General features: G+C 62.3%; 103 protein-coding genes, 4 tRNA genes, 1 other RNA gene, 4 pseudogenes and 1 riboswitch (2 of these 113 only partly in view). Of the genes and pseudogenes, 64 read left to right on the top strand and 48 right to left on the bottom strand.

Features of this window, described 5'->3' with window-relative positions; genetic code table 11:
- The 3 genes in view from ptsN to npr are tightly spaced (at most 42 nt apart) and all read left to right on the top strand, a layout consistent with a single transcriptional unit that may run on beyond the window.
- Positions 1-420, top strand: partial view of a PTS IIA-like nitrogen regulatory protein PtsN gene (gene ptsN, locus E5E97_RS02350; protein ID WP_005305951.1) — the 3' portion only. 27 nt of this gene lie to the left of the window's left edge; only the last 420 of its 447 coding nucleotides appear in the window; its start codon lies beyond the left edge, outside the window; it ends in the stop codon at positions 418-420.
- A gap of 42 nt (positions 421-462) precedes the next feature.
- Positions 463-1,329, top strand: coding sequence for an RNase adapter RapZ (gene rapZ, locus E5E97_RS02345; protein ID WP_011707611.1), 867 nt, complete (start codon positions 463-465; stop codon positions 1,327-1,329).
- Between the two features lie 20 nt (positions 1,330-1,349).
- Positions 1,350-1,622: a PTS phosphocarrier protein NPr gene (npr, locus tag E5E97_RS02340; protein WP_005305943.1), complete on the top strand. Its 273-nt coding sequence runs from the start codon at positions 1,350-1,352 to the stop codon at positions 1,620-1,622.
- 15 nt (positions 1,623-1,637) lie between these two features.
- On the opposite strand, the pseudogene E5E97_RS02335 reads toward npr, so the two are convergent.
- From E5E97_RS02335 to E5E97_RS02280, 12 genes and pseudogenes are all read right to left on the bottom strand, one after another.
- A pseudogene (locus tag E5E97_RS02335) lies at positions 1,638-3,541 on the bottom strand (transcription antiterminator).
- A gap of 104 nt (positions 3,542-3,645) precedes the next feature.
- Positions 3,646-4,386, bottom strand: a complete 741-nt coding sequence (locus tag E5E97_RS02330) for a KDGP aldolase family protein (RefSeq protein ID WP_118880245.1) — start codon at positions 4,384-4,386, stop codon at positions 3,646-3,648.
- Positions 4,386-5,501, bottom strand: coding sequence for a DgaE family pyridoxal phosphate-dependent ammonia lyase (locus E5E97_RS02325; protein WP_118880246.1), 1,116 nt, complete (start codon positions 5,499-5,501; stop codon positions 4,386-4,388). Before E5E97_RS02325 ends, E5E97_RS02330 begins: the two co-directional genes overlap by 1 nt.
- Complete coding sequence (locus E5E97_RS02320) at positions 5,485-6,624, bottom strand: amidohydrolase/deacetylase family metallohydrolase (protein ID WP_171279824.1); 1,140 nt, start codon at positions 6,622-6,624, stop codon at positions 5,485-5,487. Before E5E97_RS02320 ends, E5E97_RS02325 begins: the two co-directional genes overlap by 17 nt.
- A 43-nt stretch (positions 6,625-6,667) precedes the next feature.
- The gene (locus E5E97_RS02315) at positions 6,668-7,318 is read right to left on the bottom strand and encodes a DUF4310 family protein (protein WP_011707606.1); all 651 of its coding nucleotides are present in this window, start codon (positions 7,316-7,318) and stop codon (positions 6,668-6,670) included.
- A gap of 11 nt (positions 7,319-7,329) precedes the next feature.
- Positions 7,330-8,106 carry a DUF4311 domain-containing protein gene (locus E5E97_RS02310; RefSeq protein ID WP_016352193.1) on the bottom strand — a complete coding sequence of 259 codons (777 nt, stop codon included), beginning with the start codon at positions 8,104-8,106 and terminating at the stop codon, positions 7,330-7,332.
- Positions 8,107-8,146: 40 nt separating this feature from the next.
- A complete protein-coding gene (locus tag E5E97_RS02305; protein WP_171279823.1) occupies positions 8,147-8,443 on the bottom strand; it encodes a DUF4312 family protein in 297 nt (98 codons plus the stop codon).
- Positions 8,443-8,808 carry a glycine-rich SFCGS family protein gene (locus tag E5E97_RS02300; protein WP_011707603.1) on the bottom strand — a complete coding sequence of 122 codons (366 nt, stop codon included), beginning with the start codon at positions 8,806-8,808 and terminating at the stop codon, positions 8,443-8,445. The genes E5E97_RS02305 and E5E97_RS02300 overlap by 1 nt, the downstream gene beginning before the upstream one ends.
- On the bottom strand, positions 8,809-9,171 hold the full coding sequence (locus E5E97_RS02295) for a transcriptional regulator (RefSeq protein ID WP_045788893.1): 363 nt from the start codon (positions 9,169-9,171) through the stop codon (positions 8,809-8,811).
- A gap of 308 nt (positions 9,172-9,479) precedes the next feature.
- The gene (degS, locus tag E5E97_RS02290; protein ID WP_011707601.1) at positions 9,480-10,601 is read right to left on the bottom strand and encodes an outer membrane-stress sensor serine endopeptidase DegS; all 1,122 of its coding nucleotides are present in this window, start codon (positions 10,599-10,601) and stop codon (positions 9,480-9,482) included.
- Positions 10,602-10,690: 89 nt separating this feature from the next.
- Entirely contained in the window at positions 10,691-12,052 is a 1,362-nt protein-coding gene (locus E5E97_RS02285; protein WP_011707600.1) for a Do family serine endopeptidase, read from the bottom strand.
- Positions 12,053-12,132: 80 nt separating this feature from the next.
- On the bottom strand, positions 12,133-12,513 hold the full coding sequence (locus tag E5E97_RS02280) for a YhcB family protein (protein ID WP_011707599.1): 381 nt from the start codon (positions 12,511-12,513) through the stop codon (positions 12,133-12,135).
- Between the two features lie 140 nt (positions 12,514-12,653).
- On the opposite strand from E5E97_RS02280, the gene zapE reads away from it, so the two are divergent.
- From zapE to E5E97_RS02240, 8 genes are all read left to right on the top strand, one after another.
- Positions 12,654-13,748, top strand: coding sequence for a cell division protein ZapE (zapE, locus tag E5E97_RS02275; protein WP_118880250.1), 1,095 nt, complete (start codon positions 12,654-12,656; stop codon positions 13,746-13,748).
- Positions 13,749-14,014: 266 nt separating this feature from the next.
- Positions 14,015-14,443: a 50S ribosomal protein L13 gene (rplM, locus tag E5E97_RS02270; RefSeq protein ID WP_005336289.1), complete on the top strand. Its 429-nt coding sequence runs from the start codon at positions 14,015-14,017 to the stop codon at positions 14,441-14,443.
- 15 nt (positions 14,444-14,458) lie between these two features.
- Entirely contained in the window at positions 14,459-14,851 is a 393-nt protein-coding gene (gene rpsI, locus E5E97_RS02265) for a 30S ribosomal protein S9 (protein WP_005336286.1), read from the top strand.
- A 295-nt stretch (positions 14,852-15,146) separates the two neighbouring features.
- Positions 15,147-15,737, top strand: a complete 591-nt coding sequence (petA, locus tag E5E97_RS02260; protein WP_011707597.1) for a ubiquinol-cytochrome c reductase iron-sulfur subunit — start codon at positions 15,147-15,149, stop codon at positions 15,735-15,737.
- Between the two features lie 2 nt (positions 15,738-15,739).
- On the top strand, positions 15,740-16,957 hold the full coding sequence (locus E5E97_RS02255) for a cytochrome bc complex cytochrome b subunit (RefSeq protein WP_011707596.1): 1,218 nt from the start codon (positions 15,740-15,742) through the stop codon (positions 16,955-16,957).
- Complete coding sequence (locus E5E97_RS02250; RefSeq protein WP_011707595.1) at positions 16,954-17,688, top strand: cytochrome c1; 735 nt, start codon at positions 16,954-16,956, stop codon at positions 17,686-17,688. Before E5E97_RS02255 ends, E5E97_RS02250 begins: the two co-directional genes overlap by 4 nt.
- Before the next feature lie 87 nt (positions 17,689-17,775).
- Positions 17,776-18,405, top strand: a complete 630-nt coding sequence (gene sspA / locus E5E97_RS02245; RefSeq protein WP_011707594.1) for a stringent starvation protein SspA — start codon at positions 17,776-17,778, stop codon at positions 18,403-18,405.
- Entirely contained in the window at positions 18,402-18,827 is a 426-nt protein-coding gene (locus E5E97_RS02240; RefSeq protein ID WP_017409380.1) for a ClpXP protease specificity-enhancing factor, read from the top strand. The genes sspA and E5E97_RS02240 overlap by 4 nt, the downstream gene beginning before the upstream one ends.
- Before the next feature lie 52 nt (positions 18,828-18,879).
- Here the strand turns inward: E5E97_RS02240 and dolP are convergent, their stop codons facing one another.
- From dolP to E5E97_RS02220, 4 genes are read right to left on the bottom strand one after another with little or no spacing between them, the layout of a single operon-like run.
- The gene (gene dolP, locus E5E97_RS02235; protein WP_024945441.1) at positions 18,880-19,458 is read right to left on the bottom strand and encodes a division/outer membrane stress-associated lipid-binding lipoprotein; all 579 of its coding nucleotides are present in this window, start codon (positions 19,456-19,458) and stop codon (positions 18,880-18,882) included.
- 4 nt (positions 19,459-19,462) lie between these two features.
- Positions 19,463-20,053 carry an SIS domain-containing protein gene (locus E5E97_RS02230; RefSeq protein ID WP_118880251.1) on the bottom strand — a complete coding sequence of 197 codons (591 nt, stop codon included), beginning with the start codon at positions 20,051-20,053 and terminating at the stop codon, positions 19,463-19,465.
- Between the two features lie 9 nt (positions 20,054-20,062).
- On the bottom strand, positions 20,063-20,455 hold the full coding sequence (locus tag E5E97_RS02225) for a YraN family protein (RefSeq protein WP_118880252.1): 393 nt from the start codon (positions 20,453-20,455) through the stop codon (positions 20,063-20,065).
- Entirely contained in the window at positions 20,376-22,163 is a 1,788-nt protein-coding gene (locus E5E97_RS02220; protein WP_238427556.1) for a penicillin-binding protein activator, read from the bottom strand. The genes E5E97_RS02225 and E5E97_RS02220 overlap by 80 nt, the downstream gene beginning before the upstream one ends.
- A gap of 199 nt (positions 22,164-22,362) precedes the next feature.
- On the opposite strand from E5E97_RS02220, the gene rsmI reads away from it, so the two are divergent.
- From rsmI to mutT, 21 genes are all read left to right on the top strand, one after another.
- Entirely contained in the window at positions 22,363-23,196 is an 834-nt protein-coding gene (rsmI, locus tag E5E97_RS02215; RefSeq protein ID WP_118880254.1) for a 16S rRNA (cytidine(1402)-2'-O)-methyltransferase, read from the top strand.
- A gap of 115 nt (positions 23,197-23,311) precedes the next feature.
- Positions 23,312-23,698, top strand: an RNA gene (gene rnpB / locus E5E97_RS02210) — RNase P RNA component class A.
- 450 nt (positions 23,699-24,148) lie between these two features.
- A complete protein-coding gene (gene mraZ / locus E5E97_RS02205; protein ID WP_005305730.1) occupies positions 24,149-24,607 on the top strand; it encodes a division/cell wall cluster transcriptional repressor MraZ in 459 nt (152 codons plus the stop codon).
- Positions 24,608-25,546, top strand: a complete 939-nt coding sequence (gene rsmH / locus E5E97_RS02200; protein ID WP_011707587.1) for a 16S rRNA (cytosine(1402)-N(4))-methyltransferase RsmH — start codon at positions 24,608-24,610, stop codon at positions 25,544-25,546.
- A 3-nt stretch (positions 25,547-25,549) separates the two neighbouring features.
- Positions 25,550-25,864, top strand: a complete 315-nt coding sequence (gene ftsL / locus E5E97_RS02195) for a cell division protein FtsL (RefSeq protein ID WP_005305726.1) — start codon at positions 25,550-25,552, stop codon at positions 25,862-25,864.
- Positions 25,861-27,615 (top strand): peptidoglycan glycosyltransferase FtsI, encoded by a 1,755-nt coding sequence (locus tag E5E97_RS02190; RefSeq protein ID WP_011707586.1) that lies wholly within the window; start codon positions 25,861-25,863, stop codon positions 27,613-27,615. The genes ftsL and E5E97_RS02190 overlap by 4 nt, the downstream gene beginning before the upstream one ends.
- Positions 27,596-29,080, top strand: coding sequence for a UDP-N-acetylmuramoyl-L-alanyl-D-glutamate--2,6-diaminopimelate ligase (gene murE, locus E5E97_RS02185; protein ID WP_118880255.1), 1,485 nt, complete (start codon positions 27,596-27,598; stop codon positions 29,078-29,080). The genes E5E97_RS02190 and murE overlap by 20 nt, the downstream gene beginning before the upstream one ends.
- The gene (gene murF / locus E5E97_RS02180; RefSeq protein ID WP_118880256.1) at positions 29,077-30,432 is read left to right on the top strand and encodes a UDP-N-acetylmuramoyl-tripeptide--D-alanyl-D-alanine ligase; all 1,356 of its coding nucleotides are present in this window, start codon (positions 29,077-29,079) and stop codon (positions 30,430-30,432) included. The genes murE and murF overlap by 4 nt, the downstream gene beginning before the upstream one ends.
- On the top strand, positions 30,426-31,508 hold the full coding sequence (gene mraY, locus E5E97_RS02175) for a phospho-N-acetylmuramoyl-pentapeptide-transferase (protein ID WP_011707583.1): 1,083 nt from the start codon (positions 30,426-30,428) through the stop codon (positions 31,506-31,508). Before murF ends, mraY begins: the two co-directional genes overlap by 7 nt.
- 3 nt (positions 31,509-31,511) lie before the next feature.
- Complete coding sequence (gene murD, locus E5E97_RS02170; RefSeq protein WP_118880259.1) at positions 31,512-32,795, top strand: UDP-N-acetylmuramoyl-L-alanine--D-glutamate ligase; 1,284 nt, start codon at positions 31,512-31,514, stop codon at positions 32,793-32,795.
- Complete coding sequence (gene ftsW / locus E5E97_RS02165; RefSeq protein ID WP_016352178.1) at positions 32,792-33,973, top strand: cell division protein FtsW; 1,182 nt, start codon at positions 32,792-32,794, stop codon at positions 33,971-33,973. Before murD ends, ftsW begins: the two co-directional genes overlap by 4 nt.
- The gene (gene murG, locus E5E97_RS02160; protein WP_171279822.1) at positions 33,973-35,058 is read left to right on the top strand and encodes an undecaprenyldiphospho-muramoylpentapeptide beta-N-acetylglucosaminyltransferase; all 1,086 of its coding nucleotides are present in this window, start codon (positions 33,973-33,975) and stop codon (positions 35,056-35,058) included. Before ftsW ends, murG begins: the two co-directional genes overlap by 1 nt.
- Complete coding sequence (gene murC / locus E5E97_RS02155; protein ID WP_010635950.1) at positions 35,055-36,509, top strand: UDP-N-acetylmuramate--L-alanine ligase; 1,455 nt, start codon at positions 35,055-35,057, stop codon at positions 36,507-36,509. The genes murG and murC overlap by 4 nt, the downstream gene beginning before the upstream one ends.
- 97 nt (positions 36,510-36,606) lie before the next feature.
- Positions 36,607-37,359, top strand: a complete 753-nt coding sequence (locus E5E97_RS02150; RefSeq protein WP_017409434.1) for a cell division protein FtsQ/DivIB — start codon at positions 36,607-36,609, stop codon at positions 37,357-37,359.
- Positions 37,340-38,599, top strand: a complete 1,260-nt coding sequence (ftsA, locus tag E5E97_RS02145; protein WP_005305690.1) for a cell division protein FtsA — start codon at positions 37,340-37,342, stop codon at positions 38,597-38,599. The genes E5E97_RS02150 and ftsA overlap by 20 nt, the downstream gene beginning before the upstream one ends.
- Positions 38,600-38,639: 40 nt before the next feature.
- Positions 38,640-39,791, top strand: a complete 1,152-nt coding sequence (gene ftsZ, locus E5E97_RS02140) for a cell division protein FtsZ (RefSeq protein WP_005305686.1) — start codon at positions 38,640-38,642, stop codon at positions 39,789-39,791.
- A gap of 101 nt (positions 39,792-39,892) precedes the next feature.
- Entirely contained in the window at positions 39,893-40,816 is a 924-nt protein-coding gene (gene lpxC, locus E5E97_RS02135) for a UDP-3-O-acyl-N-acetylglucosamine deacetylase (RefSeq protein WP_011707578.1), read from the top strand.
- A 140-nt stretch (positions 40,817-40,956) separates the two neighbouring features.
- Complete coding sequence (locus E5E97_RS02130) at positions 40,957-41,862, top strand: M23 family metallopeptidase (RefSeq protein ID WP_016352175.1); 906 nt, start codon at positions 40,957-40,959, stop codon at positions 41,860-41,862.
- A gap of 59 nt (positions 41,863-41,921) precedes the next feature.
- Complete coding sequence (gene secA / locus E5E97_RS02125) at positions 41,922-44,642, top strand: preprotein translocase subunit SecA (protein WP_011707576.1); 2,721 nt, start codon at positions 41,922-41,924, stop codon at positions 44,640-44,642.
- 74 nt (positions 44,643-44,716) lie between these two features.
- Entirely contained in the window at positions 44,717-45,901 is a 1,185-nt protein-coding gene (locus E5E97_RS02120) for a tetratricopeptide repeat protein (RefSeq protein WP_171279821.1), read from the top strand.
- 8 nt (positions 45,902-45,909) lie between these two features.
- Complete coding sequence (mutT, locus tag E5E97_RS02115; protein ID WP_171279820.1) at positions 45,910-46,323, top strand: 8-oxo-dGTP diphosphatase MutT; 414 nt, start codon at positions 45,910-45,912, stop codon at positions 46,321-46,323.
- Positions 46,324-46,383: 60 nt separating this feature from the next.
- Here the strand turns inward: mutT and yacG are convergent, their stop codons facing one another.
- The 9 genes and pseudogenes from yacG to E5E97_RS02070 form a co-directional block, all read right to left on the bottom strand.
- Positions 46,384-46,578, bottom strand: a complete 195-nt coding sequence (gene yacG / locus E5E97_RS02110) for a DNA gyrase inhibitor YacG (protein WP_005305661.1) — start codon at positions 46,576-46,578, stop codon at positions 46,384-46,386.
- Between the two features lie 9 nt (positions 46,579-46,587).
- On the bottom strand, positions 46,588-47,310 hold the full coding sequence (zapD, locus tag E5E97_RS02105) for a cell division protein ZapD (RefSeq protein ID WP_024945431.1): 723 nt from the start codon (positions 47,308-47,310) through the stop codon (positions 46,588-46,590).
- 37 nt (positions 47,311-47,347) lie between these two features.
- Complete coding sequence (gene coaE, locus E5E97_RS02100) at positions 47,348-47,962, bottom strand: dephospho-CoA kinase (RefSeq protein ID WP_118880265.1); 615 nt, start codon at positions 47,960-47,962, stop codon at positions 47,348-47,350.
- A gap of 19 nt (positions 47,963-47,981) precedes the next feature.
- Positions 47,982-48,854: an A24 family peptidase gene (locus E5E97_RS02095; protein ID WP_118880267.1), complete on the bottom strand. Its 873-nt coding sequence runs from the start codon at positions 48,852-48,854 to the stop codon at positions 47,982-47,984.
- A 22-nt stretch (positions 48,855-48,876) separates the two neighbouring features.
- Entirely contained in the window at positions 48,877-50,118 is a 1,242-nt protein-coding gene (locus E5E97_RS02090; RefSeq protein WP_118880269.1) for a type II secretion system F family protein, read from the bottom strand.
- Positions 50,119-50,233: 115 nt separating this feature from the next.
- Positions 50,234-51,939, bottom strand: a pseudogene (tapB, locus tag E5E97_RS02085) (PilB family type IVa pilus assembly ATPase TapB).
- A 6-nt stretch (positions 51,940-51,945) separates the two neighbouring features.
- On the bottom strand, positions 51,946-52,362 hold the full coding sequence (locus tag E5E97_RS02080) for a prepilin-type N-terminal cleavage/methylation domain-containing protein (RefSeq protein ID WP_118882219.1): 417 nt from the start codon (positions 52,360-52,362) through the stop codon (positions 51,946-51,948).
- Between the two features lie 322 nt (positions 52,363-52,684).
- The gene (gene nadC, locus E5E97_RS02075; protein WP_171279819.1) at positions 52,685-53,542 is read right to left on the bottom strand and encodes a carboxylating nicotinate-nucleotide diphosphorylase; all 858 of its coding nucleotides are present in this window, start codon (positions 53,540-53,542) and stop codon (positions 52,685-52,687) included.
- Positions 53,543-53,547: 5 nt separating this feature from the next.
- Entirely contained in the window at positions 53,548-54,018 is a 471-nt protein-coding gene (locus E5E97_RS02070) for a TIGR02281 family clan AA aspartic protease (protein WP_171279818.1), read from the bottom strand.
- Positions 54,019-54,165: 147 nt separating this feature from the next.
- Between E5E97_RS02070 and ampD the strand changes: the two genes are divergently transcribed.
- The 5 genes from ampD (at position 54,166) to lpdA (ending at position 62,110) form a co-directional block, all read left to right on the top strand.
- On the top strand, positions 54,166-54,738 hold the full coding sequence (ampD, locus tag E5E97_RS02065) for a 1,6-anhydro-N-acetylmuramyl-L-alanine amidase AmpD (RefSeq protein WP_171279817.1): 573 nt from the start codon (positions 54,166-54,168) through the stop codon (positions 54,736-54,738).
- Positions 54,739-55,013: 275 nt separating this feature from the next.
- Complete coding sequence (gene pdhR, locus E5E97_RS02060; RefSeq protein WP_011707564.1) at positions 55,014-55,778, top strand: pyruvate dehydrogenase complex transcriptional repressor PdhR; 765 nt, start codon at positions 55,014-55,016, stop codon at positions 55,776-55,778.
- Positions 55,779-55,857: 79 nt separating this feature from the next.
- Positions 55,858-58,518, top strand: a complete 2,661-nt coding sequence (gene aceE, locus E5E97_RS02055; protein ID WP_011707563.1) for a pyruvate dehydrogenase (acetyl-transferring), homodimeric type — start codon at positions 55,858-55,860, stop codon at positions 58,516-58,518.
- A gap of 113 nt (positions 58,519-58,631) precedes the next feature.
- Complete coding sequence (gene aceF, locus E5E97_RS02050; protein WP_171279816.1) at positions 58,632-60,533, top strand: pyruvate dehydrogenase complex dihydrolipoyllysine-residue acetyltransferase; 1,902 nt, start codon at positions 58,632-58,634, stop codon at positions 60,531-60,533.
- A 149-nt stretch (positions 60,534-60,682) separates the two neighbouring features.
- Positions 60,683-62,110 carry a dihydrolipoyl dehydrogenase gene (gene lpdA / locus E5E97_RS02045; protein WP_011707561.1) on the top strand — a complete coding sequence of 476 codons (1,428 nt, stop codon included), beginning with the start codon at positions 60,683-60,685 and terminating at the stop codon, positions 62,108-62,110.
- A 67-nt stretch (positions 62,111-62,177) separates the two neighbouring features.
- Here lpdA and E5E97_RS02040 read toward each other — a convergent pair whose 3' ends face one another.
- The 3 genes from E5E97_RS02040 to E5E97_RS02030 all read right to left on the bottom strand — a co-directional run bounded on the left by E5E97_RS02040 (position 62,178) and on the right by E5E97_RS02030 (position 66,191).
- Positions 62,178-62,360 carry a hypothetical protein gene (locus E5E97_RS02040; RefSeq protein ID WP_011707560.1) on the bottom strand — a complete coding sequence of 61 codons (183 nt, stop codon included), beginning with the start codon at positions 62,358-62,360 and terminating at the stop codon, positions 62,178-62,180.
- 143 nt (positions 62,361-62,503) lie between these two features.
- On the bottom strand, positions 62,504-64,150 hold the full coding sequence (locus tag E5E97_RS02035; protein ID WP_162901784.1) for a methyl-accepting chemotaxis protein: 1,647 nt from the start codon (positions 64,148-64,150) through the stop codon (positions 62,504-62,506).
- Positions 64,151-64,283: 133 nt separating this feature from the next.
- Positions 64,284-66,191, bottom strand: a complete 1,908-nt coding sequence (locus tag E5E97_RS02030) for a methyl-accepting chemotaxis protein (protein WP_041216960.1) — start codon at positions 66,189-66,191, stop codon at positions 64,284-64,286.
- 237 nt (positions 66,192-66,428) lie between these two features.
- On the opposite strand from E5E97_RS02030, the pseudogene E5E97_RS02025 reads away from it, so the two are divergent.
- From E5E97_RS02025 to E5E97_RS02015, 3 genes and pseudogenes are all read left to right on the top strand, one after another.
- Positions 66,429-68,686, top strand: a pseudogene (locus E5E97_RS02025) (patatin-like phospholipase family protein).
- Between the two features lie 228 nt (positions 68,687-68,914).
- Positions 68,915-71,512, top strand: coding sequence for a bifunctional aconitate hydratase 2/2-methylisocitrate dehydratase (gene acnB, locus E5E97_RS02020; RefSeq protein ID WP_171279814.1), 2,598 nt, complete (start codon positions 68,915-68,917; stop codon positions 71,510-71,512).
- Positions 71,513-71,676: 164 nt separating this feature from the next.
- Complete coding sequence (locus E5E97_RS02015; RefSeq protein WP_171279813.1) at positions 71,677-73,251, top strand: cyclic diguanylate phosphodiesterase; 1,575 nt, start codon at positions 71,677-71,679, stop codon at positions 73,249-73,251.
- A gap of 4 nt (positions 73,252-73,255) precedes the next feature.
- On the opposite strand, the gene E5E97_RS02010 is transcribed toward E5E97_RS02015, so the two are convergent.
- The gene (locus E5E97_RS02010; protein WP_118880283.1) at positions 73,256-74,164 is read right to left on the bottom strand and encodes a LysR family transcriptional regulator; all 909 of its coding nucleotides are present in this window, start codon (positions 74,162-74,164) and stop codon (positions 73,256-73,258) included.
- Between the two features lie 76 nt (positions 74,165-74,240).
- Here E5E97_RS02010 and E5E97_RS02005 point away from each other — a divergent pair, with 76 nt between their 5' ends.
- The 4 genes from E5E97_RS02005 to mdtD all read left to right on the top strand — a co-directional run bounded on the left by E5E97_RS02005 (position 74,241) and on the right by mdtD (position 79,025).
- A complete protein-coding gene (locus E5E97_RS02005) occupies positions 74,241-74,858 on the top strand; it encodes a LysE family translocator (protein ID WP_118880285.1) in 618 nt (205 codons plus the stop codon).
- Positions 74,859-74,981: 123 nt separating this feature from the next.
- Complete coding sequence (locus E5E97_RS02000) at positions 74,982-76,376, top strand: D-arabinono-1,4-lactone oxidase (protein ID WP_118880286.1); 1,395 nt, start codon at positions 74,982-74,984, stop codon at positions 76,374-76,376.
- A 71-nt stretch (positions 76,377-76,447) separates the two neighbouring features.
- On the top strand, positions 76,448-77,575 hold the full coding sequence (locus E5E97_RS01995) for a GTP-binding protein (RefSeq protein WP_044800912.1): 1,128 nt from the start codon (positions 76,448-76,450) through the stop codon (positions 77,573-77,575).
- A 61-nt stretch (positions 77,576-77,636) separates the two neighbouring features.
- Complete coding sequence (gene mdtD / locus E5E97_RS01990; protein ID WP_029302083.1) at positions 77,637-79,025, top strand: multidrug transporter subunit MdtD; 1,389 nt, start codon at positions 77,637-77,639, stop codon at positions 79,023-79,025.
- A 9-nt stretch (positions 79,026-79,034) separates the two neighbouring features.
- Here the strand turns inward: mdtD and E5E97_RS01985 are convergent, their stop codons facing one another.
- From E5E97_RS01985 to folB, 3 genes are all read right to left on the bottom strand, one after another.
- Complete coding sequence (locus E5E97_RS01985; protein WP_118880288.1) at positions 79,035-79,517, bottom strand: YbaK/EbsC family protein; 483 nt, start codon at positions 79,515-79,517, stop codon at positions 79,035-79,037.
- 121 nt (positions 79,518-79,638) lie between these two features.
- Complete coding sequence (folK, locus tag E5E97_RS01980; RefSeq protein WP_118880290.1) at positions 79,639-80,148, bottom strand: 2-amino-4-hydroxy-6-hydroxymethyldihydropteridine diphosphokinase; 510 nt, start codon at positions 80,146-80,148, stop codon at positions 79,639-79,641.
- Complete coding sequence (gene folB, locus E5E97_RS01975) at positions 80,148-80,519, bottom strand: dihydroneopterin aldolase (protein ID WP_011707547.1); 372 nt, start codon at positions 80,517-80,519, stop codon at positions 80,148-80,150. Before folB ends, folK begins: the two co-directional genes overlap by 1 nt.
- Positions 80,520-80,695: 176 nt before the next feature.
- Between folB and plsY the strand changes: the two genes are divergently transcribed.
- From plsY to E5E97_RS01945, 6 genes are all read left to right on the top strand, one after another.
- Positions 80,696-81,358 (top strand): glycerol-3-phosphate 1-O-acyltransferase PlsY, encoded by a 663-nt coding sequence (gene plsY / locus E5E97_RS01970; protein WP_016352149.1) that lies wholly within the window; start codon positions 80,696-80,698, stop codon positions 81,356-81,358.
- Positions 81,359-81,405: 47 nt separating this feature from the next.
- Positions 81,406-81,481: transfer RNA gene (locus E5E97_RS01965), tRNA-Phe, on the top strand.
- Positions 81,482-81,533: 52 nt separating this feature from the next.
- Positions 81,534-81,609 (top strand) — tRNA-Thr (locus E5E97_RS01960).
- A gap of 3 nt (positions 81,610-81,612) precedes the next feature.
- Positions 81,613-81,688 (top strand) — tRNA-Phe (locus tag E5E97_RS01955).
- Positions 81,689-81,733: 45 nt separating this feature from the next.
- A tRNA-Asn gene (locus E5E97_RS01950) sits at positions 81,734-81,809 on the top strand.
- Positions 81,810-82,068: 259 nt separating this feature from the next.
- Positions 82,069-83,412 carry a potassium channel family protein gene (locus tag E5E97_RS01945; RefSeq protein WP_171279812.1) on the top strand — a complete coding sequence of 448 codons (1,344 nt, stop codon included), beginning with the start codon at positions 82,069-82,071 and terminating at the stop codon, positions 83,410-83,412.
- A gap of 27 nt (positions 83,413-83,439) precedes the next feature.
- On the opposite strand, the gene E5E97_RS01940 is transcribed toward E5E97_RS01945, so the two are convergent.
- Positions 83,440-83,772 (bottom strand): hypothetical protein, encoded by a 333-nt coding sequence (locus E5E97_RS01940; RefSeq protein WP_118880294.1) that lies wholly within the window; start codon positions 83,770-83,772, stop codon positions 83,440-83,442.
- 111 nt (positions 83,773-83,883) lie between these two features.
- On the opposite strand from E5E97_RS01940, the gene E5E97_RS01935 reads away from it, so the two are divergent.
- On the top strand, positions 83,884-84,399 hold the full coding sequence (locus E5E97_RS01935; RefSeq protein ID WP_118880296.1) for a ClbS/DfsB family four-helix bundle protein: 516 nt from the start codon (positions 83,884-83,886) through the stop codon (positions 84,397-84,399).
- A gap of 343 nt (positions 84,400-84,742) precedes the next feature.
- Positions 84,743-85,914: pseudogene (locus E5E97_RS01930) on the top strand (nucleoside recognition domain-containing protein).
- A gap of 69 nt (positions 85,915-85,983) precedes the next feature.
- On the opposite strand, the gene E5E97_RS01925 reads toward E5E97_RS01930, so the two are convergent.
- Complete coding sequence (locus tag E5E97_RS01925) at positions 85,984-86,997, bottom strand: chemotaxis protein (protein ID WP_011707542.1); 1,014 nt, start codon at positions 86,995-86,997, stop codon at positions 85,984-85,986.
- A 206-nt stretch (positions 86,998-87,203) separates the two neighbouring features.
- On the opposite strand from E5E97_RS01925, the gene E5E97_RS01920 reads away from it, so the two are divergent.
- Positions 87,204-87,923, top strand: a complete 720-nt coding sequence (locus E5E97_RS01920) for an SDR family NAD(P)-dependent oxidoreductase (RefSeq protein WP_118880300.1) — start codon at positions 87,204-87,206, stop codon at positions 87,921-87,923.
- Here E5E97_RS01920 and E5E97_RS01915 read toward each other — a convergent pair.
- Positions 87,910-89,976, bottom strand: a complete 2,067-nt coding sequence (locus E5E97_RS01915; protein ID WP_118880302.1) for a tRNA(Met) cytidine acetyltransferase TmcA — start codon at positions 89,974-89,976, stop codon at positions 87,910-87,912. The two genes, E5E97_RS01920 and E5E97_RS01915, sit on opposite strands and share 14 nt — an antisense overlap.
- A complete protein-coding gene (locus tag E5E97_RS01910; protein WP_029302092.1) occupies positions 89,973-90,284 on the bottom strand; it encodes an HlyU family transcriptional regulator in 312 nt (103 codons plus the stop codon). The genes E5E97_RS01915 and E5E97_RS01910 overlap by 4 nt, the downstream gene beginning before the upstream one ends.
- Before the next feature lie 137 nt (positions 90,285-90,421).
- Between E5E97_RS01910 and E5E97_RS01905 the strand changes: the two genes are divergently transcribed.
- The 4 genes from E5E97_RS01905 to E5E97_RS01890 all read left to right on the top strand — a co-directional run bounded on the left by E5E97_RS01905 (position 90,422) and on the right by E5E97_RS01890 (position 94,105).
- On the top strand, positions 90,422-90,628 hold the full coding sequence (locus E5E97_RS01905; RefSeq protein ID WP_016352142.1) for a bacterioferritin-associated ferredoxin: 207 nt from the start codon (positions 90,422-90,424) through the stop codon (positions 90,626-90,628).
- A 142-nt stretch (positions 90,629-90,770) separates the two neighbouring features.
- Entirely contained in the window at positions 90,771-91,250 is a 480-nt protein-coding gene (gene bfr / locus E5E97_RS01900; protein WP_011707537.1) for a bacterioferritin, read from the top strand.
- Between the two features lie 202 nt (positions 91,251-91,452).
- On the top strand, positions 91,453-93,558 hold the full coding sequence (locus E5E97_RS01895) for a DUF885 family protein (protein ID WP_171279811.1): 2,106 nt from the start codon (positions 91,453-91,455) through the stop codon (positions 93,556-93,558).
- 88 nt (positions 93,559-93,646) lie between these two features.
- Positions 93,647-94,105, top strand: a complete 459-nt coding sequence (locus E5E97_RS01890) for a methylglyoxal synthase (protein ID WP_010635987.1) — start codon at positions 93,647-93,649, stop codon at positions 94,103-94,105.
- Between the two features lie 60 nt (positions 94,106-94,165).
- On the opposite strand, the gene E5E97_RS01885 is transcribed toward E5E97_RS01890, so the two are convergent.
- Positions 94,166-94,753, bottom strand: a complete 588-nt coding sequence (locus E5E97_RS01885) for a superinfection exclusion B family protein (protein WP_010635988.1) — start codon at positions 94,751-94,753, stop codon at positions 94,166-94,168.
- A 195-nt stretch (positions 94,754-94,948) separates the two neighbouring features.
- A riboswitch (yybP-ykoY riboswitch) is annotated at positions 94,949-95,055 on the top strand.
- Positions 95,056-95,144: 89 nt separating this feature from the next.
- Between E5E97_RS01885 and E5E97_RS01880 the strand changes: the two genes are divergently transcribed.
- Complete coding sequence (locus tag E5E97_RS01880; protein WP_162901785.1) at positions 95,145-96,131, top strand: sodium:calcium antiporter; 987 nt, start codon at positions 95,145-95,147, stop codon at positions 96,129-96,131.
- 91 nt (positions 96,132-96,222) lie between these two features.
- On the opposite strand, the gene ansB is transcribed toward E5E97_RS01880, so the two are convergent.
- The 3 genes from ansB to E5E97_RS01865 all read right to left on the bottom strand — a co-directional run bounded on the left by ansB (position 96,223) and on the right by E5E97_RS01865 (position 98,659).
- A complete protein-coding gene (gene ansB, locus E5E97_RS01875; protein ID WP_011707533.1) occupies positions 96,223-97,281 on the bottom strand; it encodes an L-asparaginase 2 in 1,059 nt (352 codons plus the stop codon).
- A gap of 132 nt (positions 97,282-97,413) precedes the next feature.
- Complete coding sequence (locus tag E5E97_RS01870) at positions 97,414-97,608, bottom strand: heavy-metal-associated domain-containing protein (protein WP_011707532.1); 195 nt, start codon at positions 97,606-97,608, stop codon at positions 97,414-97,416.
- 100 nt (positions 97,609-97,708) lie between these two features.
- Entirely contained in the window at positions 97,709-98,659 is a 951-nt protein-coding gene (locus E5E97_RS01865; protein ID WP_077095217.1) for an AEC family transporter, read from the bottom strand.
- Between the two features lie 139 nt (positions 98,660-98,798).
- Between E5E97_RS01865 and treR the strand changes: the two genes are divergently transcribed.
- From treR to E5E97_RS01845, 4 genes are all read left to right on the top strand, one after another.
- Positions 98,799-99,746, top strand: coding sequence for a trehalose operon repressor TreR (gene treR / locus E5E97_RS01860; protein ID WP_118882220.1), 948 nt, complete (start codon positions 98,799-98,801; stop codon positions 99,744-99,746).
- 191 nt (positions 99,747-99,937) lie between these two features.
- On the top strand, positions 99,938-101,368 hold the full coding sequence (gene treB, locus E5E97_RS01855) for a PTS trehalose transporter subunit IIBC (RefSeq protein WP_024944796.1): 1,431 nt from the start codon (positions 99,938-99,940) through the stop codon (positions 101,366-101,368).
- Between the two features lie 68 nt (positions 101,369-101,436).
- The gene (gene treC, locus E5E97_RS01850; protein ID WP_118880310.1) at positions 101,437-103,098 is read left to right on the top strand and encodes an alpha,alpha-phosphotrehalase; all 1,662 of its coding nucleotides are present in this window, start codon (positions 101,437-101,439) and stop codon (positions 103,096-103,098) included.
- A gap of 3 nt (positions 103,099-103,101) precedes the next feature.
- On the top strand, positions 103,102-103,707 hold the full coding sequence (locus tag E5E97_RS01845) for a sugar O-acetyltransferase (RefSeq protein WP_118880312.1): 606 nt from the start codon (positions 103,102-103,104) through the stop codon (positions 103,705-103,707).
- Positions 103,708-103,826: 119 nt separating this feature from the next.
- Here E5E97_RS01845 and E5E97_RS01840 read toward each other — a convergent pair whose 3' ends face one another.
- The gene (locus tag E5E97_RS01840) at positions 103,827-104,285 is read right to left on the bottom strand and encodes an Lrp/AsnC family transcriptional regulator (protein ID WP_016352133.1); all 459 of its coding nucleotides are present in this window, start codon (positions 104,283-104,285) and stop codon (positions 103,827-103,829) included.
- Between the two features lie 103 nt (positions 104,286-104,388).
- Between E5E97_RS01840 and E5E97_RS01835 the strand changes: the two genes are divergently transcribed.
- Together E5E97_RS01835 and E5E97_RS01830 are read left to right on the top strand one after the other, a co-directional pair.
- Positions 104,389-105,255 (top strand): DMT family transporter, encoded by an 867-nt coding sequence (locus tag E5E97_RS01835; protein WP_162901786.1) that lies wholly within the window; start codon positions 104,389-104,391, stop codon positions 105,253-105,255.
- 335 nt (positions 105,256-105,590) lie between these two features.
- Positions 105,591-105,923 (top strand): hypothetical protein, encoded by a 333-nt coding sequence (locus E5E97_RS01830; protein WP_016352131.1) that lies wholly within the window; start codon positions 105,591-105,593, stop codon positions 105,921-105,923.
- 156 nt (positions 105,924-106,079) lie between these two features.
- Here the strand turns inward: E5E97_RS01830 and E5E97_RS01825 are convergent, their stop codons facing one another.
- From E5E97_RS01825 to nhaC, 7 genes are all read right to left on the bottom strand, one after another.
- Positions 106,080-107,510, bottom strand: a complete 1,431-nt coding sequence (locus E5E97_RS01825) for a gamma-aminobutyraldehyde dehydrogenase (protein WP_118880316.1) — start codon at positions 107,508-107,510, stop codon at positions 106,080-106,082.
- A 29-nt stretch (positions 107,511-107,539) separates the two neighbouring features.
- A complete protein-coding gene (locus tag E5E97_RS01820) occupies positions 107,540-108,355 on the bottom strand; it encodes an ABC transporter permease (RefSeq protein ID WP_171279810.1) in 816 nt (271 codons plus the stop codon).
- A 7-nt stretch (positions 108,356-108,362) separates the two neighbouring features.
- Positions 108,363-109,331 (bottom strand): ABC transporter permease, encoded by a 969-nt coding sequence (locus E5E97_RS01815; RefSeq protein ID WP_171279809.1) that lies wholly within the window; start codon positions 109,329-109,331, stop codon positions 108,363-108,365.
- Entirely contained in the window at positions 109,328-110,341 is a 1,014-nt protein-coding gene (locus E5E97_RS01810) for an ABC transporter ATP-binding protein (RefSeq protein ID WP_171279808.1), read from the bottom strand. The genes E5E97_RS01815 and E5E97_RS01810 overlap by 4 nt, the downstream gene beginning before the upstream one ends.
- Positions 110,342-110,413: 72 nt before the next feature.
- A complete protein-coding gene (locus E5E97_RS01805; protein ID WP_016352126.1) occupies positions 110,414-111,559 on the bottom strand; it encodes an ABC transporter substrate-binding protein in 1,146 nt (381 codons plus the stop codon).
- A 191-nt stretch (positions 111,560-111,750) separates the two neighbouring features.
- Entirely contained in the window at positions 111,751-112,674 is a 924-nt protein-coding gene (locus tag E5E97_RS01800) for a LysR family transcriptional regulator (protein ID WP_118880324.1), read from the bottom strand.
- A 106-nt stretch (positions 112,675-112,780) separates the two neighbouring features.
- A protein-coding gene (gene nhaC, locus E5E97_RS01795) for a Na+/H+ antiporter NhaC (protein ID WP_029302109.1) crosses the window boundary here: on the bottom strand, positions 112,781-112,797 show its end. Its footprint extends 1,393 nt past the window's final position; 17 of the gene's 1,410 nt are visible here — the last part of the coding sequence; its start codon lies beyond the right edge, outside the window — the gene reads right to left on this strand; the stop codon is at positions 112,781-112,783.

Below are 112,797 nucleotides of genomic sequence, written 5' to 3'. Positions count from 1 at the left end.
GACTGCACCAAAAGTGCGGTCCCTTGTACCAGCAAGAAACGCGCCCTGGAGATCATCAGCGAGTTAGCCGCTGAGCGTCTGGGGACCTCTCGTCAGGTGCTCTTTGAGTGCCTGCTGGCGCGAGAAAAAATGGGCAGTACCGGGATCGGTGCCGGTATCGCCATTCCCCACGGCCGGATCGGCGACGAGTTTCCGCCGACCGCCATCCTGATGACCTTCGCAGAGCCGATCCCCTTCGATTCCATCGACAATCAACCGGTTGACCTGCTGTTCGCCCTGCTGGTGCCGGAAAGCGAGTGCAAGCAGCACCTCAAGACCCTTTCCCTGATGGCATCCAAACTGGGCGACAAGGCGGTATGCCGCCAGTTGCGCCAGGCAACCAGCGACGAAGAACTCTATCAGATCATGACATCGGCCTGAGATGCAGGCCCTTGCAATGACGCCAAGCGGTGAGGGAACAAGATGCAATTAATAGTGGTGAGTGGGCGCTCCGGCTCGGGCAAGACAGTTGCCCTGCGTGTGCTGGAGGATCTCGGTTATTACTGCGTGGATAACCTGCCGGTCAACCTGCTGCCCCAGCTGATCGTCTCGGTCGAGAGCCAGTATGACAAGCTGGCGGTCAGCATCGACGTGCGCAACCTGCCGGCGAGCCCGGACAAGCTGGAAACCCTGCTGGCCCAGGTTCGCAACGAGGGGCGGGTGGAGTTCTCGAGCTTCTTCTTCGATGCGGAAAACTCCACCCTGCTCAAGCGCTACGGCGAGAGCCGCCGGCTGCACCCCTTGTCACGCAATCAGTTGTCGCTGGACGAGGCGATTCGGGAAGAGACCCACCTGCTGGCGCCGCTCTCCTCGACGGCCGACCTGCGCATCGATACCACCAACCTCAGCATTCACGACCTGAGCGAGCTCATCAAGACCCGGGTGCTCGGCAAGAAGGAGAACGAGCTGGTGCTGGTGTTCGAGTCGTTCGGCTTCAAGTACGGCATTCCCAAGGATGCCGACTTCGTGTTTGACGCCCGCTTCCTGCCAAATCCGCACTGGATCCCCGAGCTCAAGCCCTTCACCGGCAAGGATGAACCGGTGGCCCGCTACCTCTCCAGCCAGCCTGACGTGATGCAGTTCATCCTGCAGATCGAGAACATGCTGGCGACCTGGTTGCCCCATCTGGAGCGCAACAATCGCAGCTATGTGACAGTCGGTATCGGTTGCACCGGTGGCCAGCACAGATCGGTGTTCATTGCCGAGCAGCTGGCCGGCGCCTTCCGCCTGCTGGGCAAGAACGTCCAGATCCGCCACCGCACCCTCGACAAGAGTGCGCCGCAATTTTGATGGACCAATAGGAAGATCAGATGACCGTCTCAGCCTCGGTGGAAGTGAAAAACAAACTGGGCATGCATGCCAGACCGGCCATGATGCTGTTCGAGCTGGTGCAGGGGTTCGATGCCCACGTGTTGCTGCGCAACGAAGAGGGGGTCGAAGCCGACGCGGACAGCGTGATCGGCCTGTTGATGCTGGACTCCGCCCAGGGCAAGCAGGTGGAAGTTCAGGTGGAGGGGCCCGAGGAAGTGGAGGCCCTGGCCGCCGTGGTGGCGCTGTTCACCTCGGGCTTCAACGAGGAGTAACGCACCTCGGCATGCTCAAGGTGCGCTGCGTGCCAGCGCCTTGAAGGCGGCAAAATCCCGACAAGCCAGCAGACTCCTGCTGGCTTTTTCGTTCATCAGTGCCAGGAACAGGTCATAGAGCCCCATGGCCTCTTCGTAGTCGGCCTTGGCGATGGCCAGCACGAAGACGAGGGTGGCGCTCTCGCCGTTGCCCCAGTCGATCCCCTGCGGGGCCAGCACGGTATAGACCAGCGTCCGGCGCGCCAGCAGGCCGAGGGAGTGGGGCAGGGCGATGCCGTCCCCCAGCATGGTGGAGACGATCCGCTCCCGCTCCTGCAATGATCCCCGAAAGCTGCTCTCCACCAGCTCCTCCGCCTCCAGCTGGCTGCAGATGCGATCAAACAGCGCCGCCTGGCTGAGCGGCTCGGTGACCACCATGAAGTGGTCGGCATCGAAGTACTTGTCGAGCAGGTAGGGGCGGGTGCGATCGACCAGCACCAGCTTGCCGAGCTGCTCCAGCTGGTACTGGGTCGGGAAGGGGGCGACCTGCACCACGGGCACGTTCTTCTCGCCGGCCTTGACGGTGCTGATGACGAAATCCTGCTCGATCCGCGCCAGCCCTTCGTAATCCCGTACCGACTCCAGCATGGTCAGCTGCAACTGGGGATACTCCCGCTTGATGCGGGCCTCCAGCACCCGGAAGGTGGCGTTGCCCGCATCGCATAGCAGCAGCGCCTGGGGGCGGCGGGTGTAACCGATGTCGTAGTGACGTTCCAGTCCGACACCGATGTGGATCACCAGATAGCCTATCTCGTGGTGGGTCAGCCGATAGGGAGTCTGCCTGATCCACTCCGAGATGGCCGCCAGCGTGATGTCATAGGCGAGGGGATAGTACTGCTTGATGTGGTCCGCCAGCGGATTGTGGCTGCCGATTTGGTATTTGACCCGCAGCAGCATGGCGCTGATATGGGTCTGCAGGTCGGCCCGCAGTTGCAGATCGCCGCGCAGGTCATAGGGGTAGTGCTGGTGGATGTAGGCCAGCAGATGCTCCACCAGCTGTTCGCTCTCGGCCGCCATGGCCGGGCTGAGCTGGGGAGCATCGGCGGTGAGGCGGGCCTGGATCTGGATGGCGAGGCAGGCTATCTCCTCCTCCCCCGGCGGGGTCAGGGTCGGCAGCTCGCCATAGATATCGCGGGCAACCGCCAACAGAGGCGCCGTGAGATCCTCGCTGGTGAATTGGCGCTGCTCGTGGCCGGCCGCCTGGCGCAGCAGGGCGACGGCGCAGTAGATGGCGAGCTGCTGCAGACTCTCGTCGGCCAGGCGCAGCTGATGACGGCCGAGCTGCTCGTGGATGTGATTGCCCACTACCTCCAGCGTCTTGCTGGGACAGAGGTTGGGCAGCAGGCTCTGCAGCGGGTTGCTGTGCAGCAGTTCCTGATAGAGCAGTTGGGTGAGGCAGGCGCGGATGGCCGTCTCGCCCCCTGGATCCGCATCCCCTGCCTGGGTTTGCTGTCGATGGCGAGTCCGAAGTGGGCGAGCCGCTCCCGTACTTCCGCCATGTCCCCCTGCAGTGCCGCCCGGCTCAGATACCAGGTGTCCGCCAGCTCGTCGAGCTTGATGCTCTGCTCCGCCGTCAACAACAGGATCTGCAGGTGCAGCACCCGCTCGCGGCTGGTACGAGGCAGTCCGCTCTCCTGCTCCTGGGCCACCAGCAGCGCCGCGAACAGTTCCTGATTGTAGATCTTGAGCTGGTAGCCGCTGCCGCGCTGGTGGATCAGGTGGGCGCCCCGGGTGGCGATGAGTTCGTTCAGGGTCGCCACGTCGGTGCGCACGGTGCGGGTGGAGACATTGAGGCGGCGGGCCAGCTCCTCCTGCGGCAGCGGTTCGGCGTGGAGCAGGGTGAGCAGTTGATGGAGTCTGGGGTGGGGCAGCTTGATCATGAGGGGGGAACGGACTCCTGTCGCGGAATGAAAAATCGATGTTAACAAGCGGGTCATTAACAAGCCAGGCACCGGTCAGTGATCGGACCGGTGCCTGAGGGTTGTCAGGCCAACAGCCGCTTCACCGTGGTCAGCAGGGTACGCACGTCCTCGGGACGGGTCTGACCGCTCGCGCTGTCGATGATGGAGCTGTAGATATGGGGGATCACCTTCTCGACCCCGGCATCCAGCGCAATCCGCACTATCTCCTCGAAGTTGTCGAGATCGATGCCGCCGGTGGGCTCCAGCCAGAAGCCGTGGCGAGCGCAGGCCTCGGCCACCGCCTGATACTCGACGCGGCAGGCCAGTCCGCCCATGGGGAAGAACTTGACCGAGCTGCCGCCCATGTCCTTGAGCAGGGCGATGGCGGTGTCGATGGGGACGATGCCGTCGGGCTGCTGGCTGCTCAGGGGACCGGTGGAGATCTTCACCATCCCCGGGGTGCCGGTGGGGGAGACAAGGCCATTGACGAGGGTGTCAGACTGGCCGAGCAGTGTCCGGCTGGCGCCGATCCCGGTGAACACCTGGTTGACGTGCTGGGGCTGCAGCTGGCGAGCCAGCTCGGCCACCATGGCAGACTGGCGTGGATCGCCGGCTCCCAGCCCGATGGAGAGGGCGTTGTCGATAAGCTTGGCGTAGGCCTGCATGTCGGCCACCGCGGAGGGTACATCCGGGTAGTTTTTGGAGAGCACGCCGACCAGCACGTGGCCCTCGGCGGCTTCATAAATGTCGACGGCATTCTGTCGGGAGCCGGCCAGCACGTTGAGGCAGACCCGATCGCGGTAGTAATTGGGAGTCAAAGACATCAGTTGTTCTCCTGAACGAGGTGGGCAATGGCGGCATGGATCTGGTCGAGCTGGGGCAGGGTGACGCTGCGCACGTCTATCTCGATGTGCCCCTCGTTGGCCTTGTAGCCACGGCAGTAGATGGCAGGTGTGCCTTGCTGCAGACGGGCGACGACCTGCACTGTGGTCATGCCGAGCTGCTGGTGGTCGAAGGCGATGTCGGTGCGGGCAATGTCGCGCCCCGCGCTGTCCCACACTACCTTGGCGCTGACGCCGGGCAACTGGTTGAGGCGCTCGATGAAGGGGGTCATCTTGGCGACCATGGCGGCGCCGCTCTCCTTCTCTTTGGTCAGGTAGCGCTCTATGGCGTGGGTGAGGCCGAGGATCCCCTCCTTGCCCACCTTCATGGCACGGCCGATGCCGTTGGCCTGCTGCTTGACCCACTCCACGTACTGGCGCTTGCCGAGTACCAGCCCGCTGGTGGGCCCTTCGATGGCCTTGGCGCCGCTGTAGATGACCAGATCCGCCCCCTGGTTGTAGTAGAGACGCAGATCCTCCTCGGCCGCCGCATCAACGATGAGCGGGAGCCTGTGGGCCTTGGCCACCTCGGCTGCCTCGGCCACCGACAGAATGCTCTTCTGCACGCAGTGGTGGGACTTGATGTAGAGGATGGCTGCAGTGTTGGCATTGATGGCGGCGGCCAGCTGGGCGGCAGAGCACTCGTTGGCGTAGCCGGCCTCCACCACCTTGCCGCCACCCAGGTTGACCATGGTGCCGACCGGGGCGCCGAAGTTGACGTTGTGTCCCTTGGGCAGCACGATTTCGCTCGGCACATTGTGGGCATGGGCGTGCAACTGCTCGAGGCGGTAGGGGTCGCCGCGCACTATCACTGCGGCCACCGACTGGGCGATGCCGGCGCTGGCGCAGGAGACCACCACCGCATCTTCCACGTCCAGCAAGCCGGCCAGGTAGGCGCCGGTCTTGTTGACCAGATCCTTCACCTCGAAGTAGTGGCCGAGGCCGAAGTTGACCGCGTCGACCACCTCCTGTTCGGGGGTGGAGACGCCGAGAATGGTCATGCGTCCGGAGGCATTGATCACCGGTTTGAGCTGATATTTCTCATACACAGAAGGCATGGTGTGATTTCCCATAGTGAGTCAGAACCAGTTCGCCACCGACCAGGGTGGCGAGGGGCAGCAACTGCCGATCGCCATTGCGGGCGCCGGCTTCGGTATCGGTAAAGAGGGTGGGGCCGCTGCTCACCTCGAACAGGGTCAGATCGGCAGCGGCGCCCACCTCGAGTCGCCCCTTGCCGGGCAGGCGCAGGGCATCGGCGGCATGGTGGGTGACGCAGGCCAGCACCTGCTCCAGCGTCATGCCGATGGCGAGAAATTTCGACATCACGTGGGCCAGGCTGTAGACCGGTCCCTTGATGCGGTTCTTGCAGTAGATGTCGGAGCTGATGGTGCGGGGCAGGATCCCCTGGGCAATGGCCAATTCCGCCACCTCGAAACTGAAACTGGCGCCGCCGTGGCCGATGTCGAGCAAAAGGCCCCGTTGCATCGCCTCACGCACCGCCTGGCGCAGTTCACCGGCCGGGGTCAGGATACGGTTGGGCTTGCCGTTGAAGCAGTGGGTCAGCAGATCGCCATCGCCCAGCAGGGCGACAATCTCGTCCAGATCCGGCGGCGTGTTGCCCACGTGTACCATCAGCGGCAGCCTACCGTGGGCCTGTTGCAGTGCCTTGGCCATGCGCAGCGGCTGCAGGCCGTTCTCACCCACCACGCTGCCGCTCATCCGCGCCTTGATGCCGACGATGAAGCCGGGGTGGCGGGCAATGGCCGCCGAGGCGAGATCCATATCGAGGTCCCGGCTGTCGGCCAGCTCGTTCTGGCGCAGCAGGCCGATGCGGGAGATGTTGAGCAGGGCGTGCACCCGGGTCTTGCAGCCGGCGGCGAGACGCTGGAAGTCATCCACGTCGTCGGCCCCGGTGCTGCCGGCGTCGATGACGGTGGTGACGCCGGACTCCACGCCCACCTTGTCCGGCTCATCGTGATAGATGGGGGAAGCGGGATAGCAGTGGGTGTGGCCGTCGATCCAGCCGGCGCTCACATGCACCCGGCCCCCGAGATCCAGGATCTGCTGCGCTGCTGCCGTCTCCGGCAGGGTACCGATGGCGGCTATCTTGCCCTCCCTGACGGCGATATCGACGAGCTGGCCATCTCCCTGGCGCCCCGCTCTGATGATGATGTCGTACATGCTAGATGGCCTCTCGAGCGCCGCCCCGCAGGGCGGCGGATGGTTATGCAAGCGCAACCGGGAAGAAGGTACCGAGCAGCATGGCCCCCAGGATGGCACCGCCGGTGATGGGCTTGCCCCACACGTAGAACAGCAGCGCACCCAGCAGAGAGCCGATGCCGATCGGAATCGAGGCGCCCATGGCGGAGAGGATGATTAAGGGGCCGAGGAAGCGGCCCGAGCTGTTGCCAGCCCCCATCATGACGTCTGCGCCGTAGGTGGAGTTGCTCTGATTGATGGTGAACTTGCGTGCCAGGATGATCACGTAGCCGATGGCCAGACCAATCCCCATGCCGGTTGCCAGGGAGGCACCGAAGTTCTCCACCGGATAGACGATGCCGGCCCCCAGCAGCAGGGCGGGCACGCCGAGGCCGACCCCGGTCTGGATGGCGCCGCCGATATCCAGGATCCCCACCAGGGAGCCCTCGATGATGCGGGCAAACAGGAAGCTGGCGCCGAAAGCCGCCACCGCACCATAGGCACCGGTGTCCATGCCGGCCTTGAGCATGGCGACGAAGGCCACCTCGTTGAAGGCGCCGACCCCGTACAGGTAGAACATGTGGGTACCGGCGAAGACCCCGGCCGACAGCAGGCCGACAAAGATGGGGAAGGACCAGTCGGCGTACCAGAAGTTGTTTTTCAGTTTCTCATCCACGGTGTGACCCCTTATTTGCCGCTGAGCAGGTTATGGACGTTTTCCAGCCACAGGGGAACCCCCAGATGGAAGGACTCGATGAGTTTCATGTCGAAGCCGCGGAAGAAACCGCTCAGCACGAACAGCAGGACGATGGCTGCCATCATCACCTTGGTGACATGGTTCCAGCCGCTCTCTTCCACGCCCTTGCCGATCAGGATGCCGAGCACCAGGCCCGGTACCGCGTTGCCCATGATGAGCTGGGCCAGACCGCCGAAGATGGTGGCCCAGAAACCGGACTTCTTGCCCGCCTCGATGGCGGCCAGCCAGAAGATCACCGGCATGACGGTGTTGACCAGCAGGTTGGCGGCCGGTACCAGCACCTTGACCGCGGTGACCTGCAATGCGGCCGGTACGGCGGCGGCCGTGCTGTTGAGGAAGGCGACCACGATGGCACCTATGATGCCGCCGGCAATGGCCATCTTCTTCGGGTCGTGCAGGGTGGTGGCAAGATCCCGGTTCTTGAACAGCAGTGCCGCCGTGGCCCAGTGCGGAATGATGCGGTGATCCACATCCTGGGTGAAGGCGCCGGCTGCCACGGTGGAAGCCCAGGCGTTGAAGAAGAAGCCCAGACCAAACGAGAAGTGGGAGGCGGGGTCCCCTTCACAGGAGTTGAGCTCGCCCAGGGTACGGAAGGCTCCCATGCCCTGCACGGTCGGCGCATGGAACATCCGTGCCGCGCCGGCCCCCACCCCGACGCCTACCAGGCCGCCGATGATGAGTGACTTGATAAATATGATTAGAAACATCCAACGTATCCTTCTTGTGGGGTGGTACCCGCGGGCGGCGTCACACTAGGGTGAACGTCACTTGCTCGGCATCCAGGCTGGTGACCTTGACCGTGATCGCCAGCTGGACCCGAAATTCGCGGCGCTGGCGCGGCAGGAAGAAGAACAGGAACTTCTCCACCCGGACCGACTCTTCGGCCTTGAGCACCTGCACCTCGAGCGGCTCGATGCGCAGCATCACCCGCGGGTTGTCCTTGAGCAGCGTTGGCTGCACCTGGCTGAGGGCGGCGGCGAACGCCTGCTGGCGAGTCGACCCCTTGCCGTTGACCATGACCTGGGTGGTGAAGTCCTCTTTCATCAGGCGCGTCCGTGTTTCTTGGCGAAGGCTTCGATCAGTTTCTGACCCAGCTCTTCCTTGTCCATGAAGCCGAAGCCCAGCACCACGCACCCTTCGTTGATGGCGGTCACGCCCTCTTCGATGGAGCGCATGCCGTAGCGGCACTTGTAGCCGTACTTGGTCTGGGCCGTGATGGCACCGGCGCCGCCGCTGCCGCAGAAGGAGATGCCGAGATCCGCCTGCTCCTTGTTCATCACGTCACCGAGCTTCATGTCGGCGGCCATGCCGGGGATGATGGTCACGCTGGCGCCGGCGGTTTCCGCGCCTGCCCCCACTTTCTGGCCCTTGCCGAGTCGATCACCGATCACGAGTTTGATGGCTGTCATTTAGCTTTCTCCTTTCACTGAGCTGAGTTCGTTTTCTTTGGCAACTTCGAAATGGACGGACAGCAGATGGGCCTCTTCATAGGCCAGATTGTCCAGCCAGGCGACGACCTGTTCGGCCAGGCGCAGGGAGAGGGGGGAGATCTCCTCGAACAGGCTGAGATCCACCTCCGGCAGTGATTCACCGCTGTAGGAGCGCCACACCATGGCTTTGACGTGGGAGGCCAGCATCTGCCGCTGTACCTCGTTGGGGTGGATGCCCTGCTCGCCGAGCAGGGTGTGGATGCGCGCCAGCGTGTGGTCGGTCTGGCGCAGCAACGCCGGGCTGTCCGGGGTCAGGTTCTGGTCATGGGTCTCTGTGTGCAAGATCTGCTCTCCAAGGCTGGCAGAAGGGATAGCGCTACCCTAAGCCGACAGTAGAGGAGAGAGGAGGCACGGTTTTTCCGATTCGAAGCGGAAATTCCCGCACGCCTGGGCTGAAAACGGTGATTTTTGTGGGGTGGAGGGAAAAAGGGCTGCTATCGGGGCCGATTTTGTGTGATCGAGGGCGCACTTGGCCCGTCGAGTCGGGCCGACAAGGCTTGCTGGAAACTGTGAGTCGCCTCACGGATGGGGGAGTGTAGGAGAAGCAAACAGGGGCGGTTGACCGCCCCTGTCGAAGGGGATTGGCGGGATCAGCTGGCGGTGGCGGCGCTCGCGCTGGCCCGGTTCTGGTAGCGCAGATCCTCTTCGATGGTGACCTCCACCTCCAGCGGCTTGCCGTCACGGATCACCGAGATGGTGAGCTTGGTGCCCGGCCGGCTCTCGACGATCTTGTCCATGGCGGTACGCACGCCGCTGATGGCCTCGCCGTTGATCTTGAGCAGCACGTCGCCCCGCTTCAACCCGCCTCTGGTGGCCGGACCGTTGGGATCCAGGCTCTCTACCACCAGGCCGCGCAGATCGCCCAGGTTCATCATGCGGGCGACGATGGGGTTGATCTCGACGCTGGAGATGCCGAGGTAGCCGCGGATCACCCGGCCGTTGGCGATGAGCTCATCCATGATGCGCTTGGCCAGCTTGTAGGGGATGGCGAAGCTGATGCCGTAGCTCTCCTGGTTGCCATTGAGGTGGTAGGCGGCGGTGTTGATGCCCACCAGATCGCCGCGGGCATTGACCAGGGCGCCCCCCGAGTTGCCCTCGTTGATGGCGGCGTCGGTTTGCAGCAGATCCTGCCGGCCGTTGCTGTCCGGGCCCATGCTGGAGAGGCCGATGCGGCCGGTGGCGCTGATGATGCCCTGGGTGATGGTCTGGCCGACGTTGTAGGGGTTGCCGATGGCGAGCACCACGTCACCCACGTCGGGCAGGCGCTCCGGATCCTGCGGGATCACCGGCAGATTGTCCGACTCGATGTAGAGCACCGCCAGATCGGTCAGCTGATCGGAGCCGACCAGCTCGGCGCTGAATACCCGCCCATCCTGCAGCGCAACGATGATCTGGTCCGCATCGGCGATGACGTGATAGTTGGTCAGCACGTGGCCGCGCTGGCTCATGATGACGCCGGAGCCGAGCCCCTGCGGCCTGAGCTCGGCCTGATTGCCCTGGTTGCGGGCGAAGCTGCGGGTATAGATGTTGACGACCGCCGGCCCGGCGCGGTGGGCGGCGTAGGAGAAACTCAGTTCACGGGCATTGGTGATGAGGCCGGGCAGCTGGGCCCCGCCACGGAAATTGGGAAACAGCAGCAACAGAAGAGCCGCCACGGTGAGACCGAAGCCGACAGACTTGCCCAAGTAACTGACTAGAGGGGGGATTTTCATGTCATTCTCATCCGTACATACAGCGCGCAGAGAATAACACTATCGGTGGATAAAAATCACCCGCGGCGAGGGCCGCGGGTGAGAGGGAGTTAACGGATCACCAGATAGAGGGAGGATTCCCCGCGCTGGATGTTCAGCGCCAGCACATCCGGCTTGTTCTTCAACGCCTTGCTCAGCTCTTCCAGCGAGTTGATGCGCAGGCGGTTGACCCCGATGATGATGTCACCCTTCTGCAGGCCGGAAGCGGCGGCAGGCGAGCGCGGATCGATGTCGGCCACGGCCACGCCGGTCACCGGCTCGGCGGTGGTGCTCAGCTTGGCCCCTTCCAGTGCCGGGTGCAGGGCGCTGGCCAGGATCTCGCTGTCATCCGCCTTCTTCAGCGTGACCTTGACGGTCTGCTCCTTGCCATCGCGGATGAGGCCCAGAGCGACCTGCTTGTCAGCCCCCATGGTGGCGATCTTGGCGCGCAGCTCACCAAACGAGCGGATGGCCTTGCCATCGATGCTGATGATGATATCGCCGGCCTTGATGCCCGCCTTGGCGGCGGCGGAATCAGGCATGACCTGGTTGACGAAGGCGCCATCTTTCTTGTTGTAGCCGAAGGTCTTGGCGATTTCGGAGGTAAGCTCGGTGCCGGTGATGCCCAGTTGGCCGCGGCGCACTTCACCGTATTTCACGATCTGCTCGGACAGGTCGCGCACCATGTTGGACGGAATGGCGAAGCCGATGCCGATGTTGCCGCCGTTCGGGCCCAGGATGGCGGTGTTGATGCCGATCAGCTCGCCGCGCAGGTTGAGCAGGGCGCCACCTGAGTTGCCGGAGTTGATGGCGGCATCGGTCTGGATGAAGTTTTCCAGATTTTCGATGTTGAGGCCGCTGCGGCCAAGCGCACTGACGATGCCGGAGGTGACGGTCTGGCCGAGGCCAAACGGGTTGCCGATGGCCAGTGCATAGTCACCGACCCGCAGCTCGTCGGAGTCGGCAAACTTGATCTGCACCAGATCCTCGGCCTTGATTTGCAGCAGCGCGATGTCGGACTGCTTGTCCTCGCCGATCTTCTTGGCGGCGTATTCACGGCCATCCTTCAGGTTGACCTTGATCTCGTCCGCCTCGTGCACCACGTGGGCGTTGGTGATCACGTAGCCCTTCTTGGCATCAATGATGACGCCGGAGCCGAGCGCCTGGAAGGGCTGCTCGCTCACCTGCTCGTCGGGCATGTTGGGACCGAAGAAGAAACGGAACTGTTCCGGCAGACGCTGGCGGGTGATCTTCTTGCCGGAGACTGAAATGTTGACCACGGCAGGAGTGACCTGCTCGAGCACCGGCGCCAGGCTCGGCATCTCCTGATTGTTCGCCAGCAGAGAGGGCAGTGCAGCCTGTACAGGGGCCGCAGACATGGCGATACCGACACTGAGGGCTAACACACTGAGCACAGAAAGAGGTTTACGCATATGAAAAACAGCTCCCAGAAAAGTTGCAATGCAATCGTCAAGGTCTGACCACGCTACCGCGCAATTAGTTCCGCAGGGAACTAACTGGACTGCTTGAGCAGACCGGAGGCCCCGGCATAGTCACGGGGTGGTACGCCCGGTTCTTCATTGGCCGGGACATCGCTGCTCTCGTCGAGCAGGGTTTCACGGAACAGCGGCTCCTGAGCCTTGGCCAGGAACTTGCTCTGCTCCGCCATATGGCGATAAAGGGTCTGGTACTGCTCGGCCAGCTGCTCCATCAGGGCGGCGCTGTCGGCGAAGTGGGTATTGATCTGGCCCTGGTAGCTTTCCAGTTCCTTGTGAGCCTTCTTCAGTTCTTGTTCCAGACGGCCGGCATCCCGGCTGCGCACTGTGAAGCGGCCGATGATGACACCGATAATCAAGGCGGCGACAGCCAGCAGGATTCCGTTTAACAGACTCATAGATGCTCCTTGTTACAGCTAAATCAATGTGGGTTGATGCGGCCAAAGCGGCCGCTACGCCTTGATGGCACTATACCGTGCACCCCGAGAGCGTGATACCATTTTGTCCTTCATTCAGGGACTTGAAGGCAATCGACAGGATGACCCCGCAGCAAAAGTATCAGCAGGATTTGCAGCGCCCCGGCTTCGTGGCCGACCCCGCCCAGGCGATGGCAGTGGCCCGTCTGGAGCGACTCTATCAGGATTTGTGCCAAACCCCGACTCCGACCAGATCCCGCGGCCTGCTGGGCTGGCTGCAAAAGCCAAAACCCCGCCCGCCCATCCTGGGTCTATATATGTGGGGCGGAGTGGGCAGAGGCAAGACCTGGCTGATGGATACTTTTTTCGACAGCCTGCCGGGAGAGCGCAAGCTGCGCATTCACTTCCACCGTTTCATGCACCGGGTGCATGATGAGCTCAAGGGGCTGACCGGTCAGGCCGATCCGCTCAAGCTGATCGCCAGCGAGCTGGCCGGCGAGACCGACGTCATCTGCTTCGACGAATTTTTCGTCTCCGACATCACCGATGCCATGCTGCTGGGGACTCTGTTCCAGGAGTTGTTCGGCCATGGAGTGGTGCTGGTGGCGACCTCGAACATACCGCCGCAGGATTTGTATCGAAATGGTCTGCAGCGGGCCCGTTTTCTACCGGCGATCGCGCTCATCGAGCGCCATTGCGAGATACTTAACGTGGACGGCGGCACCGACTATCGCCTGCGTACGTTGGAGCAGGCGGAGATTTATCATTTTCCGCTGGATCAGCAGGCAAAATCCAATCTGGATCGCTATTTTCGGCAGTTAACCGGGCTGGAAGAGGCCCGGGCGGGCAGTGTCGAGATCAATCACCGTCAACTGGCGTCGCTGGGGATGGGGGAAGGTGTGCTCTATATGGAGTTTGAGCAACTTTGCTGTACTCCCCGCTCACAGGGCGATTACATCGAGCTGGCCCGGCTGTTTCACACCGTCCTGCTGGCCAATGTGCAGCCAATGGGGGCGGGCACGGATGACGCGGCGCGCCGCTTCATCGCCATGGTGGATGAGTTCTATGAGCGGCACGTCAAGCTGATCATATCGGCGGCGGTGCCGATGCAGGAACTCTATGGCAACGGGCTGCTGAATTTCGAGTTCAAACGTTGTCTTTCACGGCTTCAGGAAATGCAATCGCACGAATACCTTGCCAGAGTGCACCTTCCTTAGTCACAATACCGCGCCTGCCAGTCGGATGGGCATCTGCGGCAGGTAGGGCCGGGCGACATTTGCTAGCTTCATGGCAGTGAAATTAGCAGGTGATATTTAAGGCAACTTCACTTATAATCGCCCGGCCCACGTTACAGCTGTCGATAAGACAGCAACACTTTAAGCTTTACTTGTATTCGAAGGGGTACAGGTAGGCCATCGTTTGTTGTTTGTGGGAGAGCCCCCATAAGCAATTGGGTCTGTAACAGGTAATTGGGTTTAACTTAATGAAAACTTTCGTTGCCAAGCCAGAAACCGTAAAACGTGACTGGTACATTGTGGACGCAGAAGGTAAAACTCTGGGTCGTATCGCAACCGAGATCGCTGCTCGTCTGCGTGGTAAGCACAAAGCTGAGTACACTCCGCACGTTGACACCGGTGATTACATCATCGTTGTAAACGCTGAGAAGGTACACGTAACCGGTAAGAAATTTACCGACAAAATGTACCATGCTCACTCCGGTTTCCCGGGTGGTATCAAGTCCATCAGCTTCGACAAGCTGATTCAGCGTAAACCGGAAATGGTAATCGAAGCTGCCGTCAAAGGCATGCTGCCGAAGGGTCCGCTGGGCCGTGCCATGTTCCGTAAGCTGAAAGTTTACGCAGGCGCCGAGCACGCTCATGCTGCTCAGCAACCTCAAGTACTGGATATCTAACGGGAACTGGCAACAATGGCAGAAAATCAATACTACGGTACCGGCCGTCGCAAAAGCTCCACTGCTCGCGTATTTATCAAAGCGGGTAGCGGTAAAATCGTAATCAACCAGCGCTCCCTGGAGCAGTACTTCGGCCGTCCGACTGCCCGCATGGTAGTTCGTCAGCCGCTGGAACTGGTTGAGATGACCGAGAAACTGGACCTGTACATCACCGTTAACGGTGGTGGCATCTCCGGTCAAGCTGGTGCGATCCGCCACGGTATCACTCGTGCTCTGATGCAGTACGATGAAACCCTGCGTTCCGAACTGCGTAAAGCAGGCTTTGTTACTCGCGATGCCCGTAAGGTTGAGCGTAAGAAAGTCGGTCTGCACAAAGCTCGTAAGCGTCCGCAGTACTCCAAGCGTTAATTCGCTTTTGGTACGCACTCTCGCGAGTGTCAAAAAAGCCTGGCCATGTGCCAGGCTTTTTTTATTGGTAATATTACCAACGGTATTGCTAACACCACGTCACAAAAGACAAAAAATTGTGTATTTATTGTTTTTGACCTTCGCTTCTCTTTCTTGTCAAGTTGTTATCTTTTCTTTAAAATTCCCTCGGTTTTTCTGTGACAATTGTAACTCCGCTTCCGCCGCTGTTGTCACGGAAGAAAGGGGAACAGGGACACAATAAGAATGTGCGGAGTCCACATGGGAGAGTTTTTGGATGAGCAATGCGCCAGTTGATACCGGTCGCCGCAGATTTCTTACCTGGTCAACGGTCGCCGTTGGTGGGGTAGGAGCTGCTTTTACCGCAGTGCCGTTTATTAAGTCATGGAACCCGAGTGCCAAAGCCAAAGCGGCGGGTGCTCCGGTAGAAGTGGATATCAGTAAGTTGGAACCAGGCCAGCTCATCCGTGTTGAGTGGCGAGGCAAGCCGGTCTGGGTGGTGAAACGCACCAAACAGACGCTGGATGCCCTGGCCGCGCACGACGACAAGTTGCGCGATCCGGCTTCCGACGAGCCCCAGCAACCCGACTATGCCCACAACGGTTACAGATCTATCAAGCCGGAGATCTTCGTAGCCGTCGGGATCTGCACTCATCTGGGCTGCTCCCCCTCCTATCTGCCGGACAGCTTTGGCGAGCAGGTGCAGGGCGTGACCTCAGGCTTCTTCTGCCCCTGTCATGGCTCCAAGTTCGACATGGCAGGTCGAGTGTTCCAGGGGGTGCCAGCACCCTTGAACCTGGTCATTCCGCCGTACAAATATCTTAGCGACACCACCATCCTGGTCGGTGCCGATGGCAAGGAGGCCTGACCATGTTTGCCAAACTGATGGGCTGGATTGACTACCGCTTTCCGCTCACTGCCATGTACAACGACCACATGGCCAAGTATCCGGCGCCCAAGAACCTGAACTTCTGGTACTTCTTTGGCTCGCTCGCCATGCTGGTGCTGGTCAACCAGATCATCACGGGTATCTGGCTGACCATGAACTACAACCCCTCCGCCGAAGGTGCCTTCGCCTCCGTGGAGTACATCATGCGGGATGTGGACTACGGCTGGTTGCTGCGTTACATGCACTCCACCGGCGCGTCTGCGTTCTTCATCGTGGTCTATCTGCACATGTTCCGCGGCATGATCTACGGCTCCTACCAGAAGCCGCGCGAGCTGCTGTGGATCTTCGGCATGTTGATCTTCCTCTGCCTGATGGCGGAAGCCTTCATGGGCTATCTGCTGCCGTGGGGCCAGATGTCATTCTGGGGGGCCCAGGTCATCATCTCGCTGTTTGGTGCCATTCCGGTCATCGGTGACGATCTGACCTTGTGGATCCGCGGTGACTACGTCATCTCCGGCGCTACCCTGAACCGCTTCTTCGCGCTGCACGTCATCGCCCTGCCGCTGGTACTGGTGATGCTGGTGGCCATGCATATCCTGGCGTTGCATGAAGTGGGTTCGAACAACCCGGACGGCATCGACATCAAGAAGCACAAGGACGAGAACGGCTGGCCGCTGGATGCGGTGGCATTCCACCCCTACTTCACCGTCAAGGACATGATCGGGGTCGCAGGCTTCCTGTTCCTGTTCTGCGCCATCATCTTCTTCAAGCCGGACATGTGGGGTTATTTCCTCGAGAAACCGAACTTTGAAGTGGCCAATGGTCTGAAGACCCCGGCGCACATCGCCCCGGTCTGGTATTTCACCCCCTTCTACGCCATCTTGCGGGCGGTGCCTGACAAGCTGCTGGGCGTCATCATGATGGGGCTCTCCATCGTGGTGCTGTTCCTGCTGCCCTGGCTGGATCGCTGCAAGGTTCGTTCGGTGCGCTATCGCAGTACCCTGCACAAGCTGAACATCGCCCAGTTCGTGGTCTGCTTCATCATTCTCGGGGTGCTCGGCGTCTTGCCATCGACTCCGACCCTGACGCTGATCGCCCAGATCTGTACCCTGGGTTATTTCGGGTTCTTCGTCCTGTTGTTCTTCTACAGCAAGAATGAAAGCACCAAGCCGCTGCCGGAGAGGGTGACATTTAAATGAAAAGAATAATTTTTGCAGTGCTGACCCTGCTGCCGTCGCTGGTGTTTGCCAACACCGGGGCAGTGCACCTGGACAAGGCCAACTATGACCTGAACGACAAGGCGTCGTTGCAGCGTGGTGCGGCTACCTTCATGAACTACTGCTTTGGCTGTCACAGCACCCAGTACCAGCGTTACAACCGGGTGGCGGCAGACATTGGCATTCCGGAAGATCTGATGGCGGCCAACCTGATCGTCAATGGTGCCAAGATCGGCGATCTGATGGAAAACTCGGTGCCGGACAAGGATGCGGCCAAATGGTTTGGCGCCCCGCCCCCCGATCTGACGCTGGTTGCCCGGGTACGTGGTGCCGACTGGATTTACACCTACCTGCGCTCTTTCTACGTGGACGAGACCCGTCCGTTTGGCGTGAACAACGTGGTATTCCCGTCCGTGGGCATGCCCCATGTGCTGGAGCCGCTGCAAGGCACGCCCCGCGCCGAGTTCGCGACCCACACCGTCGACGGAGTGGAAGTACAGCAGGTTGTCAGTGTCAAATCTGACGGCAACGGTGAAATGAATAACGAAGAGTATGATCAGACGGTACTGGATCTGGTAAACTTCTTGGTCTACTCGGCTGAACCGGTACAACAGGAGCGCGAACGCATGGGCTTCTGGGTACTTGGCTTCATCGTGATCTTCTTCATCTTCACTGTGCTGTTGAAGAAGGAATTCTGGCGCGACGTTCACTAAGCGACCAGATCCGGGTAATATAATGCACGGCAATGAAGACCAAGAGGCTTCATTGCCGTTTCTGCTTTTTAATGACGGGAGGGTTCAATGGCTGTAGCTGCCAATAAGCGTTCGGTAATGACGCTGTTTTCCGGTGCCAACGATATGTTCAGCCATCAGGTGCGCATTGTCCTGGCGGAGAAGGGTGTTAGCGTAGATATCTGCCAGGTTGACCCAAGCAACCTGCCGGATGAGCTGGCCGAGCTGAACCCCTACAACACCGTACCGACTCTGGTCGATCGCGAGCTGGCGTTGTACACCTCACGCATCATCATGGAGTATCTGGACGAGCGCTTCCCGCACCCGCCCCTGATGCCGGTCTACCCTGTGGCCCGCGGCAACAGCCGTCTGATGATGCATCGTATCGAGCTGGACTGGTATTCTCTGGCCGACAAGATCATGGCTGGTACCGACGTGGATGCGGCGCGTGCCGAACTGCGGGACAACCTGCTGGCCATCGCGCCGATCTTCGGTGAAATGCCCTATTTCATGAGCGAAGAGTTTGGCCTGGTCGACTGCTACATGGCCCCGCTGCTGTGGCGTCTGCCGAGCCTCGGCATCGACTTCACCGGTCGTGGTGCCAAAGAGCTGAAGGCCTACATGGTTCGTCTGTTCGAGCGCGAGTCTTTCCAGGCTTCCCTGACTGAAGCCGAGCGCGAGATCCGTGCCGGCGTATGAGCATGGAACCGACAATGACACCCAGTCGCCCGTACCTGCTGCGGGCGTTCTTCGACTGGTTGCTGGACAATGACCTGACCCCGCATCTGGTGGTCAACGTCAACATCCCTCATGTGATGGTGCCGATGCAGTTTGTCCAGGATGGACAGATAGTGCTGAACATCGCCCCCCGTGCGGTAGGGCAGTTCCACATGGACAATGAAGCCATCAGCTTCAGCGCCCGTTTTGGTGGTGTCTCCCAGCAGGTTTACATCCCGATGGCGGCCGTATTGGCCATCCATGCCCGGGAAAATGGCGTGGGAACCCTGTTCCCGCCCGAGCCGGGTTATGACCTCTGGCTGGAGCAGGCCGAAGCGCCGGTGGAACCCGAGCCGGAACCGCCGCGTCCGAGCGGTCGTCCGACCCTGAAGGTCATCAAATAAAAAACGCAGCCAGCTGGCTGCGTTTTTTTATGCCGAGAGTCGGCGGTCAGTGCTAGTTCTGGGCGAACTCGAAGGCCTTGATCACACGCTTCACGCCGCTGACGTGGCGGGCGATCTCGACGGCGTGATCCCCTTCCTGGCGGGTCACCAGGCCAATCAGGAATACCTCGCCATTCTCGGTGACCACCTTGACCTTGGCACTGTCAAAATTCTTGGCGCCCAGCATGTCTGCCCGCACCTTGGAGGTGATCCAGGAGTCGTTGCTGCGAACCCCTATGCTGACCGGCTGGCCGAGGCGCAATTCGTTGTAGACGTGGCGCACCCCCTCGATGCGGGCCACTATCTTGCCAGCTTCGAGCTTGTAAGCGTCAGAAGGTGTCTGGCCGACCAGCAGCACGCGGCCGTTGTTGCTGTAGACGCTGATCTTGCTGGCTGCGCTGAGTGGCTTGTTGTCAGCCAGCAGGTTGGCCGCTTTCAGCTCGATGGCCTGATCGTCCCACTGGGCGCCCAGGGTGCGACGATCGCCGGAGGCTTTGGCCGTGCCGGCGGCACCGCCTACCACTACGGCCGCGCAACCTTGCAGCAGCAGGGTACCGGCCAGCAGGCCGAGCAGGAGCATTTGCTTGTTCATGGTTTCAATCTTCCTGTTGCGGGAAAAGAGTCTGGTCGATGAGATCACACAGGCAGTGCAGGGTCAACAGGTTCACTTCCAGAATGCGGGGTCGACGAGCCGACGGCACCCGGATCTCCACGTCGTTGGGGCCGAGCAGGCCGGCGATCTCGCCGCCGTCGCCACCACCCAGCACCACTATGGTCATGTCGCGGGAGAGAGCGGCCTCGGCGGCCTTGATCAGGCTGCGGCTGTTGCCCGTGGTGGTGAGCACCACCAGGATGTCGCCGGGCTGACCCAGGGCACGGATCTGCTTGGAATAGACCTCTTCAAAGCCGTGGTCGGTCGCGATGGCACTGATGGTCGCCATGTCGGGGGTCAGCGCCATGCCGGGCAGGGAAGGGCGCTCGGTTTCGTAGCAGTTGACCAATTCCGAGATGAACAGCTGGGCCAGCGCTGCGGAAGGACCGTTGCCGCATGCCATCACCTTGTGGCCATTGAGCAGGCAGATGGTCAGCATCTGGGCTGCGGTATGGATGGCATCCGGCAGCGCCTCGGCGGCGGCTATCTTGGTCTGGATGCTCTCGGTGTAGTTCTCTTTGATGCGGTCAGTCATGGGGTCCTCTTAAAATGCGTTCTGGATCCAGTCTGGCTGGTCGCCCTCGAACGCGATCACATCGAATCGGCAGGCCTGGCTGGCCTCGTTGATGGCATGTTGCTTGAAATAGTGGCGCGCTGCCAGCACGATCTTGTGCTGCTTGCGCCGGGTGACCGAGGCGGCGGCGCCGCCATGGCTGGTCTGGGTGCGGTAGCGGACCTCAACAAACACCAGGGTCTCCCCCTGGCGCATGATGAGATCGATCTCGCCGCCCCGGCAGCGGTAGTTGCGGGTCACGGGTTGCAGGCCGCGGGCCTGCAACCAGCGCTCAGCTAGCTGCTCAAAGTGCTGTCCCTTGCTCGGTGCTGACGGGAACAGGTTCTGCCACTGCTGGTGCATCCGTGCCAATAGACCCTTCATGGGGGGCTCCCTCGAGCTGAAGCATGGCACTGTCGCTGACCAGCTTGCCGTTCTGGTAGGTGGCCCAGTCCAGTACCCGCACTATGTTGCCGCTGGCATCCACGCTCAGCTGGCCGCTCATGCCCGGCTGCTGCATGGCATTGACCTTGCGCATCTGCTGCAGGTTTTCCGCCAGCGCCACGGCATCGTAGCCCAGCGCGAACAGGCGCAGCAGATCACCCTGGGTTTGCGGCCAGAGCAGGGCGATCTGTTCGCGCTGCTTCTCGTAACCACCCAGCAGCAGCGGCATGTCGGAGATATGCATGCCGTTGAGCTCGGAGGCCACTTCGGTGGTGGCGCTGTCATAGCTGCGCGAGCTGCTGTAGATAGGCAGGCTACCCATCGGATTGACCGAGATGTCCACATACGGCTTGATCATCCGGGTCTCCAGGCTGTTGGCGACCACATAGACCACGTCGATGCTGCGCGGCGCCGTGTCAGCAAGCTGCACCACTTCGCCGGCCCGGGCGGTGGAGCGACCGCTCAGGGCGTTCTTGACCATGCCCTGCACTTCGTTGCGAGCGCCGAAGGTGGCGACGACCGGCTTGTCCTGGCTCACGGTGGCCCAGGCCTGTTCGAACGCCTTGATGCTGCCATAGCCGATCCGCCCCTGAGCGGCGATCAGCAGGGGCTTGCGATAGCCCTGACCGTAGAGGTACTGGGCGGCCTGCGCTGCATCGGCGGCGGCGGAGAGGGAGAAGTAGAAGGTGTTGTCATTGACGATCGGCTTGTCCAGCTCGTTGAGTGCCAGCACCGGCACGGTCGGATTGGACTTGAGCAGCTCCTCGACCCGGTCTTTGAGCAGCGGGCCGATGATCATGTTGGCCCCTTCCTGAATCGCCTGTTTGTAGAGCTCGCCCATCGCCTTGGTCTGGGTGTCGTAGAAGTTCAGGGTGAACTGTCCCTGATTCTCCTTGTATGACATCAGCATGCCGTTGCGGATGGCGGCGCCTTGAGGCTCCAGATTGCCGGAGAGCGGCAGGAACACGGCGATCTGCTGCAGGGTATTGATGTTGCTGGTCGCCAGATCACCCAGACCCGCCGGCATGTCTTTCTGGGCCGGGTGGTTCGGGAAGGCCTGCTTCCAGCCAGCGAGCTGGCGTGCCAGCTGATTGGGCTGGGCGCCGAACTCGTTCACCAGCGCCGCCAGTCGCAGCCAGCCGGTAGTCACGTCGGGAGCCGGCGCCTCTTCCAGTGCCTGCAGGGTGGAGGGGGTCATGCTTTTGAGCAGTGACCAGATTTGCTGGTGATTGGTGGCCAGCTCATTCTGGGCCAGATAGGGCTCCAGCAGGATCAGCGACTTGGCGGCACCGAACTTGTTGTTGATGTCCAGTTGCAACACCACCCGCTGGCGATACCAGTCCTTCTGGGTATCGGCATCCAGCGCTACCTCGGGCTTGCCCTCCAGCAGGATCAACGCCTGGTTGGCGTTGCCCTGGGCGAGCAGCAGGTGAGCCTGCAACAGTTGCAGCTGGGCCTTTTGTTCGGCGCTCTGGCCCTGCTTCTGCAGTTGCTGGAACAGGGCCGCGGCCGGCTTGGCCTGACCGAGCGCCAGATAGCTGCGCGACGCCATCACCTGCCAGGTGAAGGCTTCGGCCGGTTTGGCCGGATCCACCTGCGCCAGATACCACTGGGCATTCTTGGTCAAATCCGAGAAGGCCGACGGCATGCCGGATTGTCCGGCTGATTGATTGGGCTCCGACGCACAGGCGGCAAGCAGTACTGCCGCGAGTAGGATGCCGAAGAGTCGTGATACACTTAGCTGCTTTGTAACCCGGTTCAAGTTCATTCCCCGACCAGTGTTGAAATTCTCCATAGTGTAAACGGGCCAATATGGCGACACAATTGTCGGGACACTCGGAGCTCCCATGAGTGACATCCCAACCCTGTACATAGTCCCCACCCCGATCGGCAATCTGGCTGACATTACCCAGCGTGCATTGGACATTTTACGCAGTGTCGATCTGGTGGCTGCCGAGGATACCCGTCATACCGGCATCCTGCTCAGCCACTATCAAATCTCGGTGCCCACCTTCGCGCTGCACGATCACAACGAACAGCAGAAGGCTGATGTGTTGATCGGCCGGATAAAAGAGGGCAAGAACGTGGCCCTGGTCTCCGATGCGGGTACGCCGCTCATCAGCGACCCCGGTTATCACCTGGTCACCCGTTGTCGCGAAGCCGGGGTCAAGGTAGTGCCGCTGCCCGGCCCCTGTGCCGCGATCACGGCACTTTCTGCGGCCGGGCTGCCCACCGACCGGTTTGCCTTCGAAGGCTTTTTGCCGGCAAAAGCCAAGGGCCGTGACGACCGTTTGCAGGCGGTGATCGAAGACACCCGCTCACTGGTGTTCTACGAATCCCCGCGCCGGGTGCAGGACACGGTGGAAGCAATCGCCCGCATTCTCGGCGAACGCCAGGTGGTGGTGTGCCGCGAGCTGACCAAGACCTTCGAGTCGATCCACGGTCTGCCTGCCTCCGAGATGCTGGTCTGGCTGGGCGAGGACGAAAATCGCTGCCGCGGCGAGATCGTGCTGGTGGTCGCGGGCGCCAATAAAACTGAAGAGGAGCTGCCGGCCGAGGCGATCCGTACCCTGGGTTTGCTGGTGGCCGAACTGCCGCTTAAAAAAGCGGCGGCGCTCACCGCCGAGATCCACGGGGTGAAGAAGAACGCGCTCTACAAGTACGGCCTCGAACATTACTGAGGCGGATAAATGCAGGCCAGAGGTCAGCCTTGGCGTTCTCTCGAGTGCGATTAACTCGGTCAAAACTCAATTGCAGGTTTACCCCAGGTGCCGGACAAGGCTATAATCCGCGCCCGGAGTTGGCTGGGCAATCGCTGCTTCGTCGTTGTGTCCCTCGGGACAGACGGGCGGAGGGGAGGAAAGTCCGGGCTTCATAGGGCAGGGTGCCAGGTAACGCCTGGGGGGCGTGAGCCTACGACCAGTGCAACAGAGAGCAAACCGCCGATGGCCCGCAAGGGATCAGGTAAGGGTGAAAGGGTGCGGTAAGAGCGCACCGCGCGACTGGCAACAGTTCGTGGCACGGTAAACTCCACCCGAAGCAAGACCAAATAGGCCCCTATTGGCGCGGCCCGCGTTGGGGGCGGGTAGGTTGCTTGAGCCAGCGAGCGATTGCTGGCCTAGAGGAATGATTGCTACCCGGGGCAACCCGGTACAGAACCCGGCTTACAGGCCGACTCCGACCTATTCCTGAAGAGCCTTGCGATTTATCGCGAGGCTCTTTTTTATTGGCGAGAAAATAGCAGCTTGTACCGAGAGATATATGCGTTGGCGAATAGTGAGATAACAGGACATATGCATATAAATCAGTTAGTTATGGATTTTTTCATACACAATGCCTGAGTTATGTTGGTACCTGTGACTCTGAGCGGATCATATCGCTGCCTATTGGTTCACCCTGCTGAACTTTTAATTCTTCGCAATTAATCGCATTGCCGTTAACACAAATAACTTGTGGAAAATCAACTCATTTAATCCTCGCTGCTGAAACGCTGCGTCAATATGTTCCCCATGCCCGAGATCCTCGCTTGAAAAGCCCTCAGCACGTCCTTAAACTTCAAGGTGGGGAAAAGTGGATCAAAGTGGTTTTTATCGGGCGGTTTGCCCCCTTTAACTCATTTTCAGGGACTGCAATTTGTTGCGTGGTGCGCATGCCATCAGCCTCGACAGCAAGGGGCGATTGGCGATTCCGACCAAGTACCGTGATTGGCTGCGCGACGAAAGCGAGGGCCAGCTGGTCTGCACCATCGATATTGCCCATCCCTGCCTGCTGCTTTACCCCCTGAACGAATGGGAAGAGATCGAGCGCAAGCTCAAGACGCTCTCCAGCATGAATCCCCTTGAGCGCCGCCTGCAGCGGCTGTTGCTCGGGCATGCGACCGAATGCGAGCTGGACGGCAATGGCCGTCTGCTGCTCAGCCAGCCACTGCGCAGCCATGCAGGGCTGGACAAGAAGATCATGCTGGTGGGCCAGCTCAACAAGTTTGAGCTGTGGGATGAAGCCCGCTGGCAACAACAGGTCAATGACGACATTCAGGGTCTGCCCGAAGATGACTGGGCAAGCTCGCCACGACTACAGGATTTCTCTTTATAAATGACCCAAGCCGCTGAACACATCACAGTGCTGCTGCACGAAGCCGTTGAAGGGCTGGCCATCAAGCCGGACGGCATCTACGTCGACGGTACGTTTGGCCGGGGTGGTCACTCTCGTCTCATTCTCCAGCAGCTTGGCCCCAACGGCCGGCTGATCGCCATCGATCGGGATCCCCAGGCCATTGCCGAAGCGGCCAAGATCCAGGATCCGCGCTTCGAAATCGTGCACGGCCCCTTCTCCGGCATTGCCTCCTATCTGGATGAACGCGGTCTGCTGGGCAAGGTAGACGGTTTCCTGCTGGATCTGGGGGTCTCTTCTCCCCAGCTGGACGATGCCGAGCGCGGTTTCAGCTTCATGAAGGACGGTCCGCTCGACATGCGGATGGACCCCACCTCCGGTCAGAGCGCCGCCGAATGGCTGGCTCGCGCCGACGTGGACGACATCGCCTGGGTGCTGAAGACCTTTGGCGAGGAGCGTTTCGCCAAGAAGATCGCCCGCGCCATCGTGCACGATCGGGTGACCGAGCCCTATGTCCGCACTCGTCAACTGGCGGAGATGATTGCCCGCGTCAATCCGAGCAAGGAGAAGGGCAAGCACGCCGCTACCCGCAGCTTCCAGGCCATCCGCATCTACATCAACAGCGAGCTGGACGAGATCGAGACCGCGCTCAACGGCGCCCTGCAGGTGCTGGCTCCGGAAGGTCGTCTCTCCGTCATCAGCTTCCACTCGCTGGAAGATCGGCTGGTGAAGCATTTCATTCGCAAGCATGAGAAAGGGCCGGAAGTGCCGCACGGCATTCCGTTGACCGAGGCCCAGCTGGCCGGCGGTCGCAAATTGAAGTCGGTCGGCAAGGCGCTCAAGCCTTCCGAGCACGAGGTCAATGAAAACAGTCGGTCCCGCAGCTCGGTGCTGCGGGTCGCCCAGCGGTTGGCGGAGTAAGCCATGAGCGAGGTGCGCGTTCATCTGGCCAGGGAGATCCTCGGTGATCTCTGGCGGCACAAGCTGCAGGTGGTGCTGGCCATCGCCGTGCTGATCACCGCCTTTGCGGTGATCCTGGTGACCAACATGACCCGTGGTCTGACGGCCAAGCAGAACGACCTGATGGCGGAGGAGGATCGGCTCAACATCGAATGGCGGCACCTGTTGCTGGAGCAGGGCACGCTGGCCGAGCACTCCCGGGTGGCGAGTCTGGCCATGGACAAGTTGCAGATGGCTCGCCCGCTGGTGACCACCGAGAAGGTAATTACACAACCATGAAACGCAAGGCTTCCGCCAAGGCCCAACCCAAGGTCAAAGCTCCGTCACTCTATCCGTGGCGCTTTCGCACGCTGGTGTTCTTCATCGGCATTGCGTTTGCCGGCTTGATCCTGCGACTGGCCTGGATCCAGGTGATCGACCCGGATCGGCTGCGTCAGGAAGGGGACATGCGTTCGCTGCGTACTACCGCCACTCAGGCGGTGCGCGGCATGATCACCGATCGTAACGGCGAACAGCTGGCGGTGTCGGTGCCGGTGGAAGCCGTCTGGGCCGACCCCAAGACGGTGCACGAGTCTGGCGCCATCCATAACGAGCGGGCCTGGCTGGCCCTGTCCGCCGTGCTCAAGCTCGACATCAACACCCTCAAGCACCGCATCTCCAACCCGAGCAAGCGCTTCGTCTACCTGCAGCGCCAGGTGACGCCGGCGGTGGCGGAATACATCAAGGGTCTCAAGCTGGGTGGCATCTATCTGCGCCCCGAGGCGCGCCGTTTCTACCCGACTGGCGAGATCAGCGCCCACCTGGTGGGGGTGACCAACATCGACGGCAGCGGCATCGAGGGGATAGAGCGCAGCTACAACGAGTGGCTGACGGCGACCCCTGGCGAGATGCGGGTGCGCAAGGACAGGCAGGGCCGGGTCATCGAGCGGCTTGGTCTGGTGAAAGAGGGCAAAAACGCCAACGACCTGCAGCTGAGCATCGATCAACGAGTGCAGGCGCTGGCCTACCGGGCGCTCAAGCGTGCCACCGACGAGAACAAGGCGACCTCCGGCTCCATGGTGATGCTGGACGTCAAGACCGGCGAGGTGCTCGCCATGGTCAACACCCCCTCCTACAACCCCAACAACCGCGGTCAGTATCAGAGTTTCCGGGTACGCAACCGGGTGGTGACCGATACCTATGAACCAGGTTCCACCGTCAAGCCGCTGATCCTGCTCAGTGCCCTGCAAGCCGGGGTCACCAGCTGGAAGGACACCATTCCTGGCGGCCCTCTGTTCATCGGGGCCAAGCAGATCCGCGACGTGAGTATCCACAAGGCGACCAACCTGTACGACATCCTGCGCTACTCCTCCAACATCGGTATGTCGCGCATCGCGCTGCGGATGCCGGCGCAGGAGATGATCAACACCCTCAGCATGGTGGGCTTCGGGATGGACACCGGCAGCGGCCTGATGGGTGAGAGCAGCGGCATGCTGCCCCAGCGCCGGCGCTGGTCCGATATCGAACGGGCCACCCTGTCGTTCGGCTATGGCCTGCGGGTCACCCCGCTGCAGCTGGCCTCCGCCTATGCCACCCTGGCCAACAAGGGCAAGCGGGTGCCGCTCTCCATCGTCAAGGTGACCGAGCCGCCCAAGGGGGAGCAGGTCATCGACCACAACAACGCCACCGCCATGTTGCAGGCGCTGGAGTACGTGGTCAGCAATGCCATTCCGAAAGCGCAGATCCCCGGTTACCGGGTCGGCGGCAAGAGTGGTACCGCCAAGGTCGCGGTCGCGGGTGGCTACGGCAAGGACTACATGGCCTGGTTCGCCGGTTTCGCCCCGGCCAGCAATCCCCGTTTCGTCATGGTAGTGGTGATCAACGAGCCCAAGGGCGACGCCTACTACGGTGGTGCCGTTGCGACGCCGCCGTTTGCCGAAGCCATGGGCGGGGTACTGCAGCTCTTCAATATTCGTCCCGACGCGGTGCCGCCAGCGGTACCCACCAAACTTGCCCGTACGGAGGCTTCCAATGTTGTCCCGCGCACTTGATCAACTGATGCGCCCTTTTGGCATTACTGCCCCGGCGCTCGCGCTTACCGACATCCAGCTGGACAGTCGGCGGGTCGGGCCCGGTTGTCTCTTCGTGGCGATTCGCGGGCATCAGGTGGATGGCAGACGGTTTATCGAACAGGCGGTGGCTCAGGGAGCGACCGCCGTACTGTTTGAAGAGGACGGTGAATTCGTGGCACCGGCGCTGAGCGTGCCTTGTCTCGGGATCCCGAGTCTGCCAGCCAGGCTCTCCGAGCTGGCTGGCTATTGCTACGACCAGCCGGCCGGCAAGCTGGATCTGGTGGGCATCACCGGCACCAACGGCAAGAGCACCACGGCGCTGCTGGTGGCCAACTGGCGCACCCTGCTGGGGGGCAAGGCCGGGGTGATGGGCACCATCGGCAACGGCCTGTTCGGCGAGCTGGTGGAAGCGGAAAACACCACTGGCAGCGCGGTGCAGGTGCAGGCCAATCTGGCCGCTCTGCAAGCGCAGGGGGCGGATCTGGTGGCGATGGAGGTGTCCAGCCACGGCCTGGTACAGCATCGCGTGGCGGCCCTGCCGTTTGCTGCCGCCGTATTCACCAACCTGAGCCGGGATCATCTGGACTATCACGGCACCATGGAGGCCTACGGCGCCGCCAAGGAAGAGCTGCTGAAACTGGTGGACGAACCCTGCGCCGTGCTCAATGCCGACGACCGGCTGGGCCGCCAATGGCTGGCTGCCTATCCGGCTGCGGTGGCGTTCAGCGTGCACGGCCCGGTGGCCGGTCACCCGGGGCGACAGCTGACGGCGCAGGATCCCCATTTCCACCAGCAAGGTTTTCGCACGCAGATTAACTCCAGCTGGGGGAATGGTGTATTATCCGCCCCCTTGCTCGGGCGCTTCAACGTCAGCAACGTGCTGGCCGCGATGGGCGCCATGCTGGTGCTCGGTTATGACTTCGACGAGTTGCTGGCCAGCGCGCCGCAACTGCAGCCGGTAACCGGCCGCATGGAGTGCTTCGGTGGCGGCAAGGCGCCGCTCGCTGTGGTCGATTATGCCCACACGCCGGATGCGCTGGAGAAGGCCCTGCAGGCCCTGCGGGTGCACTGTGAAGGGCGGCTCTGGTGCCTGGTGGGCTGTGGTGGCGACAGGGATCGCGGCAAGCGTCCCATGATGGCCGCCATGGCCGAGCTGCATGCGGATCGCGTGATCCTGACCGATGACAATCCCCGTACCGAGGAGCCGGCCCGGATCATGGCCGACATGGTGGCGGGTCTTCGCGATCCCGGCGCCGTGCAGATCGAGCACGACAGGACCAAGGCAATCCAGTTGGCACTGAGCCAGGCGAGCAAACAGGACATCATCCTGGTGGCCGGTAAGGGTCACGAGGATTATCAGATCATTGGAACCGACAAGCGGCACTACAGCGACCGGGAAACCGTCGCGGCCGCCTTGCACACATTATTGGAGTCATTCGCATGATGACCCTCAGGCTTGCCGAGCTGGCGCAGGTACTCGATGCCCGTCTGATTGGTGAAGACGGAGCGATCACGGCTGTCAGCACCGACACCCGTACCCTGGGCGCAGGCGCGCTGTTTGTTGCGCTGCGCGGCGAGCGTTTCGATGCCCACGATTTCTGCGAGCAGGCCGTGGCCGCCGGGGCATCGGCCCTGCTGGTCGAGCGTGAACTGCCGTTGGCGATCCCCCAGCTGGTGGTGACCGACAGTCTCAAGGGACTGGGTCGCCTCGGTCGGCTGGTGCGCGAGCGGATCAACCCGAAAGTGCTGGCCATCACCGGCAGCTGCGGCAAGACCACGGTGAAGGAGATGGCGACTGCCATCCTGCGTCAGGAAGGGGACGTGCTGGCCACCGCCGGCAACTTCAACAACGAAGTGGGGGTGCCGCTGACCCTGCTGCGCCTCGAGCCGCAACACCGGTTCGCGGTGATGGAGCTGGGGGCCAACCACCCGGGCGAGATCGCCTGGACCACCTCGCTGGCCAAACCCGATGCCGCCATCATCAACAACGTGGCGGCCGCGCACCTGGAGGGCTTCGGCTCGCTGGAAGGGGTGTTCCACGCCAAGAGCGAAATCTTCGAGGGGCTGGGTGAAGGTGGTTGCGCCATCGTCAATGCCGACAACGAATTCTGGCCGAAGTGGCAGGCCCGCGGGATCCACTGCGCCTTCTCCATCGAGGATCAGCGTCAGCCGTTCCACGCCAGCAACGTGGTGATCAACCAGCAGGGTTGTGCCGAGTTCGTCATGGTGACGCCGCAGGGCGAAGTGAGCCTGACCCTGGCCATTCCGGGCCGCCACAACGTGGCGAACGCCCTGGCCGCCGCCGCCGGCACGCTGGCGCTCGGCGCCTCGCTCGCCTCGGTCAAGGCCGGGCTCGAGCAGATGGCGCCGGTCAAGGGCCGTTTCTGCGTCCAGCGCTGGGGTGGTCTCACCCTGGTGGACGACACCTACAACGCCAGCGTGGAGTCCGTGCTGGCGGGCATCGATGCCCTGACCGCCATGAGCGGCTACAAGGTGCTGGTGTTCGGTGACATGAAGGAGTTGGGTGAGGAGTCCGCCGAGCAGCACGCCCGGGTCGGACGCCACGCCAGCGAGCGCGGCCTCGATGCCGTGCTGACCGTAGGGGAACAGAGTCGCCACACCGCAGATGCCGCGGCTGGCCGACATTTCGATAACAAGGCGTCGTTGTTTGAAGTGCTTGCGCAAATGATAAATACACATCAAGAAATCGCGATCCTGGTCAAGGGTGCCCGCGGCTCCCGCATGGAAGATATCGTCGAGATGGTCAAAGACCGTCAGGAGTCAGCCACATGCTAGTCTGGCTGGCGGAACTGCTCACCCCGCACTTCACCTTCTTCAACGTCTTCTCCTACCTGACGTTTCGCGCCATCCTGTCGATCATCACCGGCCTGGTGGTGGCGCTCTGGATGGGGCCGCGCCTCATCCGCCGATTGCAGATCCTCAAATTCGGCCAGGTGATCCGCAATGACGGACCCGAGTCGCACCTGAGCAAGAAAGGCACCCCGACCATGGGCGGCCTGATGATCATCGCCGCCATCTTCATCTCGGTGCTGCTCTGGTGTCGCCTCGACAACCCCTACGTCTGGCTGGTGCTGTTTGTGCTGGGTGCCTATGGCGCCATCGGCTTCGCCGATGACTACCTCAAGGTGGTGCGCAAGAACACCGACGGCCTGATCGCCCGCTGGAAGTACTTCTGGCAATCCGCCGTTGCGCTGGGGGTGGCCGTGTTCCTTTATGCCACCGCCACTCACGACGGTCAGACCCAGCTGGTGGTGCCCTTCCTCAAGGATGTGATGCCGCAACTCGGGCTGATGTTCATCGTATTGACCTACTTCGTCATCGTCGGCACCTCCAACGCGGTCAATCTCACGGATGGCCTGGATGGTCTGGCCATCATGCCGACCGTGATGGTGGCGGGGGGCTTCGCCTTCATCGCCTGGGCCACCGGCAACGTCAATTTCGCCAACTACCTGCATATTCCCTATGTGCCCTATACCTCCGAGCTGGTGATCGTCTGTACCGCCATCGTCGGGGCGGGTCTGGGTTTCCTCTGGTTCAACACCTACCCGGCCCAGGTGTTCATGGGAGACGTGGGCTCCCTGGCGCTGGGCGGCGCACTCGGCACCATCGCCGTGCTGGTGCGTCAGGAGTTTCTGCTGGTGATCATGGGCGGCGTCTTCGTGATGGAGACCGTCTCGGTGATCCTGCAGGTGGGGTCCTACAAGCTGCGCGGTGTGCGCATCTTCCGCATGGCACCGATCCATCACCACTATGAGAAGAAGGGCTGGCCGGAGCCGCGCGTCATCGTGCGCTTCTGGATCATCACGCTCATGCTGGTGCTGCTCGGCCTCGCCACCCTGAAGGTGAGGTAAGCCATGGTCATCATCATCGGACTCGGCAAAACCGGACTCTCCTGCGTCGATTACTTCCTCGGCCGTGGCGTGACGCCGCTGGTGATGGACACCCGCGCCAACCCGCCCGGCAGGGATCAACTGCCTGCCGATGTGGAACTCATCCACGGGCTGGATGGCGAACTGCTCAAGCAGGCGCACATGATAGTGGCGAGCCCGGGCATTGCCCTGGCAACGCCCGAACTGCAAGCGGCCGCCGAGTTCGGGGTGCGCATCGTCGGCGACATCGAGCTGTTCGTGCGCGAGACCCAGGTGCCGGTGATCGCCATCACCGGCTCCAACGGCAAGAGCACGGTCACCACCCTGGTGGGCGAGATGATCGCCGAAGCCGGCCTCAAGGTCGGGGTGGGTGGCAACATCGGCACGCCGGCGCTCGAGCTGCTCAAGCAGCCGATGGATCTCTGCGTGCTGGAGCTCTCCAGCTTCCAGCTGGAGACCACCCACAGCCTGCGCGCCGCCGCCTCCGTGGTATTGAACCTCTCCGAAGATCATATGGATCGCTATCAGGGCATGGCCGACTATCGCGCCGCCAAGATGGAGATCCATCAGCATTCCCAGCACATCCTGATCAATCGCGACGATGCCCAGACCCTGCCCGACGTGGGTCAGGTGTGGCAGAGCTTCGGCCTTGACTGCAACGGCTATGGCCGCTGCGAGCTGGATGGCCGTCACTGGCTGACCCTGCACGGCGAGCCGTTGCTGGCGGTGGACGAGATGAAGATCGTCGGCGCCCACAACCAGGCCAACGCGCTGGCCGCCATGGCCCTGTGCGATGCGGTCGGCATCCCGCGCGAGCCGCAGTTGCGAGTACTGCGCCGTTTCGAGGGGCTGCCCCACCGTGCCCGCTTCGTGCGGGAGGTGAACGGGGTACGCTGGATCAACGACTCCAAGGCCACCAACGTGGGGGCGACCCTGGCTGCCGTGGCCGGGGTGCGCGAGTCGGTGAAGGGCCGTCTGCTGCTGCTGGCCGGTGGCCAGGGCAAGGGCCAGGATTTCGGCCCGGTGCAGGCGCTGCTCGGCAGCCAGATCGATCACATGTACTGTTTCGGCCAGGATGCCGAGGTGCTGCTGGCGCTGGGTGAGCAGACTGAGCGGGTGGCGGATCTGGATGCCGCGGTCGCCAAGGCGGCTGCCGATGCCAGACCCGGCGACTGGGTGCTGCTGGCGCCGGCCTGCGCCAGCCTGGACCAATTCAAGTCTTTCGAAGCGCGCGGCGATCGTTTCACCGAGCTGGTACAGAAGTTATGAACGCCCTTCGCGCAGTCGCAGGCTTCTTGCAGCGCTGGCTGTTGCCGGCGCGCCCTGCCGGTCTCTATGACCGGCAGCTGGTCGTGCTGGCGCTGGCGCTGATGGCGGTGGGTCTGGTGATCGTGGCCTCCGCCTCGATCCCGGAGGGGATCGCCATCAACAACGATCCCTTCATGTTCGTGAAGCGTCACGGCCTGTTTCTGCTGATGGCGCTCGGCATCTCCTGGTTCGTGCTGCAGGTGCCGATGGCGCGCTGGCAGCACTACAACGGCCCCATGCTGCTGCTGGCCATCGTCATGCTGGTGCTGGTGTTGCTGGTGGGCCGCAGCGTCAACGGCTCGGTTCGCTGGTTGCCGCTGGGTCCGTTCAACCTGCAGCCGGCCGAGTTCGGCAAGCTGGCGCTGTTCGTCTATCTGGCGGGCTATCTGGTGCGCCGTCAGAGCGAGGTACGCGAGCGTTTCATCGGTTTCATGAAGCCGATGGCGGTGCTGTTCGTGGTGGCCATCCTGCTGCTGGCCCAGCCCGATCTGGGCTCGGTGGTGGTGATGTTCGTCACCTCGCTCGGCATGCTGTTCCTGGCCGGCGCCCGCCTGGTGCAGTTCATCGGTCTCATCCTGGTGGGGGTGAGCGCCGTGGTGACCCTGATCATCGCCGAGCCGTACCGGATGCGGCGGGTGACCTCCTTCCTCGATCCCTGGGCCGATCCGTTCGGCAGCGGCTACCAGCTGACCCAGTCGCTGATGGCCTTCGGCCGTGGCAGCTGGTTTGGCGAGGGGCTTGGCAACTCCATCCAGAAGATGGAGTACCTGCCGGAGGCGCACACCGACTTCGTGTTCGCCATCCTGGGGGAAGAGCTGGGCTATGTGGGCGTGCTGGGCGCGCTGTTTCTCATCTTTGCGCTGGCAATCAAGGCGCTCAAGCTGGGGCACCAGGCGCTGGTGGCCGAGCGACTGTATGAAGGCTATCTGGCCATCGGCATCGGCATCTGGTTCAGCTTCCAGACCTTCGTCAACGTGGGGGCAGCCAGCGGCATGATGCCGACCAAGGGGCTGACCCTGCCGCTGGTCAGTTATGGTGGTTCGAGCCTCATCATCATGATGGTGGCGGTGAGCATGTTGATTCGTATCGATTTCGAGTTGCGCCAGGCCAGTGCCCAGGCGCGCGTGCGGGAGGTTTAGTGAGCAAGACGCTGTTGGTGATGGCAGGCGGTACCGGGGGCCATGTGTTCCCCGGTTTGGCCGTGGCTGATCGCCTCAAGGCCCAGGGCTGGACCATTCACTGGCTCGGCACCGCCGACCGGATGGAGGCCGAGCTGGTGCCTGCCCATGGTTACCCCATCTCCTTCATCGATATCCAGGGGGTGCGTGGCAACGGCATCAAGCGTCTGCTGGTCGCGCCCTATCGCATCGTCAAATCAGTGCTGCAGGCGCGCCGGGTGCTCAAGACCATTCGCCCCGACGTAGTGCTCGGCATGGGTGGCTTTGCCTCCGGCCCGGGTGGCGTGGCGGCCTGGCTGTCCGGTATCCCGCTGTTGCTGCACGAGCAGAATGCTGCGGCAGGCCTGACCAACAAGTTGCTGGCTCGCCTCGCCAAGCGGGTGCTGATGGCATTTCCGGGCGCCTTCGCGCCGAGCCGTCGCACCGCCGTGGTGGGCAACCCGGTACGCCCCGAAGTGGTGGCGCTGCCGGATCCTCAACTGCGCAGCGGCGCTGAGCCACTGCGGCTGCTGATCGTCGGTGGCAGCCTGGGGGCCCGGGTGCTCAACGAGCAGGTGCCGCCAGCGGTGGCGGCGGCCGGCGTGCCCATCGAGGTGCGTCACCAGTGTGGCAAGGGCAATCGCGATGCCGTGGCCGAAGCCTATGCCAAGCAGGGCGTAGCAGCCGAAGTGAGCGAATTTATCAAGGATATGGCTGATGCCTACGCCTGGGCCGATCTGGTGGTGTGCCGGGCGGGGGCGCTGACCGTCTCCGAAGTGGCTGCCGCCGGGGTCGCCGCCATTTTTGTACCGCTACCCCACGCGGTGGATGATCACCAGACCCGCAACGCCCTGACCCTGGCCGACGGTGGTGCGGCTGAATTCCTGCCCCAATCCGAGCTGACGACGGCCTCGCTGGCTGCGCGTCTCTCCTGGCTTGCCGGGCGCAGGGAAACCCTATTGAACATGGCCCAGGCCGCCCGTCGCGTGGCCATTACCGATGCCGCCGAGCGGGTTGCCGACGAGTGCAAACGCCTGGCGACCGGGCAGATTGAGAGAGAACTATGACCAAGGTTGAACTGGCAAAACTGCGTACCGTTATCCCTGAAATGCGCCGCGTGCGTCGCATCCACTTCATCGGCATCGGTGGTGCCGGGATGGGCGGTATCGCCGAAGTGCTTGCCAACGAAGGGTATCAGGTAACCGGCTCGGATCTGGCCCGCAATGCGGTGACCGAGCGACTCGAGTCCCTTGGCGCCCACATCTTCGTCGGCCACAGTGCCGAGCACGTGAACGAGGCGAGCGTGGTGGTGGTTTCCACCGCCATCAAGCAGGACAACCCCGAGCTGCTGGCCGCCCGCGAGCTGCGCATCCCCGTGGTGCGCCGCGCCGAGATGCTGGCCGAGCTGATGCGCTTCCGCCACGGCATCGCCATCGCCGGCACTCACGGCAAGACCACCACCACCAGTCTGGTGGCGAGCATCTATGCCGAAGCGGACCGGGATCCGACCTTCGTCATCGGTGGCCTGCTCAACAGCGCCGGCACCAATGCCCGCCTGGGCAGCAGCCGCTATCTGATTGCCGAGGCGGACGAGAGCGACGCCTCCTTCCTGCATCTGCAGCCGATGGTCTCCATCGTGACCAACATCGAAGCGGATCACATGGACACCTATGGTGGCGATTTCTCCAAGCTGAAGGCCACCTTCATCGACTTCCTGCACAACCTGCCGTTCTACGGGCTGGCCGTTGTGTGCGTGGATGATCCGGTGATCCGCGGCATGCTGCCGGAGATCGCTCGTCCTACCATCACCTACGGCCTGAGTGATGATGCCGACGTGCAGGTGCTGGACTTCGTGCAGACCAGCAACCGCAGTCGCTTCCGAGTGCGCCGCAAAGATGCCGGCGAGCTGGAGGTGACCCTCAATCTGCCCGGCATCCACAACGCGCTCAATGCCGCCGCGGCGATTGCGGTCGCCACCGAGGACGGGATCGGCGATGATGCCATCATCCGGGCGCTGGCCAAGTTTGAAGGGGTGGGTCGCCGCTTCCAGCAATATGGCGAGTTCGAGACCGGTCGCGGCAAGGCCATGCTGGTGGACGACTACGGTCACCACCCGAGCGAGGTCAAGGTCACCATCAACGCAGCTCGCGCCGGCTGGCCCGAGAAGCGGTTGGTGATGGTGTTCCAGCCGCACCGCTACACCCGTACCCGCGATCTCTACGAAGACTTCGCGGACGTGCTCTCCAAGGTGGACGTGCTGGTGATGCTGGAGGTTTATGCCGCCGGTGAAGAGCCGATTCCGGGCGCCGATGGCCGTGCCCTGTGCCGCTCCATCCGCTCCCGCGGCAGCCTGGAGCCCATCTTTGTCGCGACGCCGGACGATGTGCCGGCGGTGCTGGCCGGGCTGGTCGGCGAAGGCGATCTGGTGCTGACCCAGGGGGCAGGGAACGTCGGCGCACTGGCTCGCCGTCTCGGCGAGATGAAATTGAGCATCGAGAGCATGAAATCCGGCGCCTGAGGGCCCAATGAGTATTTTGACCGCCAAGCCGGGGCCTATATAATGGCGAACCGGTCTGCAAAGGGCCGGCATGGCGCGTTAAACGGGGATCGATCGGGTGGAGGCAAGGGCACAAGGGCGCACCAAGGGGGGCTTCATCGCCGGGGTGGGATTTTTCATCCTGGTCATGTGGGGCCTCTACCAGACCGCGCTGGATGTTAAAGATTGGCTGACGGATGCCAATCGGTTGCCCATGAGCGAGCTGTTGCTGCAGGGGCAACACCAGTATTTGCAAACCGATGAACTGCGCAGCGCCGTGCTGGATGGCGCCGAGTTGCGCAACTTCTTCGAGTTGGATGTGAACGAATTGCAGGCGCGGTTGAACGCCTTGCCTTGGGTGGCCCAGGTCTCGGTACGCAAGAAGTGGCCCAACAAGATCAAGGTCTACCTCACCGAACAGGCGGTTGCGGCCCGCTGGAATGGCAACCGCTTCGTCAACACCAAGGGTGAGGTGTTCAGTGCGCCGGACAGGGTGAAGACCCCTCTGATGCAGCTGTCCGGGCCAGAAGATCAGGCCGTCAAGGTGCTGGAGGCCAGCCGCCAATACGAGGCGCAGCTGGCGGCTAGAGGGTACAAGCTGCTGGGGGTGAATCTGACCCCCCGCCATGCCTGGGAACTGACCCTGGATGGCAACATTCAGCTGTTTTTGGGGCGCTCGGATATCGCGCTTCGACTGCAGCGGTTTATCGATGCCTTTCCGGTCATCGAGCCTCGTGAGCGTGTTGCTTACGTGGATCTTCGATACGACACCGGAATGGCAGTTGGCTGGAAGAAGAACGAAGAGAAAGTGAATGACCAAAACCGCAGATAGAAATCTGATTGTCGGGCTGGATATCGGCACAACCAAGGTGGCGGTTCTGGTTGGCGAAGTGCTGCCAGACGGTGAGCTCAATGTCATCGGCATGGGCAGTCACGCCTCTCGTGGCATGGACAAGGGCGGGGTCAACGATCTTGATTCCGTGGTCAAGTCCCTGCGTCGCGCGGTGGAAGAGGCTGAAATGATGGCCGACTGCCAGATCAGCTCCGTCTATCTGGGGTTGTCCGGCAAGCATATCGACTGTCGCAATGAAACCGGCATGGTACCCATCTCCGATGAAGAGGTGACCCAGGAAGACGTGGACAACGTCATCCACACCGCCAAGTCGGTACGGTTGTCCGATGAGCTCCGGGTGCTGCACGTGCTGCCCCAGGAGTTCGCCATCGACTACCAGGAAGGGATCAAGAACCCGGTCGGCCTCTCCGGCGTGCGGATGGCGGCCAAGGTGCACCTGATCACCTGCCACAACGACATGGCTCGCAACATCGAGAAATGCGTGGAGAAGGTGGGGCTGCGGGTGGACCAGCTGATCTTCTCCGCACTGGCGTCCAGCTACGCCGTGCTGACTGAAGACGAGAAGGAGCTGGGTGTCTGCGTGGTGGACATCGGTGGCGGCACCATGGACATGTCGCTGTTTACCGGCGGTGCCCTGCGTCACACCAAGGTGATCCCGTACGCCGGCAGCACGGTGACCAGCGACATCGCCTATGCCTTCGGCACTCCGCCGCTGGACGCGGAGGCGATCAAGGTGCGCTATGGCTGCGCCCTCGGCCGGCTGGTCAGCAAGGAAGACAATATTGAAGTACCCAGTGTCGGCGGTCGTCCGGCGCGCAGCCTGCAGCGGCAGACACTGGCTGAAGTGATTGAGCCCCGTTACACCGAGTTGCTCTCCATGGTGAATGATGAGCTGGTGCGGGTACAAAGCGAATTGAAAGCGCAGGGGGTCAAGCATCAGCTTGCAGCCGGTGTGGTCTTGACCGGCGGCGCTGCCCAGATCGAAGGCATTGTGGAGTGCGCAGAGCAGATCTTCCAGAGCCAGGTCCGGGTAGGGGAGCCCATGAATATCCGGGGATTGAGTGATTATGTGCAGGCGCCTGTGTACTCGACCGCGGTCGGGTTGCTGCAGTATGGCCGCACCCATCAATCCACCGGCAGTAGCAAGGAATATGCCGCCAAGGCAAGCGTAGGTGGGCTGGTCAAACGGGTCAGCAACTGGTTGCGTGGCGAGTTCTAAAAGATTTTGCTGAGTCAGGCAAATAAAGCGGAGAGACAACATGTTTGAATTTATGGATAGCCACACTGACGAAGCCGTCATTAAAGTGATTGGTGTGGGTGGCGGCGGCGGCAACGCGGTCGAGCACATGGTTCGTCAAAACATCGAAGGCGTTGAATTCATTACCGTCAACACCGACGCCCAGGCTCTGCGTAACTCCAGCGCCAACACAACCCTGCAGATCGGCGGTGGCATCACCAAGGGTCTGGGTGCCGGAGCCAATCCGGAAGTGGGTCGTGATGCGGCCATGGAAGATCGGGAAGCGCTGCGCGAGCTGCTGACTGGCTCCGACATGGTGTTCATCGCCGCCGGCATGGGCGGTGGTACCGGTACCGGTGCTGCACCGATCGTGGCCGAAGTGGCCCGCGAGATGGGTATCCTGACAGTTGCTGTCGTAACCAAGCCGTTCTCCTTCGAAGGGAAGAAGCGGATGGGCTTCGCTGCTCACGGCATCGAAGAGCTGTCCAAGAACGTCGACTCCCTGATCACCATCCCCAACGACAAGTTGCTGAAGGTGTTGGGCCGCGGTATCTCCCTGCTGGACGCCTTCAAGGCTGCCAACGATGTACTGCTTGGCGCGGTACAGGGCATTGCCGAGCTGATCACCCGTCCGGGCTTGATCAACGTCGACTTCGCGGACGTGCGTACCGTGATGCGTGAAATGGGTACCGCCATGATGGGTACCGGTTCCGCCTCCGGTGATGACCGTGCCGAAGAAGCGGCCGAGAAAGCCATCTCCAGCCCGCTGCTGGAAGACGTGGATCTGGCCGGTGCCCGTGGCATCCTGGTCAACATCACCGCCGGCATGGACATGACCATCGAAGAGTTCGAAACCGTGGGTAACGCGGTCAAGGCCTTCGCCTCCGAGAACGCCACCGTGGTGGTGGGTACCGTAATCGACCCGGAAATGCACGACGAACTGCGCGTGACCGTGGTGGCTACCGGTATCGGTGCCGAGCGCAAGCCGGACATCACGCTGGTGAAGAACAACATGGTACAAGAGCGTCCGGCCCGTCAGCCCCTGATCAGCGAAGCCCTGCAGTCTCGCGTGATGGAAGAGGCCCCGGCCAAGGTGGTCAACGCCGAGCCGCAAGCTCGTCGCGAACCGGATTATCTCGATATTCCTGCGTTCCTGCGCAAGCAAGCTGACTAAGCCTCTAATGACGCTGGTTTGTTTGTTGCTTAAGGAATGTGCTAAGATGGCCCGGCAACGACCATCTGGTCAGGAATTTGAGCTGTTAAGCGGATACGCCCATGATTAGACAAAGAACCTTGAAAACGAGTGTCCAGGCCACCGGTGTCGGCCTGCATTCGGGCCGGAAAGTCACAATGACGTTCCGTCCGGCGCCTGTTAACACAGGGATCGTTTACTTGCGTACCGATCTGAATCCTGTGGTAGAGCTGCCAGCCAATGCCGATCAGGTGCGTGATACCGTGCTTTGTACCGCTCTGGTCAATGAAGCCGGTGTCCGAGTCTCTACCATTGAGCACCTCTCTGCCGCGCTCGCCGGGATGGGCATCGACAACCTCTATGTCGAGGTTGATGCGCCCGAGATCCCGGTGATGGACGGCAGTGCGCACCCCTTTATCTACCTGCTGCAAGAAGTCGGTATCCGTGAACAGAATGCGCCCAAGCAGTTTGTGCGGATCAAACAGAGCATCCGGGTTGAAGACGGCGACAAGTGGGCGGAATTCCACCCCTATCGCAACGGCTTCAAGATGGATCTCGAGATCGACTTCCAGCATCCGGTATTTGAAGGACGCAATCAGCGTTGTGTGCTGGACTTCTCCGGTGCCTCTTTCGTGAAAGAGATCAGCCGTGCTCGTACGTTCGGTTTCATGCGTGACATCGAGTACCTGCGTTCCCAGAACCTGGCGCTGGGCGGAAGCCTGGAAAACGCCGTGGTGCTGGATGACTACCGGGTACTGAACGAAGATGGCCTGCGCTATGAAGATGAATTCGTCAAACACAAGATGTTGGATGCAATTGGTGACCTTTACATGTGTAACCGCAGCATCATCGGCGAATTCCGTGCCTACAAGACCGGCCATGCCCTGAACAACAAGCTGCTGCGTGCCTTGCTGGCCAAGCAGGAGGCCTGGGAACTGGTGACCTTCGAGGGTGAGGGCGACAAAGCGCCCATCGCTTACTACGATAACGGTCTGGTTCTGGCCTGATAGCTGTGCAACGGAACGTCGGTCCTCTCTCCGCACCGACGTTCCGTCATTTGTTTACTCCATTCTGTAATACCGATTATCTCCCGGTTTTATTTCCCGTGCGGGCCAATGGCCACACCTGACCGAGCAGACTGATTTCTATGAGCATTACCCTGATCCTCAATGGCAAGCAGCGACGCAAGTTGCACTTACCGAAACAACGTCTGGCCTGGGTCGGCGGTATCTTCTTCACTGTATTGGCCCTGAGTGGTGGCTGGCTCTGGCAGAGCTGGCATCAAAAAATGGAGGCGCTGGAAGTCGCGCTGGCCATGGCCGAACAGCAAAAATCCACGCAAGGGGCTGATGAGGCCCGCGAACAGCTTGCCATGCTGGCCGCCCAGGTGGGCACCATGCAGGGGCAGCTGGGTCGTCTCAACGCGCTCGGTGAGCGGCTGACCGAAAAGGCCGACCTCGATCCCGAAGAGTTCAATTTCAAGGAGCTGCCTCCCATGGGCGGCCCCTCCTATGATGCGGATCTGGAAGTCAGCCTCAACGAGCTGCAGGACTCCATGAAGCATCTCAGCCAACAGCTCAGCAGTCGTGAAGAGCAGCTGTCGGTACTTGAATCTTTCATCATGAATCACCATATAACCGATGCCGGCTTTATTTCCGGAACACCGGTCAAGCAGGAGCGGGTTTGGGTCTCCTCTGGCTTTGGTGGCCGGGTCGATCCGTTCAACGGTCGCGCCAAGATGCACAAAGGGGTGGATTTCCGTGGCAAGCCCGGCACCCCCATTCTGGCGACGGGCCCGGGCGTAGTGAGCTGGGCGGGCCGTCATCCGGAGTTTGGCAACATGGTGGAGATCAATCATGGCAATGGTTTGGTGACCCGCTATGCCCACAACTCCAAGTTGCTGGTCGAAGTGGGCACCCTGGTCGATGAGGGCCAGAAAATTGCCTTGATGGGACGCACCGGTCGCGCGACCGGGGTCCATTTGCATTACGAAGTGTTGAAAGATGGTCGTCAGGTGGACCCCGCGCGTTTTCTCAATGCCAGACGGGGTTAGGTTTTTTTCTCCAGGTTCCAGTGACGGAACACTTATATAACCAGAAATAGTTGGTACCCATGATTAGCACACTGCTTACCAAGATTATCGGCAGCCGGAACGACAGAACGCTCAAGGCTCTGCGCAAAATTGTAAAACAGATCAATGCGATGGAGCCTCAGTTCGAAGCTCTGTCCGATGCACAGCTGCAGGCCAAGACGGCCGAGTATCGTCAGCGTCTGGAGCAGGGTGAGACACTGGAGCAGTTGCTGCCGGAGGCCTTTGCCACCGTGCGTGAAGCCTCTCGCCGGGTGTTCGGCATGCGTCACTTCGACGTCCAGCTGATCGGTGGCATGGTGCTGAACTCCAACCGCATCGCCGAGATGAAGACAGGTGAAGGTAAGACCCTCACCGCGACCCTGCCGGCCTACCTGAACGCCCTGAGCGGTCGTGGTGTGCACGTGGTGACCGTGAACGACTATCTGGCCAAGCGTGACGCCGAGGCGAACCGCCCGCTGTTCGCCTTCCTCGGCATGACAGTCGACTGCAACGTGCCCGGCATGGACGCGTCCCAGAAGCGTGACGCCTACGCCGCCGACATCACCTACGGTACCAACAACGAATTCGGTTTTGACTACCTGCGCGACAACATGGCGTTCTCGCCCGAGCAGCGCGTGCAGCGTCCGCTCAACTACGCGCTGGTGGATGAGGTGGACTCGGTGCTCATCGATGAAGCCCGTACCCCGCTCATCATCTCCGGCCCGGCCGAAGACAGCTCCGAGCTCTATATTCGCGTCAACAAGCTGATCCCGCTGCTGGTCAAGCAGGACAAGGAAGACTCTGAAGAGTACACCGGCGACGGCCACTACACGGTGGACGAGAAGAACCGTCAGGCATTGTTGACCGAAAACGGCCAGATCTTTGTGGAAGAGCTGCTCAAGAAAGAGGGGCTGTTGGCCGAGGACGACTCCCTGTTCTCCGCCACCAACATCAGCCTGCTGCACCACGTCAATGCCGGTCTGCGTGCTCACACCCTGTTTGAACGCAACGTCGACTACATCGTCCAGAAGGACGAAATCGTCATCGTCGACGAGCACACCGGCCGTACCATGCCGGGTCGTCGCTGGTCCGATGGTCTGCATCAGGCGGTCGAGGCGAAGGAAGGGGTCAAGATCCAGAACGAGAACCAGACCCTGGCCTCCATCACCTTCCAGAACTACTTCCGTCTGTACGACAAGCTGGCGGGCATGACGGGTACTGCAGATACCGAAGCTTTTGAATTCCAGCAAATTTATGGCCTGGATACCGTGGTTATCCCGACCAACAAGCCGATGGTGCGCAAAGACATGGGCGATCTGGTCTACCTGACCGCCAACGAGAAATATGCCGCCATCATCGAAGACATTCGCGGCTGCGTCGAGCGCGGCCAGCCGGTACTGGTCGGTACCGTCTCCATCGAGAACTCCGAGCTGCTCTCCGGCATCCTGACCAAGGAAAACATCCCGCACAAGGTGCTGAACGCCAAGTTCCACGCCATGGAAGCGGAGATCGTCGCCCAGGCCGGCCAGACCGGCGCCGTCACCATCGCCACCAACATGGCCGGTCGTGGTACCGACATTGTGCTCGGCGGCAACTGGCAGGCAGAGATTGCCCAGCTGGAGAACCCGACCGAGGCACAAATCGCCGAGCTGAAAGCGGCCTGGCAGGTGCGTCATGATGCGGTATTGGCCGCCGGTGGTCTGCACATCATAGGTACCGAGCGCCACGAATCCCGTCGTATCGACAACCAGCTGCGCGGCCGTTCCGGTCGTCAGGGCGATCCGGGTTCCTCCCGTTTCTACCTCTCCATGGAAGATACCCTGATGCGGATCTTCGCCTCCGATCGCGTCACCGGCATGATGAAGAAGCTGGGGATGGAAGAGGGCGAGGCCATCGAGCACCCGTGGGTGACCAAGGCGATCGAAAACGCCCAGCGCAAGGTGGAAGGTCGCAACTTCGACATCCGCAAGAGCCTGCTGGAGTTTGATGACGTGGCCAACGACCAGCGCAAGGTGGTCTACGAGCAGCGCAACGAGCTGCTGGACACCAGCGACATCTCCGAGACCATCCACGTCATCCGTGACGACGTCTATGGCGCCATCATCGACGAGTACATCCCGCCGCAGTCCCTGGAAGAGATGTGGGACGTGCCGGGTCTGGAAGCCCGCCTGAAGTCCGACTTCGCGCTGGATCTGCCGTTGCAGCAGTGGCTGGCGGAAGACGACAAGCTCTATGAAGAGAAGCTGCGCGAGCGCATCCTGGATGAAGCCACCAAACTCTATGCCCACAAGGAAGAGCTGGTCGGCAAGGAGGTGCTGCGCAACTTCGAGAAGGCGGTAATGCTGCAAACCCTGGACGGCCTGTGGAAAGAGCACCTGGCAGCCATGGATCACCTGCGTCAGGGCATCCATCTGCGCGGTTACGCCCAGAAGAACCCCAAGCAGGAGTACAAGCGCGAATCCTTCGATCTGTTCACCCAGATGCTGGAAACCCTCAAGCGCGACGTGGTCAGCATCCTGAGCCGGGTACAGGTTCAGGAGCGCGACGTGGAGGCGATGGAAGAGCAGCAGCGCCAGCAGGCCGAAGCCGCTCCCCGCACCTACACCCATGCCGCGGCCGACAACCAGCTGGCTGACGACGAGGCCCAGGCCGAAGCGGCCCCTGTTACCTTCGTGCGGGACGAGCAGAAGGTGGGACGCAATGACCCCTGCCCATGCGGCTCAGGCAAAAAATACAAGCACTGCCACGGTCAGTTGACCTGATAGCGCAATGACGATGATGCACCGCCTCCGGGCGGTGCATTCATTTCCGGCAGGCAAAGAAGGAGAGCCGTGCGATGAGCAAGATGCCGACAGGATGGGATATTACTGCCCACAACAGCTGGCTGGCGGGCCAGCGCCAGGTTGCCATCCAGCAACTGCTGGCCCGGCTCAACGGCAGCGTGGCCAAGCCGATTGCCTTGCAGCTGCAGTTTGCCTATTACCTCTTTCTGTGCGATGACCCGGCTTCCGCAGCGCAGGTGCTGGAGATGGCCCACAAGGCCGAACCCGCCAATGACGAGGTGCTGCGCAACCTCTGCGCTTGCTTGTCGCGGGCCGGTCAGTACGAGCTGGCAGTGGCACGCTTGCAGACCCTGCTGCAGCGCGCCCCCGACGATTTTCATGCGCTGGACGCCCTCTGCGCCTCGTTGGCCAAGCTGGATCGCTACGATGAGGCTGCCCAGGCGGGAACCCGCTCATTGACCCTGAAGGCCCGGTCGGCGGGCAAGGCGCCACCATCCTGGGCATTGCCTGTGGCAGAACCGGCCGTCTGGTTGGCCGATGGCAGTCGCAAGCCGGATGTCATCTCTTTTTCCCTGTGGGGCAGCGAGCCTCGCTATCTGCGGGGGGCCATCGACAATGTGCTGGCGGCGGCCTATCTCTACCCGGGCTGGCGGGTGCGTTTCTACGTGGATGAGAGCGTGCCGGCTGAGTTGCTGGCTTGCCTGCGGGAACACGGCGCCGAGGTGATGATGCAGTCTGCCGGTGAGCCTTTGCGTCAGCGTCTGTGCTGGCGCTTCCAGGTGGCCAATGATCCACTGGTGGGGCGCTTCCTGGTGCGGGATGTGGATTCGGTGCCGGGCGTGCGCGAGCTGCTGGCGGTACAGGAGTGGCTTGCATCGACGCGCTGGTTTCATATCATGCGCGACTGGTGGAGTCATACCGATCTGGTGCTGGCGGGGATGTGGGGCGGGGTGGCCGGCGTATTGCCGCCGTTGGCGCCCCTGCTCGAAGGTTATCAGCCCGATGTGATGGAGACGCCAAACATCGACCAATGGTTTTTGCGCGACCGGCTCTGGGGTTATCTCTCGCAGAGCTGTCTGGTGCACGATCGCTGCTTCACGCCGCCCGGTGCCATTCCCTGGCCGCAGCCCGCCCCTGGCGGGAGCGAACATGTGGGGCAGGATATCTTTACGGCACAAAGGGAGCCGCAGGCCCGTCGGCTGGCGCCCTGGATTGCCCGTTTGCCGTGTTTACGTTGAGGACAATGATGGAACAAAAGAAACGGATCTGGGTGGCGGTCGGCGTCATCGAGAACGAACGGGGCGATATCTTCATCGCCAAGCGCTCCGCCGATCGCCATCAGGGGGATCGCTGGGAGTTTCCCGGCGGCAAGGTGGAAGCCGGGGAGGATCTGCTTACCGCGCTGGATCGCGAACTGTGGGAAGAGATCGGGATCCGGGTACAGGATTGCGCCCCCTTCATGGAACTGCATCACGACTACCCGGACAAGCAGGTACTGCTGGATATCTGGAAGGTGACCCGCTTCAGCGGCGAGCCGTTCGGCAAGGAGGGGCAGGAGTGTCGCTGGGTGCCGCTGGCCTCGCTGCACGAGTATCACTTCCCCGACGCCAATGGCCCGATCGTGACGCGCCTGCAGGCATCACTGACCGCACAGGGCTGATGTGAATCGCAGTGCATACCAAAACAAAAAGGGCCGTATCGGCCCTTTTTGTTTGCTGGCTTACTGCCACTGCTCCCCTTCTTCGGGGTAGGGCAGCAGCTCCGGGTCTATTTCCCCCGGGATCCGCTTCTCCTCGTCGGCCCACTCGCCGAGATCGATCAGCTGGCAGCGCTTGCTGCAGAACGGGCGAAACGGACTTTGCGGACCCCATTCCAGCTCGGTTTGGCAGGTCGGGCACTTTACTTTGGTCACCATGAATACTCCTCAGCAGCAGGCAAGCTGGAAGGGAACATCACCGATCTGCTGCTCCGTGGTGGGCAGGAAACGCAGGGCGAACCGGTTCTTGTGGCCGCTCAGGGTGGGGTAGCACTGCTGGGTGCCGGTCAGACGGATGCGGATCAGCTCGGCGCTCTCGGCGGTATCCTGGAAGAAGCCGTTGACGGCAACCTGCTCGCTGAAGTTGCCGGACTCACGCCACAGCCGCAGCAGCAGGGAGATGGCGTTCATCAACAGGTTGATGTCGCTCAGCCACAGCTGCATCTGCTGATGACGGGCGATGGCCGGGGTAGCCAGCCAGTGGTGCAGTTGCGGCACGTCGAAGGCGCACAACCCGCCCGGAATGGAGAAGCGCTGGCGAATGGAGCCGAGCAGCCGATCCTCTTTGAGGCGGGCACCGGGACGTGGGGCACTCAGCAGGTTGCGGGAGAGCTGGGCGCTCTCCTGTTGCATCTGGCTGATCTGCTCCAGGTCGACATCGGGCAGGCTGGCCCAGTGGCTCAGGCGCTGGCCGAGGCGCTCCAGATCCTTGATCAGGTCGGCGCGCAGGTCGCCGCGTTCCAGCAACTCCTGCAGGTCGAACAGACCCTTGAAAAAGGCGATATGTGCCCAGGACTGGTCGCTCTCCAGATTGTCGCGGATCTGGGAAAACAGGGACTCCAGACGAAGATAGGTCCGGCTTTTTTCATTGAGGGGAAAATCGTAAATCATGCCTAATCCTGGCCAGCCATAAACCGGCCTAGTGTACTCACAGTTGGCGGGCTTGTTGAGAGGCAAATGCCAGATATGTCTCGTGCAGCGCTAAAATTCGGCTCTTTATCGCCTCGGGCGTGCCATTCTGGTTGTCCAGCACATCGTCGGCTGCCGCCAGCCGTTCGGCCCGGCTCGCCTGGGCGGCCAGGATGGCTTGGGCCTGCTCGCGGCTCACGCCGTCCCGGCGGCAGGTTCGTTCAATCTGGGTCGCCTCGTCCACGTCGATCACCAGTACCCGATTGGCCAGGGCAGTGAGCCGGTTTTCCACCAGCAAGGGCACTACCAACAAGCAATAGGGGGAACGAGCAGCCGCACACTGGCGCTGCATCTCGGTGCGAATGAGGGGGTGGAGCAGGGCGTTGAGCCAGCCCTTGGCCTGCGGGTCAGTGAAGACCCGCTCACGCAGCCGACGTCGATCGAGCTGGCCATCGGGGGTGATCACCTCTGAGCCAAAATGGGCGACGATGGCGGCGAGGGCCGGGGTACCAGGCTCGACTACCTCGCGGGCGATGACGTCCGCATCCACTACTTCGATGCCGAGCTCGGCAAATTGATTGGCAACCGTGGTCTTGCCGCTGCCAATTCCGCCGGTGATTGCGACTACATACATGGGTCAGTGCTGCCTTTGATCAGAGAAACGTCGTGAGGTACCATCGGGTGATGGTATCGCCCCACAGCAGCGCGATCCAGCCGGCGATGGCCAGGTAGGGACCGAAGGGGATGGGTTTGTTCTGATGATGGTTGCGCAGCAGGATGAGACCAATCCCGATGAAAGCGCCAACCAGCGATGAGAGCAGCAGCACGATGGGCAGTGCCTGCCAGCCGAGCCAAGCACCCAGCGCCGCCAGCAGCTTGAAGTCGCCATAGCCCATCCCTTCCTTGCCGGTCAGCAGCTTGAAGGCCCAGTAGAGGCTCCAGAGTACCAGATAGCCGGCCATGGCGCCGATCACCGCATCGGCCAGCGGCGCAAATCCCCCTGTCAGATTGAACAGCAGGCCACCCCACAGCAGTGGCAGGGTCAGCTGGTCCGGCAGAAGCATCTTGTCCAGATCGATGAAAGTGAGTGCCACCAGCACCCAGGTGAGCAGCAAGGCAGCCAGCAAGCCCCAGCCCGGTGGGTATGTTGCGGCGACGACCAGCGAGAGCAGGGCCGTCAGCAGCTCTACCAGAGGATAACGGGCCGAGATGGGGGCCTGGCATTCACGGCAGCGCCCCTTGAGCCAGAGCCAGCTGAGCAGGGGGATGTTCTCTATGGCCGTGATTGCGTGGCCGCAATGGGGGCAGGCAGAACGCGGTACCATCAGGTTGTAGCGTTCTTCCTGCTGCGGCTGTGTTTCCGGATTGAAATAGCCGAGATATTCGGCCTGCCACTCCCGCTCCAGCATGATGGGCAGGCGATGGATGACCACGTTGAGAAAACTGCCGATCATCAGAGAAAAGAGGAATACCAGCGAGAAATAGAGCCAGGGCAGGCTGTGAAAAACGTCAGTGATCAGCAACATTGAGTCTCGGATTGATGGGGGATCAGTGGATCACCGATCCCAGTTTGAAGATGGGCAGATACATGGCGACCACCATGCCGCCGACCAGCACCCCCAACACCACCATGATGAGAGGCTCCAGCAGGCTGGTGAGGCCGTCGACCAGATCGTCCACCTCCTGTTCGAAGATGGTGGCGACCTTGGAGAGCATATCATCGATGGCGCCAGACTCCTCGCCGATCATTACCATCTGGATCACCATGTCCGGGAACAGATCGACGGTGCGCATGGCCACGTTGATCTGCATGCCGGCCACCACCTCGTTACGAATGGCCATGACGGCAGTGCGGTAGACATAGTTGCCGGAGGCGCCTGCCGCAGAGACCAAGGCATCTACCAGCGGGATGCCGGCGGAGAAGGTAGTGGAGAGAGTGCGGGCGAAACGGGCCATGGCGGCCTTGTGCAATATCATGCCAACCACGGGGATGGTCAATATGAACTTGTCGGTGTTGTCCTTGACCTTCTGGGAGGCGCGCCAGGCGCGCACGTAGAGAAAGATGGCGATCGCTATGCCGCCAAAGATCACGTACCACCAGTTCTGCATGAAACGGGAGATGCCGATGACGAACTGGGTGAAGATGGGCAGCTCGGCGCCGAAACTCTTGAAGATGTCCTCGAACTGGGGAATGACAAACAGCAGCAGGATGGAGGTAACGACAATGGCCACCAATATGACCATGGTGGGGTAGAACATGGCTTTCTTGATCTTGGACTTGAGGGCTTCTGATTTCTCGCGATAGGTGGCGATGCGATCGTAGATGGTCTCCAGGGCGCCGGACTGCTCGCCAGCCTCCACTAGATCGCAGTAGAGATCGTCAAAGTGGCGGGGATGGCGGCGCAGCGCTTCGGACATAGGCGTGCCGGTCTCCACATCGGCGGCAATCTGGCCCATGAGCTCGCGCATGGCCGCCTTCTCGTGGCTGCGAGCGATGATCTGCAGGCTTTGGACCAGAGGTACGCCGGCTGACAGCATGGTGGTGATCTGGCGCGAGACGACGGCGATGTCCATCGGCTTGATCTTGGCGCCGCCCTTGGAGAAGAGCCCCTGGCTCTTCTTGCTCACCTTGGTGACGTTGACACCTTGCTTGCGCAGCTCTGCCTTGACCGTGTTGATGCTGTCGGCCTGCAATTCGCCGGAGACCTTCTGGCCCTTGCGATTTACCCCGCTCCAGCGAAAGGCGAAGACTTTCTTGGGGGCATTCTGTTTCTGGGTTAGCGTTGCCATCACTGCGTCCTGCAATGGGGCTCGGGTTGCTCATCATGAGGAGAAGCAGCCTCGGCCTGATGGAAATCGCCAGGGCCGGCGGCACCTGGATGAATCGGCTGAGCGATAGACTCTGTCAGTTGGTTGTTACCCGGTTTATCTCCGCCAGACTGGTCACCCCCAGGCGGGCCTTCTCTAGGCCGGAGGTGCGCAAGGTACGCATGCCTTCCTTCTGGGCGATGGCGGCAATCTGCAGAGAGTTGGCCCCCTGCATGATCAATTTTGCGATGTTTTCAGACATTAGCATGATTTCGTAGATGCCGACCCGGCCCTTGTAGCCACCCGAGCACTCTTTGCAGCCAACCGGTTTGAACAGCCGCAAGCCAGCGGCCAGCTGCTGCTGGGTAAAACCCAGCTCAAGCAGCTCAGCCTCGGGTACCACTTCGGGGCTTTGCAGTGATCGCACAGTTTGCGCGCCAGCCGCTGAGCCATGATCAGGGTGACCGAGGAGGCGATATTGAAGGCGGGTACCCCCATGTTCATCATCCGGGTCAGCGTTTCCGCCGCCGAGTTTGTGTGCAGGGTGGATAGTACCAGGTGGCCGGTCTGGGCGGCCTTGATGGCAATTTCAGCGGTCTCCAGATCCCGGATTTCACCTACCATGACCACATCGGGGTCTTGCCGCAAGAAAGAACGCAGGGCGCTGGCGAAGGTCAGTCCTGCCTTGGGATTGACTTGCACCTGATTGACGCCGGGCAGGTTGATCTCCACCGGATCTTCGGCTGTGGAGATATTGACCTCGGTGGTATTGAGAATATTGAGACCGGTATAGAGGGAAACCGTCTTGCCCGAACCGGTAGGGCCGGTCACCAAGATCATACCCTGAGGCTTCGAGAGGGCACGCAGGTATTGCGCTTTCTGCCGATCGTCAAAACCGAGCTGCTCGATATTGAGGCGTGCTGCGGAGGAGTCGAGCAGACGGATAACGATCTTTTCGCCCCACATGGTGGGCAGGGTATTGACCCGCATATCCATCGACTTGTTGCGCGAGAGCTTGAGCTTGATGCGACCATCCTGGGGCAGTCGCCGCTCGGCGATGTCGAGCCGTGCCATCACCTTGAGGCGGGCCGAGAAGCGGTTGGCCAGATTGACCGGTGGAGTCGCTATTTCATGCAAGATCCCGTCTATCCGAAAGCGGATGCGGTATTTGGTCTCATAGGGCTCGAAGTGAAGGTCGGAGGCTCCGCGCTTGATGGCATCCATCATGATCTTGTTGATGTATTTGACGATCGGTGCGTCATCGTCGGCCGTATTGACGCTTTCGTCGAGTCGTGACCCCTCGTCAGACACTTCCAGTTCGGAGATCTCGGACTCGTCGATATCCTCCATGCCGAGGGCATCTTGATCGCTCTCCATCAGCTTGCCGATGGCAGTGGTGAGTTTGTTCTCCTCGACCAGCAGCGCCTCGGTATGCAACCCGAAGCTGAAGCCAAAATCCTCCAGTGCCGAGACATTGGTGGGATCCGACATGGCGATATAGAGGGTGTGCCCTTGGGTGTAGATAGGGAGGACGTGATGTTTTTCAATCAGCTTCTGATTGAGGTATTTCTGCGGGATCTCGGCCAGGTCGAAGGCGGCAAGATCCAGCAGAGGTACCCCATATTCCAGTTCACAGAAGTCAGCCAGTGCCTTGCTGTCGAGTATTTCATTTTCGATCAGAAAGGTCACAAAAGGTTTGCGCTGGGCCTTGGCTTGGCTCAGATAGCGTTGTGAGTCGGACTCACTGAGCAGGGAAGAGGCGGCCAGGCTTAACGCCAGGCCGCTATTGGGGCTAGAGGTCATGCTATATCAGCAAACACCAGCAGCAATGCAGGTTGAGCTACTCACTACTGCCCAAGTTACCTGACCGTTACTACCTGTGCCGTCAAGAATATATGTGTATGCTACAGGAGCTACACCGGTTGCAGTAATACGGGCTGCACTTGCTGCCCCCGCCCCGACAGTCACACCACTAACATACCCGCTGGTGCCTGCTGCAGATGGAATACCCCCGCCACTGTTTTGGTCACACAATGACATGTCACCGCCAGTTTGGTAACAGACCTCGATTGCAGTTTTAAAAGCACCGGTTGCAGATACAACTTCGGTGAATTTGGCTTTTTGGGTATAGGTCTGGTAAGCCGGCAGCGCAACTGCAGCCAATATGGCGACGATCGCGACGACGATCATCAATTCGATAAGGGTGAAGCCTGATTGTTTCTTCATTTCAAATATCCTTTTTGTCCTTGGTTCCTGGGAAGTGCCGGTGGAAAACTATCCACACGTCAGTATCTTATCCGAGCTGTTTGACTTGGCAACAGAGGCCGGGGTCTTTGTTAACAATCTTTCTGTCATTTGCGAAAATTTTGATATAAATCATGGATGAAGAGTCCCTATCGACTCTTTTTTACTGGCGGGGATGGGTCCATCTCACACTCCTTTGCCGAGGGATCCTGCCTTAAAGAAAAGGCGCCCGTGGCGCCTTTTGCAAGTCCTTCATCTTGTTATATGTCAGCGACAAGACGGGGGAATGATGATGCCTCTGCGGCTAGATGAATCGCATGGAGAGATCCAGGGCGCGGACATGCTTGGTCAGGGCGCCGACCGAGATAAAATCGACGCCGGTGGCGGCATAGTCCGCCAGGGTATCCAGCGTGACATTGCCAGATACCTCCAGCTTGGCCCGGCTCTGATTGAGGGTAACCGCCTCGCGCATCATGGGAATGTCGAAGTTATCCAGCATCACTATGTCGGCGCCGGCAGCCAAGGCCTGCTCCAGCTCGACCAGAGATTCGACTTCCACCTCTACCGGTTTACCCGGGTTGAGACGGCGGGCTTCGTTGATTGCTTCAGCAATACCGCCACAGGCGAGAATGTGGTTCTCCTTGATGAGGTAAGCGTCGAACAGGCCGATCCTGTGGTTCTTGCCGCCGCCGCAGGTGACTGCGTACTTCTGGGCGCTGCGCAGTCCCGGCAGGGTCTTGCGGGTATCGAGCAGCCGACAATCGGTATCTGCCAGTTTGGCCACGTAGCGAGCGGTAAGAGAGGCCACTCCGGAGAGGGTCTGCACGAAGTTGAGGGCATTGCGCTCACCGGTCAGCAACACGCGGGCCGGGCCGTGCAGGCGAAACAGTTCCTGATTGGGGGAGAGCACTTCGCCATCTTGTACCAGCCATTCAACTCTGACTTCGCCACCAAGCTGGACAAACACCTCATCGACCCAGGGCTGGCCGCAAAATACGCCAGCCTCGCGGGTGATGACCCTGGCGCTGGCGAGGCGATCCGCCGGGATCAGCTGGGCCGTGATGTCAGCACTGGCATCCGGTTGATCCAGGGCGGTGAGGGCATCGCCCAAGTCTTCGAGTAGTGCGGCGCGCACGGCGCGGCGGATGTCCTGTTGTAGCATGCCTTTTATTCCTGCAAAGGTCTGAGCAGCAACTGCCGCTCCTTTTGAACCAGCTCCAGCCGGCCGAGGGCGTTCATGCCTACCAGCACCTCGTCGCCAGCCGCTGCCGGATTGATGAAGATGGCCAGATCGTACAAGGTCAGTGGTCCCATCGCCAGCGTTTCGATGGTGCCGTTGCCGACCCGGATAAAGCCGGCGGCCGTATTGACCTGGCTGCTGCCGCGGGCGGTCAGGCCAAGCCGCTCGGCGACCTGTTGTGGCACGGTAATGCGGGTTGCTCCGGTATCGAGCAGCAGTTGCACCGGCTGACCGTTGATGGCACCCTCCAGACGATAGTGGCCGCTGGCATCAGCCTTGAGCAGCAGGTCGCCGCTGGCGGTCACCGACGGCTGTTCGCGGGCATGAAAATAGAAGGTCAGCAATCCCATCAGGGAGAGCCAGGCCAGCAACCAGAAGCGGCGTGCCATCGGGTGCATATCCTTTCCTGAGTCGAGCAGAAGATGGCTCAGCCTACCACAGTTGCCCGTTGTCATGAGGCGACTGCGATGAGCCTGAGAGGTAGATCGCCTTGTTGCCCGTCCAGTGTTGCCAGATGCGCCATCCCATTGCAGAGCGAGTAGACAATGACTCAGCCTAAAATAGTTTTTTCCATTGATTCAGACGGTTGGTGTGAGCAAGCCCGCAAGGTGCCGTCACCGCACCACAACGAGCGGGCCACCCCGAGCGATATCTCCCTGCTGGTGGTGCATGGCATCAGCCTGCCGCCTGGCGAGTTTGGCGGTCCCTTCATCGATGATCTTTTCCTTGGGCGGCTCGATCCCGACGCTCACCCCTATTTTGCCGAAATCTATCAGCTGCGGGTCTCGGCGCACTGCCTGATCCGGCGCGACGGTGAGCTGGTGCAATATGTGCCGTTTGGTGCCAGAGCCTGGCATGCGGGAGTATCGAGTTGGCAGGGGCGAGAGGCCTGCAACGACTTTTCCATCGGGATCGAGCTGGAAGGGACCGATGAGCAGCCCTACACGGATGCACAATACGAGGCATTGGTCGGGCTCAGCCGAACCTTGTCTAGCCATTACCCCGCTATTACGGCGGATCGCATCGTCGGCCATTGCGACATAGCGCCGGGGCGCAAGACGGATCCGGGTGACAGTTTCGAATGGCCGCGCTACCGTCAGGCACTCAACTTTAAGTAATTATTCTAAAAATAAGTTTGTGTTTTTAAAACAATGGCTTGCCTTTATGGCAGGCCATTTTTTCTGGCTGTTGATCAAATGTTGCCTGTGAGCGATGTCAAAAATATTGGTCTGACCAATTTCTATGAGCTAAATCATAAATCCCTCTCTTTACCCCTTAAGTGGCAAGGTTGATTCTTGATTCAGATCATCTTTTGGGTGGACTTTTCCTATGCCCTCTGCTAATTTTCGCCCCATTCATGAAATTGGTAATACCAATTTAACAAAGCAGCCTCATGCCCTATCTCAAGATTACTCAACCCAAGTTGGCCGACGCCATTGTCGCCGAGCTGGAACAGATGATTCTGGAAGGCAGTTTGCAGCCGGGCCAGAAGTTGCCGCCCGAGCGGGAACTGGCCATCCAGTTTCAGGTGTCGCGCCCCTCGCTGCGCGAAGCCATCCAGCGCCTCGAGGCAAGAGGACTCTTGTATCGTCGTCAGGGCGGCGGCACTTACGTACAAAACGCCTTGAGCAAAGGGATCGCCGATCCCCTGTTCGAGCTGCTCAGCACTCACCCGGAAGCCCAGTATGACCTGCTGGAGTTTCGCCACGCACTGGAAGGCATCTGCGCCTACTATGCTGCGTTACGGGGTACGGACGCCGATTTCGAGCGCATCCGTCAGGTGCAGTCCGCCATCGAGGAGGCCGGCCAGCAAGGCTCGCTGGTCAGCGAATCCGCTGCCGTCACCCAGTTCTATCTGGCGGTGGCCGAGGCGTCCCACAACGTGGTGCTGCTGCATCTGCTGCGGGCCATGGGCCCCATGCTTGAGCAGAACATTTTACGCAATAACGAAATTCTGAATCGCCGTCCGGGAGTGGTCGCCAAGATCCGTCGCCATCGCGCGCATCTGATCGAGGCTATCCTGTCGGGGGCTCCGGAGCGGGCCAGGGCAGCTTGTCATGAGCACCTGGCCTTTATCGAGGACACCTTGTTGGATATGCAGAGGGAAGACAGCCGGATCCAGCGATCCATGCGTCGGATCCGTCAGCAGGAAAACTAATCCCACAAGGCTTTATTGTCGAATGCTTGCGCCCTTCGCCGTGCAATGCCGTGCAATCACAACAAAATAGGAACCAGCCATGTCTGATATCCTGAAGAACGATGTGGACCCGATAGAAACGCTGGAGTGGCTTGCCTCTCTGGAATCCCTGCTGCGTGAAGAGGGTCCCCAACGCGCTCAGTTCATCCTTGAACAGTTGGCCGAGAAAGCCCGCGCAAGCGGTGTGGACGTGGCTGCCAAGGCAAACCGCGATTACATCAACACCATCCCGTCCAGCGAAGAGCCGGACTACCCGGGCGACCTGGAGATGGAGCGCCGCATTCGCGCTATCATCCGCTGGAACGCCATGATGATCGTGTTGCGCGCTTCCAAGAAAGACCTGGACCTGGGTGGTCACATGTCTTCCTTCGCTTCTTCCGCGACCATCTACGAAGTCTGCTACAACCACTTCTTCCGCGCTCGCAGCGAGAAGGACGGTGGCGACCTGGTCTACTTCCAGGGTCACATCTCCCCGGGTATCTATGCTCGTGCCTTCGCCGAAGGTCGTCTGACCGAAGAGCAGCTGGACAACTTCCGCCAGGAAGTGGATGGCAAGGGTATCCCTTCCTACCCGCACCCGAAACTGATGCCGGACTTCTGGCAGTTCCCGACCGTTTCCATGGGTCTGGGCCCCATCGCCGCCATCTATCAGGCTCGCTTCCTGAAGTACCTGACCGACCGTGGCATCAAGGATTGCTCCGAGCAGACCGTTTACGCCTTCCTGGGTGACGGCGAGATGGACGAGCCGGAAGCCAAGGGCGCCCTGACCGTTGCCGTGCGTGAAAAGCTCGACAACCTGGTGTTCGTGGTCAACTGCAACCTGCAGCGTCTGGATGGTCCGGTTGTCGGCAACGGCAAGGTCATCAACGAGCTGGAAGGCCTATTCTCCGGCGCCGGCTGGGATGTCACCAAGGTGATCTGGGGTCGCAAGTGGGATGAGCTGCTGAAGAAAGACACTTCCGGCAAGCTGATCCAGCTGATGAACGAGACCGTGGACGGTGACTACCAGACCATGAAGTCCCGCGATGGCGGCTACGTGCGCGAGCACTTCTTCAACCGTTACCCGGAAACCGCCGCGCTGGTCAAAGACATGACCGACGAGGAGATCTTCGCCCTGAACCGCGGTGGTCACGATCCTCGCAAACTGTTCGCCGCCTTCTCCAAGGCTGCGGCGACCAAGGGCAAGCCGACCGTGATCCTGGCCAAGACCATCAAGGGTTACGGCATGGGTGAAGCGGCCGAAGGCAAGAACATCGCTCACCAGGTCAAGAAGATGGATCTGGGCTCCGTGCGTCACCTGCGCGATCGTTTCAACCTGCCGGTCACCGACGAGCAGCTGGAAACCCTGCCGTACCTGAAGATCGAAGAGGGTACCGAAGAGCACAAGTACCTGCACGCCCGCCGTGCCGCGCTGAAGGGCTATGTACCGACCCGTCTGCGCGAGAGCACCACCAAGCTGGAAATCCCGGCGCTGGATGCTTTCGGTCCGCTGCTGGGTGAACAGGCGCGCGAAATCTCCACCACCATGGCGTTCGTGCGTTCCCTGAACGTGATGCTGAAAGACAAGTCCATCGGCAAGCGCATCGTCCCGATCCTGGCTGACGAAGCCCGTACCTTCGGGATGGAAGGTCTGTTCCGCCAGATCGGTATCTACAGCCCGCACGGTCAGCAGTACACCCCGCAAGACCGCGACATCGTCTCCTACTACAAGGAAGACAAGCAGGGTCAGGTTCTGCAAGACGGCATCAACGAGCTGGGCGCCATGTCCTCCTGGCTGGCTGCTGCGACCTCTTACAGCACCAACGATTGCCCGATGATCCCGTTCTACATCTACTACTCCATGTTCGGCTTCCAGCGGATCGGCGACATGGCGTGGGCAGCCGGTGACCAGCAAGCCCGTGGCTTCCTGCTGGGTGCGACCTCCGGTCGTACTACCCTGAACGGCGAAGGTCTGCAGCACGAAGATGGTCACAGCCACATTCTGGCCAACACCATCCCGAACTGCGTCTCCTACGACCCGTCCTACGCCTATGAAGTGGCGGTGATCGTACAGGATGGTCTGCGTCGCATGTACGGTGAGAAGCCGGAGAACGTCTTCTACTACATCACCACCCTGAACGAGAACTACGCCATGCCGGCCATGCCGGAAGGTGCCGAGGAAGGTATCCGCAAGGGTATCTACAAGCTGGAAACCGTGGCCGGCACCAAGGCCAAGGTACAGCTGCTGGGTTGTGGTTCCATCCTGGGTCACGTGCGCACCGCCGCCCAGATCCTGGCCAGCGAGTACGGCATCGGTTCCGACGTGTTCAGCGTCACCTCCTTCAACGAGCTGGCTCGTGACGGTCAGGACGCGGATCGCTGGAACATGCTGCACCCGAACGCCGATGCTCGCGTACCGTACATCGCTCAGGTACTGGGCAGCGAAGCCACCATCGCCGCGACCGACTACATGAAGTCCTTCGCCGATCAGGTGCGTGCTTTTGTACCGACCGAGAACTACCGCGTGCTGGGTACCGACGGTTACGGCCGTTCCGACAGTCGTGCCAACCTGCGTCGTCACTTCGAAGTGAACGAATTCTACGTGGTGGTTGCTGCCCTGACCGAACTGGCCAAGCGCGGCGAGGTAGACAAGCAGGTTGTGGCTGACGCCATCGCCAAGTACGGCATCGATGCCGACAAGGTCAACCCGCTGTACGCGTAAGAGGATCAAGTGTCGTGCCGGGACTCGCTGCCCGGCACGACCTTGCAAAGGTTAACGCGAGAGACGCGTGACAGCAGTCGGTCACGCGGATGCACGCAAGAGGATAAAGCACAATGTCCAAACAGATTATGGTGCCGGATATCGGCGCCGATGAAGTTGAAGTCACCGAGATCATGGTGGCCGTGGGTGACAAGGTCGAACTCGATCAGTCCATCATCGCGGTAGAAGGCGACAAGGCCTCCATGGAAGTACCGGCCCCGTCCGCCGGTATCGTCAAAGAGATCCTGATCAAGGTGGGTGACAAGGTTGCCACCGGTTCCCAGATCATGATCTTCGAAGCCGAAGGTGCTGCCGCACCTGCGCCAGTTCAGGCCGCTGCACCGGTTGCAGCCGCACCGGCCGCTGCTCCTGCTGCTGCCGCTCGCAAAGACGTGCACGTGCCGGACATCGGTGACGACGAAGTGGACGTGACCGAGATCATGGTTGCCGTGGGCGACATGGTTGAAGCCGACCAGTCCATCATCGCCGTGGAAGGTGACAAGGCCTCCATGGAAGTGCCGGCACCGTTCGCGGGCCGCGTGGTCGAGATCAAGGTTGCTGCTGGCGCCAAGGTCTCTACCGGTTCTCTGGTGATGGTCTTTGAAGTGGCTGGCGCCGCTCCTGCCGTTGCTGCTGCACCGACCCAGGCTGCCGCTCCCGTGGCTGCTGCCCCGGTTGCCGCCGCTGCCAAAGAGGTCAACGTACCGGATATCGGTGGCGACGAAGTCGAAGTCACCGAGATCATGGTCGCCGTGGGTGACAAGGTTGAAGCCGACCAGTCCCTGATCGCCGTGGAAGGTGACAAGGCCTCCATGGAAGTGCCTGCGCCGTTCGCCGGTGTGGTTAAAGAGATCAAGGTGAAGGCGGGTGACAAGGTCTCCACCGGTTCCCTGATCATGGTATTCGAAGTGGCTGGTGCTGCTCCGGCCGCCGCAACTGCCCCGGTTGCTCAGGTTGCCGCCCCGGTCGCCGCTGCCCCTGTTGCCGCTGCTCCGGCTCCGGTTGCCCAGGCTGCTGCCGCCTCCGACTTCGTTGCCAACGATGCCTACGTACACGCCTCTCCGGCCGTGCGCCGTCTGGCTCGTGAGTTCGGTGTCAACCTGGCCAAGGTGAAAGCCTCCGGTCGCAAGGGCCGCATCGTCAAAGAAGACGTGCAAGCCTACGTGAAGGATGCGGTCAAGCGCGCCGAGTCCGCTCCAGCTGCAGGTACCGGTACTGGCAACGGTAACGGCATGAGTGTGCTGGCGTGGCCGAAGGTCGATTTCAGCAAGTTCGGTGATGTGGAAGAGGTCGATCTGACCCGCATCCAGAAGATCTCCGGTCCGAACCTGCACCGCAACTGGGTCATGATCCCTCATGTCACCCAGTTCGACGAAGCCGATACCACCGAGCTGGAAGCGTTCCGCAAAGAGCAGAACGCGATGCTCGAGAAGCAGAAGGCTGACGTGAAGATCACCCCGCTGGTGTTCATCCTGAAAGCCGCCGCCAAGGCACTGGAAGCCCATCCGCGCTTCTGCAGCTCCCTGTCCGAAGATGGCAGCAAGCTGATCATGAAGAAGTACATCCATATCGGTGTGGCGGTGGATACCCCCAACGGTCTGGTTGTGCCCGTGGTGCGTGACGTCAACAAGAAGGGCATCATGGAGCTGTCTCGCGATCTGGCCGAGATCTCCAAGAAGGCCCGTGCCGGCAAGCTGACCGCTGCCGACATGCAGGGCGGTTGTTTCACCATCTCCAGCCTGGGTGGCATCGGCGGTACCAGCTTTACCCCGATCGTCAACGCGCCGGAAGTGGCCATCCTCGGTGTCTCCAAGTCCGAGATGAAGCCGAAGTGGAACGGCAAAGAGTTCGCGCCGCGCCTGATGCTGCCGCTGGCCCTGAGCTACGACCACCGCGTCATCGATGGTGCCGATGGAGCTCGCTTCATCACCACCATGAACGGCGTACTGTCCGACATCCGTCGACTGGTCCTGTAAGTGAGAGGGCGGGCCCAGAGCCTGCCCTTTTTACTTCTCATTTCGTTAACAGGATTGTAAACTTGCCCCGTTTTTTTCACGGCTGCAGCCGCCTCGTTCTGGTTTAAGACTGCGCTGTCCGGGGATATAAGAACGACAAAGAGGTCATGATGAGTAAAGAAATCAAAACCCAGGTCGTAGTACTGGGTGCTGGCCCTGCCGGTTATTCCGCTGCCTTCCGTGCGGCTGACTTGGGTCTGGATACCATTATCGTCGAGCGTTACTCCACCCTGGGTGGCGTCTGCCTGAACGTGGGTTGCATCCCGTCCAAGGCGCTGCTGCACGTCGCCAAAGTCATTGAAGAAGCCAAGGCGCTGGCCGAGCACGGCATCGTCTTCGGTGCCCCGCAGACCGACATCGACAAGATCCGTCTGTGGAAAGAGAAAGTCATCAACCAGCTGACCGGCGGTCTGGCTGGCATGGCCAAGATGCGTAAAGTACAGGTTGTTAACGGCTTCGGTAAGTTTACTGGCCCGAACACGCTCGAAGTGACCGGGGAAGACGGCAAGACCACCGTGACCTTCGACAACGCCATCATCGCTGCCGGTTCCCGTCCGGTGAAGCTGCCGTTCATCCCGCATGATGATCCGCGCGTATGGGACTCTACCGATGCGCTGGAGCTGACTACCGTTCCTGGCAAGCTGCTGGTTATCGGTGGTGGCATCATCGGCCTGGAGATGGGTACCGTGTACTCCTCCCTGGGTTCCGAGATCGACGTGGTGGAATTTGCCGACCAGCTGGTACCGGCTGCCGACAAAGACATCGTCAAGATCTACACCAAGCGCGTGGCCAAGAAGTTCAACATCATGCTGGAGACCAAGGTCACCGCAGTTGAAGCCCGTGAAGACGGCCTGTACGTCTCCTACGAAGGCAAGCACGCCCCGGCCGAGCCGGTTCGTTACGACAACGTGCTGGTTGCCGTAGGTCGTGTGCCGAACGGCAAGATGCTGGATGCCGAGAAGGCCGGCGTTGCCGTGACCGAGCGCGGTTTCATCGAAGTGGACAAGCAGCTGCGTACCAACGTGGCGCACATCCACGCCATCGGTGACATCGTTGGTCAGCCGATGCTGGCTCACAAAGGTGTGCACGAAGGCCACGTGGCTGCCGAAGTCATCGCCGGCAAGAAGCACTACTTCGACCCGAAAGTGATCCCGTCCATCGCCTACACCGAGCCAGAGATGGCCTGGGTTGGTCTGACCGAGAAGGAAGCCAAGCAACAAGGGCTGAACTTCGAAGTCGCCACCTTCCCGTGGGCGGCTTCCGGTCGCGCCATCGCGTCCGACTGCTCCGACGGCATGACCAAGCTGATCTTCGACAAGGAGAGCGGCCGCGTCATCGGTGGTGCCATCGTGGGTACCAACGGTGGTGAACTGCTGGGTGAAATCGGTCTGGCCATCGAGATGGGTGCCGACGCCGAAGACATCGCGCTGACCATCCACGCTCACCCGACTCTGCACGAGTCCGTGGGTCTGGCTGCCGAAGTGTTCGAAGGCTCCATCACCGACCTGCCGAACGCCAAGGCCAAGAAGAAGAAGTAATTCGCTTCTGCCTGTAAAAAAGCCGCTCAATCGAGCGGCTTTTTGTTTTTCAGCGTCTGCTGGCGGTTTAGCAGCGCCCTTTCTTGGCCTGCCCAGGCGGACAGAAGGTGCCGTAGCCCCCTCGATCCCCATCGCTGACCCGGATCCGGGTATCGTCCACGCTCACGTCGGCGCCGTGTACCCGCACCGGCCCGCTGCTGCAGGCGCTGAGCAGACCGCTCAGCAAGATCATCACTACCAGCTTGCCCATAACTCCTCCTCTCATTTTCCTGATTATGGGGCATTTTCAGGGGCGGGTGGCGGCGGCGCAAAGCCCCTGCGTCACGGCCTGCCGTGGTGGCGACAGAGGGCGCCGCAGCGCCCTCTGGCAAGTGGTGCCAAGGCAGCCAGAGGCTACAGACGGAAGTGGCCGACCAGCTTGTCCAGCTCGCCGGAGAGCTGCTGCAGGCCACGACTGGCATCGGTCAGCTGGTGGGCAATGTCGGCGGTCTCCATGGTGAGCTGGTTGATGTCCTCCACGTTGCGGTTGAGTTCGCCCACCACACTCGACTGCTCTTCGGTGGCGGTGGCGACCTGGATGTTCATGTCGTTGATCTGGGTGATATGGGCGGTGATCTGGCCGAGCGCGCCGTTGGCCTCGTCAGCCTGGGTCACGACGGCGAGACTCTGGCTGCGGCCCTGGGTCATGGCACTGACGGCGCGGGCACTCTGTTCCTGCAACCGGTTGATCATGCCCTGGATCTCGGCGGTGGAGGCGGCGGAGCGGTTGGCGAGGTTGCGCACCTCGTCGGCCACCACCGCGAAGCCGCGACCCTGCTCCCCGGCGCGGGCCGCCTCGATGGCGGCGTTGAGTGCCAGCAGGTTGGTCTGCTCCGAGATGCTGCGGATGGTCTCCAGAATGCTGCCGATGGAGTCGGTCTGGGTCGCCAGCGACTCGATCACCCCGGCGACCTGTGCAATCTCGTCGGAGAGACCGACGATGCCGTGGCGCGCCTGGGCGACCACGCCGGCACCCGCATCCGCCTGCTCGTTGGCCTGTCTCGCCACTTCTGCGGCGAGGGAGGCGTTGCCGGCGATCTCGGTGACGGTGGCACCCATCTGGTGGATGGCGGTGGCCACCTGCACGGTGCGGTCGCGCTGGGCGGTACAGTTCTGCTGTGTCAGCTGGGCCTTGGCGGCCACCTCGTCGGCCGTGGCGGCCAGCTGGTGGGAGTTGCGGGCCACCTGCTCGATGGCGCTGTGGATCTTGCTGACGAAGTGATTGAAGCTCACCGTGATCTCCGCCAGCTCGTCATGGCCGTTCAGCTGGGCACGGGAATCCAGCGCCAGGTGTTCGGCGGCATAGCCGATGTACTGCTGCAGGAAGCCGACCCGGCGCTTGAGGTTCATCAGGATGAGTACCGAGACCAGCAGCGAGATGAGGATGGCGCCGGTGATGATGCTGATCATCTGCAGCCGCCCGCTGGCATAGCTCTGTTCACCGAGCTGATGGCGCTGCTGGGCCTGCTGGATCAGGCCATCGAGCAGGGCGTTGGCATCCTTGCGCATGGTGCCGTAGGTGACGGTATAGCGATCCCGATAGATGCCCCTTGCCGCTTCCATGTCGCCCTGTTCCAGCGCCTGCAGCATGGGAGCCAGCTCGTTGCTCGCCATTCCCTCGAACTGGCTGAGCAGCTGCTGGGCATTGGCTTTGGCGGCGGGGTCGGTCTGGGCGGTGACGGCCTGTTGCATGGCCTGACGCATCTCGGGAATATCCTCCTCCCGGCTCTCCTTGACCCGGGTGATCACCCCCTTCGCATCCTTGAGGGAGGTATCCTGCAGCAGCATCATGTCGATGCCGACCCGCATGCGGGGAATGCGCGAGACCACCTCCGCCATGGCGCGCATGGGGGTGGCGGTGTTCTGGTAAAGCTCGGTGGATTGTTGCTGGATGGTGCCCATGCTCTTGAGGCTGGCACCGCCCACCAGCAGCAGGGCGAGACAGGGCACGGTGACAGCCAGGATCAGCTGCAATTTGAGCGTCAGTTTACCTTCTAGCATGGGGTTTCCTCGCTGATCATGACGATGTGAATTATCAGAGTATAAATCGACGGATTTGGCGCCAACTTGAGTTTTTGTTAACAAACGACCAACAAAAAGGGGCGCCATAGCGCCCCTTATGATGTCAGAAGTCTTAGAGCCGGAAGTTGCCGACCAGCTTGTCCAGTTCGCCGGAGAGGTGCTGCAGGCTGCGGCTCGACTCGGTCAGCTGGTGGGCGATGTCGGCGGTCTCCATGGTGAGCTGGTTGATGTCTTCCACGTTGCGGTTGATCTCACCCACCACGCTCGACTGCTCTTCGGTGGCGGTGGCGACCTGGATGTTCATGTCGCTGATCTGGGTGATGTGGGCGGTGATCTGGCCGAGGGCGCCGTTGGCCTCATCAGCCTGGGTCACCACTTCCAGACTCTGGTTGCGGCCCTGGGCCATGGCGCTGACGGCGCGGGCGCTCTGCTCCTGCAGCCGGTTGATCATGCCCTGGATCTCGGCGGTGGAGGCGGCGGAGCGGCTGGCGAGGTTGCGTACCTCGTCGGCCACCACCGCGAAGCCACGTCCCTGCTCCCCGGCGCGGGCAGCCTCGATGGCGGCGTTGAGCGCCAGCAGGTTGGTCTGCTCCGAGATGCTGCGGATGGTGTCGAGGATGCTGCCGATGGAGTCGGTCTGGCTGGCCAGCGACTCGATCACCCCGGCCACCTGTTCAATCTCGCCGGAGAGGCCGACGATGCCGTGACGGGCCTGGGCGACCACCAGGGCGCCGGCGTCGGCCTGTTCGTTGGCCTGCTTGGCCACATCGGCCGCCAGCGAGGCATTGCCGGCGATTTCGCTCACGGTGGCGCCCATCTCGTGGATGGCGGTGGCCACCTGCACGGTGCGATCCCGCTGGGCGGTGCAGTTGTGCTGGGTCAGCTGGGCCTTGGCGGCCACCTCGTTGGCGGTGGCGGCGAGCTGGCGGGAGTTGCTCGCCACCTGCTCGATGGAGCCGTGGATCTTGGCGACGAAGTTGTTGAAGCCCGTGGCCACCTGGGCCAGTTCATCTCGCCCCTCCACCTTGAGGCGCTGGGTCAGATCGCCGTCACCGCTGCCGAGTTCGCGGAACAGGCGGGCCAGCTGGTTGAGCGGGCGGCTGACCGAGCCTGCCAGCAGCATGCCGAGCAGCCCCATGCCGGCGGCGATGGCCAGGCTCACCAGCAGGATGTGCAGGCGGGCTCGGTCCAGCTCGGCATAGATCTCCGCTTCCGGCACCTGGGCCACCAGATACCAGTCGAGCAGCGGAATGTAGCTGCTGGCCAGCACCACCGGCTGGCCGTCGATCTCGGCGTGGGTGGCAGCAAAGGGCTGCTTGTTCAGCAGGTTGCCGCTGCCGCTTGCCAGCTGGGCCAAGCTGTCACGGTCGATGCGGCTGGCGTCGGGGTGCAGCTTCACCTTGCCGCTGCCGTCGGTCATGAACACGAAGCCGCTGTCGCCGATGCGGAAGTTGGCGAGCATGCTGACCATGCTGTCGAGGGACTTGGCGAGGCCGGCGAGGCCGCGGCCATTGAGCTGCTGGAAGTTGACGAACAGCTTCACCTCGCCGTTGCTCTCGCGAAAGATGCTGAGCATCAGGTCTTGCTGGCTCTTGGTGTAGCCGTAGAACCAGGCATCCTGCTCCGGGGTGAGGTTGCGCAGGAAGCCATCCTGGTTGTAGTAGGCGGCGCTCTGGCGATCGGCAAAAGAGGCGGTGACCAGCCCGTACTGGGCTGCCATGTCTTTGAGCTGGTCGATCAGGATCGACTCCTGCTCCTTGGGCATGCCGCGGGCCACCCAGTCCAGCACGAAGCGATCGTTGGCCAGCTGTCTGGCGGCGCCGGCGACCGAGGTGAGATCCTTCTCGATCTCCTTGCCGATGCGCTGGGTCAGGTTGGGTAGCTCCTGCTCGAACATGCGGCTTTCGATCAGCTGCTGCGCCGAGCGCTGGCTGAAGTAGCCTACCAGCAGGCAGGAGAGCACCACGGCCAGGGTGACCGTAGCCAGGATTTTCTGTTTGAGTGTCAGGCTTGCAAGCATAGGAGTGACTCGGGTGTGTGAACACGGGATTGAGGACATATTAGCGGCAGCCCGGCGTCACCCTTGATAGGCCGACCCACTTTATTGACGGATTACGTTTGCGCTCACATCGCCGCATGGGCGGCCAGCGTCGCAATGCGTGCCGATATCCCCTGCCAACTGTTGCGGTTCGCCGGCCGCCCCTTATAGTAGGCTTCACTGCCTAGCTGGCTCGCCCTGGATTCAATGGAAAATCATATGCGCATCTTTCGTCGAGGATGGAACCCCCTGTTCCTGATATTGCTGGCCTGTCTGCCGCTGATGGCAGCGGCCCAGTCCGAGCGGTCCAAAATTGCCCTGGTGCTCAGCGGCGGCGGCGCCAAGGGGGCGGCCCACATCGGCATCCTCAAGGTGCTGGAAGAGAAGCGCATTCCGGTCGACATCATAGTGGGCACCAGCATGGGTTCCTACGTGGCGGGCATGTACGCCATGGGGCTCAGCGCCGAAGAGGTGGAGCGCACCACCCTGGCCATCGACTGGAACAAGGGCTATCAGGACAAGGTGGGACGCGACGAGCTCTCCCTGCGCAAGAAGCAGCAGAGCGAGCAGTATCAGCTGCGCACCGACATCGGCGTCAATGGCGACTCGGTCCAGTTCCCCGACGGCTTCTTCCAGGGCCAGTCCATGGCCAGCCTGCTGCGCCACGCCACCTCCAACCTGCCGGTACAGAAGAGCTTCGACGATCTGCCCATTCCTTACCGCGCCATGGCCACCGACATGGAGACTGTGACCCCCTTCGTGCTGGACCACGGCAGCCTCGCCAAGGCGATGCAGGCGTCCATGTCCATTCCCGGCGCCCTCAAGCCGGTGGAGTGGGAGGGGCACATCCTGGCCGATGGCGGCACCGTCAACAACATGCCGGTGGACGTGGCCAAGGCGATGGGGGCCGACGTGGTGATCGCGGTGGACATCAGCGCCAAGCTGCGCACTCGCGAGTCCTTGAAGTCGGGGCTGGCCATGATCGATCAGCTCACCACCTACATGACCCAGGTCGGCACCGAGAAACAGAAGGCGCTGATGGGGCCCAGGGACGTATTGCTGACGCCTGAGTTCGGCAACATGGGCATCGCCGACTTCGCCCTGATGCCGGAGGGGATCAAGCTCGGGGAGCAGGTGGCCAACCGCGCCTCGGCCCAGCTCGATGCGCTCTCTCTCTCGCCCGCCGCTTATACCGCCTATCGCAACCAGAAGCTGAGCCGGCGTGCCGAGCGCAGCGGCCAGCCCGCCTACTACATCGACAAGGTGGAGATCATCAACAAGTCCCGTCTCTCCGACGAGACGGTGCACGCCATGCTGAAGGTGCGGCCCGACAAGATTCAGACCAACGAGAGCCTGGAGGCGGGCATTCGCCGGCTCTATGCGCTGGAGTCGTTCGATCGCATCACCTACGAGGTGGAGGAGCGGGGCGGCGAGAACGTGCTGGTGGTCAACGCCAGCGAGAAGAACTGGGGACCGGGCTACCTCAACTTCCAGTTCGGCTTCTCCGATGACTTCGAGAGCAGCTCCAACTACAACGTGGGCATGTCCTACACCCTCACCAACGTCAACGACTGGGGCGCCGAGTGGCTGACCGAGGCATCGCTCGGCACCGCCAAGCACTTCAAGACCGACTTCTACACCCCGCTGGAGCCCTCCCAGACCTTTTTCGGCGAGGCGAGCCTGGCCTACGACAAGACCCAGCGTCGCATCTTCATTCCCGAGGAGACGCGGGCGGCGGACGGGGTGAGCTATGTCGACTCCGAGTACAACTTCACCAACGTCGATCTGGCGGTGGGCTGGAATCGCCAGCCCTGGAGCCGCCTCTCGCTCGGGTTGGAGGGGAAGGTAGGCGACATCGACGTGCGCAACGTGGCGGATGCCAAGGTGGATGCCTCCTCCTGGGGCCCCTATGTTCGCTTCGAGCACGACACCCTCGACAGCCGCTACTTCCCCTATCAGGGCGCCTATTGGGACATCAAGGGGGGTACTCCTCCGTTCGATTGGATGACAATGACACCCTCAACGAGCGCTATGAGGGGGTCAACTACCACCTGGCGATGGTCAAGCCCTGGTCCTGGGACAGACACAGCCTGAACCTGTTGCTGGAGGGCGGGGGCTCCACCTCCCAGGAAGAGCTGCCGCTGTTCGTGCAGGATCTGGGCGGATTGTTCCGCATGTCGGGCTTCCAGCGCTATCAGCTGAGCGGCCGCTACAGCCTGTTTGGCGGGCTGCGCTACATCTACCGGGTGGCGGACAACGACTTCGGCGCACTGCGGGCGCCGCTCTATCTGGGCGGCTCCCTCGAGCAGGGCGGGGTGTGGGACAAGGGCGAAGACATCAGCATGGAGAGCTCCTTCACCGCCGGCTCCGTCTACGTGGGGGTGGAGAGCTTCCTCGGCCCCATCTTCCTCGGTTACGGCATGGCGGAGGGGGGCAACGACATGTTCTATCTGCAATTGGGCAGCACATTCGAATAACGGCCAAATGATGCCTTTTTGTTAATTTATTTCTGGTGTGCCATTTATCTGTTTGTAAAACACCAGCAACTTTATATGGTTATGTTGTTTTGATGAATATCTGTACAGGCTTTGGATTTTAATTAGTCGTTAAAACTTATATAGTGGGGGGCACCCTACGGGTGTCCCGCAAGGACGATCGCCGCGAGCGTGGGCGAACCCCAAAAAAAGACCAAAGAGGAATTAGTCGTGCTTGAAACATACCGTAAACACGTCGCAGAACGTGCCGCCGAAGGCGTGGTTGCCAAACCTCTGGACGCAGAGCAGGTCGCCGCCCTGGTTGAGCTGCTGAAAAACCCGCCCGCTGGCGAACAAGACTTTCTGAAAGAGCTGTTGTCCTCCCGCATTCCTCCTGGTGTTGATGAAGCGGCCTATGTCAAAGCCGGCTTCCTCACCGCCGTCGCCAAGGGCGAAGCCCACTCTCCCATCCTGAGCGCTGCCGAAGCCGTCGAGCTGCTGGGCACCATGCAGGGTGGTTACAACATTCAGCCGCTGATCGACCTGCTGGACCATGGGACCCTGGCTCCTCTTGCCGCCAAGGGCCTCTCCCACACCCTGCTGATGTTCGACTCCTTCCACGACGTGGAAGAGAAGGCCAAGGCGGGCAATGCCCACGCCAAGCAGGTGATGCAATCCTGGGCCGACGCCGAGTGGTTCCTCTCCCGCCCTGAACTGGCCGAGAAGATCACCGTCACCGTGTTCAAGGTGACCGGCGAAACCAACACCGACGACCTGTCGCCGGCGCCGGACGCCTGGTCCCGCCCGGATATTCCGCTGCACGCGCTGGCCATGCTGAAGAACGCCCGTCCCGGCATCACCCCGGACAAGGATGGCGTCATCGGCCCCATCAAGACCATCGATGCGCTGAAAGAGAAAGGTTTCCCGCTGGCTTACGTGGGTGACGTGGTCGGTACCGGCTCTTCCCGCAAATCCGCCACCAACTCGGTGCTCTGGTTCATGGGCGACGACATTCCGCACGTGCCGAACAAGCGCGCCGGTGGTGTCTGTCTCGGCGGCAAGATTGCCCCAATCTTCTTCAACACCATGGAAGATGCCGGCGCTCTGCCCATCGAAGTGGACGTCTCCAAGCTGGAGATGGGCGATGTGATCGACATCTACCCGTTTGCCGGCAAGATCTGCAAGCACGGCACCGACCAGGTGCTGGCGCAGTTTGAACTGAAAACCGATGTGCTGATCGACGAAGTGCGCGCCGGTGGCCGCATCCCGCTGATCATCGGCCGTGGTCTGACCGACAAGGCCCGCGAAGCGCTGGGTCTGCCGTTCTCCACCGTGTTCCGCCGTCCGCAGCCGGTGGCCGATACCGGCAAAGGCTTCACCCTGGCCCAGAAGATGGTGGGCAAGGCGTGCGGCGTGCAGGGCATTCGCCCGGGCACCTACTGCGAGCCCAAGATGACCACGGTCGGCTCCCAGGACACCACGGGCCCGATGACCCGCGACGAGCTCAAAGACCTGGCCTGCCTCGGCTTCTCCGCCGATCTGACCATGCAGTCCTTCTGCCACACCGCGGCCTATCCCAAGCCCATCGACGTGCAGACCCACCACACCCTGCCGGACTTCATCATGAACCGCGGCGGTGTCTCCCTGCGTCCGGGCGACGGCGTCATTCACTCCTGGCTGAACCGCATGCTGCTGCCGGATACCGTGGGTACCGGCGGTGACTCCCACACCCGTTTCCCCATCGGTATCTCCTTCCCGGCAGGCTCCGGTCTGGTGGCCTTCGCCGCCGCCACCGGCGTGATGCCGCTGGACATGCCGGAATCCGTGCTGGTGCGCTTCAAGGGCGAGCTGCAGCCGGGCATCACCCTGCGTGACCTGGTCCATGCCATCCCCTACGCCGCCATCCAGAAAGGGCTGCTGACCGTCGAGAAAGCGGGCAAGAAGAACATCTTCTCCGGCCGCATCCTCGAGATCGAAGGTCTGCCGACCCTGAAGGTGGAGCAGGCGTTCGAGCTGGCGGATGCCAGCGCCGAGCGTTCCGCCGCCGGTTGTACCATCAAGCTGGATAAAGAGCCGATCATCGAGTATCTGAAGTCCAACATCGTGATGCTGAAATGGATGCTGTCCGAAGGCTACGGCGACGTACGCACCATCACTCGCCGCATCAAGGGGATGGAAGAGTGGCTGGCCAACCCGGTGCTGATGGAAGCGGACAAGGATGCCGAGTACGCCGAAATCATCGAGATCGATCTGGCCACCATCAAGGAGCCCATCCTGTGCGCGCCGAACGATCCGGACGATGCCCGCCTGCTCAGCACAGTAGCTGGTGACAAGATCGACGAGGTATTCATCGGTTCCTGCATGACCAACATCGGCCACTTCCGCGCCGCCGGCAAATTGCTCGAGAAGTATCAGGGCGAGCTGCCGACCCGCATGTGGATCGCCCCGCCCACCAAGATGGACAAGGATCAGCTGACCGAAGAGGGCTACTACGGCATCTTTGGTCGGGTTGGTGCCCGCATCGAGATCCCCGGCTGTTCCCTGTGCATGGGCAACCAGGCACGGGTAGCGGAAGGGGCCTCCGTGGTCTCCACCTCCACCCGCAACTTCCCGAACCGTCTGGGCAAGGGGGCCAACGTCTATCTGGCCTCTGCCGAGCTGGCTGCGGTTGCCGCCATCATCGGCAAGATCCCGACCGTGGCCGAGTACCTGCAGTACGCCAAGACCCTGGACGCCACTGCGGCCGACACCTATCGCTACCTCAACTTCAACGAGATCGCCTCCTACACCAAGAAGGCCGATGCGGTGATCCTGCAGCAAGCGGTATAAGGGGCGGCGCCGCCATGGCGCTCCCGTGCTGATGCAAAGCCCCGGCCCGTGCCGGGGCTTTTGTTTGCATTCTCATCAGCCGTTGCTCGTTTTTTGCTCTCATTAGGGCCCAATTCAGCATCGGCTGTTAAGGTGGGCGACCATGTTTGCTGTCTGGTCCCGCTATGCCGATATCACTGCCCAACCTGGATTTCTCCCGTCCCTGGCTGCGTCTGGGGTGTACCCTGCTGCTGTTCACGCTGCCCCTCGCACTCGGGTTGTGGATGCTCTACAACGGTCACCTGCAGATGCTTGATCGTCAGTCAGAGCGCTCGGCCCGGCAGGCGGTCACCCTGATGGAGACCATGCTGGCCCACGCCGAGAGCGCTAACCGTACCTTGCTGCCCTTCGTCGAGCAGCCGTGCGAACAGGCCCTGTTCACCCTGCGTCAGCAGGTGGCGCTGGTGCCCTTCGTGCGTACCGTCAACCTGGTGGGGGAGCAGGGGATCTACTGCAACTCGCTGTTTGGTGCCATCCAGTGGCCGGATCGGGCCGAGAGTTACAGTGACGGGCGGCTGCGGCTGCTGGCGGGCAATCAGGTGCGGGCCGATCACCCCCTGCTGGCGCTGCGTGACAGCGAGGGCAGGGGGGCCGCCTTCAGCACCATAGACGGCGATTACCTGCGCTTCATGCTGGTGCTGAGCGGGCGGCCCTGCACCCTGCTGCTACACGTGGGCAAGCAGTGGCTGGATGAGCGGGGCGTGCTGAGCGAAGGGGGTCAGCCGTTGCCAACCCTGGCCAGTCATGAAGTCCGTTCCGACCGTTACCCGCTCTCGATCTATGCCGGACACGAGATCCCCTCGCTCTGGTCCTCCCTGTGGCAGGCCCGGCAGTGGGCCATTATGGTGCTGTTTGGGCTCTGCTTCGGCTTTGCCCTGCTCATCTGGTGGTTGCTGGGACGGCCCCGCTCTCCCGTGGTGGAACTGGCTCGCGCCCTGCGCAATCGGGAGTTTGTGCCCTATTTGCAACCGCTGGTGGCAGCGGGGAACGAACGGGTGATGGGGGCCGAGGTGTTGATGCGCTGGCAGCACCCGACGGCCGGGCTGATCCGCCCCGATCTCTTCATTCCCCAGGCGGAGGCGAGCGGTCTGATCGTGCCGATGACCAGCCTGCTGATGGAGGAGGTGGCTCGCGAGCTGAGCATGGAGCGCGACCTGGTACCCGACGGGTTTCACATCAGCTTCAACATCAGTGCCGCCCACTGCCGCGACATGGCACTGCTTGCCGAGTGCCGGCGCTTCCTCGATCACTTCGCACCGGGCCAGGTGGTACTGGTGCTGGAGCTGACCGAGCGGGAGCTGCTGGTGGCGGATCCCCAGACCCTGGCGCTGTTTCGCCAGCTCGACGAGATGGGGGTCAGGCTGGCCATGGACGATTTTGGCACCGGCCACTCCAGCCTGCACTACCTGCAGCAGTTCCATGTGGACTATCTCAAGATAGATCAGTCGTTTATCGGCAGGATCGGCACCGAATCCCTGTCTGAGCACATAGTCGACAACGTGATCGATCTGGGGACCCGGCTCGGCCTCGCACTGGTTGCCGAAGGGGTGGAGACGCGCCAGCAGGCCGACTACCTGAGAAGCAAGGGCGTCGACTACCTGCAGGGCTATCTGTTTGGCCGCCCGCTGCCGCTGCGCGACTTTCAGGCTGCGCTGGGCCAGCCTCAGGCCGATCCCGCGACGCTGGCGGCCTCGGCCTGAGCCATCAGGTGAGGGATTGCAGCCACTCCGCCAGTCTGGCGTGGGCACTGCCGGGAGCGGGCGGGGCGGGGGCGAGCAGGTGGTAGCCGGTGCCGTCGGGGCAAAAGCCGAGCGGCGCCACCAGCAGGCCGGCCTCGATGTCGTCGCACACCTGCCGGTAGGGGCCGATGGCGACCCCCAACCCGGCGACTGCCGCCTGCAGGCTGAAGTAGAAGTGCTCGAAGGTCTGCCCCGGCGCCTCCTCGCCGGCGGACTGGCCGGCGTGCTGCAACCACTCCTGCCAGGCTCCCGGCCGGGTCTTGGTGTGCAGGCGGGGGGCGCCAGGGCGCAGGGCCGGGCCGTTGGCCCCCGTTTCGAAGAACTGCGCCACCTTGCCCGGCTGGCAGACCGGCCCGGTCAGCTCCTCGAACAGCGGCTGGCTGTAGAGCTCGGCCGGCCACTGGAAGTCGTTGCGCCGGATGGCGAGATCGATGCCGCTGCCGAAGCTGAGGGCGCCGCCACCGGCCATCAGGTGCACGTCCAGCTCGGGATGCAGGGCCTGGAAGGCGGGCCAGCGCGGGATCAGCCAGCGCATCAGCAGGGTTGGCTCGCAGGAGATTACCAGCGACGACGGCCGCCCCTGCCGGCGCAGCGCCTGCGCCGTCTGGCGGATGCCGCCCAGCCCCTCCCTGACCGCCTGATAGAGCCGCTCCCCCGCCTCGGTCAGAAAGACCCGGCGCTGGCGCCGCTCGAACAGCATGACCCCGAGATCCTCTTCCAGCAGGCGCACCGCCCGGCTGACTGCGCCGTGAGTGAGGTGCAGCTCGTCGGCGGCGCGGCTGAAGTGCTCGGTACGGGCCGCCACCTCGAAACAGCGCAGCGCGGTCAGGGCCGGCAGCGACAGGCTTTTCTGTGAATCATACTCACCGTTCATGTCAGAAGTTATCGTTCGTTATTGGTACTATTGCCAAATAAAATAGCCGATATTCCATGTGATCAGGACTATTTTCATGACCGAACTGTTAGCCGTAGTAGCCATTACCTTCTTTGCCGTCATCAGCCCGGGACCCGACTTCGCCATGGTGTCGCGCAACAGCCTGCTGCTCTCGCGCCGCAGCGGAGTGCTGACGGCGGTTGGCATCGGCGCCGGGGTCTGCGTGCACGTCACCTACACCCTGCTCGGGGTGGGATTGCTGATCCAGCAGTCGCTCTGGCTGTTCAATCTCATCAAGCTGGCGGGGGCTGCCTACCTCATCTTCCTCGGCATCAAGATGCTGCGGGCCAAGCCGGTGAGCGCCGAGGTGCTGGCCGACCAGCCCGCCCTCTCCAGCCTGGGGGCGCTGCGCACCGGTTTTCTGACCAATGTGCTCAACCCCAAGACCACCATCTTCATCGTCAGTCTGTTCATGCAGGTGGTGCAGCCGCAGACGCCGCTGGCGGTCCAGCTCGGTTACGGCGTCTTCATCGTGCTGGCCCATGCCGTCTGGTTCAGCGCGGTGGCGATCTTCTTCTCCACCGACTCGGTACGGGGTCGGCTGCTGGCGGTGCGCCACTGGATCGATCGGGTGTTTGGGGGGCTGCTGGTGGGATTCGGCATGCTGCTGGCACTGACCCAGCAGACGCGCTGAGGCGAGGGGAGAGGTGCTCTCCCCTATCCACCCCCGACTGTAGGGGCTTGTTTTTCATGCCTTGTGGTCCGCTTTTCGGTAGAATTGGCGCTCATTTTGACGTCAATAAAGATGAGGGGCGGTATGACGGTCAGGTTCCAGGCATTTCACAGCATCAAGGCGATAGGTCAGCGGGAGGTGCTGTTCAACTGGTCCAGAACCAATCCGCTCGGCGCACTGGAGCAGGTGTGGCGTCCGAAGAATCGCGATGAACTGCAGCAACTGCTGCGGGAAAACCCCGAGCGCAAGCTGCGCCTCATCGGCTCCGGCCTCTCCTTCGAACCCATCCACAGCGTCTATGCCGAGGGCAGCCAGGCGCTGCTGGTGGACTTGCACCACCTGCGTGGCCAGTTGGCGCAGACCGCCGACACCGTCACCTATCAGGCGGGCACTCCGCTCGACACCGTCTACGCCGATCTCATCGCCATGGAGCGGATGCTGCCGGCTTCCCCCGGCGTCATCGGCATCCAGACCCTGGGCGGTGCGCTCAGCACCGGCACTCACGGCCAGGGGCTGCACCAGTCCGCCCTGTGCGATGCGGTGGCGGCCATGACCGTCATGCTGGCCAGTGGCGACATCATCCGGGTGGATCGCACCGACTCGCGCTTCGGCGCCTTCGTGATGGGCATGGGCATGCTCGGCATCCTGCTCGACGTCACCCTGCAGACCGTGCCCAACCGCATCATGCGCTGCACCAAGTTCACTACCGACTATCCCTTCCTGCTGGCGCACAACGAGCGGCTCAACCGCGAGCACGCCTTCGTGAAGAGCTGGTGGTTCGCCTGGACCGGCGAGAGCCACATCTGGCTGGTCGACCCCGCCTCCGAGGAAGAGGTGGCCCGTTACCGCGCTGGTGGCAGCGAGCCGCTGCTGCTGGAGGGCGACCTCGACGCCCGCATGAATGCCACCATAGATGCGACTCTGCAGAAGATGGCGAAAGACACCAAGGATGAGGCGCTGGCCGGCGAGCACTTCGAGACGGTGCGCCGCTTCAAGGATGCCTCCGATCTGGTGGGCAACGTCTACCAGATCCTCTGCAAGGGGATCCCGGCGCCCCAGATCAATTGCGAAGTGGCGGTGCCGCTGCATCGGATGAACGAGGCGCTGGAGACCCTGCAGGCGTGGCAGCAGGCCAATCCGGGCGTGCTGCACTACCCCTTTATCCTGCGCTGCACCGGCCCCTCCAAGGCCTGGCTCAGCGCCGCCTATGATCAGTCGGTGTGCTGGATCGGATTTTTGGTCTATCTGGCGGCGGACGGCACCTTCGTCAACGGCTCCATGGAGCAGATGCGCGAGCTGCAGCAACTGCTGGTGCCGCTCGGCGGCATCCCGCACTTCGGCAAGCACCTGGCGATGGATCTCTACGACTTCCCGGCGCTGCTGCCGCGCTGGCACGACTTCCTGGCCCTCAAGGGCGAGCTCGACCCCCACGGCCGTTTCGAAAACCGCTGGCTCGCCGACCTGTTTGCCAACCGGTAAGGATCCGACATGACCGACATGCAAGACACTCGCTTACTCATCACCCTGCCGACCAGAGGGGAGTCATCCCTATGACGGACATGCAAGATACGCGTATCCCCGTGACCCTGCTGACCGGCTTTCTCGGCAGCGGCAAGACCACCTTGCTCAACCACTGGGTCAAGCAGCCCGAGCTTGGCGAGTGCGCGGTGCTGATCAACGAGTTCGGCTCGGTGGGGCTGGATCACCACCTGGTACAGCAGGTGGACGAGCAGGTGGTGCTGCTCGATTCCGGCTGTATCTGCTGCTCGGTGCAGGGCTCACTGGTGGAGGCGCTGCAGGGGCTGTTTATGAAGGCCATTCAGCGCAAGATCAAACCGTTCAAGCGACTCATCATCGAGACCACTGGCCTCGCCGATCCGGCCCCCGTGCTGTTCACGTTGAGGGAGGAGGGCTTTATCGCCCAGCGTTACCGTTTCGACGGTACCGTCACCGTGGTGGATGCCGGCCATATCGAGCAGCAGCTGGCTGCTCAGTATGAAGCGGTGAAACAGGTGGCGCTGGCGGATCTGCTGGTGGTGAGCAAGGGCGACCTGGTGGATGGCGAGCAGCTGGAGCGGGTCGAAGCCCAGCTGGCGGCCCTCAATCCGGCGGCCCCCATCGAGCGGGTCAGCAACGGGGTGCTGTCGCCTGCGGTGCTGGAGAAGCTCGGAGCTTACAACGAGGCGGCCGGGCGCGACGTGCGCCAGCTACTGGCCTGGCTGCGCACCGAATCCCCGAAACAGGGGCTGGCCTCGCCGATGCAGCCGAAGATGAAGCCGTTCGCCGCCAAGGTGGGCACGGCCGCGCCGACCCACTTCGAGCACGGCAATATCGAGAGTTTCTCTCTGCGCATCGGCGAGCCGCTCAAGCCGTCCCGCCTGCTGGCCGCCATCGACGCGGTGCAGGCGCAATACGGCGATGCGCTGCTGCGGCTCAAGGGCATATTGCAGCTGGAGGGAGAGAGCCAGCCGGTGGTGATCCACGGCGTCCATGGCCAGCTCTATCCGCTGCAGGCGCTGGGGGAGTGGCCGGAAGGCAAGGCCCAGTCCCGGCTGGTGTTCATCGTGAAGAGTCAGGACAAGGCGGGCATAGAGCGGTTGTTCCTGGATACGCTCAAGGCGCCCGAGCCCAGCCTGGAAGAGCAGCTCAGAGCCATGCTCGGCCAGCCTGATGCCTGATGTAATGAGATGACCCGCGCTTGTGCGGGTCTTTTTTTGTCTGAAGAGGAGGTGGCTGCAGATGCCCGATAGCACACACATGGTGACCCCTGCCCAGCGCAAATGGCTGCCGCCGCTCACGGCGGTCGGTTTCTTCATGCAGACGCTGGATGGCACCATCCTCAATACCGCCCTGCCGAGCATGGCCGAGACCCTGGGCGAGAGCCCGCTGCAGATGCAGTCGGTGATCATCGCCTACATGCTGACGGTGGCGCTGCTCATTCCCGCCTCCGGCTGGCTGGCGGACCGATTTGGCACCCGCCGCATCTATCTGGCCGCCATCCTGCTGTTTACCTTGGGGTCTTTGGCCTGCGCGGCTGCCAACTCCCTGCCGCTGCTGGTGGCGGCGCGGGTGCTGCAGGGGATCGGTGGTGCCCTGCTGATGCCGGTGGGCAGGCTGGCGGTACTGCGGGTTTACAGCAAGCACGAGCTGCTGCGGGTGATGTCGTTCGTCACCATCCCCGGCCTGGTGGGGCCGCTCATCGGCCCGGCACTGGGGGGCTGGCTGGTGGAAGTGGCGAGCTGGCACTGGGTGTTTCTCATCAACCTGCCGGTGGGGTTGCTCGGCTTTATCGCCAGCTGGTACTTCATGCCGGATCTGCGCCAGAGCACGGCCAAGTTCGACTGGCAGGGGTTCGTGATGTTCAGCGCCGGCATGGTGCTGGTGTCGGTGGGCCTGCAGGGGCTGGGGGAGCACAGCATCTCAACCGGCTGGGCACTGTTTGCCCTGCTGTTCGGGCTGGCCGCGATGGCGAGCTACTGGCTCTATGCCGCCAATGCCGAGGAGCCGCTGTTCGGGTTGGGGCTGTTCAAGACCAGCACCTTCGCCATCGGCATCTGGGGCAATCTATTTGCCCGGCTCGGCAGCGGCGCCATGCCGTTTCTCACCCCGCTGTTTCTGCAATTGGGGCTCGGCTTCTCGCCGAGCAAGGCGGGGATGACCATGATCCCCACCGTACTGGGGGCCATGTTGACCAAGACGCTGGTGAACAAGCTCATTCCGCGCATCGGCTATCGCCGCATCCTGATCGGCAACACCCTGGCGCTGGGGGTGATGATCGCCAGCTTCTCCCTCATCGACAACCAGCTCCCCTACGGGGTGCTGCTGGGCTGGCTGATGGTGTTCGGCGCCATCAACTCGCTGCAGTTCTCCGCCATGAACACCCTGACCCTGCAGGATCTCAGCCCGGAGTTTGCCAGCAGCGGCAACGGCCTGCTGTCGGTGGTGATGCAGCTCTCCATGAGCCTGGGGGTGGCCATCGCCGCCAGCCTGCTGGGGCTCTTCTCTGCCGGCTCGTCGGCGGCGGATGGCCAGTGGCTGGGAGGCTTTCACCTCACCTACCTCTGCATCGGCCTGATGTCGATGCTGGCGGCGCTGATCTTCGCCCAGTTGGCGCGAGACAAGCGCTGAGCCGCGGGCTCAGGGGGCCGGCAGGTAGCTCACCTCACAGGGCAGCTGGGTCAGCAGCCCGGCCAGGTGGGTGGTTTCCAGCAGGAAGGTCTGCTCGGGGTGGCCCGGGGTCCAGGTAAAGGCCTGATGGGTCATGAGCACGGGATCCACCAGCAGCGGGATGTCGGCACGAGGCAGGAAGGGGCAGACCGCGCCCGGCAGGCAACCGATCTGGGCCTGCATCTCGTCGGCGGTGCAGATGGAGGGCTTGGCGCCGAGCACCGCCTTGACCGCCTTGTTGTCGAGCCGGCCGTCCCTGTGGGTCAGCAGCAGGGCGAAGCGGCCATCCTTGAACTTGAGAAACAGGGTCTTGCTGAACTCGGCCTGCCAGCCGAGGCGGGCTCTCACCTTTTCATCGGTGGCGTAGTCGAGAATGGGCTCGTGCTCGAAGCGCTGGTGGGGCAGCCCGGCCAGCAGCCGGCAGTTGAAGTCGTGAATGGTATCGAGTGGCATGGGGTTCTCCTGTGATGGCGGCCATCCTGCCACTTGCACCGGCGCAGGCCCAATCACGGTTTCTTATCCGTTATCAGCTCTGTCCATCAACGACAAGGGCACCGCGAGGTGCCCTTGTCGTTCAGTGGTGCTGCAATTCGCCCGCTGCCCAGTGAAAGGGGATGGGGCAGAGCCGTTGGGAGGCCTTGTCGTAACGCTCCCACAGCTCACCGAGAGTGCGGCCATCCAGCGGATGGTGCAGGGTGGGGGCCAGTTCGGCCAGCGGCCAGAGTACGAAGGCGTTGCTGAGGATCTCGCCGCGCGGCAGCACCAGCGGCGTCTCGCAGACCAGCTCGCCATAGAGCAGCAGATCGAGATCCAGGGTGCGCGGGGCGAACTTCTTGGCGTCCGGCTCGCGGCCGTGGGCGAACTCCATGGCGCGCAGTCGCTGGCACAGGGTCGCCAGCGGCAGCTCGGTATCGGCGCCCACCACCAGGTTGTAGAAGGGGCGGCCGTTGAAGCCCACCGCCTCGCTCTCGAATACCCGGGAGACCTGCAGCTCGCCAAACTCGGCCTGCAGCGCATCGAGGCCGGCGCGGATATGGCGTTCCCGCTCGATGTTGGAGCCCAGGCTGATATAGATGCGGGTCATCAGTTGGCGCTCGCGGCCGGGGTGCGGTGACGCAGGATCTCGACACCGACGCCGGCGGCATTGGGGACGGCGCCCGGTTTGGTCAGGGTGACCTTGACCCACTGCACTCGTTCGTCGGCCAGCACCAGCATGGCGACCTGTTCGGCCATGGTTTCGACCAGCTCCACCACCTTGCTGGAGGCGTGATCACAGATCTTGCGAGAGAGGGTGGCGTAATCCAGTGCCAGCTTGATATCGTCGGTTGCGGCGGCGGGGCGGTTGTCGAACCCCATCTCGAGGTCGAAACAGAGCTTCTGGCGAATGCCTTTCTCCCACTCGTATACACCGATAGTGGTCAAAACCTCGAGTCCGCGAATAAACACCTTGTCCATGACAGTACTTCTTCTTTACTCTTGATGGGCTGTGATGACAGCGCAGGGATGCAGGCCTGGCCAGCGGATGAGTGCCGGCGGCCGGTTTGGGCGACACACGTTGGGCAACCCCACGTCGGCGCCAGAGAATGTGGCCCGCATCATACCCCATTCATATCGTGGTAAAAACGACCAAGATGACGGCCCTGACGATTTTGATGATTATTCTGGCCTACCTGGGCGGCTCGCTGTCCAGTGCGGTGCTGGTTTCCCGCATCACGGGTCTGCCGGATCCCCGTGATCACGGCTCCCACAACCCGGGGGCCACCAATGTGCTGCGCCTCGGTGGTCGGCTGGCGGCCGTGGTGGTGCTGCTGCTCGATGTGCTCAAGGGCACCGCTCCCGTCTACCTTGCCTGGTATCTGCAGATCAAACCCGTCTACCTCGGCTTTATCGGGGTGGCTGCCTGTCTCGGTCACATGTACCCCATCTTCTTCCACTTTCGTGGCGGCAAGGGAGTGGCCACGGCGCTTGGCACCATGATGCCCATCGGCTTCACCATGGGGGGGGCGGTGATCGGCACCTGGTTGCTGGTGCTGCTGGTGAGCGGCTATTCGTCGCTGGCCTCCATCATTACCGTGTTGCTGACCCCGCTCTTTACCTACCTGCTCAAACCGGAATACACGTTGCCGGTGTCGCTGCTCTCCTGTCTCATTCTGATCCGCCATCACGAGAACATTGCCCGCCTGCTGAAGGGGGAGGAACCCAGAGTCTGGGGCCGCCAGAACCGTGCCGAGCAGGAAGAAGTGCTGGAAATGGATGATCCTGAGCAAAAAAGAGACGAACGAGACAAAAAGTGAAATTTCCCGTTGACCACCTGCCTTAAAATCCGTTTAATAGCGCCCACGCCCAGATAGCTCAGTCGGTAGAGCAGGGGATTGAAAATCCCCGTGTCGGCGGTTCGATTCCGTCTCTGGGCACCAAATTTTGGTGCCATGAAATAAAAACTTGTCCATGCACAATGGTTTAAAGTGTGCCGGCTTAGCTCAGTAGGTAGAGCAACTGACTTGTAATCAGTAGGTCACCAGTTCGATTCCGGTAGCCGGCACCATTTGCCCAGATAGCTCAGTCGGTAGAGCAGGGGATTGAAAATCCCCGTGTCGGCGGTTCGATTCCGTCTCTGGGCACCACCATAAAGGCGATGAGATAGCGATATCTGGTCTCCAAAGTACAATTCCTCCTTAGTTCAGTCGGTAGAACGGCGGACTGTTAATCCGTATGTCACTGGTTCAAGTCCAGTAGGAGGAGCCAATTCAAAAGCCCAGCAGCAATGCTGGGCTTTTTCTTTGCCCGTTTGCCGCTGTCTGGCACTCACTGCGGACAATAAATGGGCCAACCGGCTCCAAGTTGTCGCATTGCTCACCCTGTCCCCTCCCCATCAGTGACTTCGTCGGCTCGGCTAGTATGATGGCTTGCTGAGTCCGTCTCCTGCCCGGTTCGGGTCATGCAGGCTTATCGGGTATCAGGCCCGGTGCAGGCAAACGGAACCGTTTTTTGAGCGAGGTCATCCATGAATGCAACAGAGCTTTGGCAGCTTTCCCCAGAACAGTTCAACGAGTGGCGCCGGGCCAACGACTATCCCCTTATTTGGGATCTGCTGGTGGCGTCGCTGCCCCATTTCGACGACTGGATGACGGAGCAGAAGATCGACAAGCAGGTGATCTTCCAGATCGGCATCGCCCGCTTCATCAGCTCCCGCTGCGTGCTGAGCCTGTGCCTCTACATGAGCGACGACAAGATCAGGCTCTATGAGACCGCCTCGAGCGCGCTGGAGTCCCTGCGCAAGAGCGGCCTCATCCGCGCCGAGACGCGCTTTGAACCCTACTGCATGTGGCTGGCCGGCAAGTACGGCAAGGACGAGGTGAAGCGGGTGCAGAGCCTGCTCTCGGTCTCCGAGAACAACAAGGGGGAGGCCCAGGTACTGGGCAAGCACCGCCTGCTCAACATCGGCGGCGTCGAGCTGAAAAGCCCCATCATCTCCGGCCGGCTGCTCGACTTCACCTGCCTGGATGAACTCTCGCTGGATGGTGCCGTCAACAACTCCAAGGTCTATCTGTGGCACTGCTCGGCCAAGGGGGTGAGGGTCAACGGCGGGGTGATCGGGCTCGATCTGTTCGACTCCCTGCTGTGGGACCACAGGGCCTGGGCCAAGAAGCGGGAGCTGGCGCTGGAGGACGGGGTGTTTCAGGACTTCACCATCGAGTGCGAGGAGATCCGTTTTCACTCCTCCCGGGCGGTGCTGAAAAACTTCAACGTGCGGGCCAAGAACGTCGACGCCACCATGGAGCACACCAACCTGGACAAGGTGCAGGTGGCCTACAACGAGAATGGCCGGGTCGATCACAGCGAAGCCAGCAAGCTCTACCGCAACGCCAAGCGGCTCTTCTCCAGCGTGGGCGATACCGTCGATGCCGGCGAGTGTTACTACAAGGAGAAGCTGCACGAGATGAAGTCGCTGGCGAGCCCCAGGGAGCTGTTCAAGGAGTGCTGGCTGCGCAGCGGCTTGCTCAAGAAAGGTTGGCTCACCCTGCTGTGCTACCTGAAGTGCGCCGCCAAGTTCATCAGCTTCATCACCTGGGGCTTTGGCGAGCGGCCGATCCGCAGCCTGCTGCTGTCGATGGGGGTGATCCTGCTGGCGACCCTGACCTATTTTATGGCGCCGGCCTCGGTCACCTACCACCACCTGGGGCGCTCACTCGACTTCAGCATCGTCACCTTCGTGACCTTGGGCTATGGCGACATCTCCCAGACTTCCTCCCCGCTTCAGCTGCTGTCGGCCATCGAGGCCTTCTGCGGCATGTTTCTGACCGGACTGTTCCTGGCGGGGTTTGCCTCCAAGACCAAGCAGTATTGATGGGACGTCGGCGGCCGGTCGAGCGGGTCAGCCGGCTGGCGTGATTTCCTGCATCTTGAGCCAGAAGGCCTCCTGGCAGGGGTTGTGGAACAGCTTGCGCGCAGGTGTGATGGGAATGGGGCTGGCGACCACCCGGTAACTGATCCAGCACTCCGGGCAGAACTGCGGGGAGGACTCTTCGTCCAGCTCCAGCTGGTGGCAGATGACCACGCCGTTGGCGAACCAGTAATGAGTCTGCCGGTGATGAGTCAGGGTACCGCTCTCGTCCTGCTCGCTATGTTGTTCACTCTGCTGGCGGACGATTATCGCCGGCCCCGCCTGGCGATGGATGGCCCTGATGTAGGTCACGAGGTCGTTCATGGTGTTGCTGGATAAGTAGATGGATGGCCGATGGGGCGAGCTTACCCGCGCCGGCCGTGGACGGCAATCTGCCCGCTGCGTATCGGGTGGCGGGCATTCAGGAGAAAAGTGATGGGGATCCCTGCTGACAAGGCCGAGCTGCTGCTCGCCATCGAGACGAACTTCGGCAAGTTGCTCAAGGCCTTGCAGGCCGTCCCCGAGGGCCTGACACAAGAGCCGGTGATGGAGGGGCACGGCAAGGGCACCCGCATGAGCGTGGCCAATCTGGTGGCTTACCTCATCGGCTGGAATGAGCTGGTGATCAAGTGGATCGAGCGGGATGCGGCGGGTCTGCCGGTGGATTTTCCCGAGACCGGTTTTAAATGGAACGAGCTGGGCGGGTTGGCGCACAAATTCTATCGGGACTATGAGGGGCTGACCTACCCGCAGCTGCTGACCCGGCTGGTGGCGGCCAGGGCTCGCATCGTCGAGCTGATCGGGCAGCGCAGCAACGATGAGCTGTACGATCGCCCATGGTATGAGCGCTGGCCGCTGGGACGGATGATCCAGTTCAATACCGCCTCGCCCTATCACAACGCCAACGGCCGGCTGCGCAAGTGGTTGAAGAGCGAAGGGGTGAAGCCGTAGGGCTCGTTGGCGGCCAGCACAGGCGAGGGGGTGGCAAGGCGCAGGTCTCCCCCCTTGTTTCGCTGACTGGCTCCAGTTGTTATACTGCCGCCCCGTTTCGTCGCCGGGCTGGCCGTGGGCCGGCGTGCTGACGCGAGGCGGGCAGACTGGACAGGATCGTCCGGCCACCCGTGTTTCCTCCCTGGTTCAGCCGCGAGCGCGGCGACTCGCCAATCCGTATGGCACGGGTTCGCGGCCAGCAGGAAGAGTCATTCAAGGAGCCCTTGTCGCAAGACAAGGGCTCCTGCTTTATGGGTGCCATAACAACAATACTCACCACACAGCGACAGATTTCAGGATTGGTATGGAAAATCAAGCAGTTAAAGATTCTCACCAGGGGGCGGCCTCTCTTCGCCGCTGGCTGGAGCCGGTATTGGTGCTGGTTATCCTCGGCAGCCTGTTTGGCTACCTCGGCAGCCAGATGGGGCTCTCCGCCCTGGTCAACACCCTGTTCAACACCGCCCACCAGCTGTTGCTCAACACCGTGCTCTTCATCATGGGCATTACCGTGCTGTCGGGCGCGCTCAGCCAGCTGCTCAGCGAGTTCGGGGTGATCCGCCTGCTGGAGGTGCTGCTGGCACCGCTGATGAAACCGGTGTTCCGGCTGCCGGGGCGCACTGCATTGGCAGCCCTGATGACCTTCTTCTCCGACAACCCGGCGGTGATCAGCCTCGCCAAGGACAGCCGTTTTCGCAAGGGCTTCACCCCCTGGCAGCTGGTGTCGCTCACCAACTTCGGCACCGCCTTCGGCATGGGGTTGATCGTGGTGACCTTCATGGCCACCCTGCAACTGCCGGGCGGCGAGTCCACTGCCAGTGCGGCGCTGATCGGCCTGCTCGGCGCTCTTATCGGCTCCGTGGTGTCTACCCGGCTGATGCAGCGGATGATCCGCCCGCTGGTGGGGGAGACCCCGATCACCGACGAGGTGGCGAGCGTGGGGGCCAAACCGGGTCTGAGCCAGGAAGCCGCCCCGACCTGGCTGCGGGTGCTCAACGCCCTGCTGGACGGTGGCAAGTCCGGGGTGGAGCTGGGGATGGCGGTGATCCCCGGGGTGCTCATCATCAGCACCTTCGTGATGCTGCTGACCTTCGGCCCGGGCGAGCAGGGCTACAGCGGTGAAGCCTTCCAGGGGGTGGCGCTGCTGCCGGTGCTGGCGGCCAAGGTGGGTTGGCTGTTCGAGCTGCTGTTTGGCTTCACCCACGCCGAGCTGGTGGCCTTCCCGGTCACCTCGCTGGGGGCGGTCGGGGCCGCCATGTCACTGGTGCCCCCTTCATCGGCAAGGGCTGGATCACCGGCAACGAGGTGGCGGTGTTCACCGCCATGGGCATGTGCTGGAGCGGCTTCTTGAGCACCCACACCGCCATGCTGGATGCGCTCGGCTATCGCCATCTCACCTCTCGCGCCATCGTGGCCCACACCATCGGCGGCCTGTGCGCCGGGGTGGCGGCTCACCAGCTCTATCTCTGGCTGGGCTGAGCCATCAAGCAGCAAAAGGGCGCCTTGGCGCCCTTTTGCTTGTTTTGCTTGTGTGGCCGTCCGGCGGCCTCACAGGTTGCCCGGTCTGGGGATGGGGATGCCGAGCAGGAAGTTGTCCATCATGCCGACCATGCGGCCCAGCTCCGGTTTGGTGATGGTGTCGTTGGCGCCCAGTTGCAGCGCCTTGTGGCGGTTGTCATCGCTCATCAGCGACGAGAACATGACGATGGGGGTGGTCTTGAAGGCGGGGGTATCGCGCAGCCGCTTGAGCAGGTGCATGCCATCCATACGGGGCATCTCCACGTCGGTGATGATGCCGCTGACGAACTCGGCCACCGGGATCTTCTCTTCCTGCGACAGGCGATCGAACTCCATCAGCATCTCCAGCCCGTCACCCCCGTCCTTGGCGGTCACCACGTTGTAGCCCGCGGTGCGCAGGGTGGTCTCGATCATCTTGCGGATGAAGGCGGAGTCGTCCACCACCAAGATGGTTTTGGCCTGGCGCATGGCCATCATGCGATCGTCGATGATGACCTTGCGATCCTGGGTCACATCGTACTTCTCCATGCTCAGTTCGGGGTTGATGTCGGCGATGATCTTCTCAAAGTCGAGGATCATGATGAGGTTGCCGTCGCGCCTGACCACCGCCACCACGCAGTCGTTCTCACCCGCCTCCAGGAACTGGCTGGGGGACTCCACATCTTCCCAGGAGACCCGGTGGATCCTGCTGACGCTGTCGATGAGGAAGCCGTTTGCCATCTTGTTGAAGTCGGTGACGATGACCACCTTGTTGCTGTTGTCCGGGTTGGTGCGGATGCCGAGCCAGCCGGCCAGATCCACCAGCGGGATCAGCCGCTCGCGCAGGGAGAAAACCCCCACCATGTGGCGCTGGGCATTGGGGTAGTCGGTGGTCTCCGGCACCCGGATCACCTCGCGCACCTTGGCGACGTTGATGCCGTAATAGGCTATTTTCTCGCGGCCATCGGGCAGCTGCTTCTTGAGGTGGAATTCGATGATCTCGAGCTCGTTGGTACCGCTCTCGGTCAGGATGGATTTACGCTCTTCCCCGTCTTTGGACATCATGGTCACTCTCGTGCTTCTGGTTGCGCTGGCAGCACCCGCTGCGGTTTTCCCTCAGTATAGGAATGGATCCGCCGCTGACGGCGGGATCCACACAAGATCGCCTCCATAACCGCTTGATCCCGCAGGCTGGAAGGCGCGTATCAGCCTATCAGGAAAAGCGCGGGGCGATGGAGAAGGCCATCACACTCGCCACAAGGGGGCTCGTCATGGAAGAGAGTGTCGTGGTGATCGGCGCCGGCGGTGGGCTGGGCAGCGCCCTGGTCGAGCACTGGCTGGCGGTGGGCGCCGCGCCCGTCATCGCCGTCAGTCGCCAGCCGCAACCGGTGGGGCTCAACAGCAGCAAGCTGCACTGGCTGCGCTGCGATTACAGTGATGAACAGCTGGCAGAGGTGGTGGCCCGCATCGGCAAGCTGGCGCCGAGGCCGCGCTGGCTGGTGATCTGCAACGGCTTGCTGCAGCAGGGAAGCATCCGGCCGGAGAAGCGGCTCGAGGCGCTCAACCTCGAGGCCATGACCCAGCTCTACCAGAGCAACGCCCTGTTGCCGCTGCGCTGGATCAGCCAGCTGCTGCCGCTGCTGGGGTCGAGCGCCTGTACCCTGGCGGTGCTCAGCGCCCGGGTTGGCAGTATTGGCGACAACCGCGCCGGAGGCTGGTATGGCTATCGTGCCGCCAAGGCTGCTCTCAACATGTTGCTCAAGTGTGCCGCCATCGAGCTCGCCAGACGGGCGCCCGGCGTCAAGTTGCTGGCGTTTCATCCGGGCACAGTGGATACCGCGCTCTCGCGCCCATTTCACGGCAACCTGGCCGCCGGCAGCCTGCACAGCCCGCAACAGGCTGCCGCGCATCTGGTGACGCTGATGGCGCGGCTGACGGCGGATGGCGAGCTGAGCTACCTCGACTGGCGAGGCGAGCCTATCGAGTGGTAGCGGGCGGCAGCAGCCGGGCCAGCAGGCTGCGCAGCGCCTTGATGACCGCCGGCTTGCCTGCCAGTTGCAGCCTGGCCGCCAACGCCCCCCAGTCGGCATATTGCCAGATGGTGGCGATCAGCAGTTGCCGCTCGGCGGGGTCAAGCTTTGCCAGTTTTGTCAGGTTGCCCGCCAGCCAGCGCTGCAGGCTGGGCTGGCACAGCTCGAACGGCTTGTGGTGGTGAGCAAAGCAGGCCAGCTCATCCTGATCAAACTCATCGAGCCCGCTTGAGCTGGCCTCACCATCTTGCAGACACTGCCACACCAGTTCGGATTCAATATTTTTCAGCTCGCCCGCCAGCAGGGTGGGCAGCTGGCGCACGAAGCGCCGATGCCAGTCGGCCAGCTCGGTGGTACAGCTTGGTTGCAGCGCCTTGAGCAGTAGGGCGGCGTGGCTGCCGCTGGCGGCATCTCGCTGCAGGCCGATGCGCAGCACCTTGAGCCCGGCCTTGCGCCAGAAGGGCAGCAGATCGGCGCTGGCCGAGAAGGCGGAGCCCAGATAGTCGAGCCCTGCCGCCTGATAATGCTGTTCGAGGTGGGCCAGCAGGAGCGACCCCAGCCCGTGGCGATGGAGAGTCGGGTGGATGGCGATGCGCATCACCCGGGCGTAGCTGCGCGCGCCTGCGGTTTTGAAGCCGGCGTGCGCCAGCAGCGACTGGGGCAGCAGATGGCCGCGCGGGCGCCGCCGCCCGGCCCAGATCGCCTCGGCCAGCTCGTCTGCTATCTCTCCTTCCCGGGCCACCAGCGCTACTCCGAGCAGATGTGGGCCCTGCTCCAGCAGGTGGATGTCGAGGGCCGGGCTCTCCAGCAGGTAACGCAGATCGCTTGGCGTGGTCTGGTAGTGGGCCAGCACCAGCAGGCCGAACACCCGATGCAGCAGCCCCTCGTCGGCAGCCAGTGCATCCTGCTCGAGCCGGCGCCAGCCAGGCCGGGTGGGCGCGGGCGGCGTCTCGACCTCGGCGTTGAGGCCGAGCAGCCGGAACACCAGCGGCTCCAGCGGATCCCGGCTGCTCCAGCGGATCGGCTCGGCCAGGTGGATCTCCTGCCAGCCGGGCGTCTCGCGATCGAGCACCCGCTTGAAGCGCAGGTGAAAACCGCGACCCGTGCCCTCGTAGCCGTGCTCTGTGGTGGCGAAGACGATGCGGCCGTGCCGGGCCAGCATGGCTTCCAGCAGCGGGGTCGGAATGGCGGCCGCTTCGTCCACCAGCAGCAGGTCGGGTTGCAGCGGTTCGTGCACCAGCCGATCCGGCGAGCAGTAGCTGAGCCCTGTTAGCAGTTGCGGCGCGTCTTCAAGGGCATTGGCTGCGTGGGTAAACAGGGTGGCGATCGTGGCCTGGGAGGGGGCTGTCACTACGATCTGCAGATCGGGTTGTTGGCGCAGCAGCTCGGCGGCGGCCAGCCCCAGCAGGCTGCTCTTGCCGCGGCCCCGATCGGCGCTCAGCACCAGCGGGCGGCGGCGGTGACCGTGCAACACCTTGTGGATGGCAGGCAGGGCGCGGGCCTGATCACAGCTCAATGGCCGCGCTGGCCCAACCGGCTGCCACGGGGTCGTCGTGGCAGGGGGCGTCAGCTCGAGGGCAGGGTCACCCGCCAGCAGCCGCACCAGCCGGGCGAGAAAGCCGTGACCCGCCAGCACCATGTCTTCCGGTTGTGCCACCAGCCGTACCCGGTCCGGATCCGGCCAGGCTGGCCATTGGGCCCGCGGCGGGGTCAGCAACAGCAGCAGACCACCTGCCCGCAAGGTACCCGCCAGCGCCCCGAATGCATCGGGGTGAAAACCGCTGAAAGTATTAAACACAAGCGTGTCGCACTCCTGGCCGAGCCGCTGCAACGCCTTGGCCGCCGGTTGCGGGTTGTGCTCGCTCGGGCCGTCCCCCAGCCAGTAGCTGACGCCGCTCAGCAGCGCCTCGGCTCGGGCGATGCAATCGGCCTCGTCACCTTCCAGCCAGATCAGCCGCCGTTCGCCGGTGCGGGCCAGCGCCTGGCGCAACTCGTCGAGCGCAGCCGGCATCATGAGGCGGTGCTGTCGGCCGGTTTGCGGGGCTCGAACATGCGATCCCCCATCTGGTCGATGAAGGTATGTGCCTTCTGCACCATGAAGCGCTCTGCATCGGCGGGGTTGGCAAACAGATCGGAGCGGATGAAGCGGTGGGTCTGCAGCACGCCGTCCAGCTCCTTGGTGATGCGGCCTGCCAGCCGATACTGGCCCCCTTCGGCCATGGGCTCGGGATAGATCAGGTAGCCGGCGTATTCGGTGGGAGTGACTTCGGCGACCACAGCGGGCTGGCCGCCAAACAGGGCAGTGAACAGTTTCTTGAGCATGATGTTTCCCTCAGTGATAGGGCATTGTCACCAAGGGGTTGATGGCTGGCAAGCGGGGGATCTTATTACCAATCGTTATTTGCACTACGAACCATTCTCATTTAGATTTCATGACAATCCAGCATGAGGTAAACACTATGTACGTCTGTTTGTGCCGCGGCATCACAGATTCCCAGATCCGCAAGGCGGTACAGGCAGGCAAGACCGAGTTTCGCCAGCTCAAACAGTCGCTCGAAGTGGGTGCCCAGTGTGGCAAATGCGTGCGCATGACCATGGAGATCATCGCCGCCGAACTCGACAAAGCCGAGCTGGAACAGGCGCCGCTCTACTACGAGGTGGCCTGAGCAGGGCCTGTCGCCGGCAAAACCGGCCCGTCTTTTCAATTCCTTCCCGCAGGCGAGCTGGCTCGCCGGACCTCTTGCGGTCACTTTTCTGGACTAAGCTCTAAGGATCTCAGCCTCAGGCACGAACCAAGGAGCACTGTCGATGAAAGGAGATCCCAAGATCATTGCCCACCTCAACAAGGTGCTGGCCAATGAGCTGATAGCCATCAACCAATATTTTCTGCATGCCCGCATCTACGATGACTGGGGCCTCAAGGCGCTCGGGCACAAGGAGTATCACGAGTCCATCGATGAGATGAAACACGCCGACGAGCTGGTCAAGCGGGTGCTGTTTCTGGAAGGGCTGCCCAACTTGCAGGATCTGGGCAAGCTGCGCATCGGCGAGACGGTGGAGGAGATGCTGCGCTGCGACCTGTCGCTGGAGATGGATGCCATCCCGGACTTGAAGGTCGCCATCGCCTACGCCGAGTCGGTGCAGGATTACATCAGCCGCGACCTGTTCCAGGAGATCCTGGAAGACGAGGAGGAGCACGTGGACTGGCTGGAGACCCAGCTCGATCTCATCGATCGCATCGGGCTGGAGAACTATCAGCAGTCCCAGCTGCATCACGGCGGCTCCTGAATAGTTATGGCATGAAAAAACGATTAAAAAACCCGCTGTGGCGGGTTTTTTAATGTCTGGCTGCATAGCTTTTCATGAGGCTTATCACCATGAAAAGTAAGCTTATTTTTGTTAATTAGGTCGCAAAAAAGTCCGCGGGAGAGATGCACTATTGGAACCCCTTATTGGGGACAAACAATAACAACGGTTAAAGGACTACACCATGCACTTCTTGCCCAACAAGCTGGCGCTGGCTTGCGCCATCGCACTCTCGCTCGCTGCCTGCAATGACAACAGCTCCAACGCCCCGGCGGATCCCGCCGCTACCAAGGCCTCTCTGATGCAGACCATGGACGAGGCCCTGCGCGAAGGCCAGGCGCTCGACCCCTACGGTTTTGCCATCGATGCCGCCAGCATCGCCAAGCGCAAGGCCCTCGACAGTTCCCTGCTCAAACGGCTGGATGCCCTGGACTCGAGCGTGCTGAGCGAACGGGACCGGTTGTTCTACGACATGATCCGCTGGGATCTGCAGATCAACCTGGCGGGTTACGATCTGCCCCAATCCCAGATCCCGATCCATCACTTCCGCAACCGGGTGGTGGATCTGGCCGATGAGGTGGGGGCCGCCCCGGCCAGTGGCAGGGCCGCCCGCACCGTCGAGCGCGGCTTCGACTATTTCGAGCAGAGCTCGGCCGAGCGGGTCGCGCCGGGGGATGCCGCCTGGCGGCGCGATATCGATCGCCCGGCCGCAGCACCGGTTCCGGCGAGCAAGGCGAGGGCCGCCACCGCGCCACTGGCCTGGTATCAGGAGCACCTCACCTGGCTCAAGGCCTATGACGGCTACCTTGCCGAGGTGAAGCACCAGTTCGAACTGGGCAGCGCCCAGGGCAACACTCTGCCGGACGAGCTGGTGGACCGGCTGCTGGCCCAGCTCAACAGCAAGCTGGATGGGGAGGCGATCGCCGGCGCCTATCTCGGCTGGCAGCAGCTGCCGGGAGAGGCGGACGAGGCGCTGCGCAGCGAGTACAAGGGGGTGCTGGACAGCATCAACGGCCGCTATCTGGCGCTGCGCGACTACCTGGATTACCGGCACGGCGGCGCCTATGCGGTGCGCCTTGGCAGCGGCGAGTGCGACGACGGTTTCTGCGGCATGACCAACGGACGCGACTGGTATCGCTGGCTGCTGAAGAAGCACACCACCACCGACATGACGCCGGAGCAGGTGCATGCGCTGGGGCTGAGCGAGGTGGAGCGGATCTTCGGCGCCATGGTCAAGGTGTGCCATACCGTCGGCAAGTGTGACAGCGATGACGTGGTCCAGAGCAAGCAGAGCGGCCAGATTTACGCCTTCTTCCGCTATCTGAACGAGCCGGCCTTCTTCTACCAGAATCCGCTGGCGGTCTGGTCTGCCGGCCTCAACCCGGACAATGCAGCCGGGGCGACCCTGAGCGGGCCGCAGCAGCAGGCGCTGGCCGAACACGAGCGGGCACTGCAGGAGTACAACGCCTTCAAGAGCAAGGCGGCGCTGGTGCTGCCGGACTTCTTCGATGCCGAGCGTACCATTCCCAAGCTGGATTACGAGGTGGTGCCCGTCTCCTATGCGGATGCGCCATACGGCGGGGTGGCCTGGTATCAGGACGGCAACCCCCAGACCGGTCGCAAGGGGCAGTTCTTCCTCAATACCTACTACCCCTATGGTCTGCAGAGCTGGAACATCAGCACCCTGTTGGCCCACGAGGCGGCGCCGGGTCACCACTTCCAGATCACCATCGCCCAGGAGCTGGCCGCCAAGGATCCCGACTTCCCGCAGTACGTGGCGAACGCCTCCTACACCGCCTATGCGGAGGGCTGGGCGCTCTACACCGAATACTTGGCGGATCACGACATGGGGCTCTATCAGGGGCGCGGGCTCTATGATCCGGCGGTGGGGGACGTGAAGGTCGAGGGATCGTCCGCCTTCAACAACCAGCTGCAGTACTTCGGCCGCCTCAACGAGGAGATGCTGAGGGCCATGCGGCTGGTGGTGGATACCGGCATCCACTGGTATGGCTGGAGCCACGACCAGGCCGTCAACTACATGAAGGAGAACTCGGCGCTGGGGGCGGGGGACATCAGCTCCGAGGTGCCGCGCTACATGGCCTATACCGGTCAGGCGACCTCCTACAAGGCGGGCCAGCTGGCGCTGATCCGGATGCGGGAGTCGGCCGAGCAGGCGCTGGGCGGCCGCTTTGACCTCAAGGCGTTCCACCACCATGTGCTGGAATACGGCATGCTGCCCATCTCGGTGCTGGAGCAGAAGAACAAGCAGTGGATTGAACAGTCGAAGTGATCACAGTTACGGCGCCCGGCAAGGCAACGGGCGCCGCTTTCGATTAGGATACGGCTCTATTCAAACAACACTGCTACGGATGATGTCAATGGAACAGATCGCCCGTGAGATGGCGGCCCACAAGCGAGTGGCGCTGGTGGCTCACGACAACATGAAGACCCCCCTGCTGAACTGGGTGATGCGGCGCAAGGAGGAGCTCAAGCTCCACCACCTCTACGCCACCGGCACCACCGGCACCATGCTCGGCAAGCAGGCACAACTGCCCATCACCTGTCTCTTCTCCGGCCCCATGGGGGGCGACCAGCAGCTCGGCGCCCTGATCGCCGAGGGCAAGATCGACGTGCTGATCTTCTTCTGGGATCCTCTCAACGCGGTGCCCCACGATCCGGACGTGAAGGCCTTGCTGCGCCTTGCGGCAGTCTGGAACATCCCGGTCGCCACCAACGAGGCGACCGCCGATTTCATCATGGACAGCCCCCACATGCGCCAGGCGTTCAGCGTGCAGATCCCGGACTACGCCGGCTATCTCAAGGCCAGAACCCAGTAACGGGGCAGAAACGAAAGAGCCGGCCAAGGGGCCGGCTCTTTTTATTGGCGGGAACGAAGATCAGCGCTGGAAGCTTTTTTGCGCGAACTTGGGTCTGGCATTCATGATCTGTTCTACCTGCTCGTCGCTCATCTTGCCGCGCGACAGCCCCAATACCTTGTAGGTGAGCAGCGGCCGGGCCGGCAGGGCGATCATCAGGGCGCGGATCTGGTTCTCGTCCTCTTTCTCGCGCACCGGTTTGCCATAGGCATAGGTCAGTACGCCAGCATCCATCAGGTTTTTGACGGCAGGCTCGGTGATCGGCAAGTTTATGACGCTTTTGCGTTGCAGCACGAACTCGCGCAGCACCGCCTTCTCGTTGAAGTCGAGAAAGGAGATCATCTGGGCCAGCTGATCCTGCTGGCGGCGGGACTGCCACTCGTCGCAGGCCCACTCCCAGGCGATCAGGAAGCCCTGACTGCAGAAGTAGGAGATGGCGATCAGCATGCCGACGCCGAGCCAGGCGGCGTGTGTGGCGGCCCACTGGCTGACGGCTCCCTTCATCAAACCGGCCGGAAACAGCAGGATGATGCTGCAGCAGAGCAGCAGCCAGACCATCAGCCAGTTGAGGCGGTTCAGTTGATAGAAATGTTGGATCCACCGTTTCATCGTTCACCCTTCCCAAATCAGTGTGGACAGTAGTCATCTCATAGCAAACGGTGTGCCAAGGCGAAGCGTTCACCGGCCGGGAAGTGGATCCGGATGGCAAAGCCGGTGGAGAGCACGGTTACATTCCCTTACAACTTGTTGAGCGAATGATCATTAGTTTGCCTTGTGAGGCGGCGCTCAACTTGGTAAAAAGCCCGCACTGTCATAGGGGAGTAGCAACCCGCCCGTGATCCGGGCAGGGCTCATGTCAACATTCTTGGATCCTCAGATCCATGGCATGGGCGGCGATGGTATCCATCGCTCTGCAAGACCTTTGGCCTCGATATGCAAGCCAGCCGGGCGAGCCGTATCGGGTCCATTGGTTGTTCTGCTCGCCTGGCGGTTACTCATCATGCTGATCACCCTGCTGTTATTTCTGCTCTCTGCCGTCACCATCTATCTGGCCTGCGAATATTTCGTCAACGGCATCGAATGGACCGGCCACCACTTCAAGTTCTCCCAGAGCGCCACCGGCTCCCTGCTGGCGGCCCTTGGCACGGCCCTGCCCGAATGCATCGTCACCCTGACCGCATTGCTGATGGGGAATGCCCCCGCTCAGCAGCAGATCGGGATAGGTGCCGCCCTCGGCGGTCCGCTGGTACTCTCCACCATTGGCTATGCCGCCGTCGGCGTGACCCTGCTGCTGTGCATGAGCCGCGAGCACAGGGCCATCGATGGCGAGGTGCAGCGCGAGATAGGCCGTGATCAGGCCTGGTTCGTCGGCATCTTCCTGGTGGCGGTGGCCCTCGGCATGGTGGCCTTCACCGGTAAAACCTGGCTGGCCCCGCTGTTCGTGCTGGTGTATCTGGTCTATGTGCGGCGCGAGCTGAAACAGACCGACAGCCACGAGGTCGAGTTGCCAGAGCCCCTCAAGCTGGATCCGGGTGCCGAGATCCCGGCGCTCGGCAAGGTGCTGCTGCAAACCCTGGTGGCACTGGTAGTGGTGGCGCTGGCGGCCCAGCTGTTCGTTCACCAGCTGGAGAGCATGGGCGAGCTGTTCGGCCTCTCGCCGGTGCTGGCGGCCCTGTTGCTGAGCCCGGTGGCGACCGAGATGCCCGAGCTGATGAACGTGCTGATCTGGGTGCGGCAGGGCAAGCACCGGCTGGCACTGGCCAATATCTCGGGGGCCATGATGATCCAGGGCACCATTCCCAAGGCGTTCTGCCTGTTGTTCACCCCCTGGCTGCTGGACAGCACCATGATGGTCTCCTCGCTGGTGACGCTGCTGGCGGTCGTGCTGTTGTGGTGGGGGTTCAGTCGGGAGCGGATGACGGCGGGCAGGCTTGCCCTGGTGGGGCTTATCTATCTTGGCTTCTGCGGCTGGCTGATGGCGAGCTGAGGCACCAGCCACACCAGATGCAAAAGGGCGGGACCTTGTCCCGCCCTTTTTGTTGTCATCACCCCATGCCGGCCGATGCCGGGCAGGGTGGTCAGAACTGCTGGAACCAGCGCTGGATCTGGGCCGGATCCTTGCTCTGGGTGAGCGAGAGCATCAACAGGATCCGCGCCTTCTGCGGGTTGAGGGTCTCGGCGGCGACGAAGCCGTACTTGGCGTCATCGATCTCGGCATCCAGGGTGGTGGAACCGGTCGGCACGCGGGCGGAGCGCACTACCCGGATACCGTCCTTGCTCGCCTTGGCCAGGGTGTCGAACAGGGTGTGGTAGAGGTTGCCGTTGCCCACCCCGGCGCTGACGATGCCGTCGAACTTGGCATCCACCATCGCCTTGGCCGGCAGATCGGTGGCGTTGGCGTAGCTGTAGACGATGCCGACCTGCGGCAGCTTGTCGAGCTTGCTCACGTCAAACGGGGTCTTGCTGGTGTGTAGACGGGCCGGGCTGCGCTGATAGTCGATCTTGCCGTTGTGGATGTAGCCGAGCGGGCCGAAGTTGGGGGAGGCGAAGGTCTGCACCCCGGTGGTGTTGGTCTTGGTGACGTCGCGGGCATCCAGCACGGTGTCGTTCATCGCCACCATGACGCCACGCCCCTTGGAGGCGGGGTCAGAGGCGGTCACCACGGCGTTGTAGAGGTTCATCGGGCCGTCGGCGCTCATGGCGGTGGAGGGGCGCATGGCGCCAACCAGCACCACCGGCTTGTCGCTCTTGACGGTCAGGTTGAGGAAGTAGGCGGTCTCTTCCATGGTGTCGGTGCCGTGGGTGATGACGATGCCGTCCACGTCATCCTTGGCCAGCAGCTCGTTGACCCGCTTGGCCAGCTTGAGCCACACCTCGTCGTTCATGTCCTGGGATCCGATCTTCACCACCTGCTCACCCTGCACGTCGGCCACGTTCTTCATCTCGGGCACGGCGGCGATCAGCGTCTCGATGGCCACCTTGCCGGCCTCGTAGTTGGACTGGGTGGCGGACTGTCCCGCCCCGGCAATGGTACCGCCGGTGGCCAGGATATGGACGTTGGGCAGGGCCATGGCCATCGGGGAGAGGGTCAGGCCGAGGACGGCGGCGAGCAGGGTCTTGCGGATCGGGAGAGTCATGCAGCAAATCCTTCTGAGGTGAGAAAAATTGCAGCAAGTTTGCGCTTTCTGTTGCCGGGGTTTGTGATGACTCTCACCAAAAAACAGCTGGGTACAGAATTTTAACCTGTTTTATACCTATATAGAGATAATTTAACTCGCCGAGAAGCCTTTGGCTTCGATCAGGGCGATCAGCTCGGCCTTGCTCAGTTCGCTCTCGATGACGGCCTTGCTGCTAGCAAAGTCGACGCTGGCGGTGCTGACGGCAGGCTGGGCCAGCAGGGCTTTTTGCAGGCTGGCGGCGCAGCCACCGCAGGACATGCCGGAGACGGTGAGTTCGATGGTCATGGGATATCTCCTCTGTTGATAGGCCGTCAGCGTAAAGCTGCCGCCCGCGGCAAGGTCAAGGGGATGATGAGGGAGTGAGGGCCAGCACGTTTGCTGCTGGCTAGCCCATCAACCCCAGGTAGTTCATCAGGGCGGCGCCCAAACTGGTGCTGACCAGAGAGCCCAGCGTGGTGGTGGCGATGATGTTGGCTGCCAGCACGCTGTCGCCCCCCATGGCGCGGGTCATCACATAGCTGGCGGCGGCGGTGGGGGTGGAGCTGATGAGAAACAGGATACCGAGCGCCTGTGGGCTGAAGCCGAGCGCCCAGGCCCCCATCACCAGCAGCACCGGGATGCAGAACAGCCGATTGGCGGTGGCCCAGCCGGTCAGCAGGGCGCCCCCGCGCAGGGCCTTGAGGTTGAGGCTGGCACCGGTGCAGAGCAGGGCCAGCGGCAGGGTCATGTTGGCGAAGTAGTTGCCGGTGGTGATCACCAGCTGGGGCAGCTCGATGCCGAGCAGGCCGAACGGCAGGGCGGACAGAATGGCGATGATCAGCGGATTTTTGGCGATCCCCTTGAGGATTGGCTTGATCCCCTTGCTGCCTCCCAGGCTGCGGGTCAGGGTGATCACCGCGAGCACGTTGTAGAGCACGGTGACCGAACCCACCAGCAGGGCGGCGGCGCCGATCCCCTCGGCGCCGTAGGCGTTCTGTACATAGGCCAGCCCCATGATCCCCATGTTGCCGCGAAAGCTGCCCTGCACGAAGATGCCGCGCTGGCGCCGCTCGGGGATGAAGCGGGCCGCCAGCAGCTCCAGCACCAGAAAGCCGGTGAGGGTACCGAGCAGGCCGTAGAGGATGAGCCAGGGGCTCGGCATGGTGGAAAAGTCGGTGCGCACCATGCTGAGGAACAACAGGGCGGGCAGGGTGACCTGGAATACCAGGCGGGAGGCGGACTCGACGAAGCTGTCGGGCAACAGACCCAGCTGCTTGAGCCAGATGCCGAGCAGCAGCACCACGCAGATGGGGCCCGTGATGGAGAGGGAGAAGTGCAGACTGGCCAGCAGATCCATAATGCGCGTCCTGTGCGATGGCGAATGGCACGGCGTTCGCCGGGGCCAAAGGGGCATTCTAACGCCATGGGCTTGTATTCACAGGGGTTAATCACAACAATGTGGGCAATTCCACCGCCGAGCCCCTGTGAGCCACTTCATGGACAAAAAACTGACCATCCTCGATATCGCCCGACTCAGTGGTGTCGGCAAGTCGACCGTCTCTCGGGTGCTCAATCAGGATCCCAAGGTGAAGCAGGCGACCCGCGACCGGGTGGAGCAGATCATCGCCGAACACGGCTTCGTGCCGAGCAAGTCGGCGCGGGCCATGCGCAGCCAGAGCCAGCAGGTGGTGGGGATCATCGTCTCGCGGCTCGACTCCAGCTCGGAAAACCAGGCGGTGCGCGGCATGCTGGAGACCCTCTATCAGCGCGGTTACGACGCCGTGCTGATGGAGAGCAAGTTCTCCCCCGCCAAGGTGCAGGAGCATCTGGCGGTGCTGGAGCGGCGCGGGGTGGATGGCATTATTTTGTTCGCCTTCAACGACCTGGACTATGCCGCCATGGCGCCGCTCAGGGATAAGCTGGTGCTGGTGGCGCGCGATCACCCCGGCTTCTCCTCGGTCTGTTTTGACGATGCCGGTGCGGTGCACACCATGCTGGACCAGCTCGCCGCCCGCGGCATTCGCGACATCGCCTACCTGGGGGTGGATACCAGCGACCTCACCACCGGCCAGCGCCGGCTCGACGCCTACCTCGGCTATTGTGCCGAGCAGGGGCTGGCGGCGCGCAGCGCCCTCGGCGATCTCAGCCTGCAGAGCGGCTACCGGCTGGCGGGGGAGCTGCTCACCCCGACCACTGGTGCCCTGGTCTGCGCCAGCGACACCCTCGCCATCGGTGCGGCGAAATACCTGCAGGAGCAGGGGCGCAGCGAAGTGCTGGTGACCGGCCTTGGCAACAACCCCATGCTCAGCTTTCTCTTCCCCAACGCCCTCAGCCTGGATCTCGGCTACAAGGGGGCGGGCGAGCAGGCGGCCTGTCAGCTGCTCGGCCAGATCGAGCAGGATCTGCCTCCGCTTGCGACCATAGCCCCCAGCCACCCTCTGTGATTGCCATCACCTCGTCCTGCACAAAAATTGTGCTTTTTGTGAGCTCGGCCACGAAATGGGAACGTTCCCATTTTGATCTGGCCAGATTGTCGGCATGCTAAATGGGAACGATACCAAAAACGCTCGGGCCCACTGACTGGCCCAAAAGGGCGACGCAGACCAATATCAATGGAGTCACAGAGGGAAGACTCATGTCCAAGATCAACGCACAACACCTGGCCACGCTCATCGACAAGATCGGTGGCAAGGAGAACATCGCCACCGTCAGCCACTGCCTGACCCGGCTGCGCTTCGTCCTCAACGATCCGGCCAAGGCCGACAGCAAGGCCATCGAAACCATCCCGGCGGTGAAGGGCAGCTTCACCCAGGGTGGCCAGTTTCAGGTGGTCATCGGCAACGAGGTAGAGCAGTGGTACAAGGCGCTGACCGAAGAGATCGGCGTTAGCGGTGGCAGCAAGGAGGCCGCCAAGCAGGCGGCGCGCCAGAACATGAATCCGCTGGAGCGGGGCATCTCCCATCTGGCGGAGATCTTCGTGCCGCTGCTGCCCGCCATCATCACCGGCGGTCTGATCCTGGGCTTTCGCAACGTCATCGGCGACATCAAGATGTTCGACGATGGCACCCATTCCCTCACCGAGATCAGCCAGTTCTGGGCTCAGGTGCATGCCTTCCTCTGGCTGCTGGGCGAGGCGATCTTCCACTTCCTGCCAGTGGGCGTTTGCTGGTCTGCGGTCAAGAAGATGGGTGGCTCCGAGATCCTGGGCATCGTGCTCGGTATCACCCTGGTCTCCCCGCAACTGATGAACGCCTACGGCATCGGTCAGCAGACCCCCGAGGTGTGGGATTTCGGCCTGTTCGTCATCCAGAAGGTGGGTTATCAGGCCCAGGTCATTCCGGCCCTGCTGGCGGGGGTATTCCTGGCCTGGGTGGAGACCAACCTCAAGCGGATCATTCCGGCCTATCTCTATCTGGTGATCGTCCCCTTCATCTCCCTGCTGCTGGCGGTGATCGTGGCCCACGCCTTTATCGGTCCGTTCGGGCGCTGGCTGGGTGACGGCGTCGGCTTTGCCGCCAAGGCCGCCATGACAGGTTCGTTTGCTCCCATCGGAGCCGCCCTGTTCGGCTTCCTCTATGCGCCGCTGGTCATCACCGGCATCCACCACACCACCAACGCAGTGGATCTGCAGCTGATGCAGAGCATGGGTGGCACCCCGATCTGGCCGCTGATCGCCCTCTCCAACATCGCCCAGGCGTCTGCGGTCGTCGGCATCATTCTGATCAGCCGCAAGGAGAACGAGCGGGAGATCTCGGTGCCTGCCGCCATCTCTGCCTACCTGGGGGTGACCGAGCCGGCCATGTACGGCATCAACCTCAAGTACAAGTTCCCCATGCTGTGCGCCATGGTGGGCTCCAGCCTTGCGGCCCTCATCTGCGGTTTCGCCGGGGTGATGGCCAACGGCATCGGGGTCGGGGGCCTGCCGGGCATCCTCTCCATCCAGCCGCAATACTGGGCCGTTTATTCCCTCGCCATGCTGGTGGCCATCGTAGTGCCTGTGGTGCTGACCCTGCTGGTCTACAAGCGCCAGCAGGCGGCCGGCAAGCTGGCCCAGGCCAGCGCCTGATTCCACGCATCAGGGCGACCCGCAGGGGTCGCCCTCTCCCTTTTTCATTCGAGACAAGAGCAAGACCCATGAGCCAAACTCCCTGGTGGCAGAGCGCCGTGATTTACCAGATTTACCCCAAGAGCTTTCAGGATTCCGCTGCCCGTGGCACCGGCGATCTCAAGGGGATCATGGCCCGCCTCGACTATCTCAAGACCCTCGGTGTCGATGCCCTCTGGCTGACCCCGGTTTACGTCTCCCCGCAGGTGGACAACGGCTACGACATCGCCGACTACCTTGCTATCGACCCGGCCTACGGCACCATGGCCGACTTCGAGGCGCTGCTGGCTGCCGCCCACGCGCGCGACATCCGCATCGTGATGGATATAGTAGTGAACCACACTTCCACCGAGCACGCCTGGTTCAAGTCGGCGCTGGGGGATAAAAACAGCCCCTACCGCGACTACTACATCTGGCGCGATCCGGTGGATGGCGGCGTGCCCAACAACTGGCAGTCCAAGTTTGGCGGCAGCGCCTGGGAGCTCGATGACCTCACCGGTCAGTACTACCTGCACCTGTTCGCCCGCGAGCAGGCGGATCTCAACTGGGAGAACCCGGCAGTGCGTGCCGAGGTAAAGGACATCATCCACTTCTGGGCCAAGAAGGGGGTGGACGGGTTCCGCCTCGACGTCATCAACCTCATCTCCAAGGATCAGGCGTTCCCGAATGACGAGATAGGCGATGGCCGCCGTTTCTACACCGACGGGCCGCGCATCCACGAATTTTTACAGGATGTGAGCCGCGACGTCTTTGCCCCGGTGGGGGCCATGACGGTGGGGGAGATGTCCTCTACTTCGCTGGAGCACTGCCAGCGCTACGGTGCGCTGGATGGCTCAGAGCTCTCCATGGTGTTCAACTTCCACCATCTGAAGGTGGATTACCCCAACGGTGACAAGTGGACCAAGGCGCCGTTCGATTTTCTCGAGCTCAAGCGCATCTTCAACCACTGGCAGAGCGGCATGTACGGCAAGGGGTGGTCGGCGCTGTTCTGGTGCAACCACGATCAACCGCGCATCGTCTCCCGCTTCGGTGACGAGGGTGAGCATAGGGTGGTTGCCGCCAAGATGCTGGCCAGCACACTGCACGGCCTGCAGGGCACTCCCTACATCTATCAGGGGGAGGAGATCGGCATGACCAACCCCGGTTATCAGCACATCGATGACTATCAGGATGTGGAGAGTCGCAACATCTTCGCCATCAAGCAGGCCGAAGGGATGAGCGAGGCCGAGATCCTGGCTATTCTCGGCGCCAAGTCCCGGGATAACTCGCGCACCCCGATGCAGTGGAGCGCCGCCCCCAACGCCGGCTTCACCAGCGGAACGCCCTGGCTCAAGCCTGCCACCAACTACCCGCTGATCAACGCCGAGGCGGCGCTGGCCGACCAGCACTCGGTGTTCTGGTTCTACCGGGATCTGATCCGCCTGCGCAAGACTCATCCCATCTTCACCCAGGGGGATTATCAGGAGCTGCTGGCAGGGCATCCGCAGATCTGGGCCTATGCCCGCCGCGCCAACGGCCAGACATTGCTGGTGGTGAGCAACTTCTACGGCGAGCCGACCACCTTCGCCCTGCCGGACGAGCTGGCCACCGGCAAGGGGCGCCTGCTGCTGGGCAACTACCCAGATAGCCCGGCCCGGCCGCAGTCCTGTATGCTGCGCCCTTATGAATCCCTGATCTGGCTGGTGGAGTAGGCGATGAACGAGGTGATGACGAAGGCGGCGGTGCGCGGCGCCGAGTGGCAGAAGATGGTGGCGGGGGCGCCTTATGATGCAGGTGACCCCGAGCTGAAAGCGGCGCGCGAGCGTTGCCGCCGGCTCTATCACACCTTCAACACCAGCTGGCAGGAGAAACCGGCGCGGGATGCCCTGCTCCATGAACTGCTGGGCGGCCGTGGCAAAGCGTGCGCCATCAACCCGCCGTTCTTTTGCGACTATGGTGCCAACATCTTCGTGGGGGAGAACTTCTACGCCAACGTGGGCTGCACCATCCTCGACGTGTGCGAGGTGCACATCGGCGACAACGTGCTGCTGGCGCCGGGGGTGCAGATTTACACCGCCGCTCACCCGGTGGCGGTGGCGCCGCGCATCAAGGGGGTGGAGTTCGGCAAGCCGGTGCGGATCGGCCACAACGTCTGGATTGGCGGGAGCACCGTCATCTGCCCCGGCGTCACCATAGGGGACAACAGCGTCATCGGCGCGGGTTCGGTGGTGACCAAGGATGTGCCGGCGGGCGTGGTGGCGGCCGGCAACCCCTGCAAGGTGTTGCGGCCGATGACGGCGGAGGAGCTGGCGGCGGTCTGACCCAGCCGGGGCGGGCAATCCCGCCCCGGTTTATATCTGGCGCCGCGCTCAAAGGCGCCATCCTTCATCTCATTTCTTCCCAAGGACGTGCCGACAATACCGGGCAGTACGTTCTCACCTCAGGCAGGCAGCAAGGCTCCGCAGCGTTTGTGCTGTTTCATGACCACCAGGGTCTTGAAGCTGCGCACCTGCTCCCTGGCATGCAGCACCCGCCGGGTAAACAGGTCGTAGCTCTGCATGTCCCGTGCGGCGACCTGCAGCACGAAGTCCTGCTCCCCTGTGACGTACCAGAGGTCCATGACCTCCGGCTCCCCTTGCAGGCTGGCGATCATCTCATCGACGATGCGGCCGTGATCCCGCTCCAGCGTCACGAGTACCAGCATGGTGATGGGCCAGCCCATGGTGGCGGGTGCTACCAGTGCCACTTCCCGTTCGATGAGTTCTGCCTCCCGCAGCGCCCGCACGCGGCGGTAACAGGCCGGTGCCGAGAGGCCGACCCGGTGGGCCAGCTCGGGGATCGGCAGGCGGGCATCCTGCTGCAGTTCGGCGAGGATGAGCAGATCGAATTTGTCGGTCATGAGAAGAGAGATAAAAATTATCGAATAGGGCCAGTTTTAGACCGAAATTACGGCCGTCGCCAGATATATTTTACTTCTCATTGTCTGCTCAGGTTTGAACAAGATGCCGCCGAACACCACTGCTTTCTCCTCCCTGCTGGCGGTCATCCTCGCCATGCTGTCGATTACCCTCGGCGCCTCGCTGGCCAAGTCCCTGTTTCCCCTGATCGGGGCTGCCGGTACCACCTTGTTCCGACTGGGATGCGCCGCCCTGCTCCTCTCGCTGGTGTTTCGGATCTGGCGAATGCCCTTCGATCGACGCACCCTGCTGGGGGCCATCCCCTATGGGCTGTCGCTGGGAGCAATGAATCTGCTGTTCTATCTGGCGATCGAGCGGATCCCCCTCGGCGTGGCGCTGGCCATCGAGTTCATCGGCCCCTTGACGGTGGCGCTGCTCGGCTCCCGCCATCGGGCAGACTTCCTCTGGCTGGCGCTGGCCATCGTCGGCCTGCTGTTGTTGCTGCCGCTGCGGGCGGCCGAACAGACCCTCGATCCCCTGGGGGCGGCATTGGCGCTCGGCGCCGGGGTGTTCTGGGGGCTCTATATGCTGACCGGCAAGCGGGCCGGTGCCCTGCTGGGGGCGCAGGCGCCGGCGCTGGGCATGTGGGTGGGGGCCTTGCTGGTACTGCCCTTCGGCCTCGGTGGTGCGAGCGAGGCCACCTTCACCCTGCCCGTGGTGCTGACCATCGTGGGGGTAGGGCTGCTCTCCAGCGCGATCCCTTACTCCCTCGAGATGTTTGCCCTGCGCCGGCTGCCGCTCAAGAGCTACGGCATTCTGACCAGCGGTGAACCCGCCATGGGGGCCCTGATGGGGTTGCTGTTGCTGGGGGAACAGTTGCCCCCGACCCAGTGGCTGGGGATAGCGGCGATCATCGTCGCCTCCATGGGTACCACCTGGCAAGGCGGGCGCCGGCGCACCGAGCCGGCGTGATCTGCCGGGCCCGTATGGCAGCCGGATTACGCTCATTACCCTGCCGGTGGGGGTCTGCCGTTCGCTGAACCCGGGATGTACAGCCACTTCAGATTTTTTGAACATCTAGGCCAGTTTATCTCGCTAACAATGGCGGACCTGGATGTTTAATATTCACTCAACGCTTAGGCAGGAACGCCAAGCGGCCAAATAACTGGTCGTTCAAGGCTGTGGCACTCTCAAACAGGGTGCCGGATGTCGGTGAAAGAACAACACACTATTTGAATAACCTCTTGCAAGGATGCATTGATTCGGGCCCGTCGGCCCAGGCAATGACATAAAAACCAAGAGAGTGAATGAACATGAAAAACGTAATCAAGATGCTGGCCGTTGCAGGCCTGATGACCGCCGGTTTCGCCCAGGCTTCTGTTCCGGCTGACTTCAACGCCGCCCCGGGCGTGCTGTTTGTGAACTGGCATGCGACCGCCGCCGTCGAAGGCAAGGCCAACCCCATGCTGGAAGTGCGTGACGAGTCTGGTGACGTGGTTGCCTCCGTCCATGCCAACCTGATGGGCACCCAGCAAGTGCAGATCCCGAGCCGTACCCAGGGCAACCTGACCGTGAGCCTGGGTGATCAGAGCAGCGACTACCGCATCCCGTTCGGTATCGGCAGCGGCAAGCAGCGCTAAGCCGACGACGCCCTGGCGCGATGGCCGCAGACCGCACCGGTTTGACCGATACTGTCCCCGGCCATGATCGCCACAGTGGCGTGAAGATACAGAGTGCTCAGAGAGAAGGCCCCGCCATGCGGGGCCTTCTGCTTTTCGTGTTCGGTTGGCCGGGTCTCACAGCTTGAGCATGATGTGGCGCGGCACCGTGTAGTCCTCCAGCGCGTAGAGGGAGAGATCCTTGCCGTAGCCGGACATCTTCATGCCGCCGTGGGGCATCTCGGAGGTGAGCATGAAGTGGGTGTTGATCCAGGTGCAGCCGTACTGCAGGTGGCTGGCCACCTTGCTGGCAAGGCTCAGATCCTTGGTCCAGACCGAGCTGGCGAGGCCGTAGTCCGAGTCGTTGGCCCACTGCACCACCTGCTCGGCGTCGCTGAAGCGGGTCACCGACACCACCGGGCCGAACACCTCGCGGCGCACGATTTCATCCTCCTGACGGGCATGGGCGATCAGGGTCGGCTCGAAGAAGAAGCCATTGCCGGGGCGGATCTTGCCTCCCGCCGTCACCTCCACGTGACCGCTGCTCTGGGCCCGCTCCACGAAGCTGGCCACCCGGTTGCGCTGCCGGTCCGAGATGAGTGGCCCCATCTCCACCCCCTCCTCGCGCGGACCGCCCACCTTGATGGAGGCCACCGCCTCGGTCATGGCGGCGACGAACTTGTCGTAGATCTTGCCCTGGGCGTAGATGCGGCAGGCGGCGGTGCAATCCTGGCCGGCGTTGTAGAAGCCGAAGGTGCGAATGCCGGCCACCACGGCTTCCAAGTCTGCATCGTCAAAGATGATGACCGGCGCCTTGCCCCCCAGCTCCAGGTGGGTGCGCTTCATGGTGCGGGCGGCGCTCTGCAGGATCTTCTGGCCGGTGGCGATGTCACCGGTGAGCGACACCATGCGCACCAGCGGGTGCTCCACCAGCGGCGCCCCCACGCTCTCGCCCCGGCCGCAGACGATATTGATGACGCCGCGCGGGAAGAGCTCGCTGGCGAGCTCCGCCAGGCGCAGGGCGGTGAGCGGGGTCTGCTCGGAGGGCTTGAGCACCACCGTATTGCCGGCGGCGAGCACGGGGGCCATCTTCCAGGCCGCCATCATCAGCGGATAGTTCCAGGGGGCGATACTGCCCACCACCCCGATGGGGTCCCGGCGGATCATGCTGGTGTGCCCCTCGATGTACTCCCCCGCCAGTGGCCCCTGCAGGCAGCGGGCGGCGCCGGCGAAGAAGCGGAAGCAGTCCACCACCGCCGGCAGCTCGTCGTTGAGCACCGCCAGATAGGGCTTGCCGCAGTTGAGGGATTCGAGCGCTGCAAACTCCTCGGCGTGGCGCTCGATGGCGTCGGCCAGGCGCAGCAGCAGGGTACTACGGCTCGCCGGAGTGGTGCGGCTCCACTGGGCGAAGGCGCGCTGGGCACCGTTCACCGCCCGGTTCACCTGCTCGAACGAGGCTTCGGGCACCGAGGCGAGCAGCTCGCCGGTGGCCGGGTTGAGGATGGGCTCGGCCTGGCCGTCACCGGTGACGAACTGACCGTCGATCAAGAGTTGGGTAGAGAGTTTCATGGTTGCATCCTTGCGCACGCGTTGAGTCGTTATTTGCCACTGCCGGCGACGTCCTGGCCGTCGCGAGTGAGGTAGTAGGCAAGCAGAATGGGAATGGTGGTGAAGGCCACTATGATGAGCGCCACCACGTTGGTGACCGGCCTGTCCCGTGGCCGGATCAGCTCCTGATACATCCAGATCGGCAGCGTGGTCTGCTGGCCGGCGGTGAAGGTGGTGACGATCACCTCGTCAAAGCTGAGGGCGAACGCCAGCATGCCTCCCGCCAGCAGCGCGGTGGCGAGGTTGGGCAGGATCACGTAGCGCAGGGTCTGGAAGCCGTCGGCACCGAGATCCATCGACGCTTCGATGAGGCTCTGGTTGGTGCGGCGAAAGCGCGCCAGCGCATTGTTGTAGACCACCACCACGCAGAAGGTGGCGTGACCGATGACGATGGTCCAGAAGCTGAAGGGGATCTCCATCACCCCGTAGGCGGAGCGCAGCGCGATGCCGGTGACGATGCCGGGCAGGGCGATGGGCAGCACCAGCAAGAGCGATACCACCTCCTGGCCGAAGAAGCGGCTGCGGGCGATGGCCCCCGCCGCCAGAGTGCCGAGTACCATGGCGGCCAGCGTCGCCAGCCCCGCTACCTCCAGCGACAGCTGGATGGCGCGCCACACGTCGGGGCGGTTGAGGGTCACCTCGAACCACTTGAAGGTGAGCCCGGGCGGCGGGAACTGGTAGCTCTTGCTCTCGCTGGTGAAGGCATAGAGGAAGATGAACAGGATCGGAAAGTGCAGGAACAAGAGACCGCCGATGGCCGCGTACTTGAGCAGGCCGGAAGGCTGGCTGCAATGGTCCCGTTTCATGGGCTGATTAGAGCGCATCGAATGCCCCCAAGCGTTTTGCTATCGCCAGATAGATGGCGATGATGAGGATCGGCACCAGCGAGAAGGCGGCGGCGAAGGGCAGGTTGCCCGCCGTGCCCTGCTGCATGTAGACCACCTGACCTATGTACATGGTGGAGTTGCCTATGATGCCGGGGATGATGTAGTCCCCCAGCGTCAGGGAGAAGGTGAAGATGGAGCCCGCCACCACGCCGGGCAGGGCCAGCGGCAGGATCAGGGTGCGAAAGGTCTGGGCCGGGGTGGCGCCGAGATCGCTGCTCGCCTCCAGCAAAGAGCGCGGGATCCGCTCCACCGCCGCCTGGATGGGCAGGATCATGAAGGGCAGCCAGACGTAGACGAACACGATGAAGGTGCCGATGCGCGAGAACGACAGCGACGGGCCACCTATCACCGGCAGCGAGAGGATGGCGTCCAGCAGCCAATCCAGCCCCAAGGTGTCTGCCAGCCAGCTGATGACCCCCTCCTTGGCCAGGATCAGCTTCCAGGCGTAGACCCGCACCAGATAGCTGGACCAGAGCGGCAGCATGATGCCAACGTAGAACAGGGCCCGGGTCTTGCCGCTGGTGTAGCGCGCCATGTAGTAGGCCACCGGAAAGCCGAGCAGGGCGCAGGCCAAGGTCACCAGCAGCGACATGCCGACGGTGCGCAGGATCACGTCCAGGTTCTCCGCCCGCAGCAGGGCGACGAAGTTCTGCAGCCCCAGCTCGTGGCGGATCTGGCCGCTGAACTCGTCCAGCCCGAAGAAGGCGTTGGAGAGCAGCATCAGCAGGGAGCCGACATAGATGATGCCGAGCCACAGCAGCGGCGGCCCCAGCAGGATGGCCAGCAACAGACCCGGCCGCCCGTAGAGCAGGGTGGAAAGGCGCCGCAGCGGTCGATAGGAGAGGGGGACTGTGGGTTGGCTCATGGCAAGGCTCGCACTGTGGGGGGCGCTCATGGTTGAGCTCCCTGAGGGGCGGTGTGTAGGCGATGGATCGCCTGCTCCGGCCAGCTGAGGCTGACCCGGGCGCCACGGGGCAGGCGGGCCTGGCCCTCGTTGGGGTGGTTGACGATGAGCTCGAGCTGCTCGCCAAGATCGACCCGGTAGCGCACGAAGGGGCCGAGGTACTCCACCTCGCGCACCTCCCCTGACCAGCCCGGTGTGCCGGCCTCGGCGAGCCGGATCCGCTCCGGACGTACCATCATCTGCTGAGCATCGCCGCACAGCCGGCGGGCCTGCTCCCCCTCAAACAGGTTGACGGTGCCGACGAAGCGGGCGACGAAGGGGGTGGCGGGGGCGTCGTAGATGGTATCCGGCGCGGCGATCTGCTCGATCTTGCCCTGATTGAAGATGCAGATGCGGTCGCTCATGGAGAGCGCCTCCTGCTGATCGTGGGTGACGAAGATGAAGGTGATGCCGAGCTGGCGTTGCAAAGCCTTGAGTTCGAGCTGCATCTGCTCGCGCAGCTTGAGGTCGAGCGCCCCGAGCGGTTCGTCCAGCAGCAGGATGCGTGGCTGGTTGATCAGTGCCCGAGCGATGGCGATGCGCTGGCGCTGGCCGCCGGAGAGCTGGCCGGGCTTGCGGTTGCCGACGCCGGGCAGGCGCACCAACTCCAGCATCTCATCCACCTTGCGGTAACGCTCCGCCTTGGTGACGCCCTTGAGCATCAGGCCGTAGCCGATGTTGTCGCGCACATCCATGTTGGGAAACAGGGCGTAATCCTGAAACACCGTATTGAGGTTGCGATCGTAGGGCGGCACGGTGGAGCAGGGGGCGCCGAACAGCCGGATCTCCCCCTCGCTCGGGTATTCGAAGCCCGCAATCATTCGCAGGCAGGTGGTCTTGCCGGAACCGCTCGGCCCCAGCAGGGTGAAAAACTCGCCGGCCGGGATCTGGAAGGAGATGTCGTCGACCGCCTTCACCTCGCCATAGTGGCGGCTGACCCGGTCAAATTGTACGGCATTCATGGGACGTCCTTGTCTGTGTGGGAAGCGGGCCGGACTCCTGTCCGGCCCCATATCGGCATTTACTGAGGCACCTCAGCGACCACCCAGGATGGCGATATAGTCTGAGACCCAGCGGTAGTAAGGCACGCAGGTTCCCTGGCTCTTGCACTGGGTGACGGGGGTACGCCAGAAGCGCACTCGATCGAAGTTGTCGATGCCGTTGGTCTTGCACCCCTCTTTCCCGAGCAGGGCATTGCCCTCGCAGGCGGCCGGCACTACGGGTACGGAGCCGAACCAGGAGGCGAGATCCCCCTGCAGCTTGTTGTTGAGGGAGTGCTCCAGCCACTTATAGGCACAGGTGAGGTTCTTCGCCTCGCTGTGCACCATGCTGGTGTCGGCCCAGCCGGTGACGCCCTCCTTGGGCACCGTCGTGGCGATGGGCTGCTTGTCGGCGATCAGGGTATTGGCCTGGAACGGCCAGGAGCCGGAGGCCACCACCCCTTCGTTCTTGAAGTCGTCGATCTGGACGAAGGCGTCGTGCCAGTAGCGCCCCACCAGCTGACGCTGCTGGCGCAAGAGGTCGAGGGCTGCCTTGTACTGATCCTCGTTCAGCTCGTAAGGATCCTTGATGCCGAGCGCCGGCTGGTGGCTCATCAGATAGAGGGCGGCATCGGCGATGTGGATGGGGCCGTCGAACGCCTGCACCCGCCCCTTGTTGGACTTGCCGTCCGGCAGGGTCTGCTCTTCGAACACCACGCTCCAGGAGTCGGGAGCCTTGGGGAACACCTTGGTGTTGTACATCAAGATGTTGCCGCCCCACTGGTAGGGCACGCCGTAGTGCTTGCCGTCTACTGTGTGCCAGGGGGCATTCTGCAGGCGGGGGTCTATCTTGCCGTAGCTCGGGATGAGCGCCAGGTTGAGCGCCTGCACCTTGCCGCCGGCGATGAGGCGCAGGCTGGCGTCGCCGGAGGCGGTCACCAGATCGAAGCCGCCCTCGTTCATCAGCGCCACCATCTCGTCCGAGGTGGCGGCCGTCTTGACGTTGACCTTGCAGCCGGTCTCTTGCTCGAAGCCGGTGACCCAGTCGTAGTTCTTGTCGGTCTCGCCGCGCTCCACGTAGCCGGCCCAGGCCACGATGTTGAGCTGGCCTTCACCCTTGCCGAGGGTGGTGGGGGCAGCCTGGGTCTGTCCTGCCAGCAGGGCGGGGATCAGGGCCAGGGTGAGGGGGGTCAGTTTCATCTTGCTCTCCTTGCTGAGGCGGGCACGGTTGTGATGCCACGCTGACAATTAACATCCTGTTAACCAGTCATGAGCGTAGGAGAAGCCGTGAGCAATGAGAATTTCAATTTTTAACGCCAGAGGTATCTTCTAAATCGATATCGAGTGCAGATGAATCTGAATTTCTATGGCAATACGGTCTCCGGAAACGGTTAGCGAGAAACCTGCTGACGGGCCCGCAGCCGGCTCTGATCCCGCACTATGTCGATGAACTCGCGGGCGGTCCACTCCAGCCGCGAGCCGCGCCGCCACACCAGGCCGATGTCGATGGCGGGGATGGGCTCCTTGATGGCGCGGGCCTCGACCCGTTCCTGCTCCAGCGACCAGGGGCGGTAGGCAAAGTCTGGCAGCAGGGCGAGCCCGAGCTGGCTCGCCACCAGGCTGCGCACCGCTTCCACCGAGGCGGTACGCAGCACGATGCGTGGCGCTATGCCGTAGCGGCGCAGGCCACCGCCGATGATCTGATCCAGCTGGTCGGCGGTGAGCGAGATCATGGCCTCCTCGCCGAGCGCCTTGAGGGAGAGGGTCGACTCGGCGCAGAGCGGGTGGTTGGCGGCAAGCCAGACCCGCAGCGGCGAGCGGGTCAGCAGCTCGGTATCGAACGCCTCCTGGCGGATGGTGCGGTTGGTCATCAGGATCCCCACGTCCACCTCGCCGTTGACGATCTGGTGCTCGAGATAGGGCTGCTCGTCCTCCTTCACCTCGATCTGCACCGCCGGGAAGGCGCGGCGAAAGCGGCCGAGCGCCTCCGACAGGTAGTAGCCGGCCACCAGCGTGGTCACGCCTATGGTGAGCCGCCCCTGATCCTGCTGGGCCACCGCCTTGAGGGACTGGCCGGCTTCGGTCATGGCGCCGAGGATGCGACGGGCGTGCAGCAGAAACTGGTGACCCTGGGTGGTGAGGCTGACGCCGCGCGGATTGCGCTCGAACAGGGCGGCGCCGAGCTCGGTCTCCAGCTCGCGGATGGCGCTGGTGACCGCCGACTGGGAGATGTGCAGCTCGGCGGCGGCGCGGCTGACCGAGAAGCTGTCGGCTACCGCGACGAAATAGCGGATCTGGCGAAAGGTGAAGTTCATCTGGGCGTCCTGCCGCGTGTGATCAAGGTGACTGCCAGCTTAACCTCGAATCGCGGCCAGACAAAAGGCGCCGTGCTGGCGCCTTTTGTCATGGTTTTTCCGGCGGTTAGCGGGAGCTGGCCG

It is taken from the genome of Aeromonas sp. 2692-1, from assembly GCF_013085505.1.
Classification (GTDB): Bacteria; Pseudomonadota; Gammaproteobacteria; order Enterobacterales; family Aeromonadaceae; genus Aeromonas; species Aeromonas hydrophila.
The sequence above is the reverse complement of the archived record's forward strand: the minus strand, read 5'-3'. Positions and strand labels throughout refer to the sequence as shown.

Excerpts from the sequence above, each read along its gene's own strand:
- rapZ (WP_011707611.1), top strand. The coding sequence starts at position 463 with ATGCAATTAATAGTGGTGAGTGGGCGCTCCGGCTCGGGCAAGACAGTT.
- npr (WP_005305943.1), top strand. The coding sequence starts at position 1,350 with ATGACCGTCTCAGCCTCGGTGGAAGTGAAAAACAAACTGGGCATGCAT.
- E5E97_RS02330 (WP_118880245.1), bottom strand. The coding sequence starts at position 4,386 with ATGTCTTTGACTCCCAATTACTACCGCGATCGGGTCTGCCTCAACGTG.
- E5E97_RS02325 (WP_118880246.1), bottom strand. The coding sequence starts at position 5,501 with ATGCCTTCTGTGTATGAGAAATATCAGCTCAAACCGGTGATCAATGCC.
- E5E97_RS02320 (WP_171279824.1), bottom strand. The coding sequence starts at position 6,624 with ATGTACGACATCATCATCAGAGCGGGGCGCCAGGGAGATGGCCAGCTC.
- E5E97_RS02310 (WP_016352193.1), bottom strand. The coding sequence starts at position 8,106 with ATGTTTCTAATCATATTTATCAAGTCACTCATCATCGGCGGCCTGGTA.
- E5E97_RS02305 (WP_171279823.1), bottom strand. The coding sequence starts at position 8,443 with ATGAAAGAGGACTTCACCACCCAGGTCATGGTCAACGGCAAGGGGTCG.
- E5E97_RS02300 (WP_011707603.1), bottom strand. The coding sequence starts at position 8,808 with ATGACAGCCATCAAACTCGTGATCGGTGATCGACTCGGCAAGGGCCAG.
- degS (WP_011707601.1), bottom strand. The coding sequence starts at position 10,601 with ATGAAAATCCCCCCTCTAGTCAGTTACTTGGGCAAGTCTGTCGGCTTC.
- E5E97_RS02285 (WP_011707600.1), bottom strand. The coding sequence starts at position 12,052 with ATGCGTAAACCTCTTTCTGTGCTCAGTGTGTTAGCCCTCAGTGTCGGT.
- E5E97_RS02280 (WP_011707599.1), bottom strand. The coding sequence starts at position 12,513 with ATGAGTCTGTTAAACGGAATCCTGCTGGCTGTCGCCGCCTTGATTATC.
- zapE (WP_118880250.1), top strand. The coding sequence starts at position 12,654 with ATGACCCCGCAGCAAAAGTATCAGCAGGATTTGCAGCGCCCCGGCTTC.
- rplM (WP_005336289.1), top strand. The coding sequence starts at position 14,015 with ATGAAAACTTTCGTTGCCAAGCCAGAAACCGTAAAACGTGACTGGTAC.
- rpsI (WP_005336286.1), top strand. The coding sequence starts at position 14,459 with ATGGCAGAAAATCAATACTACGGTACCGGCCGTCGCAAAAGCTCCACT.
- petA (WP_011707597.1), top strand. The coding sequence starts at position 15,147 with ATGAGCAATGCGCCAGTTGATACCGGTCGCCGCAGATTTCTTACCTGG.
- E5E97_RS02255 (WP_011707596.1), top strand. The coding sequence starts at position 15,740 with ATGTTTGCCAAACTGATGGGCTGGATTGACTACCGCTTTCCGCTCACT.
- E5E97_RS02250 (WP_011707595.1), top strand. The coding sequence starts at position 16,954 with ATGAAAAGAATAATTTTTGCAGTGCTGACCCTGCTGCCGTCGCTGGTG.
- sspA (WP_011707594.1), top strand. The coding sequence starts at position 17,776 with ATGGCTGTAGCTGCCAATAAGCGTTCGGTAATGACGCTGTTTTCCGGT.
- E5E97_RS02240 (WP_017409380.1), top strand. The coding sequence starts at position 18,402 with ATGAGCATGGAACCGACAATGACACCCAGTCGCCCGTACCTGCTGCGG.
- dolP (WP_024945441.1), bottom strand. The coding sequence starts at position 19,458 with ATGAACAAGCAAATGCTCCTGCTCGGCCTGCTGGCCGGTACCCTGCTG.
- E5E97_RS02230 (WP_118880251.1), bottom strand. The coding sequence starts at position 20,053 with ATGACTGACCGCATCAAAGAGAACTACACCGAGAGCATCCAGACCAAG.
- E5E97_RS02225 (WP_118880252.1), bottom strand. The coding sequence starts at position 20,455 with ATGAAGGGTCTATTGGCACGGATGCACCAGCAGTGGCAGAACCTGTTC.
- E5E97_RS02220 (WP_238427556.1), bottom strand. The coding sequence starts at position 22,163 with ATGCCGTCGGCCTTCTCGGATTTGACCAAGAATGCCCAGTGGTATCTG.
- rsmI (WP_118880254.1), top strand. The coding sequence starts at position 22,363 with ATGAGTGACATCCCAACCCTGTACATAGTCCCCACCCCGATCGGCAAT.
- rsmH (WP_011707587.1), top strand. The coding sequence starts at position 24,608 with ATGACCCAAGCCGCTGAACACATCACAGTGCTGCTGCACGAAGCCGTT.
- ftsL (WP_005305726.1), top strand. The coding sequence starts at position 25,550 with ATGAGCGAGGTGCGCGTTCATCTGGCCAGGGAGATCCTCGGTGATCTC.
- E5E97_RS02190 (WP_011707586.1), top strand. The coding sequence starts at position 25,861 with ATGAAACGCAAGGCTTCCGCCAAGGCCCAACCCAAGGTCAAAGCTCCG.
- murE (WP_118880255.1), top strand. The coding sequence starts at position 27,596 with ATGTTGTCCCGCGCACTTGATCAACTGATGCGCCCTTTTGGCATTACT.
- murF (WP_118880256.1), top strand. The coding sequence starts at position 29,077 with ATGATGACCCTCAGGCTTGCCGAGCTGGCGCAGGTACTCGATGCCCGT.
- mraY (WP_011707583.1), top strand. The coding sequence starts at position 30,426 with ATGCTAGTCTGGCTGGCGGAACTGCTCACCCCGCACTTCACCTTCTTC.
- murD (WP_118880259.1), top strand. The coding sequence starts at position 31,512 with ATGGTCATCATCATCGGACTCGGCAAAACCGGACTCTCCTGCGTCGAT.
- ftsW (WP_016352178.1), top strand. The coding sequence starts at position 32,792 with ATGAACGCCCTTCGCGCAGTCGCAGGCTTCTTGCAGCGCTGGCTGTTG.
- murC (WP_010635950.1), top strand. The coding sequence starts at position 35,055 with ATGACCAAGGTTGAACTGGCAAAACTGCGTACCGTTATCCCTGAAATG.
- ftsA (WP_005305690.1), top strand. The coding sequence starts at position 37,340 with ATGACCAAAACCGCAGATAGAAATCTGATTGTCGGGCTGGATATCGGC.
- ftsZ (WP_005305686.1), top strand. The coding sequence starts at position 38,640 with ATGTTTGAATTTATGGATAGCCACACTGACGAAGCCGTCATTAAAGTG.
- lpxC (WP_011707578.1), top strand. The coding sequence starts at position 39,893 with ATGATTAGACAAAGAACCTTGAAAACGAGTGTCCAGGCCACCGGTGTC.
- E5E97_RS02130 (WP_016352175.1), top strand. The coding sequence starts at position 40,957 with ATGAGCATTACCCTGATCCTCAATGGCAAGCAGCGACGCAAGTTGCAC.
- secA (WP_011707576.1), top strand. The coding sequence starts at position 41,922 with ATGATTAGCACACTGCTTACCAAGATTATCGGCAGCCGGAACGACAGA.
- E5E97_RS02120 (WP_171279821.1), top strand. The coding sequence starts at position 44,717 with ATGAGCAAGATGCCGACAGGATGGGATATTACTGCCCACAACAGCTGG.
- mutT (WP_171279820.1), top strand. The coding sequence starts at position 45,910 with ATGGAACAAAAGAAACGGATCTGGGTGGCGGTCGGCGTCATCGAGAAC.
- yacG (WP_005305661.1), bottom strand. The coding sequence starts at position 46,578 with ATGGTGACCAAAGTAAAGTGCCCGACCTGCCAAACCGAGCTGGAATGG.
- zapD (WP_024945431.1), bottom strand. The coding sequence starts at position 47,310 with ATGATTTACGATTTTCCCCTCAATGAAAAAAGCCGGACCTATCTTCGT.
- coaE (WP_118880265.1), bottom strand. The coding sequence starts at position 47,962 with ATGTATGTAGTCGCAATCACCGGCGGAATTGGCAGCGGCAAGACCACG.
- E5E97_RS02095 (WP_118880267.1), bottom strand. The coding sequence starts at position 48,854 with ATGTTGCTGATCACTGACGTTTTTCACAGCCTGCCCTGGCTCTATTTC.
- E5E97_RS02090 (WP_118880269.1), bottom strand. The coding sequence starts at position 50,118 with ATGGCAACGCTAACCCAGAAACAGAATGCCCCCAAGAAAGTCTTCGCC.
- E5E97_RS02080 (WP_118882219.1), bottom strand. The coding sequence starts at position 52,362 with ATGAAGAAACAATCAGGCTTCACCCTTATCGAATTGATGATCGTCGTC.
- nadC (WP_171279819.1), bottom strand. The coding sequence starts at position 53,542 with ATGCTACAACAGGACATCCGCCGCGCCGTGCGCGCCGCACTACTCGAA.
- E5E97_RS02070 (WP_171279818.1), bottom strand. The coding sequence starts at position 54,018 with ATGCACCCGATGGCACGCCGCTTCTGGTTGCTGGCCTGGCTCTCCCTG.
- ampD (WP_171279817.1), top strand. The coding sequence starts at position 54,166 with ATGACTCAGCCTAAAATAGTTTTTTCCATTGATTCAGACGGTTGGTGT.
- pdhR (WP_011707564.1), top strand. The coding sequence starts at position 55,014 with ATGCCCTATCTCAAGATTACTCAACCCAAGTTGGCCGACGCCATTGTC.
- aceE (WP_011707563.1), top strand. The coding sequence starts at position 55,858 with ATGTCTGATATCCTGAAGAACGATGTGGACCCGATAGAAACGCTGGAG.
- aceF (WP_171279816.1), top strand. The coding sequence starts at position 58,632 with ATGTCCAAACAGATTATGGTGCCGGATATCGGCGCCGATGAAGTTGAA.
- lpdA (WP_011707561.1), top strand. The coding sequence starts at position 60,683 with ATGAGTAAAGAAATCAAAACCCAGGTCGTAGTACTGGGTGCTGGCCCT.
- E5E97_RS02040 (WP_011707560.1), bottom strand. The coding sequence starts at position 62,360 with ATGGGCAAGCTGGTAGTGATGATCTTGCTGAGCGGTCTGCTCAGCGCC.
- E5E97_RS02035 (WP_162901784.1), bottom strand. The coding sequence starts at position 64,150 with ATGCTAGAAGGTAAACTGACGCTCAAATTGCAGCTGATCCTGGCTGTC.
- E5E97_RS02030 (WP_041216960.1), bottom strand. The coding sequence starts at position 66,191 with ATGCTTGCAAGCCTGACACTCAAACAGAAAATCCTGGCTACGGTCACC.
- E5E97_RS02015 (WP_171279813.1), top strand. The coding sequence starts at position 71,677 with ATGCCGATATCACTGCCCAACCTGGATTTCTCCCGTCCCTGGCTGCGT.
- E5E97_RS02010 (WP_118880283.1), bottom strand. The coding sequence starts at position 74,164 with ATGAACGGTGAGTATGATTCACAGAAAAGCCTGTCGCTGCCGGCCCTG.
- E5E97_RS02005 (WP_118880285.1), top strand. The coding sequence starts at position 74,241 with ATGACCGAACTGTTAGCCGTAGTAGCCATTACCTTCTTTGCCGTCATC.
- E5E97_RS02000 (WP_118880286.1), top strand. The coding sequence starts at position 74,982 with ATGACGGTCAGGTTCCAGGCATTTCACAGCATCAAGGCGATAGGTCAG.
- E5E97_RS01995 (WP_044800912.1), top strand. The coding sequence starts at position 76,448 with ATGACGGACATGCAAGATACGCGTATCCCCGTGACCCTGCTGACCGGC.
- mdtD (WP_029302083.1), top strand. The coding sequence starts at position 77,637 with ATGCCCGATAGCACACACATGGTGACCCCTGCCCAGCGCAAATGGCTG.
- E5E97_RS01985 (WP_118880288.1), bottom strand. The coding sequence starts at position 79,517 with ATGCCACTCGATACCATTCACGACTTCAACTGCCGGCTGCTGGCCGGG.
- folK (WP_118880290.1), bottom strand. The coding sequence starts at position 80,148 with ATGACCCGCATCTATATCAGCCTGGGCTCCAACATCGAGCGGGAACGC.
- folB (WP_011707547.1), bottom strand. The coding sequence starts at position 80,519 with ATGGACAAGGTGTTTATTCGCGGACTCGAGGTTTTGACCACTATCGGT.
- plsY (WP_016352149.1), top strand. The coding sequence starts at position 80,696 with ATGACGGCCCTGACGATTTTGATGATTATTCTGGCCTACCTGGGCGGC.
- E5E97_RS01945 (WP_171279812.1), top strand. The coding sequence starts at position 82,069 with ATGAATGCAACAGAGCTTTGGCAGCTTTCCCCAGAACAGTTCAACGAG.
- E5E97_RS01940 (WP_118880294.1), bottom strand. The coding sequence starts at position 83,772 with ATGAACGACCTCGTGACCTACATCAGGGCCATCCATCGCCAGGCGGGG.
- E5E97_RS01935 (WP_118880296.1), top strand. The coding sequence starts at position 83,884 with ATGGGGATCCCTGCTGACAAGGCCGAGCTGCTGCTCGCCATCGAGACG.
- E5E97_RS01925 (WP_011707542.1), bottom strand. The coding sequence starts at position 86,997 with ATGATGTCCAAAGACGGGGAAGAGCGTAAATCCATCCTGACCGAGAGC.
- E5E97_RS01920 (WP_118880300.1), top strand. The coding sequence starts at position 87,204 with ATGGAAGAGAGTGTCGTGGTGATCGGCGCCGGCGGTGGGCTGGGCAGC.
- E5E97_RS01915 (WP_118880302.1), bottom strand. The coding sequence starts at position 89,976 with ATGATGCCGGCTGCGCTCGACGAGTTGCGCCAGGCGCTGGCCCGCACC.
- E5E97_RS01910 (WP_029302092.1), bottom strand. The coding sequence starts at position 90,284 with ATGCTCAAGAAACTGTTCACTGCCCTGTTTGGCGGCCAGCCCGCTGTG.
- E5E97_RS01905 (WP_016352142.1), top strand. The coding sequence starts at position 90,422 with ATGTACGTCTGTTTGTGCCGCGGCATCACAGATTCCCAGATCCGCAAG.
- bfr (WP_011707537.1), top strand. The coding sequence starts at position 90,771 with ATGAAAGGAGATCCCAAGATCATTGCCCACCTCAACAAGGTGCTGGCC.
- E5E97_RS01895 (WP_171279811.1), top strand. The coding sequence starts at position 91,453 with ATGCACTTCTTGCCCAACAAGCTGGCGCTGGCTTGCGCCATCGCACTC.
- E5E97_RS01890 (WP_010635987.1), top strand. The coding sequence starts at position 93,647 with ATGGAACAGATCGCCCGTGAGATGGCGGCCCACAAGCGAGTGGCGCTG.
- E5E97_RS01885 (WP_010635988.1), bottom strand. The coding sequence starts at position 94,753 with ATGAAACGGTGGATCCAACATTTCTATCAACTGAACCGCCTCAACTGG.
- E5E97_RS01880 (WP_162901785.1), top strand. The coding sequence starts at position 95,145 with ATGCTGATCACCCTGCTGTTATTTCTGCTCTCTGCCGTCACCATCTAT.
- ansB (WP_011707533.1), bottom strand. The coding sequence starts at position 97,281 with ATGACTCTCCCGATCCGCAAGACCCTGCTCGCCGCCGTCCTCGGCCTG.
- E5E97_RS01870 (WP_011707532.1), bottom strand. The coding sequence starts at position 97,608 with ATGACCATCGAACTCACCGTCTCCGGCATGTCCTGCGGTGGCTGCGCC.
- E5E97_RS01865 (WP_077095217.1), bottom strand. The coding sequence starts at position 98,659 with ATGGATCTGCTGGCCAGTCTGCACTTCTCCCTCTCCATCACGGGCCCC.
- treR (WP_118882220.1), top strand. The coding sequence starts at position 98,799 with ATGGACAAAAAACTGACCATCCTCGATATCGCCCGACTCAGTGGTGTC.
- treB (WP_024944796.1), top strand. The coding sequence starts at position 99,938 with ATGTCCAAGATCAACGCACAACACCTGGCCACGCTCATCGACAAGATC.
- treC (WP_118880310.1), top strand. The coding sequence starts at position 101,437 with ATGAGCCAAACTCCCTGGTGGCAGAGCGCCGTGATTTACCAGATTTAC.
- E5E97_RS01845 (WP_118880312.1), top strand. The coding sequence starts at position 103,102 with ATGAACGAGGTGATGACGAAGGCGGCGGTGCGCGGCGCCGAGTGGCAG.
- E5E97_RS01840 (WP_016352133.1), bottom strand. The coding sequence starts at position 104,285 with ATGACCGACAAATTCGATCTGCTCATCCTCGCCGAACTGCAGCAGGAT.
- E5E97_RS01835 (WP_162901786.1), top strand. The coding sequence starts at position 104,389 with ATGCCGCCGAACACCACTGCTTTCTCCTCCCTGCTGGCGGTCATCCTC.
- E5E97_RS01830 (WP_016352131.1), top strand. The coding sequence starts at position 105,591 with ATGAACATGAAAAACGTAATCAAGATGCTGGCCGTTGCAGGCCTGATG.
- E5E97_RS01825 (WP_118880316.1), bottom strand. The coding sequence starts at position 107,510 with ATGAAACTCTCTACCCAACTCTTGATCGACGGTCAGTTCGTCACCGGT.
- E5E97_RS01820 (WP_171279810.1), bottom strand. The coding sequence starts at position 108,355 with ATGAAACGGGACCATTGCAGCCAGCCTTCCGGCCTGCTCAAGTACGCG.
- E5E97_RS01815 (WP_171279809.1), bottom strand. The coding sequence starts at position 109,331 with ATGAGCGCCCCCCACAGTGCGAGCCTTGCCATGAGCCAACCCACAGTC.
- E5E97_RS01810 (WP_171279808.1), bottom strand. The coding sequence starts at position 110,341 with ATGAATGCCGTACAATTTGACCGGGTCAGCCGCCACTATGGCGAGGTG.
- E5E97_RS01805 (WP_016352126.1), bottom strand. The coding sequence starts at position 111,559 with ATGAAACTGACCCCCCTCACCCTGGCCCTGATCCCCGCCCTGCTGGCA.
- E5E97_RS01800 (WP_118880324.1), bottom strand. The coding sequence starts at position 112,674 with ATGAACTTCACCTTTCGCCAGATCCGCTATTTCGTCGCGGTAGCCGAC.